Origin of the sequence: Streptomyces sp. NPDC001222 (assembly GCF_042896945.1) — a bacterium.
Taxonomy (GTDB): domain Bacteria; phylum Actinomycetota; class Actinomycetes; order Streptomycetales; family Streptomycetaceae; genus Streptomyces; species Streptomyces gibsoniae.
Genome location: NZ_JBIAXT010000032.1, coordinates 1 through 104587, shown reverse-complemented (window position 1 = coordinate 104587; position 104587 = coordinate 1). Strand labels below are relative to the sequence as shown.

Below are 104587 nucleotides of genomic sequence, written 5' to 3'. Positions count from 1 at the left end.
TCCCCCGCCGCTACCTGCCCGAAGGCAGCATGGACAAGATCTATCCGGCTGAAGATCAACCCGGCACGGTTACACCACTACAGGGGACATGACCGAACTTCACGCTCAGAAAGTCCCGTTGGCCTCGTTGACATGTCGTGAGTACAGGCGTTTCACTCGACACTCGTGCATGGCAACGTTGTCAGGCCGTTGGAGTGACCCGGCACCGTTGCCTGTCGCTGGCGTTCCCCGATCTTCGGGACGTCGGCACCTCAGGTGCGAAGCACGAACCGCTGCGGAGGCAAACCGATGGTCAGACCTCGACGTTCAGCTGCGCCACGTAACCGAAAGAGACTTCGCCAACGTCTGGCCGCGGTCTCTGTCCTGGGCATCGCCGTACTGCCGCTCCCGGCGGTCGGCGGCGCCTATGCCGCGAGCGCCGCGACGCCGACCTTTGTGAAGGACCCCGCGTCCCTCGTCAACCCCCTCATCGGTACCTCCGGTGCGGTGGACACCTTCCCCGGCCCGGACATGCCGGCCGGCATGGTGCAGTGGGGTCCCGACACGACGCCTCACCGCCCCTCGGGCGGCGGCTACGAGTACAACGACAACAAGATCTCCGGCTTCAGCCTCACCCACGTCTCGGGGCCAGGCTGCCCCGTCGCGGGAGACCTGCCCATCCTGCCGGTGACCGGCGCGCTGTCCGGCAACCTGGGTAACACCGCTGTCGGCTTCAGCCACAGTGACGAGCAGGCCGGCATCGGCTCTTACAAGGTCAGCGACGCCAACGGGGTCAAGACCCAGCTGACCGACACCACCCGCGCGGGCCTCGGCACCTTCACCTTCCCCACCGGCAGTCAGGCGAACCTGCTGCTCAAGCTCAGCGGGGGTGCCACGCAGGTGGACGGAACCCGCGTCCAGGTGGTGAGCAAGAAGGAGGTCAGCGGCTCGATCGACAGCGGTCACTTCTGCGGCGCGGGCAACCGCTACACGCTGCACTTCGACATCAGGTTCGACCAGCCGTTCACCGCGAGCGGCACCTGGGTCGGCAGCACCATCAACCCGGGCGCTACGTCGTTGAAGGCGGGCAAGGTCCAGCAGACCCTTCCGACGCACCCGTCCAAGCCGCTCAAGGAGAAGCACTTCACCGTTCCCGCGGCGCCGTCCCCGACCGTGCACGGGAGTGGCGGCAAGAACTCCGGTACGCCGTCCCCGGCGCCGAGCGGTGGCGTCGCGCCCCAGGCCTCCGCCGCGGGCAGGACCGGCAGCACGAGCAAGGCCGTCCAGCCCCCCACGACGGGCGCGAACGGTATGTATCTGACGTTCGACACGTCCGCCAACCCGACGGTGAGCGCGAAGGTCGGTATCTCGTACACGAGTGACGCCAACGCGGCCGACAACCTCACCACCGAGATCAAGAACTGGAACTTCGACGCCGTCAAGCAGGCGAACCACGACGCCTGGAACGCGGTGCTGAACAAGATCCAGGTCGGCGGCGGTTCCGCGGACCAGCGGGTGCAGTTCTACACCGCGCTCTACCACGCGCTGCTGCACCCGAACGTCTTCTCGGACGACAACGGCCAGTACATGGGCATGGACAACCAGATCCACAAACTGGCCAAGGGACAGCAGGCCCAGTACGCCAACTACTCGGGCTGGGACACCTACCGCTCCCAGACCCAGCTGATGGCGATGGTCGAGCCCAAGGTCGCCGGCGACGTCGTCACCTCGATGCTCAACGGCTACGACCAGACGGGCCTGTTGCCCAAGTGGGCCTCCAACAACGGCGAGAGCTACGTGATGGTCGGTGACCCGGCCGCCGGCATCATCGCCGATGCCTACGCCTTCGGCGCCCGGAGCTTCGACACGGACAAGGCGCTCGCCGCGCTGCAGCACGAGGCCACCGTCCCGAACAACGACCGCCCCGGCGAGTCCGTACGGGACGCGAAGGGCTACCTGCCGCTGGACGAGAACGACTACGGCTGCTGCAACTTCTACGGCCCGGTCTCCACACAGCTGGAGTACGACTCCGCCGACTACGCCCTGGCCACCTTCGCGAAGTCGCTGGGCAAGACGGACGTCTACAAGAAGTTCGCCACGCGCGCCCAGGACTGGATGAACGTCTTCAACCCGCAGACCGGCTACATTCAGGGCAAGAACAAGGACGGCCAGTTCGCGGGCGGGTTCACCCCGGGCACCTCCAACGGCTTCGTGGAGGGCACGTCGGCCCAGTACACGCCGATGGTCCCCTTCAACCTCCAGCAGCTCATCCAGGCGCGCGGCGGTGCCAAGGCGTACTCGTCCTTCCTGGACAGTCTGCTCGACAACATCACGAACCCCGGCAACACCAACGCCGACCTGAGCAACGAGCCGAGCGTGGAGATCCCCTGGGAGTACAACTACACGGGCGAACCGTGGAAGACCCAGGCGGCCGTCCGTAAGGCCCAGCAGAACCTGTACTTCAACGCTCCGGTCGGCTCGTTCGGCAACGACGACCTCGGCGCGATGAGCTCCTGGTACGTCTGGTCGACGCTCGGCATGTACCCGGAGACCCCCGGCGCGGACACCCTGGTCCTCGGCAGCCCGGCGTTCCCGGTGGCCAAGGTGACCTTCGGCGACGGCAAGACGGTGCAGATCAACGCGCCGCAGGCCGCGCCCGACGCGCCGTACGTGCAGTCGCTCGACGTCAAGGGCAAGGAGTGGAAGACCTCCTGGCTGACGTACCAGCAGTTCAAGGGCGCGGGCACGGTCGACTTCACACTCGGCACCACTCCCGACAAGTCCTGGGCGTCCGACTCGTCGGCGGTGCCGCCGTCGGACACCATCGGCGGCGACCGGGTGCTGGCCGCGACCGGTCCCACCAGCGACGGCCTGGTGCTCCAGCCGAACGCCTCCGGTGACGGCACGCTCGACCTGACCAACCTCGGCAGCAAGGACGCCACGGTCGACTGGAAGGCGACGGCACCCTCCGGCGTCACCCTGGACACGACGTCCGGCTCGGTGAACGTGCCCGCATCCGGCAGCGCCGAGGCCAAGGTTCATGTGACGGCGGGCGCGAGCGAGGGGACGTTCCCGGTCACCTTCGCGCTGACCGACCACAGCACCGGCGCGGCACTGAGCGGGGCGACCCTCCGGGTGGCCGTGGCCAGGGCCGGTGCGCTGTGGCCCTACGCCACCAACGAGGGCATCTACCCTGACGGTACGAGCTACTCGGGCGGCTTCGACGGCGGCGGTTGGGCGTTCTCGCAGAACGCGCTGTCGGCGGCGGGCGTCACGAGCGGCTCCACCGTCACGGTCGACGGCATCTCCTACACCTGGCCGACGGTGGCCTCCGGCCGGCTGGACAACCTGGAGATGGCCGGTCAGACCATCCCGATGCCGACCGGCACGTCGGGCGCGTCGCTTGGCCTGCTGGGCACGGCGGCCAACGCGCCGACCGACGGCAGCGGGGTCTTGGGCACGATGACCGTCACCTACACCGACGGCACCACCACCAAGGCGACGGTCGGCTTCTCGGACTGGACGCTGAACGCCGGGTCCAGCAAGCCGCTCCCGAGCGAGACGACGGCCATCTCGACGGGCTACCGGAACACCGGCAGCGGAGGCCGGGACAACGTGAAGACCTACGTCTTCGCCACGAAGGTCTCCCTCGATGCGTCCAAGCAGGTGGCGTCGATCACGCTGCCGGTCACGGGCGCGACGGGCACGGACCACCTGTTCGCCTACGGCTTCGGGCACTGAGGCCGGCGGGCACTGACCACGACGGGCCGGTTCCCGGGCGCGAGCCCCGGGGCCGGCCCGCCGGGCGTGCGGGCCCGGCGCCCCGGCGACACCTGCACGTCCCGCCCGCCTGTAGCGTGCTGCGGACTGCCGCTCCTCCACTGCGGCCCGCGCCGGTGGTCGCTGCTCTGGCGTGGCGCGGTCCGTCCGGGCGTCACTTGTGGTCGCGCAGGAAGGCGGGGATCTCTTCGCGGGTGGGGTAGTTCGGCAGGGGCGCCGGCCCGCCTTGAAGGAACGCGGTGATGACGGCGGCGGCTCGGTCGTTGTTGTCGTCCAGGCCGTTCCACATGTGATGCCCGACTCCGGGCATGTACTGCGTGCGCTCGATGGCGGGGTCATCGGTAAGGACGGCGGTCTCCCATTGACGGATCTGGGAGGAACACTCAGCGATCATCAGCATGGCGGGCGTCTTTGACCGCCTCAGTTGCGGGGCGATGGAGGGCGCGTCCTTCACCGTCTGCTCGATGTGGAGGCTGGCGGCGGGGCTGAACGAGAAGTTCCGTTGCGTGTTTTCGGGCGGAATGCGGTGCGCGTCGCGTGCGCAGTAGGCGGAGGCGGTGTCGCTGCCGAGGTCGGCGGCGGTAAATGCGTTGTCTCCTTCGGCCTGTCCGATCAGTCCGGTCTCGGGGGTGAGGAGGCCGAGTCGCATGAGGCCGAATGCCACGGCATATCGGGGGACATGCGTCGATCGCGGTCCCGTCGTGCCCGGCGCGAGGCCGCGCGCGGACGGACGCCCCTGGTGCCCGGAGATTCTCGACGTCGGGCCGTCCATCGGTCCGGGCTCAGCGATGATCGCCCGGTGCAGCTGTCCGGCGACGGAGGGAGCGGCCAGGGCCCGAGTGAGCACAACTGCGCCCGACGAGAAGCCGAGGACGTCGGCCTTGCCCCGGTCCAGATGGCGGATGAAGGCGTCGAGATCACGGACCGATCTGGAGACCGTGTACTGGTCCATGGGGAGCAGGTCGCTGCGTCCGCCGCCTGCTTGTTCGTAGGCGTAGACATCGTAGCCCTGGCGTGCCAGGAGCTTCAGGAACCGATGGTCGAGCAGTGATATGCCGCGTACCGGTCCGCCGTTGAGGTACACGAGCGGGACCGGGTGCCGGGTGCCTTGGGCCGCGGGCGGGTAGTGGTACACCGCGACCCGGCTGCCGGTTGCCAGGTTCCAGTGCTGTGTGGCCACGAAGGGCAGGTCGGGCGGGGTGCGCCGGGTCGTGGGCACGGTCGGAATGCAGACCGACGCTGTCAGCGTCGCCGCGACAACCACCGGCAGAAACGGTACGAGTCGCGCGGCCCAGGTACGTCCCCGGCCCCGCCACAGTGCGGCGCAAGAGGCGACTCCCAGGGTCGTCAACCACGCGGCGAGTCCCGAGCCGGCCCCGTCCGTGAGGACGATCAACAGGAGAAAGACCACAGTCAGCGTCCCGACCGCGGCCAGCGCCGGCAGTAAGTATCTGGCGAAGCGAACAAAGGCCGCGGCGAACGTGGGCATGGTGGACCTCCGAGTTTCATAACGCTGTTCCAAAACGACGTTATCAGAGGAGGTAGGCTGCTCGTCATGGGTAGGCCGAGAACCAACGACGCGGCGGTCGGGGAACGGCTCGTGGTGTGCGCGACCGAGATGCTCGCCAGGGGCCCGCGAGAGTCGGTCACGGTCCGCGCCGTGGCGGCTGCCGCCGACGCGTCGACGACGGCGGTGTACTCCCTGTTCGGCGGCAAGGACGGACTGATCGGAGCGGTACGCGACAGAGCTGTCGACAGCCTGTTCCAGGACCTGTCCGCGGTGCCGACCTCCGAGGATCCCCTCACCGACATCTATGCCCTGGCCATCGCATACCGACGATGGGGATTCGGACACAGCCACCTGTACACAGTGCTGTTCGGAGGGGCGCAGTCCTTCGAGCCGTCAGACGCAGTCGGCACCCATGACCCGATCCGGCCGCTCATCGCGGCGATCGACCGGGCCGTGGCAGACTCCCTCCTCGCGGGCGAAGCGACGGCGATCGCTCTCTCGCTCTGGGTAACCCTGCACGGGCTGGTGACGCTCGAACTGGCTGGAGCCCTCGACGCCCCCACGGCCGAGGCCGCGTTCCGATCGGCGATTCATGCTGCCCTGCGCGGCTGGACCACTCCCGCAGTGTTCAGCAGACTTCGCGACGCCGAACTGGCTCACTGACAGGACCGGGGCCGGTATCCGCCCGAGGCACCGGGGCCAACGCCTGCTCGGCCATGGCCCGGACCGAGTGACGCTTCGACTCCCGGCACCGAGGGCAACACCGTCGCGCAGAGCATCCCCCGGGCCCTGGGCGTGAAGTAAGTACCCATCGGATCAGCCTTGGATGACTTTCCCGGACGGCCGCAACCAGCGGCCCAGCCCTCGAACTTCCGGCAGATGGTTCGGTTCGGCCGGCGGAACGACCACTGGCGAACTTCCAAGCGCTTGGCCGAGGTTGACCCTCCGTCTTCGTCGTCCGGTCAATCTCGGCCGCCAGACCTGCCGCTGACCGGTGTCGCTCGCGGGCCACGTTGTACGGTCGCACCGGGCCGCCCGGCCCGCCCGTGAGGGATTCCCTGCGATCGAGGAATTCTGATGCGAGTCGTCCAACTGATCACCGCGCCGGTCGCCGCCTTCCTGGCCGTGGCGGGCCTGGCCGCATCGGCCACGGCAGACACGCTGCAGAGCAGGAGCTCCCATTCGAGACACTTCCAGGTCCGCCGCGATCACCCGGACGTACGGGTGCCGATCGTCGTGTCGAGGTCGGGCGAGGCCGTCCTCGATCTGAACGCTGCGGCACCGGGAACCGACTGGGCTGTTGCGGGTGCCGAGTCGGCGGTCGTGTCCATCTCGGACGACGGCCACCACGCCGCCGACCTTGTCGCCTCCGGCGGACAGCCCCTTCACCGGCAGCTCGCGCTCGGTCACCTCACCGCGGGTGTGCACAAGCTGCGCCTGCACTTCTCCGACGAGAGCTCCCCGGCGGCCGCCACCTCCGCCCTGTCGGCCCCGACACCGGCGCCACCGCGCACGTCACGGGCATCGGCCGGGGCTTCCTCCTCGGTCAGGACTACCGTCCCCAGCAGTCGTTCCTGATCTGGAGCGGCGATGTGACCCTCGATGCGAACAACACCTCTGCGGTGATCTGGCGCCGCTGACGCCGTTCGTCAGGCGGGTGCCGACCAGGGCGGTCGGCACCCGTCCGGACCGTCACGCCTACGGACAGGCGTGAGGCCACGCCAGGGGGGAGGGGCCGGCCGCTGCGATGCGTCCCTTGGCCGGCCGACCGGCCCCTCTGTCCTGCGTACCTCGGGTCCCCGACGGACCTACGGGTAGCTGACCAGGTAGGCCACATTGCTGCTGGCGGTGACCTGGCTGCCGGTGTTGTCGATGATGTGGTTGATGGTGCCTGCGCCGCCCAGGACCGTGGTGACCATGCTGTGGAACTTCACCGTGGACGTGGTGGGCACCTCGATGGCATGGCCGAGGACCACGGATGGGTTGTCGCGGAGATAGGCGTAGACACCCACACCCCATGCCTCGTGGGAGGTGACCGAGTTGGCGACCTTGTACGAGGCGTAGCCGAGGTCGCCGCCGCTGGTGGTCCAGCTGGACTGGTCGGGCACGTCGTAGGGGGTCTCGCTCTGGTAGAAGTACGTGCGGCCGCCGTTGCCGTTCCAGGTGGTCTGATACTTCTGGTAGTGCTCGACCGCCAGGCCGTACATGGTGACGTTGTTGCCGTTGACGATCAGCCCGTTGACAGCCGGGTTGGTCGTCCAGCCGACGCCGTTGGTGTGATCAGCCCGCCACAGCCACAGGTCGTCTCCGACAACGTCGTTGCTGTTGATCACCAGTGTCTGGGTGGCCTTGCCGGCGACGTCGCCACCGATGCGGAAGAACACGTCGTGCAGCACGATCGGGTCGGCGCTGTGACCGGCGGTCGAGCCGGCCGGGCCAATCTGCATCAGGGTGTTGGAGTTGGTGGTGTTCGCGCTGATCAGCAGTCCGGCGATGTCGATGCCGTCGACGTCGGCGGTGGTGATCGCCGTGACACCGTTGTCCGGTACGAGGGTGGCCAGGCCCAGCCCGAGGACGACCGTGTCGGGACGGGTGATGTTCAGCGGGGCGGACAGGTGGTAGACACCCGGGGTGACGATCAGGTTCTGGCCCGCGGCGAGCGCGTTGTTGATCGTCGTGGCGGTGTCACCGGGCTTGACGATGTAGAACTGGCTGATCGGCAGCGAGGTGCCCGGAGCGGTGCCGTTGACCCAGTCCGGGCCCTGCACATTGGTGCGCACCGACGGGACGAACACCTGCCAGTTGCCCGAGCCGTCGACGTAGATGAACGGCTTCTCGCGCATCACCGGGCTCTGGGCGACGGTGGTGTATTGCGGATTGGGGAAGCTGGTCGCCGGGGCGCCGGTGTCGCCGACGAAGACCATGTTCCAGTTGTGCCCGGTCCAGCCGCCGTTCAGGGCGGTGTTCTGGGTGAGGAACTGCTGCTGGGTCCCGGAGTTGATCTGGCCGGAAATCCGGGAGTTGCCTATGTAGCCGCCGCTGGACCAGTTGGTGGTGGTGCCGTGGGTGTCGTCCCACAGCTTCATGTTGCCGTGCACGTCCATCCGCCGGAACGGGTCGGCCTGCGAGACGGCCCACATGGTGCTGCCGGAGCTGGGGCTCACGGACATGTTCTCGACGTCGCGCCAGAAGTTCTGGGTGGCGTTGCCGTCGCTGGTGTGACCCTCGACGTGCACGCCGCCGCCGGTGATCGACACCTGGTCGGGTGACAGGCCCAGCCCGGAGACCTGGGTGTAGTAGCCGACCGGGATGTCGACGTTGTACGTGCCGGGGGTGAACAGCAGGGCGTTGCGCTGGGTGCCGAACTCGTTGGTCTGCTGGGTGCTGTAGACCGAGTTGATCTTCGACTGGATGGTGGACGTGGGCATCGACGGATCGAAGACCGTCACGTTGGGCCCGAAGTCCGGGGTGTTGGGCGGCGGGGTGATGCCACCGGTGAGCGTGAAGGACTGGGCGCTGGTGCCGTTGCAGGTGTACTGCTGCAGCTGGACGCTGTCGGCGGTGGACGCGGACGGCACATCGAGGCACTTGCCACTGTTGCGGTTGACGAAGTGGTACCCGCCGGAGGCCTCGGCGACCGGCAGCCACTGCTGGTTGGCACCGCCGCCGTAGAGCCACAGCTGGGTCAGTGCGCCGTCGGCGGTGGAGACGTCGGTTTCGTCCCAGACCTGGTTCGGTGCGGAGGCCGCGCCGATCCGGTAGTAGCCGCTGTCGGTCGCGGTGAACTGCCAGGACTGGGCGCCGGTGCCGTTGCAGGTGTACTGCTGCACGGCGGTGCCGTTGCCGGTGGCCGCGGCACGTGCGTCCACGCACTTGCCGCTGCCCGCGTTGACGACGGTGGTGGGAGTGGTGGGGATGGTTGCGGCGCTGGCTGCCGGGGCGGACACCAGCGCGATGCCGGCGGCGGCCGGCAATAGGAGGGCGGTCGTGAGGGCTGCTGTGCGTCTGTGATGACGGCGGGCTCGGACGAGCACGGCGAGAACGTGGGTCACGCGTGTCTCCTCGGTCGCGTTGTGGGGCGCGATGCGGATGGGACGGTAGGCGCCACCTGCCGGATCGTCAATACACATCAAAAGATAAGTCGTGAACTATGCCGTCGGAGAGGGGCGGAGAGGGGCGGTTGGCCCCAACGGGCCAGTGGTGCGGTCGAGTTGCGGGCGGGCTGACTGCTTCGCCTCTCACAGAGGGATTGACCTACTTCGGGTAGGCCTGCTGAGCACTGTCGGGGGGCACGTCCCAACCGGTAGACGGTGCGCTTCTCGGTGGACGGTGCCTCGGGGCCCCCTCGTTCGTCGAGACGGTTGCCTTTCTACGTCTCGTAGTAGTTTGGTGGGCTCGAAGACAGCCCCTGCTGTTGAGGAGAAGAGGAGGCGCCGGGTGGCAGGCGGAAGGGACGGCCGGGGAGAGGCCCGGCGGCGGGCGCGGGGCGAACTGGAAGGGGAAGTTCTGGCTGCCTTGTGGGCGGCCGGCGCGCCGGTGACCGCGGCGGTGGTCCAGGAACAGGTGGCCGGTGCCGCCTACACGACGGTCCTGACGATCCTGACGCGGCTGTGCGACAAGGGGCTGGTGACCCGGCAGCGGTATGGACGCAGCCATGTGTACGCTCCCGTGGACGACCAGGCTGGGCTCGCGGCGGCGGGGATGCACTCGCTGCTGGACGAGGGCGGGGATCGTGCGGCGGTACTGGCCCGGTTCGTTTCGGATCTTTCGGCGGAGGACGAGCAGCTGTTGGAACAGTTGTTGCACGGCAACTCTCCCGACCGGGGGTGACATGTGTTCTGGCCGGGGCCCCGATGTATCTGCCGCTGCCGGTGAGCGCGGTGCCGGCGCTGGTCGCGCCGTGGGTGGGGCGACGGATGCGGCCGCACGTCACCGGCCGACCGCCGACGCTCTTCCGGCCGCCGTACGGAGTGATGACCACCGCCGCCCATCTGGCCTGCCGCCGCCCCGACTTGACCCCTGCGCTGTGGACCTGCTGGGGCGAGGACTGGCGCAAGCGGGCCACGCCCCGATCCGTCGAGGACACCGTCCTGAGGGACCTGCGCGGCGGCGGCACCATCCTGCTGCACGACTCCGACTGCACCTCCGCCACCCGCTTCTGGCGCACCACTCTGCGGGCACTGCCCCGTATCCTCGACACGTGCCAGGCTCGCGGTTGGCAGGTCGGCCCCCTGCCCCAGATGCCGACCTGACGGGACCGGGGGCCATCTGAGCCGACACGGCCCAGAACCAGACTGATCGATTCTTCCGGCCACGCGAAGAACAGGTCCGGGACGTCGAGCTCCAGCGTGTCTCCGTCGTCGCGATCGTGCTCCCCGCTCGCAGCGGGGCGGGCAGGGCGGGAGCACCGCAGGCGCCCGCCAGGACATGCGTGATCCGGTCCCGCGCGAAGGAGTCTTCGGTGTCGACGTGCAAGTCAAGCCGGCGCCCAAGATCCGGCCGTAGGAACGCGGCCGCCGGTGTCCGCAGTCGGTCGACTCGGGGTCGAGTCGCAGGTGCGCTCCGGGCCCGCCGCTCGGTGGTGTCGGCAGGCCGCGCGTCCAACTCGCCCGACGCCCGCCGTAGCGCCGAACGCTCCGCCGCCCCGTCTCTCTCAGCCGCCGCCGTCATGCCGTTCACCCTCCGACCGCGGGGTGTCAGCGGCCCTGGACGAGCGTTCTGGAGAGCGTGAAGTCCCGTTCGGCGAGGAGATGGGGTTTGACGCGGTCGCCACATGTGCCCGCGAGCTCGGCCCCGCGTTGGTAGCCGGAATGCCGCGCGACCTCGCCGATGCCGCGCTCGACGGGCTGGCCGGGTGACGGTCGGCGCCTTGCCGGCCGGGCTGCAGGGAAGCGGACACCCAGGGAGCCGGCGAAGGTGGCGGGCAGGACGGCGCGCATGCCCTTGCGGATAGCCGCGATCAGCGCAGGACGACGTCGAAGACCATGCGGAAGAAGGCGTCGAAGGGTGCGGAGGACTTGTCGGCCCGGGCCGCGATCAGCGTGCCCTCCCAGGCGCTGAGGATGAACAGCGCGGTCGTCTCCACGTCGAGAGCGGCGTCGAGTTCACCTGCATCCTTGGCTTCGGCGAGCACTTCCTGGATGTACGAGGTCCACCGCTGGAAGCCGTCCTGGACGGCGGAGCGGATCTCCTCGGAGTGGTCCGCCACCTCTGCGGCGAGGTTGCCCACCAGGCATCCGCGGGCGAAGCCGTTGTCGACCGTGTCCTCGCTCAGGAATTCGAAGTGCGCCCGGAGCCGGTCCAGCGCAGGGCGGCCGGGGGTGTCGAGCATGTCGAACCGTAGCCCGGCGCCGTAGCGGTTCAGCGCCTCGAGGGCGCTCGCCTCCTTGCTGGCGAAGTGGTTGTAGAACGAGCCCTTGGGAGCCCCGGCCGCTGAGGTGATATCGCTGATGCCTGTGGCGTTGAAGCCCCGCGTGCGGAACTGCTCCAGAGCTGCCTGGGCGATCTCCTCGCGCTTGGATGCGCGTGCCATTTCTCACCACCTCCGGGGTCAATGTGTCCGGTCGTCTCGACTCGTGTCAAACCCCAGGCCGGTGACAGAGGCTGTCCGGTTCGGCTCCTGGGAGCGACGACGCGCTGTAGGCGGTCCGGCCCGCGGACCTGCTTGACTCCATTCAAGACGACTGGTCATATTGAATTAGTCCCGTCCAGCGCCCTGCCTCGTGCGGCAGGGCAGCACCGAGGAGCGTCATGTCCACGTACCGAGCCTTCGAAGCCACCGGCGTCCACAACCTCCGGCTGGTCGAGCGCGACCTGGTCGACCCGGCGCCCGGACACGTCCGGGTCAGGGTGGAGGCCTGTGGCGTCTGCCACTCCGACGTGCTGGCCGTGGAGGGCCTGCGCACCGACCCGTCGTCCCCCGTCGTTCCCGGCCACGAGATCGTCGGCTTGATCGATGCCGTGGGTGCGGGTGTCACCGCCTGGCGGCCCGGCGACCGCGTCGGCATCGGCTTCCTGAACGGGCACTGCGGAGAGTGCGAACGGTGCCGCCGGGGCGACTTCGTCAACTGCCTCCACCAGGAACAGACCGGAACGACCGTCGACGGCGGATACGCTGAGGTGGCGTACGCACGCGCGAGCGGACTGGTACGTGTCCCCGACGACATGCCGGCCGCCGACGCGGCCCCACTGCTGTGCGCCGGGCTGACCACCTTCACCGCGCTCCAGCAGGCCCCCATCCGCGCGGGCGCCCTGGTCGCCGTGCAGGGGATCGGCGGGCTGGGTCACCTGGCCCTGCAGTACGCACGCGGCCTCGGATACCGTGTCGCCGCCATAGCCCGCGGTCGGGAGAAGGAGAAGCTCGCCAGGGAACTGGGCGCCCACGAGTACATCGACAGCGCAGTCACCGACCCCGGGACGGCGCTGGCCGACCTGGGTGGTGCCGCGGCCATCGTCGCCACTGCGTCCAGCGGTACGTCCATGAACCCACTGGTCCGCGGGCTGGCACCGGGCGGCAGCCTGGTCGTGGTCGGCGCCGCCCCCGACCCGTTGACGGTCGCCACGCCCGACCTGATCTTCGGCACCCGCCGTATCGTCGGCAGCCTGACCGGGTCATCGATCGAGAACGAGGACAACCTCGCCTTCAGCCTCGCCCACGGGATCCGTCCCTCGATCGAGACCATGCCCTTCGCCCAGGCCATGGACGGCTACGAGCGGATGCTCTCGGGCAACGCCCGTTTCCGCGTGGTCCTCGACATCGCCGGCTGACCACGCGGCGGTAGGCGGCCCCGGCACACCGCACTGCTTTCCGCGGTACGGCCGCGCCGGGGAGGCGGGGAACATCCGTGGGGTTCGGGTGGTTGAGGAGGGCGTGGCAGTGAAGGGGACAGTGTCCCCGGGCCTCACCTATTGCCCATGGGGACGATCGTTCGGCTGAAGCCTCATGGAGCCCTTCGCCGAGAGGCGACCGCCCTTCACTGCCACAGCTCGCTGATCAGCCCCGGCCGGTGTCACCCTCCGGCCGGGGCTGAGCCCATTGCGGCGAGTAGCCTTCGCTTTTCGTCACGGTCGGCAGGGGCGCGCGGGCGCCGATGCGGGCGCTGGTGCCGATGGCGAGTCGGTGATCTACGCGTGGCGCACCGGGGCGGCGCCGCCCCGGTATGCGACTGCGTCGTAGCGGCGTCGTATCGGCTGTCAGGAGTCGACTCCGGCCGCCGTGGCGATCAGTCGGCGTCGGACAGCCTGTGCCACCAGTGACCACAGCCGTCGGAGCAGAAGAGCTCGCGACGGCGTTCGTCGGCGATCGCAAGGGCCGCAATCAGAAGCCGGAACGCCTTGCGGCGCTCGTCGGGAGGGGTGAGGCCGGCGATCTTGCCCAGTTGCTGGTCGATCCGGCCCCGAGTGATCAGCACTGCGGGGGTGTGTGTCGGGCGCAGACCGGCTCTGCGAACGCTCTCGGGTCCGTCGTCGGCGGTGACGCGAGCCTGGACGCAGTGGTGCGACAGGTGTCGCAGCGTCTCCGACTGTGCCTCCGGGCTGAGTGCGTCGAACCACGCGATGCCCTGCGCCATGGGGCGCAGCCCTTGGGCGAGTTGGTTGAGTATGACATCACGCTCGGTCATGACACTGCTCTCCCGTGGACGGGGCTTTCGCCGTGGTTCATGCAGGGCCGCATGCGGCCCGTCGTCGCGGCAATCATCCGCCGGCCGGAGGCCGACGCGTTCCTCATTCCATGTCCGCCACGACGGAGCCCACCCGGTCCCCGAGTGACGGATCCCGGTGGACGAGCAGCGTCGCGTAGCCGAGGGCGAGGAGCACTGTGGCGGCGGCCGCGTAGGGGAACCAGCTGTAGGGGGCGGGCTGGCCGGGCTTGGACAGGTAGTACAGCGGGACCACGATGGCCACGGCACCGAGGGCGGGCAGTACGAGGTGCCTGACCACGCGGAACTCCTGCGGCCGGTATCGGCGGTAGTACAGCGGCAGCGCGACGTTCGAGGCCAGGTACACGAGGAGGATCAGGATGGCCCCCATCGTCGACGCCTCGGCGAAGAACGCCACCGGGTTCATCGAACCGCTGTGATGGCCGAGGATATGGCCCAGCCCCCAGCCGCCGATGATCAGCAGGGCGGTGGCGGTGAAGGCGAGGATGGCGTTGGTGGGCGTGCGGCGGATCGGGTGGACGTAGCCGAAGAAGGACGGCAGCAGTCCGTCGCGTCCGGCGTTGAACACCAGCCGGGCCTGTGAGTTGGTGCCGGCGATCAGCGCGCCGAGGGTGGAGGTGAGCCCGCCGAGGTAGGCGAGGAAGGCGAGCACGCCGAGGGTGTTCTGGGCCACGCTGATGAAGGGGATCTGGGCGCCGCCGAGTTTGTGCACGTCGTAGCCGAAGCCGGTCACCGTGGCGTAGGAGAAGAGGACATAGCTCACCGACATGATCGCCACGGAGGAGAAGACAGCGCGGCTGACGTTGCGCCGGGGGTTCTCGGTCTCTTCGGCGAGCGCGGCTGAGTTCTCCCAGCCGACGAAGAGGTAGACCGCCAGCGGGAACCCCCCGGCCAGCCCTTTGAGCCCGTTGTTGAGATGGCTGGGGAGGAACGGGGCGGCGGACAGGTGCCCCGCGTGGCTGATGATCGCCGCGATCGAGACCACCACCAGGACCACCATCTCGACCGCGAAGAAGAAGCCTGCCAGCTTGGTGGAGACCACCACGCCTCGCAGCATCAGCACCACCGAGACGGCGGTGAGCAGCAGCGTCCAGATGATCCACGGTACGTTCAGGCCGGTGTACCGGTGCAGGGTGATCTCCAGGAAGCCGCCGGAGATCGCGATGACCGAGGCCATGCCGATGATGTAGCCGACGCCGACGAGCAGTGCCGTGGTCACCGCGCTGACCGGCCCGAAAGTCTTGCCCACGAAGGTGATGAAACCGCCCGCCGAGGGGTGTGCCCGGGAGAACTGGGCGAGCGTGTTTCCCAGCAGGGCCACCGCGACACCGGCGGCGATGACGGTGAGCGGGGAGGCCACGCCCGAGGTGGTGGTGAGGAACGCGAAGCCGAAGTAGAAGCTCATGGCCGGGCCGATGTTGGCCATGGTGGCGGCGGCGATGTCAGCCATCCCCAGGACACCGCCACGCAGCCGCTGGGGCTCACCCGGGGCGGGGTGCGAGGTGACAGGCGGTCCGGCTCCCGGGGTTCCGGGCTCTGGCATGGCTTCTCCTTCTGCGGCCGTGCGGTTCCTTGCGTGACCTGGGTTTCGCTCGGTCACGCCGGCTGGACGCGTTGGTGCGCCTTGACCGCCCGCACGGCCAGGTCCGTGGCGCCACGGGTGAGTTCGTCGAGCAACTCGGCGTGGCAGCGGTTCCGTTCCCGGAGGACGGCGGGTTCGGGTGCGGGCAGCAGCAGGCACAACCGGCCGAGCAGGTCGGCCGCGAGCTCGCGCATCCCCGGACCGCCGAGCACCTCGGCCAGCTCCAGGTGGAACCGGGTCTCCAGCTCAAGCAGTCGAGCCGGATCGTCGACCATGTCGAGTTCGGTGACGAGCGCTCGCAGCCCCGCCAGCCGTCCGGCCTCGACCTCGCCGCAGCCGTGCGCCACCAGGCCGCACTCCACCAGCAGGTGGAACGAGTCCAGCGAGGCTGCCGCCTCCGCGTCCTGCATCACCGCGACGACGGTCTCCCATGCCGAGGCGACGAAGGTCCCGCCGGCCCGCCCGCGGCGCCGGTCGAGCAGGCCGTCCTGGCACATGCCCTCCAGGGCGCGGCGCACCGTGATCTCGCTGATCCCGAGCTCGTCGGCGAGGACCCCGGTGTCCGGCAGCCGGTCGCCGGGGAGCACCGATGCCAGCCGCACCTGGAGCGCGATCCGGGAGCGGACGAGCTCGGCCCCGGTCTGGCCGCCGCCGCCCAGCAGAGCGCGCGCACCCGCCACCCCGGCGGCCGGCGCCGCAGGGAGGCGTCCTCCAGGGCCGAAGGGGACGAACTTGCCTGCCGGGTTCACCACGCAGTCACTCTAACCATCCGTTGCTCGAGGCAGCGGACCGGAGGCGGGACGCGCGGGGCGCCGGGCCGCCTCCGGTCCGTCGGCGGCTCAGGCGACGGCCTCGCTCTGCGGGGCCGGTTGGGCCGATTCGCCCTCGCCGGATTCGCTGAAGGACATCTCGGGCGGGGCGACCCGGAAGCCGCGGGTCAGGTAGGCGAGGTAGATGATGCCCAGGCCGAGCCAGATCAGCCCGAGCGTCAGCGCCGCGCCGTCCAGGTTGGTCAGGAGCCAGGCGTCGATCACCGTGCCGACCGCCGGCACCGCGAGGTAGGAGACCGGGTGCGGGCGCTCCCCGGCGCGCCTCCTGCGCAGGTAGGAGGCGATCACGCTGAGGTTGACGAAGGTGAACGCGGTGAACGCGCCGAAGTTGATGAAGGAGGTCGAGGTCGCCACGTCGAGCTTCAGGGCGATGAGCCCGACCGCGCCGGTGAGCAGGATGTTGCCGGCCGGGGTGCGGAACCGCTCGTTGAGCCGACCGAAGACGCTGCGCGGCAGCACCGAGTCGCGGCCCATGGCGTACAGCAGCCGCGAGGTGCTTGCCTGGGCGGCCAGGCCGGAGGCGAACTGGGCGACCACCAGACCGGCCAGGAAGAAGGAGGAGAACAGGTTGCCGCCGATGGTCTTGGCGATCTCGAAGGCGGCGGAGTTGGGGTCGGCGAAGGAGCTGCCGGGGTGGACCAGTTGGGTGGTGTAGGCGACCAGGACGAAGATGCCGCCGCCGATGAACGCGGTGAGCATGATGGCGCGCGGAATGGTCCGCTGCGGCTCCAGGGTCTCCTCGGTGAGCGTGGTCACCGCGTCGAAGCCGAGGAAGGAGTACGCGGCGATCGCGGCGCCGGCCGAGACGCCGGACCAGGTGGTGGAATGGTTGGCGAAGGGCGCGACACTGAACGCGGCCCCGGCCCCGCCCAGATGCATCACGTGGGCGACGGAGAGCGCCACGAAGAAGCCGATCACCAGAACCTGAAAGGCCATCAGCAGGTCGGTGGCGCGCTCGGCCGCCTTGATGCCGACGACGTTGAGCGCGGTGGTGATCGCGATGAAGCCGACGATCCAGACCCAGAACGGCACGGCCGGGAACTCGGCCTGCAGGTAGGCGCCGCCGATGAGCCAGATGACCATCGGCAGGAAGAAGTAGTCGAGGAGGGTGGCCCAACCGACCAGGAAGCCGACGCGGGAGTCGATCTCACGGCGTACGTAGGTGTACGCGGAGCCGGCGACGGGGTGTGCCTTGGCCATCCGGCCGTAGCTGTGCGCGGTGAACAGCATCGCGGCCAGGGCCAGTAGATAGGCGCTGGGTACGGATCCGTCGGTGGCGCCGGCGATCACGCCGTAGGTGCCGAGCACGATGAGCGGTGCCATGTAGGCCAGGCCGAACAGGACGACCGACCGGAGCTTGAGTGCGCGACTGAGGGTCGCGGGTGAAGCGTTGTTCACGGGGACTCGCTAAGGGGTGCGGGGACGAGGGCGGGTCAGGCGCGGGGAGCGGACGCGGGCCGCCAGCGGCGGGGGTCGATCCGGCCTGCGTACAGCGGTAGTTCGATGGGGGCGTCGGCGTCGGTGAACTGCTCCCACATGCGGTTGAGGCCGGCCGTGCCGAGAGTGCGGGTCCGGGTGACCTGGTCCAGGTCGAGTACCTCGGTGAGGACGACGGGCTCGGCGTCGGGGGCCTCGGCGGTGACCCGGCCCTCGGGGTCCACGATCAGGCTGCGGCCGGTGCCGACGGGTGCGGCGGCGTTCACACTGACCACGTGAAGCTGGTTGACGATGGCGTGCGCCCGGGCGAGGACCAGCTCCTGCTCACGGTCGGCGGTGGTTGTCTCCACCTGATTGACGATCACTTCGGCGCCCAGCCAGGCCAGTTGCCGGGCCACCTCGGGGAACCAGCTGTCGTAACAGATGGCGAAGCCGATCCGGCCGGCCTCGGGGAGGTCGAAGACCACGAAGCGGTCGCCCGGGTCGTACGGCTCGTAGGGCCGCCAAGGAAAGATCTTGCGGTAGGAGGCGACCAGTCGTCCTTCGGGGGAGAACGCCAGTGCCGTGTTGAACAGGGCGCCGTCGGATCCGCGTTCGCAGACGGTGCCGGGGAAGATCCAGACGCCGAGGTCTCCGGCGAGTTCGGCGAGCTGCCGGGTGCGGGGCCCGTCAAGTGGCTCGGCGGCGGCCTGGAGCAGTTCGTGGCGCTCCTCGGTCGTACCGTCGACGCCGCACAGGTGCATCTCGGGGTGGATCACCAGCCGTGTCTCGGGGTGCGCCGCCAGCAGCTCGGTCACCTCGGAGGCGAAGCCGTCGAGCGCGGTGGCGGCTGGTCGGGGGGCGACCTGGGCAGTCGCGATGGGCAGGAGCCGAGGCATGGCGAGACCTCCAAACAATTCGAAGCAGCCAAGATGCGACATGCGCGGCAGGCTGGAACGAGCCGTTCCGGCATGGGTGGAAAATTAGAGCATGGTGAACACTTAAACAAGACCCCGTTGCGCGGACCCCGGGCGCGCCGACGGCGCGGACGCCCTCAGGGGGCCGGGGCGTCCGCGTTCGCTTCGGTGTCGGTGATTGTCTTGGGGCTGGGGTTCAGTGCCCCCGGGTGGAGGGCTGCCCCGGGTTGAGCGGAGGCGACCGCGTCCGTGCGGGTGCGTCGCGTCGGCCGGGCGCCGGCGAAGGCCCGCAGGCTGCGGCCGACCGGGGCGGGGGTCGATCAGCGCCCGGTGGCCACCTGCGGGCATGGCGTCACCAGACCGGCACGGAGGCGTTCGAGAGACCGCCTGGCGGTACTGAACGCCCGGAAGGCGCCGTGCCGCGATCGTGACGGTGATCCCTGGAGGCAGTCACAACCCGATGTCATGACAAATCGCCTGAATTCGAACAATTCGCGTGATGTTGGATGAATCAAACTATGCCGGACGCTTGTGCCCCGGGAGATCCGCGCGGCGGGGGACCGGCCTGCAACGCCGCGGCCTCGTCAACGGCGGTCCGCTCGACCCGTACAAGGCCCGCGTGCGGCTCCGCCTCCTGCTTGCCCTCGGTGCCGACCGGACAGCCGTGGCCGATGCATTTGCCCCGCACGGGTGAGGAGGCGGCCCCGGGGTGATCGAGCTGTGGGCGTCAGCCGGTCGCGGTGGACTTCTGGCCTGACGGGGTGACGGCGTACCACTCCTCGTCCTTTCCCTGGCCGTTCGCCTGCCCGGCCTCTGTGTCGCCCACGTACCGGTACAGCGGCCAGCCGGCGAGGGTGAGTTGTTTCATGCCCCTTCGGTGGACCGTGCCCAGCAGGCTCTTCTCGACCCCCGAGGTCTGTACCGAGTCCTGCACGATGACAGGTATCCACGTCCTTGTGCACGCACCGGCGCACGTCCACTTGGAGGGAGTCGGCTGGTCCTTGTCGTAGCGGTAGAGGGTCATCCCCTTGTCGTCGGTGACCACGCTGCCCACGCCCGTCATCGCCTTGGCCATCACCAGGGTGGTCGTGCCGATGTGCCCGCGGCCGGAGTTGCCGCTGACGGTCGGTGCCGGGGTGGCCGGTGCGGAGGGCGCGGGATTCGACGCGGCCGGGGCGACGGGGGCAGCGCCTCCGGGGCTGGTGCTGTTCGGGGAACCGCACGCCCCCAGCAGGAATACGGAGGCGAGCCCTACGACCAGGCTGGGGACGGTGCGTCGCGGGATCAAGAAGTTGCCCTTCGTCGGGAGTCGGATCCACCTGCTCCCTTAGTACGTCGGGTGACTTCCGCCCTCTCAGCCGCTGATGTCACATGACCGAGTCTTGACCATCGCCGTGCGGGCGCTGATCGCGGCCGGTGTTCGACGGTCGCCGCGAGAAAATAGTAGCCATGTACATAGTAGCCATGTAATGTATGCGAGGTGAGTTCAGCAACTGAGGGCGCCACGGCGGGTTTCCTGGTCTGGCGCTTGTCGATGAAGTGGCGGGTGGCCGTCGACCGGGCGGTCGCGCCGCTGGGTCTGACCCATGCCCAGTACTCGTTGATGGCGTCGTTGTACGGCATGGGGCGCTCCGGGCTGCAGCCCAGCCAGCGGCGGCTCGCCGATCAGACAGGGCTCGAGGCGTTGTACGTTTCCAAGCTCGTCCGTGCCCTGGAGACGGCCGGACTCGTCGACCGCACCCGGGACCCGAGCGACCCGCGCGCCATGCAGTTGTCGCTCACCGAGCAGGGGCGCGACGTCACGGCCCGCGCGATCACGGTGGTCCAGGGGCTGCTGGACCAGTTGCTGAAGCCGCTCGGCGGACAGGACAGCCCGCGGGCAAGGGAGTTCACCCGCGAGCTGGCGACCCTGCTCGACGCACCTCTTGATCCGTACACCGAGAACGAGAAGGAGCAGTCATGACCACCACCGCACCCCCGGTCAACGGCCGGGTCATAGCCTTGGCGCACTATTCCGCGCGTGCCCTCCTGGAGGGCGTGCTGGACCGCCACGGTGCCACGTTCCACCAGAGTGTGACGCTCCGGGCCGTCGTGGTCGCGGGCGGGTCCGTCGGCCGGCACCAACTCGTCAGCGACGTCACCGGCTCGCTGAAGACCGACGAGTCGGTCGTGCGCGGCGTGATCGAGGAGCTGACGGTCGCGAAGCTGCTGGAGGAGGATCCGGCGGAGGCGTCCCGGCTGCGGCTCACGGACGCCGGACGGGAGCTGTACGAGAGCACCACCGCCGAGACCGCCGAGATCTCCTCCCGGTTGTACGCCGGTATTCCGGCCGAGGATCTCGCCGTCGCGGGCCGAGTGCTGGCACTGATCACCGAGCGCGCGAACGCCGAGTTGGCCGACGCCTGAGGGCTCAACGGGGCAGCCGCGAAGGCCGGACTGAATCGCTCGATCGCTGATGCCGGATGGGGGTGTTCCTCGCGATCCTGGCCGCCAAGGCGGAAGGTGCCGGACGGGAGGTGTTGGCGGTGGACCCCGCCAACACCTCCCGGCGGTGCCCCGCATGCGGGCACACAGCCAAGGAGAACCGGCCCACACAGAAGAGGTTCCACTGTCAGGCGTTGCGACCACCAGGCGCACGCGGACACGGTGGGCGCCCTGCAAGTTCTACGGGCCTGGCTGGTCCGTCGCGACGCCGACCCGGTATGGCGAGAAGCCCCCTCGTCTATGAGGGGGAGGAGTCACTTTCTCAGCGTCGAGTCAAGTGAAGTCGACACCGAACCCTTCGGACTCGACGAGACGGCTGGGATCAGATCTGCGACCCGTTCGAGTTGGTCGCGCTGGGAGCGCAGGTCCAGGGCGCCGAGGCGGGCGACGAGGTGCCGCACGCCGGCAGCGGCGTACTGGCGTAGGCGCTCCAGCACCTGGTCGGCTGGGCCGGTGACCACGGCCTGGATTCTCTCCAGCTCCTCCAGCGGCATGCCGTAGGTGGCCCGCGCGTAGGCGTCCATGGTCCGACGGCCGCTGTCGATGCCGTCGTCGATCCGTACCGAGACGAACAGCGCGGGGGTGATGTCCTCGGCCGTGCGTCCGGCGTCGGCCGCCGCTCTGCGGACATCGCGGAGACCGAACGTGTAGTCGGCGGGGTCAGGCGGGTAGGGCAGCCATCCGTCGTACAACTGGCCGGTGCGGACCAGCGCGGCGGGGGTCGCGCCGCCGAGCCAGATCGGCGGGCCGCCGGCTCGGGACGGCCTGGTCGTGGGCGGGATCTCGGCGAACCGGAGGATCTCGCCGTGGAAGGAGGCCGCGCCGTCCCACAGGGCCCGCCACAGCGCGACCGTCTCGTCCAGGCGGGCGAAGCGCCGTTCCCAGGGCACCTCGGACAGCGAGTACAGGGGCCGTCCGAAGCGGCCGGGGAAGCCGGCGCCGACGGCCACGGTGAGCCGGCCGCCGGACAGCAGGTCGACGGACGCGAGTGACTGCGCGGCCTGGATCGGCCGGCGCAGGAACGGCATCAGTGCCGCCGTACCGAGCGTCACGGTCTCGGTCGCCGGGGCGAGCGCGGCCAGCATGGTGAGCGCCTCGATACGCGGGCTGATCAGGGAGTCGTTGACGAAGAGCGAGGAGAGGCCCGCGCGTTCGGCCTGGCGGCCGAAGGCGACCAGTTCGCGGGGGTCGTCGGCCGGGCCCCACTGGGCGGTTCCGGTCGGAAGCAGTGCGCCGATGTCCATGTCGGCGATGTTCACGACCGGCTGGGCTGCCGACAATTCCCTGCGGGGAATGGCCCCGAACCCCCGTCGCCGTTACAACAGGCCTGTGGACTTCCCTGGTGCGCTCCGCGAACGTCGTATCCGCAGTCATCTCAGCCAGCTCGACCTGGCGCTGCGGGCCGGCACCACGCAGCGCCATCTCAGTTTCATCGAATCCGGCAGGTCCGTCCCCGGCCGGAACATGGTCCTGCGGCTGGCCGAGTCACTGGAACTGCCGCTGCGGGAGCGCAACGACCTGCTGCTGGCCGCCGGGTACGCGCCCGCCTACCCCGAGAGCTCACTCGACGACCCGGTGCTGGCCCCTGCTCGCACGGCGATCGACCACATCCTCCGCGGGCATCTGCCGTATCCGGCGCTGGTGGTGGACGGTGGCGGTGACCTGATCGCCGCGAACACCGCATTCGGCCTGATCACCGAGGGTGCGGCCGCCGAGCTGGTGGGACCGGGCAGGAACGTCTACCGCCTTGCGCTGCATCCCGACGGCCTGGCTCCCCGCATCCGCAACCTCGGCGAATGGGCGCGCCACATCCTGGCTCGCCTCGGCCACCTGGAGGAGCTGCACGCGGAGCTCAGCGGGTACCTCCCCGAGCTGGAGCCGTCCGCCGGGCAGCTCGGCTTCGCGGTCCCGCTCCACCTGGAGTCGTCCTACGGCGAGCTGCGCCTGATGACGACCGTGACGACCTTCGCCACCGCCGTCGACGTGACACTCGCCGAGCTGAAGCTGGAGGCGTTCCTGCCGGCCGACCCGGCGACGGCCGCGGCTCTGTCCGCGGCCGCCGGGAGCTCGTAGCGGCGGTGGCGAGTCTTGCACGCGTGACAGCGCGGGCGGCGTCCGTATCGACGGGCCATGGCACAAAAAATGGGGTCGTGATCGCCGTCGTGCGCCCGGAGTCTCGCAAATTCCTTGGGCCCGATGCTGGTTCGCCGGCACCCCGAGAAGGTCGTGGCGGTGGAGAGGAAATGATGTCCGAGCGTGCGCTGATCACCGGAGTGACCGGGCAGGACGGGTCCTACCTGGCAGAACATCTGATCTCCCAGCTGTACGACTACGCCACCACCTGGTGACGAGCGCACAGCGCCTGCGTCCGAGGCAGCGCGGCCACCCGTCTTCCCGAGGGAGGTCTCGCCGCCGGACGCGTCAGACCCGCATCGCCTGCGGCGCCCGGCGTCGGGACCGAATATCAGGTTCCAGGCCCTGTGCGAGATGCCTGGCCCCGGGGATGATCGCCTCAGACCCGGACGACGATCTTGCCCGTGTGCCGGTTGGACTCCATCAGGCGGTGGGCGTCCCGGATGCGGTCCAGGCCGTCGAAGACCTCGCCGACGACCGGGCGGAGGGTGCCGTCGGCGAGCCCGGAGTTGATGTAGTGGGCGGCGCGGCGGCGGCCACCCTCGGTGCCGGTGACGGCGAAGTTGGCGTACCCATGGATCGTGAGCGGCCAGCGCCTGGGCAGCAAGATGGGCTGCTCGTCCAGCCGGCCGTAGCTGACCAGCGTCCCGTCCTGCACCACCGCCTCGCCCAGGGCGGCGAATCCCGAGCCGCCGATCGCGTCAAGAACGATGTCCACGCCGCGCCCAGCGGTCAGCCGCCTCGTCTCCTCGACCACGTCGTCCTCCCCGCTGACGACGACGTGCTCCGCGCCCAGGTCGAGCAGCCGCTGACGCTTGGCGCCGGTGCTGGTGGTGACGATCGGGACGGCGCCGGCCCGGCGGGCGACCTGGATCGCCGCCGTACCGACCCGCTGGCGGCGCCCGTGACGCGCCGGCCTTCGAGGCGGTCATGGCCGGAGTCCGGATCCCGATGTGTCAGAGTCAGACCGCGCCGACGCCGCGCAGGAAGGCGTCTGCGACGAGGTCGGCCGCCTGTGGGGGATCCACCGCGGGGAACCGGTGGGCGATGCTGTCGACGAGTGCGTCGAGGACCGCACGCGCCCAGGCCGGATCGGTGTCGGCGCGCAGGTAGCCCTCGTCGCAGGCGCGCTGGACGAAGGCGCTCAGGCGTGCGCTCTGTGCTTCGCGACGCGCGTTGGCTTCGGGGTCCTTCTGCATCATGCGGCGGGTGTCGAGAGGCCACTCCCGGCTGACGGGGATGATCCCCTCCAGGTATCGGTGGAGGGCGACCGGCACGGGTGCCTCGGTGAGCCGTGCCTCGTCGAGAACGCGCTCGGCCGAGTCCAGCTTGGCCTGGAACACGGCGCGCAGCAGTGTCTCCCGGTTCGCGAAGCGGCGATGGACGGTGGTGCGGTCGACACCCGCTGCCGCGGCGATGGCTGCCATCGATGCGCTCGGGTCCTCCGCCAGGAGGCGGGCCCCGGTCCGGAGGACGGAGGTCAGGTTGCGTGCGGCATCGGCTCTCATGATCCGGCGATCCTAACGCGCAGTGGTGGTTACCGCACCATTGTCCCATGGTGAGATGCACCTCATTCATTTACTGCAACATAGATGTTGCAGTTTCTGCGATAACACTTACATTGGAGTTGCGTCCTGGAGGGCGGCAAGACACGACAAGACGGATGAGGAGTGCGCCATGACGCGGACTTGGCTGATCACCGGTGGTTCCCAGGGGCTGGGCAGGGCCCTGGTTCTCGAGGCTCTGGCGGCCGGTGATCGAGTCGTTGTGACCTCGCGCAGACCGGAGGCCCTGGCCGATCTGCAAGCGGAGTATCCGGAGCGGGTCGAGACCGTGGCGCTGGACGTCACGTCCCCGTCCGAGGCCCGGGGCGTGGTCGCGGCCGCCGTGGAGCGATTCGGCACCATCGACGTCGTCGTGAACAACGCCGGTTATGCCACCAGCGGCTCGATCGAGGACTTCCCGGAGGACGACTTCCGGGCGCAGGTGGAGGCCAACCTGTTCGGTGTGATCAACGTGACCCGGGCTGCCCTGCCCGTGCTGCGCGGCCGGCGGTCCGGACACATCGTCCAGATCTCGTCCATCGGCGGCCGGGTCGGCGGCACGCCCGGGCTCAGCGCCTACCAGACGGCGAAGTTCGGAGTCGAAGGCTTCTCCGAGGTGCTGGCGAACGAGGTGGCCCCGTTCGGTGTCAAGGTGACCATCGTGGAGCCGGGCGGCATCCGCACCGGCTGGGCGGCCGGCGCCGCGGCGGCCTCCGGTCCCGTCACCCCCGACTATGAGCAGACGGTCGGCGCATGGCTGGAGCGGTTCGCGGCGTACAGCGGCAACGAGCCCGGCGACCCCGCTCGAATGGCCCGCGCCGTCATCACCGCCGTGGACGCGCCCGAGCCGCCGCGTCGGCTGCTGCTCGGCAGCGACGCTCTGGGAATCGCGGTCGACGCGGAGCGGTCCCGCCTCGCCGAGGCCGACGCATGGGCCGAGGTCAGCCGCTCCACCGACCACGAGACCGTCTGAGGCATTCCGACCCCGGGGTGGGCATCGGCAGCCGCCGAATCCGTGCCCGCCGTACCGCGCCGTAACCGGGTCTCCTCCGCCACTGCGACATCACCCCGCCCCTGGGGTCCCCGACCACACTTCGCACGAGAGAACCGAGGATCATGACCGTTCGCGACAAGCTCTACATCGGCGGCTCCTGGGTCACCCCCAGCGACCCGGGCCTGCTGCTCGACATCGTCTCCCCGCATGATCAGTCCGTGCTGGGCCGCGTCGCCCAGGCCGCGCCCGCCGACGTCGACGCCGCCGTCGCCGCGGCTCGCGAGGCCTTCGACCACGGCCCCTGGCCGCACACCACCCCCGAGGAGCGGCAGGAGATCATCCGGCGCCACGAGGCACTGCGCGCCGCCCGCGCCGACGAGGTCGCCGCGGCCATCTCCGTCGAGAACGGCTCGGCCGGCTGGTTCACCAAGGCCGGTCAGCCCTTCCTCACCCGCCAGGTCGAGGCCTACCTCAAGGCGGCCGAGGAGTTCGGCTGGGAGGAGGTCATAGAGCCCTCCGACCCGTCGGTGGCGTTCGACACCATCGTGCGGCGTGAGGCGATCGGCGTGGTCGCCGCGGTCATCCCGTGGAACTCGCCGTTCTCCGCCGCCACCGCCAAGCTGATCCCGGCCCTGCTGGCCGGCAACACCGTCGTCCTGAAGGTCTCCCCGGAGAACTCCCTCAGCATGATGCTGCTGGCGGATCTGTGGCACGAGGCCGGACTTCCGGCGGGCGTGCTCAGCATCCTTCCCGCCGACCGCGAAACCAGTGAGTACCTCGTCTCGCACCCGGACATCGACAAGATCGCCTTCACCGGCTCCACCCGCGCCGGCCGCCGCATCGCCGCCATCGCGGGCGAGCACCTGAAGCGGGTCAGCCTGGAACTGGGCGGCAAGTCCGCCGCCCTCATCCTGGAGGACGCGGACCTGGACGCCGCCGTACAGGGCCTGCGCTTCGGCTCCTTCGGGAACAACGGCGAGGCGTGCATCCTGCAGACCCGCATCCTGGCCCCTCGCAGCCGCTACGAGGAGGTCGTGGCCGCACTGAAGGACATGGTCGAACGTCTGAAGGTCGGCGACCCCTCCGCCCCCGACACCTTCATCGGCCCGATGATCCGCCCCGACCAGCAGCTGCGTGTCATCGACTACATCAACATCGGCATCGAGGAGGGCGCCCGCCTGGTCACCGGCGGGCCGCAGATCCCCGAGGGCCTTGAGAAGGGCAACTACGTCACCCCGACCCTCTTCGCCGACGTGGACAACTCCATGCGCATCGCTCAGGAGGAGATCTTCGGCCCGGTGCTGGCCGTCATCGCCTACGACGACGAGGACGACGCCGTCCGTATCGCCAACGACTCGCAGTACGGCCTCTCCGGCGGCATCTGGAGCGCCGACCCCGACCGCGCCCTGGCCGTAGCCCGCAGGCTGCGCACCGGCACCGTCACCCTGAACGGCTCGCCCATGAGCTTCGACGGTCCCTTCGGCGGCTACAAGGCCAGCGGACTCGGCCGCGAGTACGGCAAGGTCGGCCTCACCGGCTACGTCGAGCACAAGACCATCACACGGCTCCGGCAGTCGTAGCCGACCGTGCCGCAGCGCGGGCCGGGGATCACCCCCGGCCCGCTCCGTCGGTCGTCAGCCGTCGGTCGTCAGCCGTCGGTCGTCAGCCGAGGAGCTTGCTCGCCAGCGTCGCGGCGTTGTAGGAGCCCCAGCCGGAGGTGAAGTCCCAGCCGGTGGCCGCGGAGTAGGCGCCGTTGCTGCCGCTGGTGATGTCGTGGAAGCCGGTGCCGCTCGCCGAGTACAGGGCGGGGTTGGCGAAGCCGAGCTTGGCCTTGCCGGCCGCAGCGGCCTGCTGGTTGTACAGCGCGGCGAACGCCGCCCACTCGGGCGCGGCGGCGCTGGTGCCGCCGACCGAGGTCCAGGAGCCCTGCGAGTAGATCGAGACGCCGGGGCTGGGGTTGGCGTGGGCCGACACGTCCGGCACCTGGCGGTAGCCGCCGCCCGCGCTCTTCTGCACCGCGGTCTGCCAGCTGGGGATCTTGAAGACGGAGGACTTGCCGCCACCACCGCCGGACCAGGCCACCTCCTTGCTCCAGGCGCTGGAGGAGGTGACGGTCAGCTTGGTGCCGCCGACGCCGGTGACGTACGGGTCGCTCGCCGGGTAGTCGACTGAGGTGCCGCCGTCGCCCGCGTCGTCGGAGCCGTCGTCGCCGGAGGCCGCGTAGAAGCCGAGGCCCTCGGCGGCGCCGGCCTTGAAGACGGCGTCGACCGCGTTGATGTTGGAGGTGGTGCGGGCGCTCTCGGCCGCACCCCAGCTGATCGAGGTGGTCGGGATGCCGCTGTCGACGATGGCCTGGTAAGTGTCGACCTCGCCCGCGTCGGAGTTGGGTCCCTCGAATACGGTGACGTTCGCCTTGGGAGCGATCGCGTGCAGGACCTCGATGTCCAGCTCGACCTCGACCTGGCCGTCGCCGAGCGCGCCGGAGCCGCCGTCGACCTTCTGCACGGTCGGGGTGGGCGAACCCAGGCTGTAGTGGTTGTCGTACGCGGTGATGTTGGACTGCTGGAAGCCGTCGAACTCGAGCAGCGCGATCTTCTGGCCGCTGCCGGTGTACGTACCGGGGACGTTGTAGCCGCCCTTGAGCTGGGCCGGGGTGTACCCGCCGCCCGGGCCGTCGTGGGGGCTGACGGTGGACGGCGTGGCCTGGTGGTGCAGCTGGACGCGGTTGTTGAGGCCCGCCACGTCGCTGACGAGGGAGGCGATGGCGGCCGGCAGTGTCGGCGCGGTGTCGTTGGCGTAGAAGGAACGCCCCGTCCTGGCGTCCTTCCAGGTCGACAGCTTGGTGCCGAAGGCCTTCTCCAGCTGGGCGGCGGTGCCGCTGGCGTCGACCAGCAGGTTGCCGGAGTGGACGGTCCCGACGGTCAGGCCCTGGGCGTGCAGGTAGTCCTTGAGCTGCTTGATCTCGGCGTCGGTCCGGCCGAAACGGGCCGCGAACTGGCTCTTCGTCAGGTAGTGGCCGTAGGAACTCGACCGCGGGTCACTGACCTCGGCGACGAAGGTGTCAAGCGCCTTGTCACCTCTGGGCGTCAGGCTGATCGCCACCGATATCCGCTTCCCGGCCGCGACGTTTCCGGTGCGGGCCGCGTTCTGCTTCAGGCCTGGCAGGACGTCTCCGGTGAGGGCGGCACGGGTCGCGTGCGGCTGCGGGGCGTTCGCGGCGTACGCGGTGGGGACGACCGCGGTGACCAGGGCCGGCACGGCGACCAGACCGAGCAGTTTCAGACGTGACTTCACTGAAGTCCTCCGGGGAGTGGGGGAGTTGTTCCCGAAGTGGAACGGCTTCACCGTAGAAAGAGCGGCCCCACCCCCATAAGCGGGGGAACCCTTGCTTTACCTGTTAACAACTGATGTCACGTCAACGGCGTGTGTAGTCAGCACGGCGGGTCTGGGTACGGCCGGGCTGACTCGTGATCACGCCCTGCTCCGGAAGCTTCGCTTGACCGCTGTCACCGGAGTCGACGACCGTTGCCCCGGAGGCGATGAGGGCGACCGTCATCGCGTGGGCGAGCGCGGTGCGTGAGCGGACCCCGACCTTCCGGTAGATCCGCGACAGGGTCCCTTCCACCGTCTTGACACTGATGAACAGCTCTGCGGCGACTTCGCGGTTGGTTGCCCCGCCCCCGACCAGCTCCGCGATCCTGGCCTCCGTGGGCGTGAGTTCGGGCCCGCCCGCGCCCGCCTCACCGCTCCGGTCTCCGGCGTCCAGCCGGGACAGCTCGTCCCGGGCCCGCGCCGCCAGGGGAGCGGCGCCGATCCGTGTGGCGGTCTCCAGCGCCTCGCCGAGAACCGCTCGCGCCGCGCTCCTGCGGCGCGAGCGGCGCTCGACCGCGCCGAGCGCGATCAGGGTGCGCACCAGCTCCATGGGCAAAGGGAGTTGACGCAATCGGTCCACGGCGGCACGCAGCCGCGCCGCCCCCTCCTTCGCCCGGCCGATCCCCGCCTCCCGCAGTCCCTCCGCCCGCTCCAGAGCGGCCAGCACGCTGCCGGGCGTATGGCCGGTCACGCGGGCGTAGGCCTCGCGGACGACCGCCCCGGCCTCGTCCGTCTCACCGAGGAGGACCAGGGCCTCGGCCAGATCGCCGTACCAGTGCAGCAAGGGTGGGTCGGCGGCGCACATGACGGCTCCGAGTTCCCTCACGCGCCGTAACGCCTCGACCGCGGCCGCCGCCCCCCGCGGGTCGCCGGGGAGCAGTTCGGCCTGCCCGAGCACGGCCAGTGCGCGGAGCAGGAACAGCCGGTCGCCGTCGGCTTCCGAGGCGCGTACCGCCTGCTCGGCCAGCTGCCGGGCCTCCTCGGCGGTGCCGCCCGCGGTGGCCGCCAGCGCGGCCGCGTACAGCGCGGGAGCCGCCTGGGCCTGGTCAACCGAGCAGCGTGCGGCGGTGTGCAGTGCCTCGCGGCAGTGTCCGGTCCGCACCTGGATCCGGGTCAGAGCCACCAAGGTCGCCATGACCTCCTCGACGCCGGCCAACTCCCCGATGTCGGCCAGGAGTTCGACGACCTGTTCCCGGGCCTCGGTCACTCTGTCGGAGTCCAGGGTGAGGATCGCCCGCATCCGGATCAGCCGCCAGCTCTGCGGGCCGCCGTCGGCGCCCCCGGCCAGGGCGAGCGCCTCCTCCAGCGCGACGCCCGCCGCGATCGGGTCGCCGCCCAGGGATCGCACTCGGGCGAGAGTGGCGAGCGCCCCGATCCGGGTCTCCGTGTCGCCTGCCACGGCCGCTTGCCTCGCAGCGCGCCGGGCATGCCAAGCGGCTTCCGTCAACTCCCCGCACAACAGGCCGCGTACGGCCGCCCAGTGGTGGAGCCACGCCTCGGCCTCCGGATCGCCGTCGGCGTCTCGGAGGCCCTTTTGGATCAGGGCCTGGGTACCCTCCAGCGCCTGTCCGGCGTTGCGCAGCAGGACCAGCCGGGCCCGCACCCGCCGGCGTGCCGAACCCGATTCGGCGAGGACGGTCTCGGCGGCCCGACCCGCCTCCTCCAGTCGTCCGGCGTCGCACGCGTACTCGGCGGCAGTCAGCAGCCGGTCGGCCCGGTCCGCGGACCGGTCGCCGGGGGTGCGGCGGGCGGCGAGCAAGGCCAGTTCGCAAGCGGTGCCGAGCGCGCCGTCGCGGCGCGCGGACTCCGCCGCGGACATCAGTGTGCGGGCGGTGTCCTCGTCCTCGTGCGGGCGGGCGTGGGCGAGATGGCGGGCTCGCTCGACAGGCTCCGTGATCGCGCGGGCCAGCAGCGCGTGTGCCTCCCTGTGGCTGTTCTCCGAGGCGTCGGCGTAGACGGCGGCCCGGATCAGCGGATGCCGGAAACGTATGGTTCCGCAGGCGTCGGTCGTCGCGACGCCGAGCCGTTCGGCCTCCGCCAAGTCCGCGGCAGGGCGGGGGAGCCCGGCGGCACGCAGCAGGGTGAGGTCTGGACGGGTGGCGGCGCTCGTGACGAGCAGAGTGCGCTGCACCGTCTCCGGTAGCGTGCGGGCCTGGTCCAGCACCAGGGTGCGCAGTCTTCGGGGCACGGGCAACATCGGCCCGAGGACCACGGATGCCGGGCCCCGCAGGGCCGCTCGCCCCAACTCCAGTGCGTACAACGGATTGCCGGCGGCAGTGTCCTGGATCGCCCGCACCACCCCCATCGGCAGGTCGGCCGCGATGCCGGCCTGCACGAGATCGGCCACCTCGTCGTCCGTCAGCGGCGGCATCGGAAGTTCGGCGGTGCCCGGCGGGCAGCAGCGCAGCCGCTCGGGCTGTTCACCGTCCGCCACCCGCTCGGCGGCCACCACCCGTATGTCCAGGCCGCCCAGGCGGCGTACGGCGAAGGCGAGTGCCTCGGCGGTGAGCTCATCGAGCCACTGCAGGTCGTCGAGGACCAGCACGACGGGGCCGTTGGCGGCCAGAGCGCGCAGCACGTCGAGGACGGCGACGCGCACCGCGAGACTGCTGCGGCCGTCGGCCGGTTCCGGGCCGTACAGCAGGGCTGCCCTCAGCGCAGCCCGCGGCTCGGGCGCGAGGGCCTCCAGGCAGCTCTCCGGCACACCGGCGAACAGGTCGATGAGGCCGACGAACGGGAGCCGGGCGTCCTCCTCGGCGGGCGCGCAGTGCAGCACGGTGCCGACCGACGGGGCATGCGCCCCCAAGGACGCCAGAAGGGCTGCCACGAGTGTGGACTTGCCGATCCCCGTGGGACCGTGGAAGAGCACTCCGGGACGGGCTGTCAGTTCGGCCCGGGCGGCGTCGAGCAGCGCGCGGCGCCCGGTCAGTGACCGTGCTCCCATTGCAGTGGCCCATCCTTTGCCCTGGGGGTGGCACCCGAGGTCGTCGTGCCTGATGCGTCCGGTGACGGGCTGCACCCGGCACCGAGGGCGGAACCATCGGTACGACGAGTGCGGCAGGTCCCGGCACGGTGGATCATGTGTTCATGACAACCCGCGTGGAATCGGATGTCAATGGCGGCCGCCACGCGGTCTGTTCGCCATCTCCCCCGAGGGGATCGAGGTGGTCCTCGTGCTGCGGGCCGTACGCTCATCGGTCGGCCCCGTGCAACTGCGCGGTGTCAGGTCGCCGGCCCAGCTCCGGTGCGACCAGGTGCCGGACATCGTGCAGGATCTGCTCGTATTCCTCCCGCCGGAACTCGTACGGCAGCTCCAGGCGAAGCTCCGACACGGCCGACAGCACGGGATCCGTGGCCAGTCGCTCCAGGATCCGCTCCACGGTGGTGGGCGCCCTCGCCGTCGATCTCGACGGCGAGGTGCGGAGCGGGGCCGGACATGGGCGTTCCTTCCGAGAACACGAGGCTTGGCGGCCACAAGACCGCGACACGGCGGCCGACGGGACGGGCCGGCAGGGATCAGACGTGTTCGGAAGGACAGACCGCGGACGAGGTGCGGCAGTAGTCGACATGCCGCCGGGTGATCAGCCGGGCACCGGTGCACGCACCGTGCCGCGCCGCGCCACGTACGTGCATCGAGGGCCTCCACCCGTCCGGGACTTGCGAGTTCAACGTACGTCGTCCGCCCCTGCGAGTGTCAAGGGCCTTAGATGCAGCCCACACCTGCCGAGAAACGGCTGGGCGGTGGCTGCGACCGGCCGCACCGGAACGACGGCGGCTGTGGAGTCGCGCGCCCGGCGGGAAATGTCAGACACCCCCTCGCAGTCCCCACCGCCGGTAGCCGACCGGGTCGGAAAAAGGGGTTGTGTGGGATGAAGATCGGGCTGGTAGCTTTCAGTCAACCGTGACCCGCCCGAGGAGGTGAGACCCATGCACGTTGTGTCCCTATGGGTGCTCCCCCTCGTCGTCACGGTCGGGCGACTGACATAGGTGTCGCCGGGAGCGCCCCCACAGCAAGGCACTCCCGAAAGGCAACACCCCATGCATTCCGTACAGTTCGTCGCGGAGACGTCGGCAAACGGCGTCGTCGAACGCGACTTCACCGTGGGCGACGTCCCCGGCGTGCTCTGGTCGCCCGCCTCCGGCCCCGACCGCGCCCCCCTGGTGTTGATGGGCCACGGTGGCGGCACGCACAAGAGGTGGCCGGCGATGACGGGCCGTGCACACCGGCTCGTGACCGGCTGCGGATTCCACGTCGCCGTTGTCGATGCGCCCGGCCACGGCGACCGGCCGCGCACCGCGCACGACGAGCAGGAGATCGCCGCACTGTTCAAGGCGAGGGAGGCGGGCGAGCCGGAAGGCCCGATCGTCGTCCGCTACAACGCCCACCTGGCGAAACGCGCCGTGCCCGAGTTGCGGGCGACCCTGGATGCCCTCCAGGAACTTGCGGAGATCGGCGCCGACGGGCCGGTCGGCTACTTCGGCCTGAACATGGGCACCGCGATAGGCGTGCCGTTCGTGGCGGCCGATTCAAGGATCACCGCCGCGGTCTTCGGTCTCCACTGGCCCGATGCTTTGGCCGAACCGGCGAAGCAGATCACCATCCCCATCGAGTTCGACATGCAGTGGGATGACGAACACATCCCGCGCGAGGCCGGTCTCGCGCTGTTCGACGCCTTCGCCTCGCAGGAGAAGACGTTGCACGCCAACGCGGGCAGGCACAAGGAACTGCCGAGGTTCGAGGCCGACAGCGCGGTCCGGTTCTTCGCCCGGCACCTCGGCCGGGCGGTCACCGCATCGGCCTGACCTGAGCGGTTGCGGCGCCCCGCATGCCGACGGGGCGCCGCTACCGCGGCCCCGGGTGGGGGCGGTGCCGGCGTCGCGAACCCGGGTGGCGACTTGAGCGAGGGGGGAGAAGATCGCGCGCTGGTCGAGCCGCGCGAGGCTGGTGGGCGGGCGCAATGCCGGCTCGACCCGCGGCCGGGTACGGCCGAGGAACGGTGTTGCCCCCGTCTGTGATCGTCACTAAGGTCGATCGGGTGACTGCCGGGTCGGCCATGGGCCACACACGAGTGAGGTTCCCGGCCTCGGCGTGAGCACGAGGCGGGCAAGAGGCCCGCCCCCTTCTCCGCGTCTCAGCTCCCGGCGCCCGCGTCCGGCGCCCCGTTTCAGCGGATCCCAAGACCGGAGACACACACCACTCATGCCCTATGACCAGCAGTACCCGTACGAATCCGAGCTGCCGTCGGCCGGCGTCCAGTTGAACCACACCGCCGTCTACGCGAGCGACCGGCAGCTGTCCGCCGAGTTCCTCGCCGTCGTCCTGGGCTTGAAGGGCGGCGCCCCGTTTGGGCCGTTCCTGCCCGTCGACCTCGGCAACGGCGTGACGCTCGACTACTACGAGAAGAGGGACGAGGCGATCCAGTCACAGCACTACGCCTTCCTCGTCCCTGACGAGCAGTTCGACGCCGTCATCACCCGTCTGGAGGCGGTAGAGGTCACCTACTACGCCGACCCCAGCCACACCGAACCCGGCCGGATCAACCGGCTCTTCGGTGGTCGCGGCGCCTACTTCGACGACCCGGACGGTCACAACATGGAGGTCATGACTCGGCCTTACGTCCGCCCTTAGGCCGTCACAGGGCTGTGATCAAGGGACGTCGCGGGTGAGATCTTTGATCCAGATCATGGACAACGCCGCTGCGTTTTGCGTCGTGGGCTGGGTGCAAGCCGCTGGAGCTTGATCGAGCCGCGCCTGCCAGGTCATGGGAGGGCACCGTGTTGCCCGACAGGAGGTCTCGGTTCGTAGCGTCTGTGCAGTCACCGGCATCAAGCCGGCCACGAGCCGAGTCCACCACGGTGTGAGGTGTGCCCCATGCCGTCGGCTGCCGGCCCGTGCATGCCGCCGCGGCAAGGGGCAGGGCGGTCCCGGCACGGCCCGTGAGAGTCAGAAGGCCCATGGTGTGTCACAGATGCGGGGCATGCCCTGTCTTCCCTGTGAAGCAGGTTCTGTGCGTCCGGACATGATCGTGTGCCCGGGCCCGGTTACGGAGGTGTGCCACGGTGTTGGAGATGGATTCAGTGGACGGAGCCCACGACCACGGGGGCCAGGACGGGGTCGGGCCCAGGATGCTGGCGGATGTGACGCCGCCGTTCATTCCGGAGGGTGCCTCGGGGATGACCGTTGTTGTCGAGTGGCCTCCCGGCCATCCCGGGACCCCTCCGCATCGGCACTCGGGGCCGTGTTTCGGCTATGTGATCGAGGGTGCGGTGCGGTTCGAACTCGAGGGGGAGCCGGAACGTGTGATCAAGGCGGGTGAGCCGCTGTTCGAGCCGGGCGGTGACATGATCCACTATCAGAACGGCAATGCTCTGTCGGATGCGCCGACCAGGTTCGTGGTGACGATGCTGTGTGCGCCGGGTCAGCCGATGCTGACGCTGGTAGATGACGAGGAGCTGGAGCAGCGGGCGCACCTGCGTGCCCCGCGGCCGTCCGCCGACTGAGTCGCGGGCAGGAGAGGGGGAGGCGGAGCCGGGATCCCGGTCCGGTGCGGGCGTTGCGCGCGTGGCCGGAGAGTCGGAGGCCGGCTCCGCCTTCGGCGCGGCTGGACCGCTCCGCGCGGGATCGACCTGCCCGAGGTGACGGCCGGCTCGATCGAGGCACGTCACGTTGTCGTGTCGCTGCGGCGGCACCTGCGCCGCACCCGGTTGATCGCGGGCACCGTGACCGAGGTCCGGAACGCGGAGCGCACGGTGACCGTCCGCCCGGCGAACGGAGCGGAGTACGAGCTCCACTACGACATCCTCGTGGTCACCGCCGGAGCCGTGACCCGCACCTTCCCGACCCCCGGCCTCGCGCAGCAGGCGATCGGCCTCAAGCACGTGGAGGAGGCGGTGGCAATCCGTGACCGGCTGATGACCGCGTTCGACCAGGCGGCGTCACTGCCGCCCGGTGACGAGCGGCGAAAGCTGCTCACGGTCACCGTCGTGGGCGATGCCCTCTCCGGCGTATGCGCCTCGCCAGGAACCTCGTGGCGGACCTGCGCGGGAGGCGGGTCGGAGACTACCGCCACAGCAGTCTGGGAGTGGTGGCGACGCTGGGGCTGGGACGGGGGATCTTCCAGTACAAGAAGATCGTCATCAAGCGACTGCCCGCCTGGCTGATGCACCGGGGCCATCACGTACTGGCCGTGCCCACCTGGGAGCGCAAGATCCGCGTTCTGGTCGCCTGGCTCACTGCCGCCCTGTTCGGCCGGGATCTGGTCTCCCTCGCCTCTGTGCAGCACCCGCGGGACGCCTTCGTGACGGGCGGCGAGGCACAGGGCCTCGGCGTCCGCCGGGCGGGTGAGGAAACGGCCGCATGAGCATCGTCGGTCCAGAACGCAGCAGGTCATCTACGAATGCAGGGCGCGGCACAGACCTCGGCCGGTTCGCTGGGGAAGGATGCATGAGCGTGTGTCGATCTCCGGGCTTCCAGGCTTCGGCGACGCTGTTCTCCCCGTTCTGTCACGGGTGGGAGGCGGCCTCGGTCAATGAAGTAGATGCAGCGAAGCAACGGAGGCCAAAAGATCATGCATCTTGAACCATCCCCCACGCCCCGCGACGACCTTGACGAGGCCGTTTCCGTTTTTGTGCAGCACCGCAGGCGTCTTTTCGGGATCGCCTACCGCATCCTCGGCAGCGTGGTCGAAGCCGAGGACGTGGTCCAGGAGGTGTGGCTGCGCTGGCAGAAGACCGACCGCTCGGTGGTGGCCAACCCGGCGGCCTTCCTGTCGAGCACCACGACCCGCTTGGCGATCAACGTGGCACAGTCGGCGCGCGTGCGTCGGGAGACCTACGTCGGACCGTGGCTGCCGGAGCCCATCGACACGAGCTCCGACCCGGAGGTGGGCGCGCAGCGTGCGGAGGCACTGGAACTGGCTCTGTTGCTGGTGCTGGAGAAGCTGACCCCCACCGAGCGCGCCGCATACGTCCTGCGCGAGGCGTTCGACTATTCCTACGCCGAGATCGCCGGAATCCTCGAACTCAGCCCCGTCAATGTACGGAAGATCGTGAGCCGTGCTCGTCGGCATCTGCTGGACGAGCAGCGGGAGAGTGTGGACGCAGCCGAGCACCGACGTCTCCTCAATGTCTTCGTCGCAGCAGCACAAACTGGGGATGTGGCGGCGCTGGAGGCCCTTCTCGCCCCTGATTGCGTGAGTCTGGCCGATGGCAACGGCGTGCGGGGCTGTGCTCGTGTACCTGTGCTGGGCCGTGCCCGTGTGGCCAGGCTCTCGGCCTTCGGACTGTTCTGGCGTGGAGCGGAGGGCAGGCTGGTCGCCGCCAACGGCGGCACGGGCGCGGTGATCAGCCAGGATGGCCGCCCCATCGCTTTCATGACCCTTGCCGCCTCGAAGGATGGCATCTACAAGCTGATGTGGGTGATGAGCCCCGGCAAGATCGCCGCGTTCCTCGACTCACGTTCCCGCTTCGCGACCGCCTCCGGCTCTGCTCCGGACGCAGTATGACTGCGGCGGCGTGACGACTCCCGCTGCTGTCACAGGCTCCGGCTCCGGTTCGAGCCCGGGCCGCCGTGTGTGTGGGGGTGGGGATGGTTCCAGGACCGCAGCTTGTCGGGATTGAGGGTGACCCATACCTGGGCGACGTGCTCGTCGGCGACGTCGAGGCTGATGACGGCGGCGACCTGGTGGCCGTAGCGAGCGACCAGGCCGGTACGGCCGTTGACGGAGCGGGTGGTCAGGCCGGTGCGTGGGAGGCGGGCCAGGAGGGTCAGCAGGCTGTCGGCGACCGGCCGACTGCCGCGCACCGGCCGGGTCAGCGCTCGCACCTTGCCGCCACCGTCGAAGAACGCCGCGACCTCCGACCACAACAGCGACGCCAGCAGTTCCCCGTCCTGGGTGACGCATGCCCGGAAGACCGCGCTGGCAACGGCATCGTGCTGTTGCGGCGTGGTGGACTGCGAACGCTGAACTCGCAGCCACCGCCTGGCCCGGTCGGTGAGCTCGGCGACTTCGGGCTCCGTGCGGCCCACGATGTCGGTGACCGTGCCGGGGGCCGTTCCGAAGCCGCCGAGCACGAACGCCGTCCGCTCAGCCGGCGACAGCGACTCCAGCGCATTGAGTACGACCCTGACGGCCTCCTCCTCCACGTCCGTCGGCCGCGTCCGGTACTCCTCCTCGTGCCAGGCCGCCCCCCGTCCGGGCAGCGCGAGCCGGCCCAGACAGATCCCGCCCGCGGTCCTCGCCAGCCATGACCGGGGAACGGCGATCTGCCGACGTGCCGCATCGGACAGTCCGTACCACCGGCGGTATGCCTCATCGACAGCGCTCTCAGCCGCGACCAGGCTGCCCAGCATCCAGCAGGCGACATCCAGCAGAAACCGACGCTCCTCGCACAACTCCGCGATCGGCACCGCATCGTTCTGGTCCATACGGCATCCTCCCTCTCGCACGGTCCTGCACGCACCAACGCCGTCGATGTCGGCTCAACCCGTTAGACCGGGAACTCGCGGACGTTGTGACATTCCCCGGCGGGCCGGCCCGTGCCGCCGTACAGCGGCGTGTCATCAACGTGCTCGACGCGGAATCCGGCTGCATGTCACAGATGCGGTGGTTGCCCCGTCTTATATGCAGACCCACTTCTTTCCAGTGACTGCCGAACGAGGTGACCATGCCATGCATTGGCGCGAGCGCGCGGAATGCCTGCGCGTAGACCCCGATCTGTTCTTCCCCATATCAAACAGTGGACTGACGCTTCTGCAGATCGACGAGGCCAAGGCCGTGTGCGGCCGTTGTCCTGTCGTGGAGCAGTGCCTCGACTGGGCCGTGGAGACGGGACAGGCGGACGGGATCTGGGGCGGACTGACGGAAGGCGAACGCCGTGCGCTACGACGCGGGACGACCTCCTCTCGGGGACCGACCTGAGGTCGCGGGCGATGGCGCCGAGGCTGGTCGGAGTGGTGCCCTCATGTTCGCGGCGACTGGCATCGCGGCGGACGACTTCGTGGCCTCCCTCGTCGAGCACGGCTACCGAGGCGGTCTCACGGCGAGCCCGGCGTCGAGCGGCTTGAGAGCGGGCTCGGGTCATCGCGTCTCCCCGTGCCGTACGGCGCAGACGCCGAGGACGAGCCTCACCTGGGTGCCGACGGCCGTTCCCGCGCAGCGGACATGGTGCTGTCCGTAGGCGTCCAGGCTCGTTCCGCCGAACTCGAGGTCGAGGTGAACATGCACTTCGACGTCCTTGATCCGCAGGTGGCCTGCCATGCGGAGCCGGCCATCCGCGATGAGGACCTCGGTCGAGCGGAAGCTGATGAGGGGAAACGTCGCCGAATCGAGGAAATCCGGGCGTGACCTGCGCGTCCCGCTCCGGGACTCCTGTCCCCAGACTGCCGGTCTGGACACTGAAGTAGGCCTGCGACCGGGTGGGGCGGGATCCGTCGAGTTTCAGGAGCCCCTCGAAGACGGTGAATGCGCCGTACCTCGGCCGCCATGGTGTGCCGGACGGACAAGCCGATCGTGCTGTGGGCCGGGTCAACGAGGTAGATACCCGTCGGCCCTCTGGAGGAGGGCGGACGGAAACTCGTGGCTGCCCTGCGATTGAACACGGCGAGCGGTACCTCGTGCGTGGATCCCGGACAGAGGCGAACCCCGGCCTGTGACGGTCACGCAGGGGAGACAGCGCTGAATCAACTGAAGCCACTCGTCGGCCAGAAAAGGGGCACGGGGTGGTCCTCTCCAGTCGGCGAGGACCACCCGAAGGTCTTACTTCTGCTGCGCGAGCCAGTCGGCGAACCTGGTGTCGGCGATGTGCGCGCCCGGACCCGGCAGGAGTGTGCTCTCCTGCAACTCGGCACCCCAGTACCGAGCCTGTGGGTCCGTGACGACCGTGCGGGGGTCGTTCCTGGCGGCGAGTCCCTCGCGGATGAGCTCATCGAGCGGGAACGCCTCGGGACCCGCGACCTCCACCACGCCGTTCACCGGGCTGCCGACCGTGGCGCGCCGGACGGCCGCGGCCACATCGTCGGAGTCGATGGGCTGGATCTTCACGGGAGCCAGCCGCACGGTGTCGCCTTCGGTGGCCGCGTCGGCGATCCCCTTCATGAACTCGAAGAACTGGGTGGCGTGGACGATGGAGTAGGGGATGCCGGACGCCTTGATCAGGTCCTCCTGCACCTGCTTGGCGCGGAAGTAGCCACTCTCCTGGAGGCGCCCGGTGCCGACCACCGACAGCGCCACGTGGTGTGCCACCCCGGCCTCGGCCTCCGCCTTCAGGAGGTTGGTGGTGGAGGTGCGGAAGAAGTCCATGACGGCCTGGTCCTCGAACGAGGGGGAGTTGGACACGTCAACTACGACCGACGCGTCCTTAAGGACCTCGGCCAGACCCTTGCCCGTCAACGTGTTCACGCCGGTGCTGGGCGCTGCCGCGACCGCCTCGTGCCCGTTCGCGCCGAGCCCGCCGACGACCTTCGAGCCGATGAGTCCGGTCCCACCGATCACTACGACCTTCATTACGGAATTCCTCTCGGGATGTTCCTGGTGCCTGTGCCAGGAAAGACCGGACAGCGGCTCTGCTTGTGACACGCGATTTGTGACATCGAGGTGGTTTTCCGATGCGGCCCCTGTGGGACCATTCGGCCCGTTTCCCGTCGTCGAGACGTCTTCCATCAAGGAGTCCGCGCCGGGGTGTCACAGGTCTGCACCCTGCAACGACTGGCCCGGGCCCCCAAAGACGCGGCGTCGGCCTGAGCCTCTACCAGGTCCTCAGCGAGCTACAGACACTACTCGCGGCCTGGACCGGCGCCTGCCCGACCTGCCACCGCGACATACCAGCACCAATACGCACCTGACCAAGCCCTACTGGTACTCCAGCCCGTAGTTAGCGATCTTGTTCCGCCGCTACTCAAGGTCCGTGGACGAGATCCGTGCCGCCACTGGCTTCAATGAGCCAGGACAGTGAACCGCTTCCGAACGGCCAGCCGGTGGTGGCCACCTGTATCCAGCCGCCCGAGTCATCGGTGTCGGCGTGCCACCACCACCAGCTGCGATCGTCGCCCATCCCTTCCTCGGTCGGGTCGAAGTAGTACAGCCAGCCCGAGAGCGTCCACGGCTCCCGCCGACAGGGTCCAGGCGCACCTGTTCGCCGCCTCCGACCTGGACAAGGACAAGCTCTACGGGCACATCAAGCCGAAGAGGAACCGCCGCCGGAGATCAGGATCGCGATCGTGCCCGGCAGGTTCTTCCCGCACCTGGCCCCGAAGAAGCGCTCCCGCCTCGGCGCCCGGGCCGCAGCCGACAACAGCGAGCTCACCTGCACGCGTACCGATGCCGCGCCTGATGTCACAGAAGCGCCGCGCACTCGGTCATCACTGACAAGGAGCCTGACTCATGGAGGTGTAACGCGATGCCGAACAGGGACTCAGTTCACGGTGCCGTCGAGCAGCCGAGGTCGGAGGGGTGGAGGACGGCGGCGAAGATGCTGCAGGACGCCGCACCGATCTCTGTTCCCGAGGGTGCCTCGGCGATGACCATTGAGGTCGAGTGGGAGCCCGGAGACCCCGGGACTCCGCCTCACCGCCACTCGGGCCCTGCGTTCGGGTACGTCGTCGAGGGCGCGGTCCGCTTCGAGCTGGAGGGCGAGCCCGAGCGCGTGATCGAGGCCGGCGGGACCTTCTGGGAGCCGGGTGGCGATGCGATCCATTACCAGGACGGCAACGCGCTGGCTGACGCGCGCACCCGGTTCGTCGTGACCATGATGTGCGCGCCGGGTCAGCCGATGCTCACGCTGGTCGACGAGGAGGAACTGAAGAAGCGGGCTCACCTGCGTGCCCCGCGGCCCACCGATTGACCCGCCCCCGGCGCGCACGAGCTGGACGGCGACGGGCCTCGTCACGCTCCGGGGGAGGGGGCGAAGAGGCATGAGTGCCGCTGACGTCGTGCACTGGATGTTGACGGCGCTGTTCGCGGCCGGGGCTGTGCGCGCGCTGCGCCATGGCGTCCTGGCGCGAAGTTCCGGGTGGCGCAGCCGAGTGGACCATGTCCTGGACACCGCCATGGCCCTGGGCATGGCGGTGATGCCGTGGACCTCGGGGCACATGCTGCCGGAGCTGCCGCCTACGGTCTTCTTCGCCGCCGCCGCGCTGTGGTTCCTGCTGACCCCGGTCAGGCGGGCTCAGGAGGCCACGCTTGTCGCCATCACACGGAGGTTGCCACATGCGGCCGGTATGGCCGCGATGGCCTGGATGACGTATCTGACGGCGGGCCCGTCGCACGAGACCTTGGCGGAGGGCCTTTCGCCTGCGCACCACGTCGCGCATGTCGGTCACTCCACGGGGGCGAAGGGCGGTGACCTGATCACCGGAGTGCTGGCGCTGTACCTCCTCGCGTGCGCTCTTCGTTCGCTGACCCGCGACATGCCCACGCTGCGCGGAGCTTCGGGCACCGTGGACGTCGCCACCAGTATGTGCGGGCCCTACAACCACTTCTGGCACGGATCGATGGCCCTGGGCACAGCCATCATGCTGCTCATGCACTGCTGACTGCCGTCCGCGGACCTCGATATGGGGGTTCATCAGGTCGCGGATCGCGATGCGCGCGATGGCATGGCCACGGTAACCCAGATCACACAGCTCTCGGTGTCACACGTTGCCGGGCTGCCCGGTCAATGGTGTGTCACTGCAACCCCCGGTTAGGAGATCCCATGGATTCGCGTCTCAACTACTACGGCAACCCCCTCGGCGCCAAGGTGGTGAAGCACCTCTACTCGGCCAGCAAGGCATTGGTGGACTCGACGTTGCCGGCCACCGTTCAGCATCTGGTGGAGATCCGTGCCAGCCAGATCAACGGCTGCGGCTTCTGTACTGATATGCACACCAAGGAGGCGGCCCACGTCGGGGAGACCTCGCTGCGGCTCAACCTGATCGCAGCCTGGCGGGAGGCGACGGTCTTCACCGAGGCCGAGCGCGCCGCGCTGGAGCTGGCCGAGCAGGGTACCCGGGTCGCTGACGCCGCCGAGGGGGTCACCGACGAGGCCTGGGCCAACGCCACCAAGTACTTCGACGAGGATCAGCTCGTTGCGCTGGCCTCCCTCATCGCGATCATCAACAGCTACAACCGCATCAACATCATCATCAAGCAGCCGGCCGGTAGCTACCAGGTGGGCCAGTTCAGCTGAGCAAGGATTGGCCGGCCGCGGTTGGCTCGACTGATCCGTGGGGCGGCTGTGCCGGTCTCTGTACGGCGCGGTACATGTCATCCAGCGGGTTCGCCGACATCGGCGGACCCGCTGGATGCGCTCGCGCGACATCGAACTGGCAGCCGTCGCAGCGCCGGGCCAAGTGAGCCTTCCGGAGTGCGGCCCGCGGCGGCACACCGGGCTCAGGGGAGATGCCGCAGTGTTGCGTGCCCTGCCATCGGCGTACGGGAACACCGAGCCCCGGTTCTCGGTAGTCCAACTTTCACCATGGAGTGTCGTTGTCGTACCTCGCTCTGTGCGTTCTTGCGTGTGACTGTTGAAGCACGTCAGCTGGCCCGGAGCCAGCGACGTGAGGACGTGCCGCGAGACGGCGCCGCTTTCAGCAGCAGAGGAGAATGACCATGCCGCACGTGACGACGGTGAACGGTGCGCGCTTGTATTTCGAGGACAGTGGTGGTGAGGGCCCGGTCGTGGTGTTCAGCCACGGCAACCTCATGGATCACGACATGTGGGCGCCGCAGGTCGAGGCGCTGTCGGGTGAGTTCCGCTGTGTGACGTGGGACGAGCGTCTGCACGGGGCGACTGAGGATGACGGCCGGATCTACAGCTACTGGGACTCGGCTGACGACCTGATCGGTCTGCTGGACGCACTCGGTGTTCAGCGGGCGACGCTGGTGGGCCACTCCCAGGGCGGATTCCTCTCGATGCGTGCCGCGCTGCGTGCTCCGGAGCGGGTGAACGCCCTGGTGCTGGTGGACACCGCATCCGTCGCCTGGCCGCCGGAGGCGCTGGAGCAGATGCGGGGCATGTCCGAGGGGTTCCGGGGCGCGGGGCCGGAGTCGGTCGCACCGGTGCTGCTGGGCATGCTGCTGGGCAAGCCTGAGATTCATGAAGAGTGGCTGGCGAGATGGAAGGCGCAGCCTCGTGAGCGGCTGGCCGAGGCCGTCACCGTGCTGACGGGGGTGGATGACATCACCGACCGGCTGGGTGAGATCACCGTGCCCGCGTTCGTGGTGCACGGCGAGGCCGACCAGCCCATTCCGCATGCACTGGGCGCGATGCTGCAGAGCGGGATTCCCGGCGCCGAAGAGCTTCTGACGGTGCCTGGCGCGGGTCACACCCCGAACCTCACCCACCCCGGCCAGGTGAACCCGCAGCTCGTGCAGTTCCTGCGCCGGCATGCCTGATGCCATCGGCTGACCGACGTCCCGGCGGCCCCCAGCCACCTGCGAAGTCGTCAGCGACAGTCGGCGCTCCTCGACCCCGCCCGCATGACCAGCGCGGATTTCGGCGTGCTGGTCCTCTCCCAGAGGAACCCGGAACGACCACCGCCGTCACCGACCCTGCTGCGCTCTCTGCGGCCTTCGAGGCCGCCCTCAACCCGGGCGGCCTCGAACGCGCGCCCTCGCTGTTCGCCGAGGAGGCGACGATGCGCACACCCGCGAAGGGCGACATCGTCGGAACGCGGGGGTTCGCCGGAGCACCACCGGTCGCGACGATCACGACGTCCCAGGACTGCCGGCCGACCGCGTCTTCAGATGGCCTCGCGAATGGCCCGTTCGAAGCCCTCGACGTGGCTACGGGCGAGCCGTGCCGCCTTCTCGGGGTGACCGGCGACGATTGCGTCGATCAGCGGTCCGTGCTCCCCGACATGACCGGCCATGTCGGAAAGACGGTCGACGAACAGGCACCAGATGCGGGTGGCCAGGTTGTCGTGGCGGATGAGGGTGTCTTCCAGATACGGGTTGTGGGTGGCGGCGTAGATGGCGCGGTGGACCTGAAGGTCGAGGTGCATGAGGTCGACGGCGTGCTGTCGGCGGGGATCCGCGGCCGCCAGCTGCCGCCGTAGCGCCCTCAGGGCCGTCCGGTCGCTGGCCGTGGCGCGCCGGGCGGCCTGGGCGGCGGCGAGGGGCTCCAACTCCTGGCGCACTTCGGAGATATGGGCCAGGTCGGTGATGTTGACGTCGGTGGCGAAGGTTCCGCGCCGGGGGTAGGTCGTGATCAGGCGTTCGTACTGGAGCCGCTTGAGGGCCTCGCGCACCGGCGTGCGTCCGACGCCGAGGGCCTGCGCCAGCTGTTCCTCGTTGATCGGCGCGCCGGGGCGGATCTCGAGCATGACGAGCCGGTCGCGAATGGCGCGGTAGGCGCGCTCCGCGAGGGACAGCTCCTCACCCGTGAGGTCTGCCGCCGCCTGCTCCATGAAAGCCCCCTTGACCTGTCCAGCGAGCTCCCATACCGTACCGCAGAGTCTGATATATCAGTTGCGCATTAGCTGGCTCCCAGGATGGTGCACAGATGGCAACGAACCAGCCGCTGATCACGCTCGCCTCCGCCCTCTCCCTCCCGCTCGCCGAACTCGACCCGGACGTCGCCGCCGCCGTGGACGCCGAGCTGCACCGCCAGCAGGCCACGCTCGAGATGATCGCCTCGGAGAACTTCGCTCCCGCCGCAGTGATGGAGGCGCAGGGCTCGGTACTGACCAACAAGTACGCCGAGGGCTACCCGGGCCGCCGCTACTACGGCGGCTGCGAACACGTCGATGTCATCGAGCAGCTGGCCATCACCCGGGTTAAGGAACTGTTCGGCGCCGAGGCCGCGAACGTGCAGCCGCACTCGGGCGCCCAGGCCAACGCGGCCGCGATGTTCGCGCTGCTGAATCCCGGCGACACGATCCTCGGCCTCGACCTGGCGCACGGCGGTCACCTCACCCACGGCATGCGCATCAACTACTCCGGCAAGCTCTACAACGTCGTGCCCTACCACGTGCGTGAGTCCGACATGCGCATCGACATGGACGAGGTCGAACAGCTCGCTCTCGCCCACCGCCCCAAGATGATCGTCGCGGGCTGGTCGGCGTACCCCCGCCGACTGGACTTCGCCGCGTTCCGGCGGATCGCCGACGAGGTGGGCGCCTACCTGATGGTGGACATGGCCCACTTCGCCGGGCTGGTGGCCGCGGGCCTGCACCCCAGCCCGGTGCCGTACGCCGACGTCGTCACGACCACCACGCACAAGACCCTCGGCGGCCCGCGCGGCGGGGTGATCCTCAGCCGTGCCGACCTGGCCAAGAAGATCAACTCCGCGGTGTTCCCGGGCCAGCAGGGCGGCCCGCTGGAGCATGTCATCGCGGCGAAGGCGGTGGCCTTCAAGGTGGCGGCGAGCGCGGAGTTCAAGGAGCGCCAGCAGCGCACCCTGGACGGCGCCCGCATCCTCGCCGGCCGGCTGCTGGCCGACGACGTGGCCGAGGCCGGGATCACGGTGTTGACCGGCGGCACCGAGGTCCATCTGGTCCTCGTCGACCTGCGCAACTCCGCGCTCGACGGGAAGCAGGCCGAGGACCGGCTGCACCGCATCGGCATCACCGTCAACCGCAACGCGGTGCCGTTCGACCCCCGCCCGCCCATGGTCTCCTCAGGGCTGCGGATCGGAACACCGGCCCTGGCCACCAGAGGCTTCGGCGAGACGGAGTTCCGGGAGGTCGCCGACATCCTCGCCCAGGCCCTGCACGACGAACAGTTCGGCGACGAGCATGCCGACCTGCTGCGCGGCCGGGTCGAGAAGCTCGCCGCCGCGTTCCCCCTCTATCCCCACCTGAACGGAGACGCGGCATGACGACCGAGCCGCTGCCGGAGCACCCGGACTTCCTCTGGCGCAACCCCGAGCCGCGCTCGTCGTACGACGTCGTCATCGTCGGCGCGGGAGGCCACGGCCTCGCCACCGCCTACTACCTCGCCAGGAACCACGGCATCACCAACGTCGCCGTGCTGGAAAAGGGCTGGCTGGCCGGCGGCAACATGGCACGCAACACCACGATCATCCGCTCCAACTATCTCTGGGACGAGAGCGCGGCGATCTACGAGCACGCGCTCAAGCTGTGGGAAGGGCTCCCGGAAGAGCTGGACTACGACTTCCTGTTCAGTCAGCGCGGCGTCCTCAACCTCGCGCACACCCTCCAGGACGTCCGTGAGGGAGTGCGCCGCGTCAACGCCAACCGCCTCAACGGAGTCGACGCCCAGTGGCTGGAGCCGGACGAGGTCGCCAAGGTATGCCCGATCCTCAACGTCTCACCCCGCACCCGCTACCCGGTCCTCGGCGGCACCTTCCAGCCGCGGGCCGGCATCGCCAAGCACGACCACGTCGCCTGGGCGCTCGCTCGCCGGGCCGACGAGCTGGGCGTGGACCTGATCCAGGGCTGCGAGGTCACCGGCTTCCTCAAGGACGGCGACCGGGTCGTGGGCGTGGAGACCAACCGGGGCCGCATCCTCGCCGGCCGGGTCGGCCTCGCGGCCGCCGGTCACAGCAGCGTGCTGGCACACCTTGCCGGTTTCCGGCTCCCGGTGCAGTCCCATCCGCTCCAGGCGCTGGTCTCCGAGCTGCACGAGCCGGTGCATCCCACCGTGGTGATGTCGAACCACGTACACGTATACGTCTCCCAGGCGCACAAGGGCGAGCTGGTGATGGGCGCGGGCATCGACGCCTACAACGGCTACGGGCAGCGGGGTTCCTTCCATGTGATCGAGCAGCAGATGGCCGCCGCCGTCGAGCTGTTCCCCGTCTTCGCCCGGGCGCATGTGCTGCGGACCTGGGGCGGCATCGTCGACGTCACCCCGGACGCGTCCCCGATCATCGGCGTCACTCCGGTCGAGAACCTCTACGTCAACTGCGGCTGGGGCACCGGCGGGTTCAAGGCCACGCCGGCCGCCGGCTGGACCTTCGCGCACACCATCGCCACGGGCGAGCCGCATCCGCTCAACGCCCCCTTCGCCCTCGACCGCTTCGCGACGGGCGCACTGATCGACGAACACGGCGCAGCAGCCGTGGCCCACTGAAAGCCTCTGGAGAGAAGGACACCGTGCTGCTGATCACCTGCCCCTGGTGCGGTCCACGGGACGAGACCGAGTACCACTACGGCGGCCAGGCCCACGTGCCCTACCCCGAGAACCCGGGGGACCTCACCGACGAGCAGTGGGCCGAGTACGTCTTCTACCGCGACAACCCCAAGGGCCCCTTCGCCGAGCGATGGGCGCACAGCACCGGTTGCCGCCGCTGGTTCAACGTCCTGCGCGACACCGTCACCAACGAGGTGCTCGCCGCCTACCGGCTCGACGAACCCCGCCCCGAACTGCCCCAGGCCGGAGGGAACCGATGACCGACCAGCACTTCCGGCTCCGCCAAGGGGGCCGCATCGACCGCGGCACCGTGCTGCGGTTCACCGTCGACGGACGGGAACTGACCGGCCACCCCGGAGACACCGTCGCCTCTGCGATGCTGGCGAACGGGCTCGTCGAGGTGGCCCCCTCGCTCTACCGCGGCCGCCCGCGCGGCATCGTCGCCGCGGGTGTCGAGGAACCCAACGCGTTGTTGCAGCTCGACGGCCCGTGCTCGGAGGGCATGGTGCCGGCCACGACCGTGGAGCTGTACGACGGCCTGACCGCGACGACCCTGTCCGGCATGGGACGGCTCGACCCGGCCCCCGATCCTGCCGTCTACGACAAGAAGTACGTGCACACAGACGTACTGATCGTCGGCGCCGGACCGGCCGGGCTCGCGGCCGCCGCCGCAGCCGCCGGCTCCGGCGCCCGTGTGACCCTCGTCGACGACCAGCCCGAGCCCGGCGGCTCGCTGCTCTCCGGGCGGACCGAGACGGTCGGCTCGGGGACCGCCCTGGAGTGGGTCGCCGAGGTGCGCGCGGCACTCGAGGCCGCCCCCGAGGTCGTCGTCCTGCAACGCACCACGGTGTTCGGGTCGTACGACGACAACTACGTGCTCGCCTTGCAACGGCGTACCGACCATCTCGGAGCCGACGCCCCCGACCCGTCCGAAGGCGTCTCGCGCCAGCGGCTGTGGCACATACGGGCCCGCCAGGTGGTCCTGGCGACCGGCGCGCACGAGCGTCCGCTGGTCTTCGCCGGCAACGACCGTCCCGGGGTGATGCTGGCGGCGGCCGTGCGCTCGTACCTCAACCGGTACGCCGTGGCTCCGGGCTCGCGGGCCGTGGTGAGCACGACCAACGACAGCGCCTATGACACGGTCGCCGACCTGCACGCCGCCGGGATCGACGTCGTCGCCGTCGTGGACGCGCGCCCCGAACTGTCCCACCGCGCCGCCGAGGTCGCCGCGGCAACCGGGCTGCAGGTGCTGACAGGCAGCACGGTGGTCGACACCGCGGGCGGGGGGCACCTCCCACGTAGTGGGGGAGGCCGACTCACCGGCGTCACGGTCCAAGCCCTCGACGAGGACGGTCAGCTCGCCGGTGAACCGAAGTCGTTCGACTGTGACCTGCTCGCCGTGTCGGGCGGATGGAGCCCGGTGGTGCACCTGCACAGCCAGCGCCAGGGCCGGCTGCGCTGGGACGAGGACCTGGTCGCCTTCGTGCCCGACCGCGCCGTTCGGGACCAGCAGATCGTGGGTGCGGCGGGCGGGACGTACGACCTCGACGGCTGTCTGGCCGAGGGGGCGCGGGCCGGTGCGCGAGCGGCGACGGACGCCGGGTTCCCGGTTCCCGTGTCGTCGTCCGCTGCCGTACGGCCGGGGGCAGGCCCGATGCGTGCCCTGTGGCTGGTACCCGCCCCTGCCGGCGAACCCGGTGGCTGGGACACCCACTTCGTCGATCTGCAGCGCGACGTCACCGTCGCCGACGTCTGGCGCTCCACCGGAGCCGGCCTGCGCGGGGTCGAACACGTCAAGCGCTACACCTCGCTCGGCACGGCGAACGACCAGGGCAAGACGTCCGGCGTCAACGCGATCGGTGTGATCGCCCAGGCCCTCGGTGGGGGAGCGTCCCCCGGGGAGATCGGCACCACGGCCTACCGGGCGCCGTACACACCGGTCGCCTTCGCCGCTCTGGCCGGGCGCGAGCGCGGCGCACTGTTCGACCCGGAGCGCACGACCTCCATCCACAGCCGGCATGTCGCTCAAGGGGCGGTGTTCGAGGACGTCGGGCAGTGGAAGCGCCCCTGGTACTACCCCCGGCCCGGTGAGGACATGGACACGGCCGTGGCCCGCGAGTGCCGAGCTGCCCGTGAGGGGGTGGCGTTCATGGACGCCTCCACCCTGGGCAAGATCGAGATCTGGGGCTCGGACGCGGGGGAGTTCCTCAACCGCATCTACACGAACGGCTTCAAGAAGCTCAAGCCCGGTCTCGCCCGCTACGGCGTGATGTGCAAGCCCGACGGTATGATCTTCGACGACGGTGTGACGTTGCGCCTCGACGACAACCGCTACTTCATGACCACGACGACCGGTGGCGCCGCCGCGGTCCTGGAGTGGCTGGAGGAGTGGCTGCAGACCGAGTGGCCCGAGCTCGACGTCCACTGCACCTCGGTGACCGAACAGTGGGCGACGATCGCCGTCGTCGGCCCCCGGTCGCGCCAGGTCGTCGCCCGACTCGCGCCCGAACTCGACCTGTCCGCCGAGGCGTTCCCCTTCATGGCCTTCCGCGAGACCACTCTGGCCTCCGGTGTCCCCGCCCGCATCTGCCGGATCTCCTTCTCCGGCGAACTCGCCTACGAGATCAACGTCTCCGCGTGGTACGGCTCGGCCGTCTGGCAGCAGGTCCACGAGGCCGGAGAGCCGTACGACATCACCCCGTACGGCACCGAGACCATGCACGTCCTGCGGGCCGAGAAGGGCTACATCATCGTCGGCCAGGACACCGACGGCACCGTCACCCCCCAGGACGCGGGTATGTCCTGGGTGGTCTCGAAACAGAAGGACTTCATCGGCAAACGGTCCTACTCCCGCGCCGACACCGCCCGCACCGACCGCAAGCAGCTGGTCGGCCTGCTCCCGACCGATCGCAGGACCCGACTGCGCGAGGGCACCCAGCTCGTCGCGCCGGACGTGCCACTCACCCCCGAAGCCGGGCCGGTGCCGATGCTCGGCCACATCACCTCCAGCTACCACAGCCCGGCCCTCGGCCGCCCCTTCGCCCTCGCCCTCGTCGCCGACGGACGGACAAGGATCGGCGAGACCCTGCTCGCCCCGGTGGGCGAGGACCTCGTACCCGTCGAGGTGACCGACTTCGTCCTCTACGACCCGGAAGGGACCAAGCGTGATGGCTGAGCCGACGATCGATGCAGGCGCCGGCCCCGTGGCCCTGCGCACCAGCCCCCTGGCACATCTGGAGGAGCGCATGCGCGCCGCCGCGGTCACCGGCGTTCGAGGCGTCACGCTGACCGAGCGGCCGTTCGTCACCATGGTGAACCTGCGCGTCGACCCCGCCTCCGACGGGGCCGGCCGCATCGAGAAGACCTTGGGGGCACCGCTCCCTCGCCAGTGCGGCCGGACCACCGCATCGGCATCCCACACGCTGTTCTGGCTCGGCCCGGACGAGTGGCTCGTGCTGTCCCAGGCCGACGGGGCCACTGTGGCCGCCGAGTTGCGGGAGGCACTGGGAGCAGCACCGGGCTCGGTCGTGGACGTCTCGGCCCATCGCACCACACTCGAACTGAGCGGCCCGGCCGCCCGGCAGGTGCTGGAGAAGGGCTGCCCGCTGGACCTGCACCCCCGTGCCTTCGGTCCCGGCCGGGAAGTGTCGACCACGGTGGGACCCGTCGCGGTGCTGCTCTGGCAGACCGACGACGCGCCGACATACCGGCTGTTCCCACGCTCCTCGTTCGCCGACCACCTGGCGCGCTGGCTCATCGACGCGATGAGCGAGTTCCGGGGCCCGGAGGTGCCCTGACGCGGCTCAGCGCGTCCGATCACCGACCACGCCCGCGAGCGGGTCACTCGGGTGGGTCCGCTCGTGTCTGAAGCTGCTGCCAGCAGCGCTGGACGTGCTGTTCAGCCTCGCGCACGGCGGCGGAGGAGGCGTCCGGGAGTACGGCCTTGTCGGCGCTGGATGTGATGCGACGGCGTGGAGAGTGGGCAGCACGGGCGACGTGTCCTCGGCAGCCCTGGTGGAGGACCGCTGCGCGGGCGATCAGGATCGTGGCGATGACTGCTGCGGCTGTCAGTGCGGCAGCCGCATGCTGATCAGACATGGCGGTGAGGGTCCTTCGTGCGGGACGGGTTCACTGGCCTCACTCCTTCCGGCGTCGCCGGGCCAGCCACACCAGGACGGTCGCCCCCGCTGCCGCCAGCAACAGTTCGCGGTGGGCACGGGCCAGTTGGGCCCCCTGGGTTGCTTTCCGCCGCACCGGCTCCGGCGCCTTCTCCTGCCATACCTGACCGGCCCGGGCCGCCTTGGCCCGGGCCAGCCCGGCGGCCTGGGCCGCTTTGTCCTTGACCGGGTCGGGCAGCCTGTCCTGTGCCTGGTGTGCCAGATCGGTGGTCTTCGCCCTCAGTTCCCCGGCCTTGAGGGCGGCTTGCTCCTTCAGCTCATCGGCCTTCGCCACAGTCTGTTCCCTGACCTCGGCGGCCTTCTGCTGGGCGCGCGCCTTGACGTCGGTCTTGGCCGCCGGCGCCTCGACTGTCTGCCCCAGCTCGGTCCGGGTGTGTTCGATCTGCTTGCGCAGTTCCTCGGGGCTGGAGGCGGTGGGCTCGTCGTGGGGCGGCTGGGTCATCGGTGCGCACTCTCCTTGATCTCGGCCACGTCGGCCTTCATGTTCTCGAACGTATGCTCGGGTGCGAGTGGCGCGGCTTGGTCGACCTGCTGCTTCCCACCCATGACCAGCACCGCGGCTGGCACACCCAGCACTGCCGTGACGATCAGCGCCGCGGCCCGCACCGGCAACGGGACCGCCGACGCGGCGATCGGGGTGGCGACCAGCGCCTGCAGCATCAGTAAGCCGACGACGCCGGCGCCGCCGAACAGGCCACCGCCCATGCCGTAGCGCTTGCCCTTCTGCGCCATCTCCGCCTGCGCCGGCTTCAGCTCACCTCGTACCAGCTCCGTCAGCTGCTGCGAGGCCCGCTGCATCAACTCGCTCACCGGCTTCTGACCGGAGCGGTCCGCGCTGTGATCGGATCCGGCAGAGTGCTGCTGCCTGCCCGACACGGCGGTCACCTCCCGTTCGTCCGAGTTTCTGCAAGCCGGGCTGCGTCCTGTGCCCGACCGTCCGACGGGCGCCCGAGTACCCCGAACGGGCGCGTTCACGGCAGGCGCTGCGGCCCGCTTTCAGCACGGAGGGTTCCGAGCGGGACGGCTGCCGCATACGCCCACGGTCAGGCCCCCGCGCCGGGGTGGCAGACGCCCGCACTTCCCTCGACGGGCGGTGCGGTCCATAGTGAAAGCAGTACTACTCCAGCAGGAGGCGATCATGTTCCTCCTCGGCATCATCCTGCTTGTCGTCGGATTCGTCTTCGGGATATCGATCCTGTGGACGATCGGGATCGTTCTCGCGGCCATCGGCGCGGTTCTGTGGATCATGGGCTCTCTGGGGCACGCAGTCGCCGGCCACCGACACTACTGGTGATCTGCCACCGCGGCCCTGCGCTGTCCTGCGTGCGCAGCCGCACCCAGCCATGCGCTGCGTCCGGCCGCCTACGAGATCGAGCACGCCACTGATACCTCAAGACATCGGGCGGCGGGTCACACCTCGCCCAGGCGCAGACCCCTCCCGCAGGGCACCCGTCAACACGGCACCCCAGCCCGCTTGGGCAACTTCGTCGGCACGTCCGTTGCCCGACGCTCCACGTCGGGCCCGGGCCCGACCTCCTCGGGCGGCGGCACCTCGGGTGCCAGGGCCTCGTCGCCGCCGGGGTACCTATTCCGCCCTGGAAGACGCGGCCTCGCCATGTCCGGCGGGTAACCTTCAAGTTCCCGCCTACGCCACCGAGGTCGCGCAGTGTGTGCGGGCGCCTCTCGGGGCGGACAGCTTGGTGGTCAGCCGTCCTGCCGACGTCATCAGGCCGCGTCGAGGTGCCGCGAGGAGCGATCAGCCGGACCATGCGGCCGGCTCGTGCTGTGGACCAGACGCAGATGACGGCGCCGGGCGTGGCGCGCCCCCCGCGGGCTGCCCCGCAGTCGGTCCTCGATGCGGTCCATTCCGTAGAGCAGCAGGCCCAGCAAAGGCAGCAGCAACACAGCGACGGCGATCATAGTGCAGATCCCTCCGGCCGGCAACACCTGGCCGGGTTCCCCCGGTCCTGGCCGGCAGTCGTGTCGTGTGAAGGTCTCGTGACCACCGGGCGCGGGCAGCGCACGTGGGCGGGCCTTTGCACTCCAGGAAGCATGGAATGCGGTGCCTGAAGCATCCGGAAAAGCATGGAGTGTGTGATCTACCAGGAGCAGACGGGTGAGTGCGAGCACATCGACTGTGGGCAGACGGACGGGGGATGCCAGGTCACCCTGGACCGTCTGGCTGTCCTGAAACCGCATGAGTTCGCCTGGATCCGTGTGGCCGAACCCCACCAGGAGGAGTTGCAGCGGCTGGGGGAGTATCTCGAGCTGCATCCTCTGGCCATCGAGGACGCGGTCCAGGCCCACCAGCGACCGAAGCAGGAGCGCTACGGCGACGTGCTCGCACTCGCGGTGAGGACACTGTGGTTCGTCGAGCAGACCGCGGATGTGGAAACCGGCGAAGTGATGATCTTCCTCGGCCCGTCCTTCGCGCTGACCGTACGGCACGGGGTGAACGATCCCACCAAGGAAGCTGCGCGCCGACTCGCGGAGCAGCCGCACATGGCACAGCTGGGGCCGGTCAGCGTCCTGCACGCGGTGACCGATGTGATCGTCGACGCCTACGCCCGGGCCGCCGCCCAAGTACGGACGGACCTGACCGAGCTGGAACAGTGCGTCTTCTCACCAGCCCGCGACGACCTGACCGAGCAGATCTACTCGCTCAAACGTGAGGTGGTGGAGTTCCGCGACGCCATCCAGCCTCTGGTCCCGGTCATGCAGCCTCTCACCACCGCGCGGGATGGCTGGCCGCGGCAGGTCGCTCCGTACTTCCGTGACGTCGCCGACCACCTCGCCCGCACCGACACCGAAGTTCGCGCTCTGGACGATCTGCTCGGTTCCGTTCTCGACGCCCATCTCGCGAAGGTGGGTACCTGGCAGAACGACGACATGCGCCGCATCAGCGCGTGGGCGGCCATCTTCGCCATCCCCACCATGGTCGCCGGGATCTACGGCATGAACTTCTCCCACATGCCCGAACTGAGCTGGCGCTACGGCTACCCGGGCGCGCTCGCCGTGATGGCCCTGGGGGCGGGACTGCTGTACCGGGCCTTCCGCCGCAATGGCTGGCTGTGAATGCGAACGGTCTCCTATGCCCCCGAGCTGACCGGCTGGGCGGTAGGAAGCGGTGGCACCCGCACTGCCATGCAGGGATTACGAGCGGCGGTGCAAAGGGTGCGGCGCCAGGTGCAAGCTGCCTGGCAGACTGTGCAGCGGGCGTGTGCGGGGCCGGGCCGGGAGCGGGACCTGGCCGTGCAGGCAGGCAGGGCGGCGCCGGCAGCCTGGATCGCCTGGGCGTTGGCCGGCTGGTGCTGGTGCTGGTGCTGGTGCACGACAGCAGACGCCAGGCGTCGAAGGGCCATGCGAAAACCGCGTCCTGGCGGAAGTGCCGACCCAGTTCACGAGCCGCAGCGTCACTCATGCCGACGACGGCGGCGCTCCGGCAGCGGACACGTGACGAGCCAACTCGGTGGCCAGTCGTCGCATGACGGCGCGGTTGGCGCGCTGCATCGTGGCCCGGACGACGGGTGCCAGCAGGCGGTCGGCGAGAGGGGCCCGCACCCACGCGTACGTGAACGAGACCTGGCTCCCGCCGCTTGGCAGCGGCTCGATGGTGTACGTGCCGTTGGCCTGACGCCGGCCCGCCGCGCTGACGTTGCGTTCGACGATGCGCCGCGGGGCGTCGGCCTCGACGACCTCGATGGCGACGTCGGTCTTCACGCCACCCAGCGTGGCGGTGACCGTGGCGCGCGATCCTATGCCGTGGCTGGGGCCGCTGTAGCGCCAGTCGGTCAGGTAGTGGTTGGTGAACCCCTCGTGGTGAGCCATGACATCGAGGAACTCGTAGACCTGCTCGGGCGTGTACGGAACATCGATCGACACGGTGACAGAGCGCATGTACCACACGGTACATGGGGCGTGTACCAATTGGTACACTCGCGACGTGACGCATAGGGACGACTCGCATCTCGAGGGCGAGGCCGGGCACGTCACGGACGGGGACCGGCGCGCACAACTGGTCGACGCGGCCGTCGATCACGTCGCGGCACACGGCATCGTGGACCTGAGCCTGCGTCGCCTGGGCTCCGCGATCGGCGTCAGCCACCGCATGCTGCTCCACTACTTCGGTTCCAAGGAGCAGTTGCTCGTCGAGATCGTCCGGACATCGGAGCGACGTCAGCGCGGCCTGCTGTCCCGGCTCCGCACGGAGCCCGGTCTCTCACCCGCCGACGTCGCGCGGCGGCTGTGGCAGCAGCTGGCGGACCCTCGACTGGCCGGTCAGGAACGGCTCTTCTTCGAGATCTGCGGGCATGCGCTGCGGGGCCGCGCCGAGGCCGTCCCGATTCTCGAAGGGCTCGTGGCGGACTGGCTGGAACCGCTCGCGGCCGCTGAGGTCGCTGCGGGGGCGGACCCTGCCACGGCCCACAACCGCGCCAGGCTGGGACTCGCCACCGTCCGCGGTCTGCTGCTGGACCTGCTCGCCACCGGTGACCGCGCCGGCGTCGACGCGGCGATGGAGGAGTTCCTCCGGCTGTACTACGGCTCGGCGTGACGGAGTCGCTGATCAGGCCAAGTGGCCAGGCCCGACGACGCACGCTGGAACCTAGCCGTGGTCGGATCCGATCCCGCGCAGCAGGAAGCAAGTGCGTAGGCAATTGTGCTGAACGCCTACCGCTGCCCTTGACGCAACTGTGCCGCTCGCTCGATTTGGGCCGTCGCGCGCCACTGCGAGACGCCTCCCAGGAGCGTTCCGGCCACAGCCACCCGGCTGGTCACCACAGCGGTTGCGCTGGTCCACACGGGGGCCCTTCCTTCGTCGGCGCCCTGTCCCTGCCCACGGGGCCACCGTACGAAGCGATGGCGGCCGTCGGGACCCTGCTTGGGACATGCGATATGCCGTCCCCCGGTGTCACGTACGGAGCGGCCTCGCCGTCCTGTCAGGCGAGGTCCGTCAGGTCCTCCGCGAATACCTGTGACAGAGGTTGCGGTCCCACGTACTGCTGGCAGTTGCACTGGCCGGCCTCGTAGCGCAGGGGCTTCTTGTTCTCGTCCCAGGCCGTTGGCACCTCGACGCGTTCGTGGCACCGGCCCTGCTTGTCGTGCTTGGCGAGATGGTGCGTGCATCCGCACACGGGCTCCGGAGGCTTGTGCGCTGCCGCGACGGCCAGACGTTCCTGTTTCGCCGCCTCCAGCAACTGCAACTTGCGCTCATGCCGATTGCGCAGTGCGGTGCGGACGTTGTCGGCTGCCCACGCGAAGCCACCCGTCCAGAAGACGATGAGGACCCACCAGATCCAGTTCACCAGTTTTCCCTCCCCCCTGTGCTGCCGCGGATCAGCATAAGGGCCCATCCGAGGCACCTTCATCTTGTCATGGAGGCCTCATACACGCCTTCCGGCGTGCCGCAGATCGAGTCCCGTTCCAGTGAACAAGTGACGATCCGCGGTCGGCGGCTTCGACCGTGTGGTCCGTGGCCGCCAGGCCCGGGACGCCGCGGTCTCGCATGAACCCTCGCCGTCCCGTGTCGCCACCAGCACGGCTGCCTGCTGTGGAGTGCACACTTCAACCCCGCGTTGCTCACCCGGCCATGACCTTTACAGAACTGGAATGGCAGCATGTACAACCATTCGGAAGGCACGCACGTGATACTCCTGTGAAGTCGCAGACGCTTCGTCGCGGCGCCGTACCAGTGACCCTGCTCAGCCTGTTCGTGCTGGCCGGATGCTCAGAAGGCGAAGTGAGCACGAGGAACGAGCCGATCACAGGGCCAGTCACCGTGAGCGTCGACGATCGCACCCTCACAGTGATGGCGGGATCAGGCGGGTGCGACGAAGCTCCTCAACTCCGGGCCTTCGAGACGTTGACGACGGTCTCCCTGGCTGTGCATGTCACCACTCGCATCCGCCCCGGCGAGGCATGCCCGGCGGACGCCCGATTCGGACCGGCCCGCGTGACCCTCCAGGCCGTACTCCTGCGCGATCTCACGAATCGCCATGACGGCAGCCTCGGTGCAAGGTCTGGTATTTCGTCGTGATCGGCTCTCTCTCGACAGATCTAACGGCTGTGCGCTGACGGTCAGTTCCCGAAAGAAGTGTGACGTTTCGTCCAGCCCGTAGACCTGTCGCAGCACGCGATGACGGGCCCATACTCCAGAACCTGACGAGTCGACGGGCGAAGGAGCACGGTGAGCGCAGCGGCGGCGGCAGGGACCTGGAAGCTCGGAGACCTGGAGGTGAATCGCATCGGCTACGGCGCCATGCGGCTGACGGGCAACGGCATGATGGGCAACTCCGACGGCACACCGATCGACCGCGATGCCGCCGTCGGCCTGCTGCACAGCGCTTTCGAGCAGGGTGTCAACCACGTCGACACAGCCGCCTTCTACTTCTCGCCACTGCGGTCCGCGAACGAGCTCATCCACCGCGCCCTCTCATCCTGGTACGGCGACGTGGTCGTTGTGACCAAGGTCGGCCCGGCGCGCGGTCCCTCCGGCGATTGGCTCACCATGGCTCGCCCCGACCAGCTGCGCGGCCAGGTCGAGGAGAACCTGCGCCAGCTCGGTCGGGACCACCTGGACGTGGTGAATCTGCGCCGCGATCCCGGTACGGCCTCGATCACCGAGCACTTCGGCGCCCTTGTCGAGTTGCGCCAGGCGGGCCTGATCCGCCACCTCGGGCTCTCCAACGTCCGCCCAGAGCACGTGACCGAGGCCCTGACGATCGCGCCCGTGGTCTGCGTGCAGAACTCCTACGGCCTGGACTGGCGCCGCGCCGATGAGAGCGGGCTGGTGGATCTGTGCCGTGAACAGGGCATCGCCTTCGTCCCGTACTTCGCCGTCTCCGGCCTGCGGCGCGAGGCGGCAGCAAGCGATGAGGGCGACGCGCGCGTCCACGCTGTCGCTCGTGCCCACAATGCGACGCCGGCCCAGATTCGGCTCGCCTGGACTCTCCACCGTGGACCGCACGTGCTGGCCATCCCCGGCACCACGAACCCGGCACACCTCACAGAGAACGTCGCCGCGGGAGCCCTGCGCCTGACCGAGGGGGAGCTGGCAAGTCTCGACCAGCCGGGTGAGGGCTCCGCCGAGGCCCCTGCCACCGATGCTCGATGAGGTTCCCAACTGTCTTGAACGCGAGACCAAGTAGGCAGGAAACGAGCCGGCTCTGAGAGTCGTCGCGTGATGGGGACGCAGACGCGGTGCAGGGTCAGAGGGACTTCCAGAGGCGGAAGCGGGACTTCTTTGCGACCGGAGTCATTCTGCTGTGAACCCGCACTCGACTCTCGCCCCGCAGTTCCTGCTCTCCGGTCAGACGGACGCTCCCGGAGGAGTTGATCGTGACAGAAGAGTGGGGGACGGCCCGCAGAGCCGACACATCTGCTTCCAGCGTCATGGAAGAGCGGTGCTCCAGCTGGGCACTCAGCGTCGTGAGGTTGGGAAGGACATCCCGCAGTTCGCCGAAATCGATGCGGTTCTGCACTTCCGCCGTCAGGCGCAGAGACCGGATCTGCGGAAGCCGTGGCAGGTGAAGTTCCACGAGACCGGACAGTTGGGTGAGAACTATATCAAGGTCGACGAGTTCGGGCAGCGCCACCAGTTTTCTCAGCTCGGCTGTGGCAAAGGGGGTACGGACATCAGCGGCCAGATGAAGTCTCGCGAGCCGTGGCCAGCGTTCAATGCCGTCCAGGACCGGTGCGCTCAGAGTTGACGGCCCCAAGGTGAGGGTCCGCAGATGTGACGGCAGGGGCAGGTTCGTCAGCCTCCCCCAGGGTTGGCGGCTGTTGATGGCGATCGACGTCAGTCCCCGCAGTTGGGCGAGGGGACTCATGTCCGGCCCCACCGGCATCTTCTCCAGTTGCAGATGCTCAATGTCGGCGTCGGGGATGTGTGAGTAGTCCTTCAGGCTGCCGCAGTCCTGGAGTCTCAGCGAGCGCAGGCGTGGCGCGCAACCGGCGAGAAAGCGGAGATCGCGGAAGGAGTCATTGCTCACCAGTCGCAGCTCGGTGGGCTCGGTGGCGAGCAGCCCGGGCATCATGAGGTCCTCCGGGAAGGAGCCGTTGATCTCCAGTGCCATTACTCGACCGATCCGGTCGAGGGCGGACAGCTGGGAATCCGTGCTCACGGTGAGGTGCACACCGGTCAGTTCCATCTCGGACAGGATCTCGTCGACGAACCGCTGGTCGTCGAATGAACTCCAGGCGTCAACCACCTTTTTCCGCACAAGGGCATCGGGGTGGTCTCGGAACTGCCGCAGGATCTGGAAGGCATGCTCGCCGCCGATTCGGGCGGCCGTCTCCACCGTGGCCGCCGCCTCCCTGTCGTCCAGGTGGTCCGGCCCCGGCAGGAGATCGAGCACGACCGGCCCCGCGCCGGCCAGCTTCTCCGCCGCCTCGGAGTCCCGGGGCGGGAGCAGCAGGGCCGCTCGTTCCTCCGCCTCGCGTCGCACCGCCGGCGCCAGCATGGTGGCGTGTTCCAGGCTGGCGGCGGCAAGCAGGTGCAGTCGGGTACGGATCTCGTCGTCCGGCGCGGCGTCTCCCCGCTCCAGCAGGCTGCCGATCAGCGTGGCGCGTTCCTCGGGGCGGCCGTGCCCCACGGCCATCCGGACCACGTCCTCCCACTGCGGGTCGGCGGCATGCTCCGCGATCTGCGGGAGGTCCTGGGCCTCGACCGCCGCCTTCGCTCCGAGATAGTCCTGGAACGTGCGGTGGACGAAATCGACGGTCTGCGGGGTGGGTTCACGCAGCAGACCGCTGCGGCGCAGGAGGTGACGTAGGACATCCCGTGCCCGGTCCGGCGGGGCCACACCGGGCATTGCGGGCAGCAGCCGCTCGATCAGCCTGACCACCTTGTCCTGTTCCGCCTCGGTCTGGCCGTTGCGGATCAGCCACCAGGCGAGCTCCTGGAGGAGCTGCCGCTGAGCGTCCTCCGGAATGTCGAAGCCCTCGGGTGCGCCCACGTCGCGTTCCTTGTCGCGGCGGACAAGCAGCATGGTGAGCGCCGCGCCGTACAACTCCATCCGGCTCTCAGGTAGATAGGTACGGCGATCGCGGTGCAGCGCGCAGATCATCGCGCACATCAGCGGATTGGTGGCGAGACGTGCCAGGTCTCTCTTACGTCGCAGGGTGTCCAGCAGGCGCTCTCTGTACAGGTCACGCTCCGGCGCGGCCTCGGCGCTCTCTCCGAAGGCGGCCTGGTGCCAGCGCCCTACGAATGCCTCGACGTCCTGCTGGTTCATGGGCAGCAGATTCAGCTCGGTGAAGTCCCGGCGCGTCAGCCAGCCCTCGCTCACGGCGGTGGGGCGGGTGGTGATGACGCAGTTGCAGTCGGGATAAGCGGCAAACAGCCCGGTGAGCCATTCCTGGGTTCGTTCCCGGTCACGTTCGGGGATCTCATCCACACCGTCGATGAGAAGCAGCGCACGGCCCGAGCGCATCACCTCCTCCGCCCAGTCGGGCGGCGGGCTGAGCGGAGTACCGGTGGCGGCCAGGAAATTGCTGGGACTGGGCAGAGCCCCTTGCCTGATCAGTGTGCGCAGCGGCAGCACAAAGGGCACGCAGTCATCGAGATGACCGAGCCGATAGCTGAAGTCGTCCCGGGCCGCGGTGATGGCCAGCCACTGGATGAGGGTGGTCTTCCCGGAGCCGGCCAGACCACGCAGCAGCACCCGGCGCTTTCCGGACAGGGCGGACTCGACGCGCTGACGGCCGCTGGGCACGTCAAGCCTGGGGACGGTTTCCAGGAGGTCTGCGCGGTCCTGGCTGCTCTGGTGGGACAGCTCCAGGCTCAGGTAGGCGGTGTCGAGCGGCCATTGCGCATGGTCACTCCTGCTGAAGTCGAGCCCGAAGATGCGGAGTTCGCCGTAGTTCCGCTCCACGTACGAACGGTAGTCGGATTCGAAGCCGGCGCGTGGTGCGCGGCTCCGGCCCGCGTCTTCCAAGGTGGGAAGCTCTCCGAGGTGTTCGAGGTACGCGTCGTAGAAGCCCGCGACGATGTGGATCGCGGTTGCCGGGACGGCCGTGAGGCGACCGTGCTGCCAGCCGTCGGGGTCGGTGGTCACCACACCCACCAGCAGCTCTCCGTCGAAGAGAGCTGCCCCGGACATCCCCGCCCATGGGGAGCCGCCGTCCCGCCGGGGTGCCGGCGGCGTATGGACGAGGTCGACCACGTACCCTCCACGCACCATGCTCGACCCCGGCTTGAGCGTCCCGACCAGCTGCTCGCTGTCGAGCTGCCCTGTCCCACTGCGTTGAACAGCGGGGAAACCGATCGCCTGGCAGTTGGGGCGCGGTTTCAGATCACTGGTCTGTCCCCAGCGGACCGGCCCCCAGTCAGCGGCGGTCTCGGGCGCGACCAGGTCCTCGGCGGCCAGCAGTAGTGCCACATCGCAGTTCTCGTGGGTTCCGTCCCAAACCGGTCGGCACGGGATCCGTCCGCGGCCCTCGGGAACGATGGCCTGAACGCTGTCGCCGCCCACGACGACATGGGCTGCGGTGAGGACCAGCCGTGGGCCGAGAAGATATCCGCTGCCCTGGCGAGAGGCGCCGAGAACGGCGGCGATGCGCTCCTTGCGCGGACCGGACACGGCGCGTCACCCGCCTACTCGGTGCGGCCGAAGGCCGAGGTGTCCGCCGGGGCGTCGTTGCCGACCTCCCAGCCACCCCCCGTACGCGCGTTCTTGGGCCGGAGCGTGAAGTCGACCCTGTGGGTGTGCGCCTCGGACCGGCCGGCATCGGCGTCGGCAGAGATCACCCACGCGCGCACACCGGACTTCACACGCACGTCACGGCGCAGTTCGACCGTGAACTCCAGATGGATGTCCCCCACCTCAAAGGAGAGTTCAGCGCCGGTTCCGCGCGCTGCGGCGGTGAGCAGCTCATCGCGTACGGCCTGGACGGCGTCCGCCAGCTCGATCCCGTCGATCCCAGTGATGTCGTCACTCACCTGGTCAACGCTATGCCAACGGACCTGCCCGCGCCATGAGTTCGGGCGCTGGCGTCAAGGGGCTGTCTCCTGCGCCAGGCGTTTCATCGGCATCCGGTGCCGGGATGCAGCGAGTAAGCGCAACACCACATCGGCGAGGTCTCGGCCGAGGTCGAAGGTTCCCGATCAGTCAGTGGTGAAGGCCCGGTCGTCCCAGCAGGGCGCGGGTCAGCAGTCCGCTGGAGATGCCGAGGCCGGTGGCGGCGGCTGCCCACCACGGTGCCCAGGGCAGGAGTCCGAGGGCCTGGTCGGCCGACCAGCGGCCCGGGCCGGTGAGCGTCAGCGCGGCGGGCACGAGCAGCAGGACGAGCGGGTACTCGTAGCCGTCGTGCTGCACCCACAGTCCGTTGCGCCACTTCACCGTGGCCGCGACCGTCATGACTCCGGCTGCGATGGTGGCCGCCAAGGGGGTGAGCGCTCCCGCGCACAGCAGCAGGCCCGCGGCGATCTGCCCGAGGCCCGCGGCGGCCGCGGTGAGCCGACCGCCGCGGAACCCGTCCGCTCGGAACTCCGCCGCTCCGCCCTCTATCCCGTGGCCGCCGAGGCGGTGGCTGACCTTCTGGATCCCATGCCCGGCGAACAGCAGGCCCACGGCCAGCCTCAGGATGAGCAATCCGGTGTTCATCACACTTCCTCATGCGGGGGTAGGTGGTTAAGGAGTGGTGAGTCTCCGTGCGTCACAGCACGAAGCAGGCGTCGAAGATCTCGGGAGCGGTTTCGGGGGCGAAGCCGCGGGCGGCGCGCCACTGCCGGTGCTGCTCGGACTCGGCGACCGCCTGGCCGAGCAGTTCCGCCTGTCGTGCGCCCGAGATGCTGGGTTTGACGGTGGCCTGATAGCCGCCGAAGTGCGCCACCGGGCTCCAGGCGGGACTGACCGTCGGGATCGGCTCGTCCAGGCCCTCGTACTCGCCGACGGCGTACACGATCCGGCCGCCGACGACGGTGAGCAGCGATTCGATGTGCGGGATGTCCTGTTCCGGGACCGTGAAGAAGTCGTCGGAGAGGATGGCCAGGTCGCCGTAGTAGCCGGGGGCGAGGATGCCCTTGACGTCCTGTTCGCCGGTGAGCTTGGCGCCGGCCTGCGTGTACATCTCCAGGGCGGTTTGGCGGCTGACGCGGTTCTCGGGCGGGTAGATCGTCAGGTCGCCGACGGTGCGGCCGGCGACCAGCCAGTGCAGTGCTACCCAGGGGTTGTAGGAGGAGACCCGGGTGGCGTCGGTGCCGGCGCCGACGGTCAGACCGCGGTCCAGCATGGCGCGGATCGGCGGTGCCTCGGCGGCGGCTCCGGGGCCGTAGCGGCGTACGAATGCCTCGCCCTGGAAGGACATGCGGTTCTGTACCGACAGGGCGCCGCCGAGTGCGGCGATGCGGTCGAGGCTGTCGCGGGAGACGGTCTCGGCGTGGTCGAACAGCCAGCGGTTGCCGGCGGGGAAGAGGCCTTCGGCGGCGAGTTTCTCGAACACGGCGAGGTCGCGGCGGATGGTCTCGTCGTAGGTGGCGTGCAGGCGGAAGCCCCAGCCGTTCTCCATCAGCAGCCGTACGGCCTGCTCGAACTCGTCTTCGTACGCGCCGAGTTCGGGCCGTGGCTGGGCGAAGTTCTCGAAGTCGGCGGCGGCCCAGGTCAGGTTCTCGCCCGCGCCGTTGAGGCGCAGCCATTCGTCGCCGTCGCCGGGGCGGACCATCTCGATCCAGCGCTTGAGGTCGTCGATCTCCTGCCCGCCGGTCTGCGGGAAGAGGTGGTAGGCGATGCGCAGCGACAGCCGGCCTTCCTGGGCCAGGTCGATGACGGTGCCGTAGTTGTCGGGGAAGTTCTGGAAGCCGCCGGCCGCGTCGATGGCGGAGGTCAGGCCGAAGCGGTTGAGCTCGCGCAGGTAGTGGCGGGTGGAGAGCTTGAGGTCGTTGCCCTGCAGGGTGGGGGCCTTGGCCAGCGTCGAGTAGAGGATCAGGGCGCCGGGGGCGGCCAGCAGCATGCCGGTGGGTTCACCGCCGTGGCCGCGGACGATCTGCCCGCCGCGAGGGTCGGGGGTGTCCTTGGTGAAGCCGGCCGCCTGGACCGCGGCCCGGTTCATGATGGCCGACTGGTAGAGGTTCAGTACGAACACGGGAGTGTCGGGGGCTGCGGCGTTGAGTTCGGAGACGGTCGGCAGGCGTTTCTCGGCGAACTGGTCGGCGGAGAAGCCGCCGACGACGCGGACCCACTGGCCCTTGGGGGTGCGGGCGGCCTGCTCGCGGAGCATGGCCAGGCCCTGCCGCAAGGTCGGGACGCCGTCCCAGCGCAGTTCCAGGACGTAGTTCAGGCCGCCGCGGATCACGTGCAGGTGGGAGTCGTTCAGACCGGGGATGACCCGGCGGCCCAGTGCGTCGACGACCCGGGTCTTCGTGCCGATCAGGTGCAGGATGTCGGCGTCGTCGCCGACCACCGTGACCTTGCCGTCCTTGATCGCGACCGCGCTCGCCTGCGGACGACGCGGGTCACCGGTGTGGATCTTGGCATTGCGCACCACGACGTCCGCGATGTGGGCCGCGGGGTACTCGATGCCCAGGTGCACATTGCGCACCGTGGCCTCGGGGGCGTTCTCGGCGGTGACCGGAAGGCCAGCCACAGGCATTGTGGCCATGGAAATCATCTCCAGAAGGTGGGGGGTCTCAGATGCTGTGCGAGGGGAGAGGAGGGTGTCGCCGGTCCGCGGTGACGCCGGGCAGTTGCCGGGGCTTTGAGTCAGCTGGAGGACGAGCGGCGCGGCACCGTGAGGACGGCGGCAGCGGTACCGATCGTGCCGACCAGCAGCGGCCAGCCGAGCCCCGTGTGCCGCACGAGCAGCGCACCTCCGAAGGCGCCCGCCAGCATCCCCAGCACCGAGGCCAGGCGACGGCCGGCACGTGGATTGGTGCCGCCGGCCGGCCTCGAGTCGGATGCCAGTCCGGTCAGCGTGAGTGTCAGCACCGTCGTGGTCACATCGGGCACGGCGAGCTTGCGTACCGTCCCGTTGCGCAGGCCCATGGCCAGGGCGATCAGGGCGATGAGCACATCGACCGTGTGGCTCGGGGTGAAGGCGACGGCGGTGGCCGTGGCGAGCAGGACCGTTTCAAGGACCAGGGTCAGGCGCAGCCAACGCGGCGCGGGGCGACGGCGCATCACGGTCTCCAGACGTCCGGCCACCAGCGCGCCGAGGAGGAAGGCAGCCAGCGACACCAGCGAACCGACCACCGAGAAGCCGGGGACGCCGGCGGCGGCGAAGCCGATGATGACCACGTTGCCGGTCATGTTCGCGGTGAAGACATGCCCCAGCCCCAGATAGCTGATGGCGTCGATGAGGCCGCTCACTGCCGTCACCGTCATGAGGGCCGGCAGCAGCGGCTCACGGCCGCCCGGTGCTCGCTGAGCCGACGGATGATGGGTAGTCACTGTCGTTTCCTTGGGTTACGGTCCGTGCTCGGTCCCACTGCCCGACGGGAGACCTCGGCCGCCGCGGTCGGTCTTGAACGCGGCAGTGTCTCCTGGACCGGGCGTCCAAAGGATCGTCGTTCAGGCGTAGTTCCGCGCCCACCCGCGGTGGTTGGCGTCCTTGCCGCTGAATCCGTCGAACGCTGTGCATGTCGAGGTCCAAGGCGGCGGGCCGGCGCCGGCCCGGGGCGGGGCGCCCTCGGGCCAGCGGGCCGAAGGGCGGTCAGCCTGCGGCGTGGGCGCCGATGACGGACTGGGCGTAGACGACGCCGAGGCCGTAGGCGCCGCCGTGTTCCTTGACGATGTCCATGACGGGCAGGTAGGTCTCGGTGCGGGCCCAGTCGCGCTGGAGTTCGAGCAGGACCTGGATCCAGGTCACCGGGACGGCGCCGGCGTTGACCATGCGCTGGAGGGCGTGCTCGTGGGCCTGGGGGGTGACGCCGCCGGAGGCGTCGGCGACGACGTAGACCTCGTAGCCCTGGCCGAGGGCGGACAGGACGGGGAGCACGATGCAGACCTCGGTCCACAGGCCCGAGATGATGATCTTCCTACGGCCGGTGGCCTTGATGGCCTCGACGACCGCGTCGTCCTCCCAAGCGTTCATCGTTGTGCGGTCGATGATCTCCTGGCCGGGGAAGACCTCGGCGAGCTGGGGCAGGATCGGGCCGGAGAAGGACTCGGCGGCCACGGTGGTCAGGACGACGGGGACGTTGAACGCCTTGGCGGCCTTGGCCAGGCCCACGGTGGCGTTGATGATCGCGGTGCGGTCGCCGCTGCCGGTGCCGAAGAACATCTGCGGCTGGTGGTCGACGAACAGCATCACCGAGTTGTCGGGCGTGAGCAGGTCCGGGCTGGGGGCGGCGTGGACATTGGCAGCGCTGAACATGATGGGTTCCTCTTCTTCTGGTCCAGACAGGGATGCGCGCCTGGCGTGCTTGGCCGCGGGCCGGCTGAAACGTGCCAGCAGGCGCTGCAGTCGGTTCTTGGATGCCGGCATCGCGGTCTCCTTCGGGTTTTCACGCCGGGGCTGTGGTCCGTCCCCCGAGGGGGGCTCTCACGAAGATGAATCTCCCAGGGAAATCACTTCCAGACAAGAGGTTGAATGATGAACTACATGGGATCTGTGTCACTCTGCCCGGAGGGAGGGAGGGAGGGCGGGCGGGTGGTCGATCCGCACCAGAGGGGGCATTCAGGAGCCGGACACCTTCGTCGACGGCTGGACGTACGGGTCGTCGCTCTCTTCCGCCTGTACGCCTACGGGACGGGCAGTTCGGCCGCCGGCTCTGCCTGCTGGGCAGGGAACTGCGCCACGCGCTGATCAGTCTCACCGAACGCCTATGCCGTCCCCCACGTGCGGGGACGCCTTCCGTCGGGTGACTGAAGCCGGCCCCCAGCAATGATCACGGAGATCGGTCGGCGCCCCACCGACTCGTGCGCCGCGGCGATGACACGGATGCGGATCAGCGTGTGACGGATGTCGTCGACGGCAGGTCCTGAGTGGGCCCGGCTCCTGCATGGGGGATGTCACGACAGGGGGCGCCGTCTCGTCCTAGGGACGAATGCAAACCTCGATCAAGGAGCGACCCCCGATGAGCCTGCGTTCCGGAACCGCACTCGCGGGTGCGGCGATCGCCCTGGCCGTACTGCTGTACCGCAGCGGCGGCGAGACGATCCCCATGGCCGGTCCTCGTCCCGCTTCTGCCGTATGCCGTGCTCGGTTGGCTGTTCGGCCCCGCCGACGGTCAGGTCGAGGCCAGGGGCGGTGACGATCCGGTGATGCCGGGATGGACCGCGCCAACTGAACGCGCCCTGCGTCAGGTAGGGCAGTGATCGTAAGGCAGCAAGGCAATTCCGGAGGCAAGGCAACAGGCAATTACATGAGCTATGAACAGCAAAGTGTCGTCATAACCGGTGCTTCCCGCGACTTCGGCCGGACTCTCGCCATTCGTTTCGCCCAGCGCGGTGCCGACGTCTTCATGTCCGCCCGAAGTCTGAAGGCGGCGCGACGTGTGGCAGGCGAGATTCGTGACCACGGTCACGAACACGTGCATGCCTTCGCGTGCGACCTGACGGACGCCGCCTCGATCCGGCAGTTCGCCGGCGAAGTGGCAGAGCGCACCGATCGGGTGGATGTGCTCGTCAACAACGGCGCACGCTGGCTGGAGGGGCCGGATCTGCTCTCCGCCAGTGACGATGACGTGATCGACACCATCGCCGCCGGAGCCACCGGCACGGTCCTCATGGTGAAGCGCTTCTTGCCGCCGCTGCTCGCATCCGAAAGGCCGGACGTGGTGAACATGATCTCCGCCGCCGGGCTACCGGGCCATCAGCGCTCCGACGCGCATGCCGCCTTCTACGCCGCGAAGAGCGCGCAGGCCGGTTTCGCCGAAATCCTCTCCAAGCGGCTGCGACCCCAAGGAGTGCGGGTCATCGCGCTGTACCCGCCGGACCTCTGCAACCCGGATCCGCTGTCCTCGCAGTGGGAGAACACTCCGCGCGGCTCCGGTCACATGCTGACGGCCCACTCCGTGGCGGAGTGCGTGTTCTTCGCCCTCGGTCAGCCGCGGGACTCTTTCATCAAGTCGTTCTACTTCGAGCAGGCCCCTGACAGGCCACGCGAGATCGCGCTCGGCGGCGCCAATGAGGTGTCTCCAACCTCAGCTTGAGGACAGGGCGGAGTGAGAGGTGAGGACCGCGCCGACTGCCAGGTCCAGCCGTGCCGCGAACTTTCCACGTCCCGTGGAGTCACCTGGATTCCTTGCGCCGGTGATCGAGTATGAGGAAGGTCAGGAAGCCGCCGACGAACAGGAGGGCGCCGGCGATCAGAAACGGCACCGGCGCGTACTCTTCGGTGCACGTGCTTCCGCTTGCCGTGGCGTGACACACGTCGCCAGGGCCACCCCGGTTGGTATAGGCGAGGTAGAAAAGGGGCAGCGCAACGCCCGCGATGCTTCCGACGAGGGCGTTCGTGTGTCCCTTCCGGAGCAGGTACGCCGCCGCCACGGCGCCCGGGGCGATCAGGAGCACGCCCACCGAGAGCAGCGCGGCCAGTCCGAGGGCCAGACACGCCCCCACCGCGAGCCAGGCCAGGAACCAGCCCCATTCCGAGGTGTCATCATTCCGGACCGCTTCAACCTTGCGTTGCACGGTGCCTCCTGCCGAGGGAGAGAGTGCGCCGATCGGACCGCTGGTTCTGAAAACGTGTCATGATATCGCGCGTCCTTTTCCGGGCTGCTCCCGGGACGGTCCCTGGCCGGCGCCGTCATTGATCTTCATGAGGACTGTGGTCGCATTGCATCGGTGTCCGGGCTGTCGGGAGACCGGACCCACGCCGTCCTCGACGACGCCACCCTTGCTGCGGGGGATCCCGAACTGAACGCTCACCTCTCCAAGTTGCTGGGCCGCTCGGCAAGCTCTCGGCCGACGCACCGCTCGAGCGCGCCGTGCCGGAGCGGAGTACGAGGGCGGTGTTCCAGACGCCGTGCGGGATCGGTGAGGTGGGCATCGCGCACCGGGATGCGGGGCAGGCTGGAGCCGCTGCGCGGGAAGCTGACGAAGCCGGCCGACCGCGGCTGTCCGCACAAACTGCCCGACGGGAAGTTCACCGTCCGCCCCGTGACGGGGCCGCACAGCGGGCGGAAGCGCAACCATGGTGCTCCTGGCGGCTGTCGGAATTGTGTGACGAAAACCGAAGAGCGCGCCGGGGCCAGCCGCCAGGGAAGATCGCGGTGATCCCGTGAGGCTGTCCATTCATGGAGAGCCTCACGGGTTGGCGGGTGCACTTCACTCGCCGGGAGCAGGCGTGGCACCGCGAGGCGACGGCGCTCACGCGGGCGATCAGCGTCCTGTTCGCCGACCTCGACCAGCGGTCGGACGAGTGGGGCGTGACGGAGGGCCGGCCAGTGGGGCGTGTCGGAGGGCCGGCCGTTTCAGATCAGCCCGTAGGGCGAGAGCGACGGTGGCCTCGTCGTCGACATCGTCGAGCGCTGACTGGCGTCCGCACCGCGGCGCGTCACAGCGTCGCGGTCGTCCCCTCCCCGGACGCGCTGCCCGCGAGCCACTGGTCCCATCCCAGGTTGAAGTCGGCGTAGCCGTTGTCGGCCGGGGCCTTGGCACGGGGCGAGCCGGTGATGGTGACGGGGTCGCCCTGCTTGACCTGGCCGTAGAACCACTTGGCGTCCGACATGGACAGGTGGACACAGCCGTGCGAGCCGCGGGCGCTACCGCTGCCCGGATTGGGGTCGCCGGTCGAGTAGTGCACGTAGGTGCCGGACTGGGTCAGGTGGATGTCCCAGGGCAGCGTCAGGTCATAGAAGTTGGGGCTGCCCTTGTCGCAGCTGATGCCAACGCTGCAGGAGGTCATGTGGACCTTCTCCTGCTTGTCGATGACGGCCATCGTGCCGTTCCACGTCGGATACTGGGCGCTGCCCGCATTGATCGACAGGGTGCGCACCACCGTGCCGTTCCGGGTCACCTTCATGGTGTGGCCGGTCACCGAGACGTCCGCGCGCACGTCGTCGCCGATCGTGAAGGTGTGCGTGTAGCTGCGCACGCCGTAGCGTCCGTTGCCGTTGCTGACACCGTTCATGTCGGCGTCGATCTTCACCTTCGTGCCGGAGGGCCAGTACGACTTCGGGCGCCAGTCGGCGCGCTGGTCACCGAACCAGTGCCAGGCGCCGGCCACCGGCTGCGAGGCGCTCACCTTCATGTGCTTCTCCACCGTGGCCCGTGCCTTTGCCGCCACAGGGTTCGTGAAGATCACCGAGATCGGCATGGCCACGCCGACCGTGGTGCCCGTCTGCGGGGTGATCGTGTCCAGAAGCATCGGCGGGCCCGCGGGCTTCGTCGGTGAGGGAGAGGCGCTCGCACTCGGCTTGCCCGACGCCTTTGCGTCGTTCCCGCTCGCCTTGTCACTGCCGCCCCCGCCGCAGGCACTAGCGCCCACCAGCATCGCAGCCGTGACGAGTGCGATCCCTATGCCGCCCTGGCGCCGTCCCACGACCTACCCCGCTCTCTCGCTGTTCGGCCCTGGCGGGCCCGACTTTCTGTCAGACAGAGAGAACGGGTCAGCAGTTGCGTGCGCCGCGTAAAGCATGTCTCAAAACTTTGTGCGCATCCTGGGTCGGGGAACCATGAGGGGCGCGACATCGCCGCCTCCCACCTTCAGGGCGCGTCAGGGGGCAAGGGACTGAGCCGCACCGCAGTGGGCCGGCGGTCGGTGGTATCGGCCGGTGTGCAGAGCGACGCCTTGAACACAGGTCTTGTGCCTGCCGACTTCGCTTGATCACGGCCGTGGTGTCCGTGCAGGAACCCGTACGTGCTCCAGTTGTCACGTGGATGACGAAGGCGGCACCGCGCCGCGGGCCGCGGCGACCGGCCCGGCTCCCAGCGGTCGAAGGCCACGCCGGAGCCGTCGTCGAGCTCACCGCCGAGGACGGCGTCCGGCACGCCGGCGACAGCCGCCGCGACGCGGCCCGGCATTCGCGGCTCGGAGGTCCGGGTGGTCGAGGAGGCGGTGACCCGCGACGACCGCGTCCCCGCGGAGGTGATCACCGGCCTGGTGCGACGCCCCGACGTTGCCCCCGGGCGATGCCGGACGACATCGCCCGCCGCCAGGTCAGGAGGAGCCAGGTCAGGAGGAGACAGAACAGGCTCAGGCCGTGGAGGACGGTGGCTCACCGGGCGCTCGTGCGCTCGTGGGCAGCGTTGAACCGCGGCCCGGTCGAACAGCAGCACATCACGACGTCACCACGGCACGACTCCATGTGTTGGTGGCTGGGCGAAGCGCAGCCATGCTCGCTCCGCCTGTGACAACCGTGATCGCTTGGCCGTCGCAGAGTCGACTTCGCGCAGTCGCCGACCCGATCCGCGTAGCAACACGTCTTTGACCGGCGGTTCTGCATCCGCTTGCACGAAATGGGCTGACTGTTGGACAGCCGCCCGGTAAACGGTCGATCGACCCGACATGCTCGTGGGGCTATCCCTGCGGTCGGGGCCGTCATTGTGTTTGCCGTTGTCAGACGGTTACGTGCTTCGGCCGTATTCGCGTACGTGGATTCGGTGAGGGAACATGATCCAACGCTCACCTTCCTTGTGAGTGAGGCGTCAGCCGTTCCCGTACTCATGGGCGCGACACAAGGCGAAGTCAGCGGCGGCCAGCGACGCAGGATCGCCCTCGCGAGAGCCATGCTCCGCACCGCGCCCGTGCTGATCCTCGAACGAGCCCACCGCCGGACTCGACGACGACTCCACGGCCCGCATCATGGCGCCGCCTCACCGCCCAGCGCACGACCTTCCTCATCACCCACGACCTCCGCCTGACGGCCCAGGCCGACCTGGTCCTCCACCTAACCCACGGCAGGGCCGACATCGCCGCCCCGGGCCAGTCATCGACGACGGGCATGGAGCGGGAGCACGACGCGGCCTGAGGCCGAGCGCGACCGAGTACGACAGGCCCTGGCGGCGGATGATGCGCCCTGCCGGGGCCACCGGGATTTCGGCGGTTTCCCGCAGGGATCGTGGGGCGGTGCCTCACGCCGAGGCGCTGCTGCGCCGGGCGTAGGCGCGAGCGGCGCGGGCTCGGTCGCCGCACCGGGTGGAGCACAGCTGCCGCCCCGACGGCGGCACGATCACCGTGGCCGGCGTACCCGCCGTCCACGGCCCCGGCACGCGCGAGGAGATCGAGCCGATCACCGGCCAGGTCGTCGGCTTCATCCTGACGGGAGAAGACCTGCCCACCGTCTACGTCAGCGGCGACGACGCCTCACTCGACGCCGTCAAGGAGATCGCCGAGCGCTTCGCCCCGGTGGAGACCGCCATCCTCTTCGCCGGAGCCCCCCGCTTCCCGGTCTTCTTCGACGGCGCGCTGATTGTCCTCGACAGTGCCCAGGCCGCCGAGGCCACCCGGATCCTCGGCGCCCGTCGCGTCGTCCCCGCCCACTACGACAGCTGGGCCCACTTCACGGGGGCCGCGACGAACTGGAGGCCGCCTTCACCGCCACCGGTCCGGCCGACCGCCCGGACTGGGGCCGACAGGCCTGACCTGACCGACCGAAAGAGCCCCCAGGGCATTTCACCGTCTTGATCACCGTCAAGGCATATGAGGCACACGGCGGAGAGAGTCGGACTGTGCCGATGCCCACGCCTGTCCCAGAGCCGCGTCCGTCGATGCGACCGCGACGATCGACGACGCGGGCGCGTTCAGCGCGACATCACCCAGCCCGGCGTCCAGGTCCCGGCGGCGGCGTGGCCGGGCGCTGTCGCGGCGAGGTGGGCGCGGAGGGCGGCCAGCGCTGGGTGGGGGTTGTCGCGGTGCCAGAGGAGCGAGTGCGGGTAGACGGGCGTCGGGTCGGTCACCGGGATCCGACGCAGGCCGTGGTCGGCGGGCCAGACAAGGCGGGTGTGCTCGCCCATGAAGGTGGCCAGGGCCGGGGTGTCGGCCACGGTGTCGAGGAGCGCGTCGGAGCCGAAGTTGGGCCCGGTCGCCTCGATGGTGAGGCCGAACTCGGCGACGAGGTCGTCGTAGTACGCGGCCCACTCGGTACCGGGGACGATGCCGGGCATCCAGATCCGGTGCCCCGCCAGCTGAGCGACGGTCACCGACCGGGCGCCCGCCAGTGTGTGGGCAGGGCCGGTGAGGAGCTGAAGCGGCTCGTCGAGGACCCGGACGGACTCGATGTCGTCAGGAAGGGGCCGGCCGGGCATGGCGACGGCGCGGAAGGACGCGTCGATCGCGCCGGACCTGATGGCGGCGACGGCCGTCTCGATGTCGAACAGCATCACCACGTCGAGGTCGATCTCCGGGTGCGCGCGGTGGAAGCCGCGCATCAGGCCGGACGCCGCCCCGCGGGAGGCGATGATGTCGACGCGCAGCGGTCGGCGGCCGGTGTGCACGGACGCGACAGCGCGCTCGGCAACGCGCAGCAGCTCCCGCGCGTGGGGCAGGAACGCCTGCCCGTCGATGGTGAGCTCGGCGCCGCGCGCGGTGCGGGTGAACAGTCGCACGCCGAGGTTGCGTTCCAGCGCGGCGATACGCTTGGAGACGGCCTGCTGGGTGACCGCCAGCTCAGCGGCTGCCTCCTGGAACTGCCCCGTGTCGGCGGCGGCGACGAAGGTCCGGACGGCGTTGAGGTCCATGTCGACACCATATAGACACAACCATTGGTTGTGGCCTGCGCCCCTGCGGGTGGTCTGACCCCCGGGTATTGCGCATACCTTGACGCTTCCGATCGCGGATCGGTTGTACAGGTGAGTGGCGAGAGGCGTCGGGCATGAGGAGCGGACACCGGCTGGGACATCCGCTGATCGCCGTCCACTGATCGCCGTCCACCAACGTGCGGCGTGCGGCGGATGTCCCAGCCGCCCGTCTCTCGGAGGGCGAGAGGGGGCCCGACCGCCTTGAACGATCGCCTACTTCCTCCGCGTCCGAGGGGCCGGCGGAGAACGCGACAGGCGGCCGTCCACCGGGTGCGGTGAGCTCACCGAGCCGAAAGCCTGGACGACGTCACCGAGTTCGTGAGCGCCGGCGAGCGCGAGCAGATACCTCGGCTGATCGAGGTGCTTCAGCGCCGAGGGGGCTGCTGAGCCATGAGGTGCCCCCCGTCGCCTCGCCCCTTGCCTTGCCTCCACGGCCGCAGCGACGCCGAGGCAAGGGCAGGGAGATCATCGGCGAGGAAGCCTCGCCCGAGGCCCACCAACGTCATTCGACCCGCCGTGCCGTGCCGATGCACAAGCCTCCCAGGAGCGCGGTCAGATAGCGGCGGGCGGTCTCGGCACGGGCGGCAGGCGCGCTGTGCACCTGCGCGGCGTAGGCGATTCCGCACATGAGCGGGACCAGGTCGTCGGAGGTCAGGTCGGCGCGGACCACCCCGGCTTCGCGGGCGCGCTCGAGCAACTGCGCGCCGACCGACTTCAGGGTCCGCTTCAGTTCGGTGGTGCGCGGCAGGGCGTCCGTGGACGCGGCGGTGACCGGGGAGAGGGAGGCGTCGGTGACCTGCGCTTCGACGGTGCGGGTCAGGAAGCCGGTGAGGGCGCGCCCGGGGTCGGCGTCGGCCAGCGCCTGCTCGCCGTGGGCGGCGAGTTCCTCAAGGCAGGGGGCGGCGACGGTCTCAAGGAGCGCCTCGGCGGTGGGGAAGTGGCGGTAGACGGTGCCGACACCCACTCCGGCCCGGCGGGCGATGTCGTTGAGCTGCAGCGGTGTGCCTTCGTCTACGAGATCGCGAGCCACGGCGACGATCCGTCCCCAGTTGCGGGCGGCATCCTTGCGCAGGGGGGCGGTCGTCATGGGAGAAGACTATCTGGATGGCCCATCCGGATTGCTTCGGCGTGCGCATCGGACGAATCACCCGGCCCCTCGCGCATCCTTGTGTCGAGCCTGAGCGAGGGACCAGGGCACGGAGTGAGCGTCGTCGCCGGCCTGCCGGCGCTCTTCGTCGGACACCCACCCCGCTGCCTTGAGGAACCGCGTCGCCCTGCGGTCGTGGCTCAGCGACCTTGCCTTCTGTCACCCCGTGGGTGCGAGGCGCTCACTGATGTGGCGGACGGCTTCGGCGATGCGAGGGTCTGTTGCCGGACGGAAGGGGGCGACCGGATGTGCCTGGGGTCCGATGACGACGCCGGTCCGGCCGGTCAGTGAGCCGTCGGTCGCGGCGAAGATCGATGGCTTGGCCGCCACGGACGCCGGGCCTGAGGTGGAGCGTTCGAACTTGCGCCGGACCAGTGGCCAGAGCAGCCGCAGCCCCGGCGAGACGATCTTCGGATCGCTCATGGTGCCGTTGGTCATGTCGGTGGCGGCGCCGCCCGGGTCTGCCGCGAAGACCGAGACGCCCGTGCCCTCGAGCCGGCCGGCCAACTCGAGTGTGTAGGCGAGATTGGCGAGCTTGGCCCGGCCGTACCAGTGGAAGCCGTAGTAGCCACCCGGTGGCTCGACGGCATCGAAGACGCGCTTGGCGACGCCGATCGCGCCCGAGGTGACGTTCACGATCCGGCTCGGCGCAGCGGCCCGCAGTTCGGAGAGCAGCAGTTCGGTCAGCAGATACGGCGAGAGATGGTTGACGGCGAACGTCGCCTCGATCCCGTCGACCGAGTCTCGCCGGTCGGGGAACATCGCTCCGACGTTGTTGACCAACACGGTCAGCGGACCGTCGGCGGCGATCCGGCCGGCGAGAGCGCGGACCGCGTCGAGCGAGGCGAGGTCGGCGGCCAGGAACCGGGCGGAATGCAGCGGTGCCGTCGCGTTGATCCGTTCGACCGCGCGGGCGCCGCGCTCGGTGTCGCGCCCGACCACCGTGACCTCTAGGCCCGCCTCGGCCAGCCCCAAGGCCGTCTCCAGCCCGATTCCCGCTGTCCCCGCAGTGACCACCGCTGTCTGCTTCATCGCACGACCGTTCTGCCTAAGTGGATGGATTATCCGGTGGCGTCACCATAACAGATACGGATGACCTATCCGGTTTGTGTCCGGCTGGGATCTGCATTGCCGCACCCTGTCCTGTGGTGCGCCGACTCCACCCGGGTTGCGTCGTGTTGAGCATCCGGACAGGCGCTTCTGAGTACGCGTACTCACAGCTCGGCGTCCAGCGGCGGCGAGAGTTGGGGGGCAGACCGGACGACTGGAGGCGACCGTGACCGCGTACCGCAGCAGTGCCCGCCCAGCCATCGCCGTCGAGGCCCGGCGGCTTCGAAGGCTGAGAGCGGCCGCTGCCGCTCTCGCCGGCTCGGCCGCCCTCGTGGCACTCACCGGATGTTCCTCCTTCGAGTTCCAGGAGGACGTCTGCAGCAGCGGTGAGTACCCCGTCCTGACGGTGAACGGCACCGGTTCGGCATGCGTCTCGGACGGAGAGCAGCCACCCGCGGGGTTTGTGCGATACCCGGAGGGCAAGGTGCCGCGGCAAGTCGATGACAAGTGGGACGTGTACTGGCGCACCCACACGCTCGACGAGGACGGCAAGGTCAACGCCGCACCGGACGCGGGCTGACGGGACGGCCCGCGCTCCGTCCCGTCCGCCGTGGCGTGGCGCACGAGTGCCGTTCCGCTCGTGGAACCTCCTCGGCCGGACCTGCATCTCTCTGTCCGGGAAGGCAGAAGCGGCGGCGCCCGGCCGTCGCGGAGGTGTCCTCGCCCAGAGGGGAATTCATGGCACGGCGGACAGCAGCTGTCTCCGTGGTCGGCCTGACGGTGCTTCTGGCCGCAACCGCTTGTGGGCGGGGCGAGACCGTTTCCACCCGGCCGACCGCGGGACCGCGGGAGACCACAGCTCCCTCCACCGGGCCAAAGGCGTCACCCCCGGCCTCGTCGCACGTGAATGGGGCCGCCGCCTGCGGGACGCCGCACCTGCGGTGGAAACTGACCCGGCGCGACAGCAAGCCGCACAACGCGCCGACGGCCCTGCTCAGCGCCACGAACACCGGCCCCCGGCCGTGCGCCTTCGACGGCTACCCCGATATCGACGTCTACGTGGGCAAGGGGCCGAGCGTCTCCTCGAAACCGAAGAAAAGCACATCCGTCCGGCTGGCGCTGAACGCGGGCCACACCGTCGTGTTCCCGCTCTTCTACGCGGCGACCCCCGCCCCGCACGGGAGCTGCTTCATTCCGGGCGACAACGACCCGCGTGTCTCCGTGCGCCCACCGCACGCCGCCGCTCACGACTACGGCGCCTTCGCGCAGCTGACCGACGTGAACGGCCGCCGCCTGCCGGCGCAGGTATGCGGGACCACCATCCAGCTGGGTTCGCCTCAACTGCGTTAGGCATGTGGCTATTTATCGTGCGTATGTCCATTCATCCGTGCGATCATGGTGACCACGACCGCTGACCACGGTCGACTGGAAAGCGCCTTTCGGCGGCACGGGGGCATGCAACGGGGTGCACTGCCTTGTGCGGTGAGCCCTGTGCAGTGAGCCGTGCGGGACGTCCACGCCTGCCCGCAGTACGCATGGGCCGTGACGTTTCTCGCGGTGTGTGAGCCTGTGGTGCACCGCGTTGCAGGCGGCCGGTGGAACAGCCGCGTCGCGCTGCGCAGCAGTGGATCGCTGTGGGGATCAGGGCCGGCCTGGCCCATGACTTCGCCGTGCCTGCCGTCGACACGCACAGCCGGCGACCTACCGTGCCGGCCTCACCTGGAGAAGACCACGTTGTACAAGAGACGAATATTCGGGGCTGTGGGTGTGCTGTGCACCCCGGTGCTGCTGGGGAGCGCAGCGTCGGCGCAGGCCGCCACGCCGGCCCCGGCCACCACCAGTCCGGCGTCCGCCACGTCGGCGGATTCACCCGATGCCACATCCGTGCCGAGCGCCTCGGAGTCGGTCACCGCCTCGCCGTCCACCGGCGGAAGCTGGACGGTCCAGGACGCCATCCGGTTCTGGACACCTCAGCGGATGGCGTCGGCCACCGACCCCTCGGGCCGCGCACCCCGGCCGAGCGGCTGGACGGCTCCGCGGAGGAACGGGCTGACCAGGGCCGGGCTCACCGGTCAGCACTTCGACGGCATCACATCCGTCGGCATGCTCTTCCACACGGACAGCAACATGCGGGCCCACTACTGTTCGGCCAGCGTGGTGCGCAGTGCGGGACACGACCTCATCCTCACCGCCGGACACTGTCTCGGCAAGAACGCCGTGTTCGTTCCGAAGTACGACCACACCAAGTCGGCGGCCCAGCAGCCGTACGGGATCTGGCCGGTCAAGGAATGGTTCCGCGACAAGCAGTACGCCTCCGACAAGAGTGCCAACTCCGACCTGGACTTCGCCTTCGCCGGCCTGGAGTCCAACGGTGGCAGGGAGGTCGAGGACGTCGTGGGTGGCAACACCCTGGCCCCTACACCCGGCTTCGCCAACAAGGTGACGGTCATCGGCTACCCGTCGATCGGGCACAACCCGCAGGACCAGGCGTTCCGTTGCTCCGACGTCCGCACGACCGTGCTGACGTCCTACTACCAGATGCAGATCGACTGCGGCGGAATGTGGGGCGGTGTCTCCGGCGGCCCGTGGTTCTCCAAGTTCGACGCTTCGGGCAACACCGGCCAGATCATCGGCAACGTCGGCGGCTTCAACGGGGGCGGCCCCGATGTGAAGCCCAGCGACCCGCTGTACAACGAGATCACCTACAGCCCGTTGCACGGGGACCGCTTCTTCCAGCTCTACGCCGACGCTCAGAAGGGTCTCCACGCCGACTACGGGCCTTACCAGCAGCCGCCTCTGCCTTACACGTTGGGCAACGGCACGACCTGGAAGCACGCGAAGCTGATGGCCTCCGGCGACTTCAACGGCGTCGGCCACAGCGACCTGGTCGTCGTCTGGGACGACGGCGAGGTGACCCTCTACACCAGCGACGGCAACGGAAACTTCATCGCCGAACGACAGCTGCTGACCCCCAACCCGATCTGGAAGGGCGCGGCGACCATCACCGCGGGCGACTTCACGGGATCCAACAGCTTCGACCTGATGGTCCGCTGGCCCGACGGTAAAGTCACGCTCTACGGCGACGTCGGCAGCAACGGCCTCAAGGTGCCCGGCACCCAGATGGTCGGCCCGAACGCCACCTGGAAGAAGGCCGCCCAGATCGTCGCGGGCCGCTTCGGCGCCTCGCAGTATGTCACCGACCTGGCAGTGCGCTGGTCGGACGGCAGTCTGAGCCTCTACACCAACGTCAGCGCGGGACGTTTCGGGCAGGAGCACAAGCTCAAGGCCCCGAGCGGTACCTGGAAGGACTCCACGCTGCTCACCAACGGTGAGTTCTCCGGCAACCAGAAGTGGGACCTGATGCTCCAGCGGCCGGACGGCGAGCTGGACAACTACGTGGGCACCACCGCCTCCGGCCTCGGCACCAAGGTACGCATCAAGAATCCCCACGGCCTCTGGACGCACGGCACGGTGATGACCGCCGGCAACTACACCGGCAACCACCGCACCGACGACCTCGTCGTCCGCTCGTCCGACGGCGGTACCACCATGTACACCGACACCGCCAAGGACCACCTGGGCACCGCGCAACCCCTGGTCCCGCACGCCTGACCCGAAGGCCCCCACGGCGATGCCGCCCAGTGCTCGACGGCGCTGGGCGGCAGAGCCGTTGGCCACAGCGACGGACAACTGTCCCCGAGAGTCCGGCGGGTCGGGCTGCCATCGGCCGGAAATTTTTCAGGCACTCCCTTCCCCGAATTCCGATGGGACGACGTTCGTTCAGCGTTTCTCGTCGAGATGATCCGTGCCGTCGGCGATATTCGCGCGTCATCATGGCTCGGCTGACGAATGGCTCGACGAAAAACATCGAGTCCGTCAAGGTCGGCGATTCAGCCATCGCCACCGACTGCTTGGCCAGGGGCACCGGGCCGCGCACGTAGTAACTCCGCGAGAGGTTGAACAGCACAACTCCTGCTCGATGGCAGGAGGCGAACCCGTCGACCACCACGATGGCTGAAACGGCGGGGGCGAGATGAGAATCCGGCACATTCCGTTGTGCCTGAACCGTGTTGTCGGTAGCTTGCGGGCCCACTGATTCCTGAAAGGCGGTCACGTGATGCGTGGAAGACGTATTTTTCTGGTATTCGTGGCGGCCGCAGTGTGGCTTGCTGCTCTGCCGGCCACCGCGTCGGCAGGGCATGTCCGCTTACCCGTCGTACCCATACCCGGCGATCCTCGTGCGGCACACCTCGAGCCGTTCACCGGTCACGCGGTTGCGCCTCACCCGGTCGACGCCCCGGCCGTCCCGAGGCATCCCTTCATGGCTCCCAACGGCACGAGCAATCTGCACGACGACGCCTATCAGACCGACACCTACACCGAAGCGGGCCCCGCAGGACACGACCTGAGCGTCCGGACCCGGCTGCAGGGCGGACTGTGCGGCTCTGTCACGTTCGACTCCAGGGGCCGGCTGGTCACCGTCTGCATGGCCCCGGGGCGCGCGCCACGGCTGATGCTGCTGAACCCGGACAACCTCAGCACGATCGCCGGCCTGGAACTCCCGGGAACCGCCGGCACAAGTCCCACGGACGTGACGGGCGGCGGATACTTCTACCTGGACAACGACGACCGCGTGGTCGTGCCGACCAAGGCCGGTGGCATCCAGGTCGTGGCGATCCAGGGCAACACCTTCGTGACCCGGCGCAGCTATGACCTGAGGCCGGTCATCGGCACCGCTGGGATCGTCTCCGCCCTCCCCGACTGGTCGGGGCTGCTGTGGTTCGTCACCAGGAGCGGTGTCGTCGGCACCGTCGACCTGACCACCGGCGCCGTGCGGTCCCGGGCGCTGCGTGGTGAGCAGATCGCCAACAGCATCGCGGTCGACGAGTCGGGCGGAGTGTTCGTCGTGAGTGACCACGCGCTCTACCGGTTCGACGAGGGGCCCGGGGGAGCGCCCCAAGCCACCTGGCGTGCGGTGTACGACCGGGGAACCCGGCTAAAGCCCGGCCAGCTCAGCCAGGGCAGCGGCACCACTCCGACTCTCGTCGGTCCGGCATCCGGCCCGGGTGGCGGCTATGTGGCGATCACGGACAACGCCGACCCGAAGATGCACGTGCTGGTGATGGCCCGCGGAAAGGCGGGACCCACCAGAGTGTGTGCCGAGCCGGTCTTCCCGGCGTGGAAAGGAGCTGACGAGAACAGCCTGATAGCCGTGGACGGCGACCTGATAGCCGAGAACAACTACGGGTATGTGGTCGACAGCAACGCGCTCCTCAAAGGCTTCCTCGGGCACCGGCTGCCCGACACGGTCCCCGGCCTGGTCCGGGTCCATGTCGACTACGCACACAAGAGCTGCACCACCGCCTGGTCCGACACCTCGGAGCGCATACCCAGCGTGGTCAGCAAGGCGGCACTGGGCAACGGGCTGCTGTACACCTACACCCATCCGTCCGCCGCGGAACTGGCCTTCAAGCCCAAGGAGCGCTCCTTCAGGGCTCCAGACGCGTGGTACCTGACGGCATTGGACGTGCGGACAGGCAAGCGGGCATGGAGCCGACTGGCAGGCGCCGGACCACTGTTCAACAACCACTACGCCCCGGTGTCGATCGGCGCCGACGGTGCGGCGTATGTGGGCTGCATAGGCGGACTGGTCCGCATCGCCGACTCCTGAACCGCACCGGTCATACGCCGTTGGGTTCAGCCGACGGCGGGCGGTCCACCGACAGCCTCGGCCGCGGCCCGAGCGCCCGCCGCAGCGGCCCTGGGTGCCTGAGCTGCGTACAGGCTCCTGGCAGCGGTCGAGGCCTGCCGGCGGTCGTAGTCGTAGCCCTCGTCGGCGGTGTCTCAGCAGTCGCGCGGCCAGAGGGCGAATACATCGGGCGTGTTCATCCAGTCGAACGTGGTGACGCTGGAGTGCCCCTGCTGGGCGAGGTATTGCACGCGTTGGGCGGCGGCCACGGGATCCGGGTTGGTGTCATCGAGCGCCGGGGAGACGCTCTCGGCTGAGCCTTCGACAGTGAGGTAGTGGTTTCCGCAGTACCAGGACAGACTGTATCCGTCACTGAGCCAACGGGTGGCCTGGGTGTCGAAGATGACGAACCACGGGCGCAGGGCGGGACTGTAGATGAGGCGGGGGTCGCCCCGGGGGGACGGTTTTGTCATGGCGGGCCACATGGATGCGTGGGCGAGTCGGCCGCCTGCCGCCAGGTCGGCCACGTACTGGGCATACTCCTGTTCGGTGGAGAGGTTGTCCAGGTCGTAGCCGGCGAGTCTGTTTTCTATCGTGCCGGTGATGGGGAAGACGATGAACTTGCCCCGGAGCTCCTTCCAAGTGGGCCAGGCTCCCGCCTTGGCAGCGTCATCGAGGGTGGAGTGGGCGGTGCCGAGCATGTCGGCGGGGGTGAAGAGGTGGTCGGCGCCCAGGTGTTTGGCCACGAGCTGATCGAGTTGGGCGGGGCCCATGTCCGCGCCCGAGCGGAAGCCCCATTTCAGTTCGAGTTTGAGGTAGACGGGGTCGTGATCGGGGTGCGCGTCGCTCCAGGTTCTGAGGTCGTCCAGGCAGGTTCTCAGACTGCCGTTCTCCCAAGTTCTCTTGAACACGCCTGAACCGGTGGTGTAGGTGCAGTTGTTGTCGTTGGCCAGGGGGTCGGAGTGGCTGACCACCCATCCGCCGGGGTTGCCGTAGGTGCTGTAGGTGTCGAGCTCCAACAGATGCGCACCGAGGTCGAGGCCCTTGGTCAGGGACTTGGACTTGGCTTGCTCGTATGCGTTGTGCAGTCCGGACACCGAGAGCTGATCGAGCGGGACGTCGTCGAAAGCCGATGTGTCCGTAGCGGACTTCGCTGTGGCGGCATGGCCGGATGTCGCCGAGGCCCACGGCAGGGCCAGGCTGAGCAGTAAGGCGGTGCCCAGGATGCAGGCTTTGCGTTGCCACGGAGAGGTTCGCGCCATCACGAAGGGCATCGGAGCTCCTTGCGTTCGGGAGTGACGGAAGCGGGGTGCTGTGTCAAGGGAGGCCCGGCACCGCGGCGTTGCAGGAGCGCGCGCCGGGCTGATCTGCGCCGAGGCAGAGACCATCGCCGCGAGTGCTTGTGACGCTCTCACGGACCTCCCTGAGGTGAGAAGCCAGACCTTGGGTTGATAGCAAGCGGCCGCTTAGTATGGAAGTGGGCATGCCAAGAAATTTTGGACGCGGAGGGAGCCGGAACGTGCTGCAGTCGTCGTCTTCACAGCTGAGGACGATGCTGTCGGGTGCTGTGCCGCTGTGGCTGAGCCCGTACGGACCCAGGGCCTGGCGGGCGGACTGCAGGATCAGCGCGAGCGACGCACCTGGAGCAGGGTGTCGGTACGGGCGGGCTTGGCCGGTGCGGGCAGGCCGAGGCAGCCGGCGGCGGCCCTGTATGCGCGCACGGCCTCGCCGAGGTGCGGGGGAGACGCGGGCCTGCCCCTTCAGTCGGGTGAGGCCGTCGAAGCTGCTTGACGGCCTACGGGAACTTCGTCAACGAGAGCGGTCGCCGACGGCCGCGCGCCTCCCTGGCGCTCGGTCCATGTGACTGACTCAGGACTTCGCGGGCTCGGTGTCCTGCACGACGTATGCCAGGTCGGGATCCACGATCACCGCCACCTTGCCGACGACGCCGTGGCCCTCTTTCAACGACTGCAGTCCCTCATTGATTGCCTCGACGGTGCTGTCGATGGTGTGGCCGATGTGGGGGACCACGAGTCCCTGCGCCGCCCACTCCATCGCCAGAGCCATCCCGCGCTGGAGAAAGGCGCGCGCCTCACCGTCGAGCGTGGCGGGCTCGGAGAAGTAGCGCAGCAGATTGACGTTTACGTTCCTGGCGCCGCGTTGGGCCAGGATCGCATCTACCGGGCTGTGCGTTTCGGTCAGGCGCGTCGTCTTCCCCGGGCCGACGCCGAGCACGATCCAGTTGCCGCCACGTCGGACGGTCTTCGCGGTCTCGACGAAGCTGTGCTCGTTGTAGGTGGCGTCGAAGACGAGGTCAACGCCCCGGCCATCGGTCAGCTTGGCGATTTCGGCGGCGATGTCGTCGCGCTTGTAGTCGAAAACATGGTGGGCGCCGGACTGCCGGGCCACCGCGATCGATTGCGGCGTGCTGCCACTGCTGATGACCAGTCCGGCCCCCAGGGCACGCGCAGCCATCTGCACGGCGAGATGCCCGACGCCGCCCCCACCGCCCGGGACATAGACCATGTCACCGGCCTGGACCGCCCCGTAGAGACCTGCGAAAGCGGACAGGAAGCACATCGGAAGCGCCGCCGCATCGCGGAAACTCAGGGACGGTGGCTTGCGAACGGTGAGGAATCGGTGGGCGAGGGCATAGCCGCCTTCGTCTCCGTTCCCGCCGGTTGCGACCCAGCCTCCGTCACCGTTCAAATCGGCCATGGCGGCCACCGCGTCGCCGACGGCGACGTCACTCACACCAGGGCCCACGCCGACCACCACGCCGGCGAGATCAAGACCGAGCGCGACGGGTGGCGTCCGGCCCATGAAGTTGAGGTCGGCCAGCTTGTACTCCAGTGGGTTGAGCGAGGAGGCGGCGACGCGGATCAGAACCTGGCCGGCCGCCGGCTGCGGGACGGGAACGCGCACCGCCTCGAGCGGCAATCCAGCTCGGTCCTTTGTGTAACCGACACCGAGAAACGTCTCCGGAACCTTCTGAGTCTGCTCCATGATCTTCCCTCTCCCGGCCACTTGAGGAGGGATGCGCTCGCTGCCAGACGGTCTCCCGGCTGCCCCCGCCCGCACGTCGAGCAGTCGCGCCGAACCCCCACTCACTACTGCGGAAAATCCAGCAGCCGGCGTGTGGTTTCCTCCGGCGCCTCTTCTGGAATGAAGTGACCGACCGGCACCGGGACGCCGCGAACGTCATCGGCCCACTCCTGCCAGATCGCGAGCGGTCACCATAGAGTTTGCCGACCGCGCCGCGCTGACTCCAGAGAAAGAGCACAGGGCAGGAGATCCACCGCTTCCCGCGATCCGCCTCGTCCTGCTGGTAGTCCCAGGTTGCGGATGCGCGGAACTCCTCGCAGATGGCGTGCACCGTATCGGGATGGCTGAATTTATCGATGTATTCCCGCGCACCTCGGCTGGGAAAGCGCTCGTCACCTCGGACCATGTGTCGAGCATGAAGTCGACCAGGTTGGCCGGTGCCGCGTTGATGAACTGTTCCGGAGCCGGTTCCGGCGCGGCGAGGAAGGACCATTGCCGGTAGAGGAGGCTGAAGTCCTTGTCGGCACGGTTGTACGCGTCGCCGACAGGAACGACGTCCATGACGGCGAGCCGGAGAACAGCATTCGGGTGATCCAGTGCGAGGCGGTAGGCGCAGCAGGCCCCGCGATCGTGTCCCACGACACCGAACCTGCCGTAGCCCAGATGCTGCATGACCTTGAGCTGGTCACGGCCGATCGCGCGCATGCTGTAGGGCTCGTGATCGGCCGTACCGGGCGGCTTGCCGCTGTCGCCGTACCCACGCAAGTCGGTGGCGACGACGGTGTAGCGCTCTGCGAGGCGGAGTGCTACCCGGTGCCACATCAGATGCGTTTCCGGAATACCGTGCAGGAGCAGCAGAGGCGGTCCGTCGCCGCCACGGCATCCGTGGATCGACGTATCCGTGGTAGCGATGTCGAACTCTTCGAAACGGTCGAACATGTCCACGAACCCTCTCGCGACTCAAGGACCGTTCTGTGCCGTCGTACCAGTGCAGTTGGAGCCGACGACGAATCTCTCTTGCCGTTGACCGGCGAAATAGCCGGTGGCGTCGGCCCGTCGGCGGCGGGGTATGTCACCACGGTGGTGCGGGCGACGCAGTGATAGCGCCTATGGGACGCAGTGACAGCGCCTATGGGCAGACCGGTTCGCTCGCCACCGTGTGAACTCGTGGCACGCGCGAAATGAGCCCGCGCGTACGCGGGCGTCACAGGCCCTACGGCCATCCGGCTTCAGTTTATCTCCGGCGGCGCGGTGGCGCGACGCCGTGCGATCCCGAGCTCCTCGTCCAACGATCAGCGACCGTTCGCGTCGGTGGCCGGCTGTAGTCATCCGCCGACAACAGAAACGGTTGCCGGCATCGACCCACAAGGCTCCACGAGGGCACTGTGGTGGATCGGCGCCCTGCACGGTAATGCCGAGTCCATGCGGCAGCTTTGCAGACATCCACCCACCTTGCTCTTCAAGTGTCGGACCTCGACGCCCCGTTCGTGCGGGGTTGGAAGCGGCCGTCGAACGCACCGGTGCGGGAAATGCCGCACATGCTCGCTCCGTAGTCAAGAGGGAGGCGAGAAGGGAGCGGGTGTGTCGGCGTCGAGGGCCGCCGTGCGGAGGGCGGCTGCCACGCGGGTGACCGGCTCCGCAGGCGGGTGGGGAAGGCGGGCCAGGAGTAGGCGCCGTTGCTCCTGGGGGCCGCCGCGGACGGGCAGGACGCGGACGCCCTGTGGCGCGGCGGAAGCGAGGACGGCGGGCACGGTCGTCAGTCCGCAGCCTGCGGCGACCAACTGGAGCTTGGCGAGCCAGTCGCGCACGGTGTGGGCGATCTCGGGCCGCTCGTCCAGGCCCGGCCAGACGCCCATCAGCCGGTCCTCTCCCGAGGAGGAGCCCGCGATCCACCGCTGCCCGCGCAGGTCGGCCACGTCGACGAAGTCGCCGCGGGCCAGCGGGTGGGTCGCGGGCACCGCCAGGCAGAGTGCGCGTTCGGTGAGCGTCTGCAGCGCGAGTGGGGGCGACTCGGCGTCCGGTGGCCGGAACGGCGGCGCCGACGCGAGCAGGGCCAGATCGAGACTGCCGGCCCGTAGGGCGCGCACCAACGCCGGGGTGCTGCCTTCCCGGCCGACAACCTGCAGGCCGGGGTCCGTCCGGCGCAGGGAGGCGAGGGCTCGGGGCAACAGGACGGCGCCGGCGCTGGGGAACCAGCCCAAGCGGACCGTGCCGGCCTGCCCGGGCAGGCCGGACAGTTCGCGCGCGGTCGCGTCGATCTCGTCGAGCACGACCGTCGCGCGGCGCATGACGACGCGGCCGGCCGCGGTGAGCCGAGCGCCGTCGCGCCGCCGCTCCAGCAGCGCCGCCCCCGCAGCCCGCTCGATCGCCGCGATCTGTCGGGACACCGCCGACTGGGTGTAGCCCAGCGAGGCCGCGGCCGCGGTGAAGGTTCCCTGTTCGGCGACGGCCCGGAAGACGCGCAGCGCGGTCAGTGACACATCCGTGAAGTCCATGACGTTTGCGCATACTACCCGTGCCGAACTTTCGTTGGACTCATGGCGGCGCGCGTTTCTAGCGTGGTGGGCATGAACGCATCCCGTATCGCGCTCGTCACCGGCGCCAACCAAGGACTCGGCCGCGCTCTAGTCGAAGGGCTGGCGGCCCGCATGAACCCGGACGACCTGGTCCTGCTCACCGGCCGCAGCCGGCAGCGAGTGACGGACGCCGCGCGCGAGGTCGGCCGGCTGCCCGGTACCCGCGCCCGTGTCGAGGGCCGGGTCCTGGACGTCACCGACACCGAGGCGATCGCCCGTCTTGCCGAGGACCTTCGCACTCGGCGCGGAGGGGTCGACGTCGTCATCTCCAACGCGGTCGCCCGGGTGCTGCCCGAGGAGTCACAGGCCGAGCGGGCCGACGAGTTCATCGACGTCTCCAACACCGCCACGCACGCGATCCTGCGCTCCTTCGGCCCTGCCCTGCGTCCGGGTGGCCGGCTGCTCGTCGTGGCCAGCAGCCTGGGTACCCTCGGCCATCTCGACCCGCGGCTGCACCACTGGTTCGACGGCGCGAGCCTGGAGCAGGTCGAGTACGCCGTGGAGTCGTGGCGCAGCGCCATCCACAGCGGGAGCGCGCAGGAGGCGGGCTGGCCGGTCTGGTTGAACGTGCCCTCGAAGGTGGCTCAGGTCGCCGCCGTCCGCGCGCTCTCCGCGGAACGCCGTGCTCACGACCTCGCCACCGGCACTCTGATCGCCTCCGTGTGTCCCGGCATGGTCGACACCGCCACCTCGCGCCCCTGGTTCAGCGACTACAGCCAGGCGCAGTCGCCGGCCCAGGCCGCCGCGGCCGTGCTCGACCTGGTCTTCGCCGAACACGTCGATCCCGCCCTCTACGGCGAGTTGGTCCGCTTCGGCAAGGCCCTGCACTGGCATGACGGCACACCTCCGGTGGAGCAGGACCGGATGCTCACGCCCTGAACGGCCAGGGCGCTCACACGCACCTCGGTACTCGGCAAGGGATTGGAGCGCAAGCGGGTGCTGACCGGGCAGTCGTCGTCCCGGTGGGCGGGGTCGATCACGAAGGCCACCCACGACCAGTGGGCACTGGCCCGGCGCGCCCAGCTCGCGCACGTGCAGGCCCCGGAGGCGGGGGTGCGCACGGTCGCACACCGTCTGTCCCTCCCGTTGGGGGAGAAGGGCAGCAAAAAGTCGCCGGGCGGCTACCGCTCGCGGCGGGAGTGACATGCCAAGTCCCGCCGCCTGCACATCCTCCAGGACCAGCTTGAGGCGGTGCGGGCGATTGGCAGGCCGGCATCGTGCACGTGGTGCGCGGCAGCAAGCGCCTGCTGACCAGCCGCCACCACCTTCAGGCGGCCCAGCTCACCGAGGCCGAGTGGCGGGCCCGCCGGCAGGCCGGGCGCCGGTTCCTCCAGGCCGACGGCGAGTCGGGCAAGCGGTACGGCAACGAGACCATCCGCATCACCCCCGACGGTGAGGTCAGCATCGAACTCCCCGCCCCGCTGGCGCATCAGGCGAACGCCCCGCGCGGACGGTACGTCCTCGCCGCGCGAGTGGTGTTCGCGCACCGGGGCGAGCAGTGGCGCGACCGCGCCGCAGCGAATCGGGCCGTCGCCTACCGCATCCACGAGGACGTGCAGCGCGGCCGCTGGTATGTCACCGCTTCCTGGACGATCCCCCCGGCCGCCGTCGTGCCCCCTGCGGCGGCCCGCGTGAACGGGATGGTCGGTGTCGACACCAACGCCGACCACCTCGCCGCCTGGCGCCTCGACCAGCACGGCAACCCGGTCGGCCAACCGCTCCGCTTCGGCTACGACCTCACCGGCAGCAGCGGCCACCGCGACGCCCAGGTCCGGCACGCCCTCATCCGCCTGCTGCGCTTCGCCCAACGCCACGCCTTGTCGCCCCATGCGATGAACGTGGCGAGGTTCGCGACGGTGCGCTGGAGCTTCTCTTCCAGGGGCAGCGACTCGGGGAGCCGCCCGCGTCCTGCTTGCCTCGCACGTACAGCGGGCAGGCGAGGGCGCTGCCCATATTGGCGCCCACGGAGTTGCCTGCTGCCCGGCCTTGGCGGCAACCATGAGCGAGACGCCTCCGGTGTGGCTGGTCATGCACATCGAGCACATGCTGCGCCGCGTCTGCCAGGAGGTGGCGCTGGGGCCGCGCAGGGGAGTGCCGTCGGGCGGCCGTCCAGCCCGGTGGCGAGGTAGGCCGGTTGGGGGGCGTGGGGTCTCTCCAGCCGAGGAAGTCCAGGTCGTCCCAGGGCCGCTCGGCCAGGTCGCGGGGGATCGACAGGCGTCTGGCCTCGCCCTTGGTGCAGTTCACGAAGGCGGTGCGGATCGACCGCTCGGTCAGTGGGCGCATGAGCGGCAGGCCATTGCCTAAAGGCTTTAGGTAAATGCATAATGTATGTCGTTGGAGGAGGGGAAGGTTATGGTCAGAGTGGGGCTGACACCGGAGCGGCCGTCCCTGGCGGGGGCGGTCCTGGCCGACGAGGTGGGTTCCGACCAGGTGACCGTCTCGGCGCTCGCCCAGCGGTTCGACGTCAAGGTCACGAGTCCGTACTGCACGTGAAGAACTCCCAGGACCTCAAGACCAGGATTGCCCTGCTCGCCCTGGAGGAACTCGTCGACCGGGTCGCCGATGCCCTGGCCGGGCGGGCCGACGAGGACGCCCTGACGGACTTCGCGGATGCCTACCGCGATTACGCCCGGGAGCACCCTGGTCGCGACGCCGCCGCGCGTCTCCGGCTCGATTCCGAGACGGCGGCCGCCTGCGTCGGGGTGCGGCACGCACAGATGACGCGGGCGATCCCGCGCGGCTGCGACCTGACGGAGGCAGACCAGACACGCCCCGTCCGGATGCTGGGCAGCGTCTTCCACGGCTACGTCAGGCTGGAGCTGGCCGGAGGCCCTCGAGCACAGCGCCCCCGACACGCAGGAGTCCTGGGCCTGGATCGTGGACTCCCTCGACGCTCTACTGCGAAACCGGGCCACACCCTGACCAGCCGTCCGCACCGCTGGAGCGGACCGCCGCGCCCGGCACCAGCGCATCCGAACATTCCGGAAATCTTGATCAACAGGTTGAGGCAATGAACACTGAGCACGGCATGATCACCACACCTGTCACGGCGGACATTCTGCGGGGCCACCTCGACGTGGAAGCGACCGCGCACGGGCTGCTGCCGCATCGACTGCCCGCCCGAGCGCGCCGCCAGATCCCCGACAGCCAACTGGCCATGGCCGAGGCCCAGCCCTCCGGCGTGCGGTTGGTCTTCCGTACCCAGGCCACCTCGATCGAACTGGACACGCTGCCCACCAAGCGGGTCTACCGAGGTTTTCCGGCCCCGGCGGACGGTGTGTACGACCTGCTGATCGATGGCCGTCTCGCGGCCCAGGCCACGGTTGTCGGCGGTAACGTATGCACGATCACCGACATGGTCACCCAGTCCTCCGCACTGTCGGAGGGGCCTGCCGGTACCGCCCGGTTCACCGATCTGCCGACGGGTGACAAGGACATCGAGATCTGGCTCCCGCACACGGAGATCACCGAGCTGATCGCCCTGCGCACCAACGCCCCCGTGGCGCCCAGGCCGGACAGCGGACGCAGGGTGTGGCTGCACCACGGCAGTTCCATCAGCCACGGCTCGAACGCCACGCATCCGACCGCCATCTGGCCGGCCCTGGCAGCCGCCCAGGGCGGAGTGGAACTGGTCAACATGGGGTTCGGCGGCAGCGCGCTGCTGGACCCCTTCACCGCGCGCGCGATGCGGGACGCACCCGCGGACCTGATCAGCGTCAAGGTCGGCATCAACGTCGTCAACACGGACGTGATGCGTCTGCGCGCCTTCACCCCCGCGGTCCACGGCTTCCTCGACACCATCCGCGAGGGACACCCGGCCACACCCCTGCTGGTCGTGTCTCCCATCCTGTGCCCGGTCCAGGAGGACACCCCCGGCCCTCTCGCACCCGACTTCGACGGCGGCACCTTGCGGTTCAAGGCCACGGGCGATCCGGCCGAACGCGCCGCCGGGCGCCTGACGCTCAATGTCATCCGCGACGAACTCGCCCGGATCGTCGAACAGCGGGCGGCTGACGACCCGCACCTGCACTACCTCGACGGCCGTGAGCTCTACGGCGAGAGGGACTATGCCGAATTCCCGCTGCCCGACGAGGTCCACCCTGATCCGGCGGGGCACCGCCGCATCGGCGAGAACTTCGGGCGGCTCGCGTTCGGTGACGGCGGCCCTTTCGCGACCAGGACCGGCTGACCAGTAGCACGCTCACGCAGACCGCGATGGTCGCGCTGCCCAGGGAGTTCACGCCCGCGATGCGCCCGCAGCCGGCTCGCGCGTATCAGCCGTGGCCCCTGTCCGCAGCCGGGTCATGCGGCCTGGCCGAAGCCGGCGTCGGCCAGGTCGTGTGCGCGCAGCGGGGCCCGGCTGCATGGCAGGTTGCTCTGGAAGACCACCTCTACGGGCGGGAGGATATAGCTGGGCTTCGCGTCGCCATCGAATACCGCTGAGGACCCGCTATGTTCGATTCACCTGATTTCGATGTGGCGCCGTACGGCGATATCGACATGACGATATACATACGGCGCAGTTTTTGCAGTTGGACCGACGCCAACTGGCGATCGCTGCTCGTGCAGCGTTTCGTGCACGCCCGCCAGGTCGAGCACCTGCTGCTGCCCGGGACCTCCGACCTGCACCTCGTGCTGTGCACCGCCGGACAAGCCGTCATGCAGGTCAGCTCCGGAGGGCCATCGGCCAAGCGCCGCTGGACGGCCGGGCGGCTGGAACTCATGGTGCCGGGCCGGTCGACGGTGCGCAGCTACGCGGCGACATAGTCTGGTCGGCACGGTTTGCGCCCAAGTTGCCCCTGTCCGGGCCCTTTTGGCGTTGGTATCTGACCCGCTTCATGCAGCGCATGGTGGAAGGGCTCGCCAGGCATGCGGAGCACAACAGACCCTGACCGAGGTCGACCGGCGTCGCCGGCTGCATCCCACCGACGACGTCGACCCTGCCTCACGGAATCGCGGCCGGGCCTACGCCGGCCCGCCCGGACGCCCCATCTGTCTGCGGGTGGTCTGAGCTCCATTGCCCGGCTGCGCCTGCTGCTCGCTGCTTCTTGCTCGTGCCAGGGCGGCAGCAGAGGGCGGCAGCGTTCGGCGCCCGGCAGAGTTCTCGTTACGGATCCTCACGCCGGCCAGGCGATTGGCGGCTCCATGTGTGTGGCGACGCCGCCTGGTGCAACGTGATCAACGACCCGGCGGCCGGGCGGGGGCGGGAAGTCCCTGGCCGGTACCGCGCGACTTGGACGCGGCGCATCGACCGCACGGCCGGGGGCGACAACAGCTTCCGAGGGCGTGTGCCAGCGCGTTGTATGCCCGGGGTGCTGCCCCTTCACAACCACACACTGCGATCGCTGTGCGTAATCGGAGGGTAACTCTAGGTTGTAAGCGTGATCGTGCGACCGCCACCAGAGGGGCACATGAACGACCAAGAAGTCACCTTCTACACCCGACCCGACTACATGGGCGACGCCCACACCTATGCACTCGGAACCGACGAGAACCTGCACCCGGGTGAGCTCAACGACAAGTTCAAATCTGTCAAGGTCGGCCGAAAGGTCAAGATCTTGGCCTGGCAGCACAGCAACCAGACCGGCAAGTACCGGGAATGGGACCTCGACCAGCCGGACATCTCCGACATCGGTGGGCTGACCCGGTTCAAGGTCGTCGAGAGCACCACCCTGCCCGTCGTGGTCCGGCTCCAGGACCTCACCGGCGCCCCGGCCGGGAAGTACAGTCTGAAGGTCAGCTCCTACGACGTCGGGGACACCATCGTCTACTCCGGCGACCCGGAGTACGGGCTCGTCGGCGTCATGCCTGAGGACGGCCCGCCGGTCACCACAGCCATCTACGTCCGCGACGAGCACACCGGTGCCTACGTCGCCGTGGGCGCCATCTACTTCACCTGGAACCCCGACACCAAGTCGATCGACGTCGCCGACGCCTCGAACCTTCCCGAGAACCTTGCGTACTCGCGGGAAGGCCGCAACCAGTTCACCTTCAAACTCACCGAGGCCTAGCCACCGCCGGCAACAGGGCCGGAGCATCCCGTGCTCCGGCCTTGGCCTGTTCAGGCCCACAGCAAATCCGGCTACAGCGTCTTCGCCTCGATGAAGGGCGGGCCAACGACCGGCGCAGTCCGCGCGAGCGGGTGCGCCGGGAGTGATCGCCCGAAGCCCTTCAAACGCCACCGAGTGCCGCCCTGCGCCGTCGCTGAGGCGACTGCGCTCATCCCGCGAGCCGCCTTCCGATCACGGTGGACCATCCCGGTCACACCACTAGGTCGTGTACGACGGGACCGGGCGCCGCCTCCGACCTGGGTTTGCGTGGGGCGGCTGCGGTGGTGGGAGTTGGCCAGGGTGAACTGCCGCAGCGCGCCGAAGTGGGCCTCGATCGGGTTGGCCCAGGATGCGTAGGTCGGGTTAAGCACAGCTCGACCTTGTTCTTTATTCCTTCCATGTCTTGGTGCGCTGGAAGGTGATGCCGCGTCGCCGGAGCAGCCACCGTAAGGCTTCACGGCCGACGCGGATGACACGTCCGTGCACTTCCCGCAGGGAGGCGGCGAGTTTGCGGATCGACCAGCGGGTGAAGGGCTGGTCGAGCCTGGTGGGGCGGGTGGTGGCCGTCCGGATGACGAAGTCCTCGTCGTCAGGGGGGAGTAGGCGGGGACGGCTTCCCGCCCACTGAGACATCTCACGATGCCAAGTTGTCAAGCTGCTGCGGCCAGTTGGGAAGGGAAGGCGATGTGCTCGTCGAACAGTTCGCCGGTCTGGAGGCAGTGGTAGAGCTGCCCGATCATGCGGTTGAACAGGTGCCGCTGGGCAGCTGCATGCCAGTCTCCTCGCTCGCGTCGGCGACGGTAGTGGGCGTCTGCTCCGGGTGAGGACCGCAGGGCGGAGAAGGCCCACAGATAGCCGGCGTGGTTGAGCCGGTCATTCTTGACCATGCGACGTCCGACATGGTGTTTCTTCCCGGATGCGCGGGTGACGGGGGCGGATCCCGCGTAAGCCTTCATGCCGCGGGAGTCGGCGAACCGCTGACGGTCGTCTCCGATCTCGGCGAGTACCCGGGCACCGAGCTGAACGCCGAGGCCGGGGAAGCTCAAGATCACCTCCGCGTCCCTGTGTTGGAGAAAAGACGCCTCGACCGCCTCGGTGAGTTCGTCGGCCGCGAGGCAGGCGGCTTCCAACTGACGTAGGAGGGCGAGGGCCTGCTTGCCCAGCGCTTCCTCGACGAGCCGTGGCTGGCTTGCGTAGTCGCCCCGGAAGATGTCGCGGAGCCGCTCGGCCTCTGCTTCGATGCCGCGGCTGCGACCGGCACGCTTGAGGGCGGAGCGGAGCTGTGCGCGGGTGAGCCGCGCGGCCTGGGCCGGCGTCGGCGCCACTTTGAGTAGTTCGCGGGCTTCGGGGCGGCACAGGCCGTTCTGCCATCCAGCGAAGGCATCCAGGGCAGCGGGGTAGTACTCGCGCAGCAGAGAGCGGAGCTGGTTGGCGATCTGCTGCCGGTTCCAGGTGGCGTCCTGCTGAGCACGCGCCAGGACAGCGATGGCCCGGGCCAGATCGGTGTCATCCGGCAGCGGGCGGTGCACGGGCATGTCGGTCCGCAGGATGTTCGCCAGGACAAGGGCGTCGCCGGGATCTGACTTCTTGCGCGAGACGCCGTGCCGGTCACGGTATCGGGCAGCGGCCATCGGGTTGACCGCGAAGACCTTCCGTTTGCCCTGCCTCAAGGCGGCAACCAGCAGTCCGCGGCTGGTCTCGATCGCGATCGGGATGGGAGCTTCTTCGGTGTCGCCGTACTCGGCAAGCAGGTCCAGCAGCAGCTGGTAACCGACCGCATCGTCGCTGATGCGGCGCTTGGCCAGCAGCTGCCCGGTGTCGTCGACGAGAGCGACATCGTGATGCTTTTCGGCCCAGTCGATACCGCAGTAGATCAAGTTGTTCCTCCCCTTGGCGCTGGTATCTGCGCTGGTCACGAGCGCATGCGGGCCACGCGGCTCCCTAATTCCAGGACTCTTCGGTCCGACATCTCACAAGCCGTTCGTGACACCAGCGCGCGCCACGGGCCTCGGTCTTGCCCGGAGCTCAACGGCTCGGGACTGTCAAGAGGTCACCGTGAAGCGGGCTCGTACCACCAACATCAACGAGTGATCCCGCATGGGTGGTGGCGGCCGTGAAGACGCCGAACGTCACCGCTCTACCTAGAGGCCTAGCAGGCCAAGGCTTGTATAGGTTGTCCGCCCGGCGTCCACGCGACCGCCACCACCACGAGCACGGGGACCTGGGCCGCTCTCCCGGGAGGGCTCGAAGCCAGGAAGACGTAAGGCGCCATGTCCCAATGCTCACAAGTACGGGGTCATGCGCCGCTCTCAATGAAGGCTTCGTCAGCCGGGGTCCAGGAAGGCGTCACAGTCCCGCACTCGAACAGTCCGGCAGTGCTCCGAGAAGCCGCGCCGGTGCCGCTACCAACGAATTAGGGTCCAGGCAGGCCAGGCCGATCTCGTTGAAGCGGTGGATCACGTCGCGCACGGTGCCCTCATCGGCCTGGACCAGCCGGGCGATCACCGGCACCCGGTTTCCGACCGCCGAAGCGAGCAGCATCATCGCCCGCCGGTAAGGCACCGAACTCGTGCTGCCCCGGCGCACGATCTGCTTCAGCTTCTGCCCCTCCTTGTCGGTCAATCTGCGTACACGGACAGGCTCAGCCACCGCGCCTCCAGCGGCCGAATGAACGTCACCGCACATCCAACCGTCACGACCACCAACCCGGCGAACCTACGCGGTCACAGCACCAGTCAATCCCAACGGTCCGTTCCACACGAGCGGCCCGCGTGCCGCGCACCCCGGCCGCGCGTGCGGACCTACAAGCCCAAGCTTGTGGCGAAAGCCGAGAATGTGGGCGCCGTAATCCGCCACCGGCACAGACGGGGGTTCTACTTCGGTGTCTGGAAGCCGCCGATCCTCTGCTCGAGCAGTTCGGCCAGCCGCAGTGGGGTGCGGTCCTCGAACATCGGGCCGATGAGCTGCGCCCCCACCGGCAGGCCATCGGAGGCCCGGCCCGCTGGTACGGCGGTGGCGGGCAGGCCGGGCATGGTGGCCAGGCCGGCCCAGACGAGCTGGTCGAAGTACGGGTACTCGACGCCGTCGATGTCGATCCGGCGTTCCAGCGGATTGGGGTTGTGGTCGTGCGGGAACGCGGGAGTGGGCGTGATCGGGCACACCACGGCATCGAACTCGGCGAACAGTTGCCGCCAGCCGTGGCGGTGCAGTTCGCGGCGGTTGTTCGCCTGGAGCCAGTCGCGGTGGCTGAACACCATGGCGCGCAGCCGTGCCGCGTCGAGACTCTGGTCGTCCGCGCTCAGTCCGGCGGCGCGGGTCCGCAGCCGATCGTACGGTTCGACGGGAAAACGTGCGACGGAGCCCGAAACCAGCAACTGGCTGTAGAGCGTCCCGGCCTCGGTCAGATCGGGTAGCAGCGGACTGTACCGTTCGACGTGGGCGCCGCCGTCGACAAGCGCGTCGGCGACTCGGTTGACGCCCGCCCGCACCGCCGACCCGGTTGCAATGAGTGGATGTTCGTCGAGGACCAAGACCCGGAAGTCGCGGAGCCGTTCGTGGCGCGCGGGCGGCAGCCTCAAGTGGTGCGCCACGCCGAGCGTCAACGGATCCGGTCCGGCCATGACGTCGAGCAGGAGCGTGAGGTCGCGGGCGGTGCGCGCCATCGGACCGACGACGGCGAGGTCGAGGTCGACCGGCAGGGCCGGTGCGGACGGCGGGACCATACCGCGGTTGGCCGCCAGCCCGAGTGTCGGCTTGTGTGCGTAGACACCGCAGAAATGCGCGGGGGTGCGCAACGAACCGGCGATGTCGGAGCCGATGGACAGCGCGCCGAATCCGCACGCCAGGGCCGCCGCTGATCCGCCGGAGGATCCGCCCGGCGTGCGGCCGTGGTCCCACGGGTTGTTGGTGGTGCCGTAGATCTCGTTGAAGCTCTGGATATCTTGCAGCCCCAAGGGCACATTGGTCTTGCCGAGCACCACCGCGCCGGCGGCCTTGAGCCGCGACACCTGTACCGCGTCCTCGGTCGGCACATAGTCCCGGTGTTGCGGCATGCCCCAGGTCGTGGGCAGCCCGCCGATGTTGTAGGACTCTTTGACCGTCACCGGAATGCCGAGCAGCGGCCGGTCCTCGCCGCGGGCACGCGCCTGGTCGGCATCGCGCGCGGCGGCCCGTGCACGGTCGAAGTCCGGCACACAGATCGCGTTGATCACCTTGTCGTCCCGCTCGATACGGGCGATCGCCTCGTCGGTCAGTTCCGCCGAGGTCACTTCACCGGCACGCAAGGCAGCCGCGAGTTCTTCGGCCGTCTGAAAATTCCACCCCATGAATCAGACCGTACGGGCCTCTGGAACAGGTCACGAAACGCTGCTTCGCGCAACGGGGTTGGATGTCTCAATACTCATCATGTTCCTTTCCGGCCACAGACAATTCGCCCGACCGCTTGCCGCAGTCGTCGAACAGACCCCGGACAAAGGGGTGGGTGATACATACGCCCGCCCGCCTGCGGTGCGCACATGGCGCGGTGCTCGATGCGGTGGTGCGCACCGGATGCACGCGGGGGGACGCACGGTGCTCGCGGCACGCTGCATCGGCAGGCGGCGGCGCGCACCACCGCCATCCCGGTGCGCGCTACACCTCCGGGCAGTGCAGGCGGGCGGCATGTGTGACGGCCAGAAGTGGTGCCCAGCGAGCACCCGGTGGGCTCGACACAGGCAGAGGCACAGGCACCGGGTCGCCCACTGCGACCGGGTTCTGCTGCCCGACCGTGCTCTCGGGCTGCTGGACCGGATGCCCACGCTCGGCTTCACCGCCGACGATGTGACGACAGCACGAGAGGCCCTGATCCTGGTGAGGGCCCTGATGCCGGAGGGCTTCGACGGCTGCCTCTCCCAGATCGAGCACGGCCTCGATGATCCTCGGCACGTCGCCCTGATCAAGCTCACCCGGAGCGCCGGAAACTGGGACCCTGACGACCCTCGGATCGAGGAACTCGCCGAGGAAGTGGCGGCCCACTTCCTCCCCGACCCCCCACTGCTGCCCACGCTGAGCGGCCTCCAGAACCGCGACGACGGCGCGCCCCGCTACGAACTGCTCACCCACCACGGAGAAGACGAGCGGCCTGGCTGGACCCGACTGACCACGTTGATCCAGGCGAAAATGCGCAACGCGCGGGTTCGCGGACTCACGGATGTCTAAAGGCGAGAACCCGCTCGCCAGACGGTCGTTGGACTTGGCACGCAAGCGGGTCAACGTGATGGTGTGCTGCGTCCCCTGCGCGACGCCGATGGGCCGGAGGTGGATGAGGACGGCGGTGGGCAGGACCGGCCGTCGGGGGCCGACCGAGGCGCCGAGCCGCTTGGCGGCGGTCGTGCGCTTCCGGGAGCGCACGGCTCGTTGCGGGTGCCTTTGACCGCCTTGGCGAACCGGCGTCGAACCGTTCTTTGCCGAGCGTGAGGCCGAGTCCGTCGGTCCGCGCGCGACGGTTTCAGCTACGGGCCCGAGGACGGTGTTCCGCCTCGGTATCGCTGCTCCCTGCGCTCGTCAGAATCGCGCTCGTGACAACATCGAAGAGGTGATCGGCGCGCGGCGCGAGTGAGGGTTGATCGCCGAGCCACGCGAGCGACCCGGCCAGCGCAAACAGGTCGGTGCCGTCGATGTCGGTTCGGGCCGTGCCCTCAGCCTGAGCGCGGGCCAGGAGTCGCATGCCGGCCGCGCGCATCGTGACGCATGAAGCGTGAAGTGCGGACTGTGTGTCCTCGAGGGCCGTCATCATCGACGTGATGACGCCGCGATAGTCCCGGGCGCAGGCGACGAAGTCGCGCAGCCACGCCACCAGCGCCTCTTCGGGCGAGCTGGACGTTTCGAGCGCGGCTGCCCTTGTCGTCAGCTCATCGAAGCTCGTACGGAGCAGGGCGTCGAGCAGTGCCTCGCGTGTCGGGAAGTGACGGAGCAGGGTGGCGAGCCCCACGTCGGCCCTGCGTGCGATGTCGCGCAGTGATGCGTCGACGCCTTGCTCGGTGATGACGGCGCCCGCGACTGCGAGTAGGTGGTCGTGGTTCTTCCTGGCGTCGGCCCGCATCTGTCCTTCTTGACTATTCGGATCAGTGGTCCATATATTCGGATCAGTGGTCCGGATTATCGGATCACTGATCCGGTAAGTCTATCCGTGGCGCGGGCAGGAGAAAATGATGTCGACACACACGATGAGGGCGATCCGGGTCCATGAGCACGGCGGCCCTGAGGTGCTGCGCTGTGACGAGGTGCCGATTCCCGAGCCGGGGCCGGGTGAGGTGCTCGTTCGCGTTCACGCGGTCGGCGTCAATCCTCCGGACTGGTACCTGCGCGACGGGCTGGGCAACATACCTCCGGAGACGAGGCCGAAGTTCGACTTGCCCGTGATTCCGGGGACGGACGTGTCGGGCGTCGTCGAGGCCGTCGCCGCGGACGTGGACGGCCTCTCCGTCGGTGATGAAGTCTTCGGTCTCCTTCGCTTCCCCAGCTTCGACGGCAGCGCATACGCCGAGTACGTGACCGCGCCTGCGTCGGACCTCGCACGCAAGCCGACCGGCATCGATCACGTGCACGCCGCCGGGGCGCCTATGGCCGGGCTTACGGCATGGCAGTTCCTGATCGAGCTCGGACACGAACACCCCTCGCCCTTCCAGGCGGCACAGCATCACCCGATGGCACTCGACGCCGGCACGACGGTGCTCATCAACGGTGCCGCGGGCGGCGTGGGGCACCTCGCGCTACAGCTGGCGAAATGGAAGGGTGCACATGTCATCGCGGTGGCATCCAGCGCGCATGAATCGCTCCTGCGTGATCTCGGCGCCGACCAGTTCATCGACTACACCAAGAGCCGTCCTGAGGCGCTCGTGCACGACGTCGACCTTGTTCTCGACACTGTCGGTGGCCGCGACAGCGGTCGCTTCCTGCGCACGCTCAAGCGCGGCGGCGCCCTGTTCCCCGTGTTCTTCGGCGAATACGACGACGAGGAGACCGCGAAGTTGGGCGTCACGGTCTCGGGCACCCAGGTCCGCTCGAACGGCGCGCAGCTCGCTGGACTGGGACGCCTACTTGACGCGGGCACGGTTCGTGTCGTGATCGACAGCACGTTTCCGCTCGCGGATGCCCGAGCGGCGCACGAACGCGCCGCCCGAGGGCATATCCAGGGCAAGATCGTGCTCACGGTCGCTTAGGAACGAGCCGCTTCACAGGCGCGTCCGGCGCTCCTCCTCGGGACACCCGTGACCGCTGAGACGCCGACGCCGAGACCCCGAGGGTACGTCTCCCAGCCAGGTGGCCGCGATGCTCGTAGCGCCGAACCGGGAGGGCCCGTTCAGTCGGTGCGTACCGACCATGCGGCGCACGGGGGACGGCACTGGCGCGCACACTGACGATGTCGCGCACCCTCCGTCGTCCTCCTCATGGCCCCTGGCAGGGCAGTGGCTGCTGTGCTGTCGGTCCCCTTCACCAGTGGCGGCCCGTGAATCCCGAGTCGCCACTGAAGGCATTCCGCAACTTCTGATAGCCCGGCCTACCAGCACGCCCGACCACGACCCTGACCACGGCTGGGCCCGAGCACCCCGGGAGGCGGCGATGGGCCGGGGGATTGAGAGTTCGGGGCCTCTCAGATACGCCGACGAGGTCAACACCGATCTGCTCAGGTTCTTCGCCGAGTAGCCGGTGCCTGTGAGAGAAGGCATGCTCACATAGACGGAAAGCGTGCCGGGATGCCTCAGTCCGCCACACGTGGAGCGCATTCGGCGGCCAGGGCGGCGATGACCGCCGGGCCAGCACGAAAGGACGCACATCAACATGGCGAGTGCAGCACTCAGGAAGGTCCTCATCACCGGAGCGGGCACCGGATTCGGGCATGAAACCGCCATGCGCTTGGCGGAAAAGGGCTTCGACGTGATCGCCGCGGTGGAGATCTACGCTCAGGTCCAGACTCTGAAGTGGCAGGCGGCCGAGCGAGGGGTGAGCCTGCAGGTCGAGAAGCTCGATGTCACCAACGACGGTGATCGTCGCAAGGCTCTCAACTGGGGTGTGGAAATCCTCGTGAACAACGCAGGGGTCGGCGAAGGAGGCGCAACAGTCGACATTCCCGCATCGAATGTCCGGCACCAGTTCGAGGTCAACGTCACTGGACCGCTGCTCCTGACGCAGGGGATCGCCAAGCAGATGGCAAAACGCGGCGCCGGCAGAATTGTATGGGTCTCGTCCCGGGAGGGCCTGAACGTCAATCCCTTCACCGGCATCTACTCCGCTTCCAAGCATGCGGTCGAGGCGATCGCCGAAACCATGGCCTACGAGCTGCAGGAGTACAACGTCGAGGTCGCCACGGTCAACCCGGGGCCATTCCTGACCGGCTTCAACGACCGCATGTTCCAGACCTGGGAGAGCTGGGAGGACGACCCGTCCCAGCGGCTCTTCGACTACTCAAAGCTCGCCTTCCCCCGAGCGCAGTTCGATCCTGAAGCGGTCTATGCGACGTTGACATCCGTCGCTGCGGGAGAGGTCGACCGTTTTCGTAATCTTGAGCCCGTATCGATGGTCGAAGAGACCAAGAAACTCCAGCAGGTTCCCTGGGAGCGCAAGGTCACGGATGGCCTCGGGACCCGGCATCAGGCCATTCAGCACTCCTACGAGATGCAACCTGAAACTCCCGTCGCCGACTGACGGCCTCCCAACCCACCGCAGTCCCGCCCGAGATGCGCTGGAGCCGCTCACAGCCGAGTTGACGACATATACGCCGAGGAAGTGGACACACATGACCGTCTCTGGGATCTCGAAATCTGGCAAGGGCGGACTGGCCCTCGGAGTGGCGGTGCTCTCCGCCCTGACCTTGGTGCCGGCTCATGCCGCGGACGATCTCGACAGGGCTTCGGGGAGCCAGAAACCGACCGTGGTGCTCGTGCACGGAGCATTCGCCGACGGCTCCAGCTGGAACGCAGTGGCGCAGCGCCTGCAGCGGGACGGCTACCGGGTCATCGCCCCACCCAACACGCTGCGCGGCATACCCCAGGACTCGACGTACCTGAACAGCCTCCTGAAGACCATCAAGGGGCCGATCGTTCTCGTCGGACACTCCTACGGCGGTGAGGTGATCTCGCAGGCCGCCGCCGGTGTCGACAACGTCACCGCACTGGTGTACGTCAACGCGATCATGCCGGACAAGGGGGAGTCGTTCGCCAGCCTCTCGGGCAAGTTCCCGGCAGCTCCGCTCACCCAGGCGTTCAAGCAGGTGCCGTTCCGCAACGGCGACGGCACGACGGGCACCGACGTGTACATCGAGCCCGCCAAGCTCCACGCGACCTTTGCCCAGGACCTCTCACAGCAACAGGCGTCCGTCATGGCATCGACGCAGCGCCCGATCGCGCAGTCGGCGTTCGCCGACAAGCTCACCGAAGCGGCCTGGCGGGACAAGCCGGTCTATGTGCTCGTCGGCAAGCAGGACCGGGCCATAGACCCGAGCCTCGAGCGGTACGAGGCCAAGCGCGCGCACGCGCGCAAGACGGTGGAGATCGACTCCTCGCACGTGTCCCTGGTCTCCCACCCCCAGGCGGTCGCGGATCTCATCGTGAGCGCGGCCCGCGACTCCGGCCACCGGTAGGCGGACGCGCAGGACCCGAGCGCACGGCTTCTCGCCTAGGTACTGCAAAAGAGGCAAGGCCAGGGGTACTTGAGTCCGGAGAGTCTTGGGCTGACGACTCATCAGGAAACAGTCAGCCGCTATCTACTCCTCCCACACCGACCCCGACACGCAGGCGGACGAGCCCCGGAACCCGCTTCTCTCCGCGCGAGCGGAGGTGAGCCGTGCACGGGCGGGAACCAGCCCAGCGAGTTGATGGCCCGCCCCGGGTCTGACACGAAAATGAAGTGCGCTGCCCAGGTCAGGCGGCTTGGATCGGTTCGAAGCGGAGCGTCAGGCCGAGGCTATTGGCCTCCTTGAT

The 104587-nt window shown here is 69.1% G+C and carries 87 protein-coding genes and 10 pseudogenes; 48 read left to right on the top strand and 49 right to left on the bottom strand.

Translation table 11 applies throughout. The features are described 5' to 3' along the window. The first annotated feature begins 435 nt into the window (after window positions 1-435). Window positions 436-3720 carry a lectin gene (locus ACFY2Z_RS32740; protein ID WP_390747685.1) on the top strand — a complete coding sequence of 1095 codons (3285 nt, stop codon included), beginning with the start codon at window positions 436-438 and terminating at the stop codon, window positions 3718-3720. Between the two features lie 193 nt (window positions 3721-3913). On the opposite strand, the gene ACFY2Z_RS32735 is transcribed toward ACFY2Z_RS32740, so the two are convergent. Further along, complete coding sequence (locus ACFY2Z_RS32735; protein ID WP_390747684.1) at window positions 3914-5248, bottom strand: alpha/beta hydrolase family protein; 1335 nt, start codon at window positions 5246-5248, stop codon at window positions 3914-3916. Window positions 5249-5314: 66 nt separating this feature from the next. Between ACFY2Z_RS32735 and ACFY2Z_RS32730 the strand changes: the two genes are divergently transcribed. Together ACFY2Z_RS32730 and ACFY2Z_RS32725 are read left to right on the top strand one after the other, a co-directional pair. After that, window positions 5315-5932: a TetR-like C-terminal domain-containing protein gene (locus tag ACFY2Z_RS32730; protein WP_390747683.1), complete on the top strand. Its 618-nt coding sequence runs from the start codon at window positions 5315-5317 to the stop codon at window positions 5930-5932. 414 nt (window positions 5933-6346) lie between these two features. Continuing rightward, on the top strand, window positions 6347-6847 hold the full coding sequence (locus ACFY2Z_RS32725) for a hypothetical protein (protein ID WP_390747682.1): 501 nt from the start codon (window positions 6347-6349) through the stop codon (window positions 6845-6847). Between the two features lie 230 nt (window positions 6848-7077). Here the strand turns inward: ACFY2Z_RS32725 and ACFY2Z_RS32720 are convergent, their stop codons facing one another. Next, the gene (locus ACFY2Z_RS32720) at window positions 7078-9321 is read right to left on the bottom strand and encodes an RICIN domain-containing protein (RefSeq protein ID WP_390747681.1); all 2244 of its coding nucleotides are present in this window, start codon (window positions 9319-9321) and stop codon (window positions 7078-7080) included. 385 nt (window positions 9322-9706) lie between these two features. Here ACFY2Z_RS32720 and ACFY2Z_RS32715 point away from each other — a divergent pair, with 385 nt between their 5' ends. Together ACFY2Z_RS32715 and ACFY2Z_RS32710 are read left to right on the top strand one after the other, a co-directional pair. Further along, window positions 9707-10099, top strand: coding sequence for a BlaI/MecI/CopY family transcriptional regulator (locus tag ACFY2Z_RS32715; RefSeq protein WP_390747680.1), 393 nt, complete (start codon window positions 9707-9709; stop codon window positions 10097-10099). Beyond that, on the top strand, window positions 10096-10521 hold the full coding sequence (locus tag ACFY2Z_RS32710) for a hypothetical protein (RefSeq protein ID WP_390747679.1): 426 nt from the start codon (window positions 10096-10098) through the stop codon (window positions 10519-10521). Before ACFY2Z_RS32715 ends, ACFY2Z_RS32710 begins: the two co-directional genes overlap by 4 nt. 444 nt (window positions 10522-10965) lie before the next feature. On the opposite strand, the gene ACFY2Z_RS32705 is transcribed toward ACFY2Z_RS32710, so the two are convergent. Both ACFY2Z_RS32705 and ACFY2Z_RS32700 read right to left on the bottom strand, forming a co-directional pair. After that, complete coding sequence (locus ACFY2Z_RS32705; protein WP_390747678.1) at window positions 10966-11208, bottom strand: hypothetical protein; 243 nt, start codon at window positions 11206-11208, stop codon at window positions 10966-10968. Between the two features lie 20 nt (window positions 11209-11228). Continuing rightward, on the bottom strand, window positions 11229-11801 hold the full coding sequence (locus ACFY2Z_RS32700; protein WP_390747677.1) for a TetR family transcriptional regulator C-terminal domain-containing protein: 573 nt from the start codon (window positions 11799-11801) through the stop codon (window positions 11229-11231). A 218-nt stretch (window positions 11802-12019) separates the two neighbouring features. Here ACFY2Z_RS32700 and ACFY2Z_RS32695 point away from each other — a divergent pair, with 218 nt between their 5' ends. Further along, window positions 12020-13036, top strand: a complete 1017-nt coding sequence (locus ACFY2Z_RS32695) for an alcohol dehydrogenase catalytic domain-containing protein (RefSeq protein ID WP_390747676.1) — start codon at window positions 12020-12022, stop codon at window positions 13034-13036. Between the two features lie 455 nt (window positions 13037-13491). Here ACFY2Z_RS32695 and ACFY2Z_RS32690 read toward each other — a convergent pair whose 3' ends face one another. The 6 genes from ACFY2Z_RS32690 to ACFY2Z_RS32665 all read right to left on the bottom strand — a co-directional run bounded on the left by ACFY2Z_RS32690 (window position 13492) and on the right by ACFY2Z_RS32665 (window position 19962). Beyond that, a complete protein-coding gene (locus ACFY2Z_RS32690) occupies window positions 13492-13890 on the bottom strand; it encodes a DUF5958 family protein (RefSeq protein ID WP_390747675.1) in 399 nt (132 codons plus the stop codon). A 103-nt stretch (window positions 13891-13993) separates the two neighbouring features. Further along, window positions 13994-15472, bottom strand: a complete 1479-nt coding sequence (locus ACFY2Z_RS32685) for an APC family permease (RefSeq protein ID WP_390747674.1) — start codon at window positions 15470-15472, stop codon at window positions 13994-13996. Window positions 15473-15525: 53 nt separating this feature from the next. Beyond that, window positions 15526-16263 (bottom strand): FadR/GntR family transcriptional regulator, encoded by a 738-nt coding sequence (locus ACFY2Z_RS32680; protein WP_390747673.1) that lies wholly within the window; start codon window positions 16261-16263, stop codon window positions 15526-15528. An 87-nt stretch (window positions 16264-16350) separates the two neighbouring features. Further along, a complete protein-coding gene (locus ACFY2Z_RS32675; protein WP_390747672.1) occupies window positions 16351-17739 on the bottom strand; it encodes an APC family permease in 1389 nt (462 codons plus the stop codon). A gap of 35 nt (window positions 17740-17774) precedes the next feature. After that, window positions 17775-18656 (bottom strand): carbon-nitrogen hydrolase family protein, encoded by an 882-nt coding sequence (locus ACFY2Z_RS32670; RefSeq protein ID WP_390747671.1) that lies wholly within the window; start codon window positions 18654-18656, stop codon window positions 17775-17777. 745 nt (window positions 18657-19401) lie between these two features. Then, window positions 19402-19962 (bottom strand): hypothetical protein, encoded by a 561-nt coding sequence (locus ACFY2Z_RS32665; protein WP_390747670.1) that lies wholly within the window; start codon window positions 19960-19962, stop codon window positions 19402-19404. Window positions 19963-20154: 192 nt separating this feature from the next. On the opposite strand from ACFY2Z_RS32665, the gene ACFY2Z_RS32660 reads away from it, so the two are divergent. The 3 genes and pseudogenes from ACFY2Z_RS32660 to ACFY2Z_RS32650 all read left to right on the top strand — a co-directional run. Continuing rightward, window positions 20155-20637 carry a MarR family winged helix-turn-helix transcriptional regulator gene (locus ACFY2Z_RS32660; protein WP_390747669.1) on the top strand — a complete coding sequence of 161 codons (483 nt, stop codon included), beginning with the start codon at window positions 20155-20157 and terminating at the stop codon, window positions 20635-20637. Then, a complete protein-coding gene (locus tag ACFY2Z_RS32655) occupies window positions 20634-21080 on the top strand; it encodes a MarR family transcriptional regulator (protein WP_390747668.1) in 447 nt (148 codons plus the stop codon). The genes ACFY2Z_RS32660 and ACFY2Z_RS32655 overlap by 4 nt, the downstream gene beginning before the upstream one ends. Window positions 21081-21086: 6 nt before the next feature. Then, window positions 21087-21365 (top strand): annotated as a pseudogene (locus tag ACFY2Z_RS32650) (zinc ribbon domain-containing protein); the annotation flags it as partial. A gap of 47 nt (window positions 21366-21412) precedes the next feature. Here ACFY2Z_RS32650 and ACFY2Z_RS32645 read toward each other — a convergent pair. Beyond that, a complete protein-coding gene (locus tag ACFY2Z_RS32645; protein ID WP_390747667.1) occupies window positions 21413-22402 on the bottom strand; it encodes an LLM class flavin-dependent oxidoreductase in 990 nt (329 codons plus the stop codon). 85 nt (window positions 22403-22487) lie between these two features. On the opposite strand from ACFY2Z_RS32645, the gene ACFY2Z_RS32640 reads away from it, so the two are divergent. Together ACFY2Z_RS32640 and ACFY2Z_RS32635 are read left to right on the top strand one after the other, a co-directional pair. After that, complete coding sequence (locus ACFY2Z_RS32640) at window positions 22488-23231, top strand: helix-turn-helix domain-containing protein (RefSeq protein WP_390747666.1); 744 nt, start codon at window positions 22488-22490, stop codon at window positions 23229-23231. 173 nt (window positions 23232-23404) lie between these two features. Next, window positions 23405-23485 (top strand): annotated as a pseudogene (locus tag ACFY2Z_RS32635) (GDP-mannose 4,6-dehydratase); the annotation flags it as partial. 185 nt (window positions 23486-23670) lie between these two features. Here the strand turns inward: ACFY2Z_RS32635 and ACFY2Z_RS32630 are convergent. Both ACFY2Z_RS32630 and ACFY2Z_RS32625 read right to left on the bottom strand, forming a co-directional pair. Further along, window positions 23671-24168: pseudogene (locus tag ACFY2Z_RS32630) on the bottom strand (zinc-binding dehydrogenase); the annotation flags it as partial. 85 nt (window positions 24169-24253) lie between these two features. After that, on the bottom strand, window positions 24254-24799 hold the full coding sequence (locus tag ACFY2Z_RS32625) for a TetR/AcrR family transcriptional regulator (RefSeq protein ID WP_390747665.1): 546 nt from the start codon (window positions 24797-24799) through the stop codon (window positions 24254-24256). 169 nt (window positions 24800-24968) lie between these two features. Between ACFY2Z_RS32625 and ACFY2Z_RS32620 the strand changes: the two genes are divergently transcribed. Both ACFY2Z_RS32620 and ACFY2Z_RS32615 read left to right on the top strand, forming a co-directional pair. Continuing rightward, window positions 24969-25808: an oxidoreductase gene (locus ACFY2Z_RS32620; RefSeq protein ID WP_390747664.1), complete on the top strand. Its 840-nt coding sequence runs from the start codon at window positions 24969-24971 to the stop codon at window positions 25806-25808. 143 nt (window positions 25809-25951) lie between these two features. After that, complete coding sequence (locus ACFY2Z_RS32615) at window positions 25952-27409, top strand: aldehyde dehydrogenase (protein WP_390747663.1); 1458 nt, start codon at window positions 25952-25954, stop codon at window positions 27407-27409. 82 nt (window positions 27410-27491) lie between these two features. Here the strand turns inward: ACFY2Z_RS32615 and ACFY2Z_RS32610 are convergent, their stop codons facing one another. The 3 genes from ACFY2Z_RS32610 to ACFY2Z_RS32600 form a co-directional block, all read right to left on the bottom strand. Continuing rightward, window positions 27492-29123 carry a protease pro-enzyme activation domain-containing protein gene (locus ACFY2Z_RS32610; protein ID WP_390747662.1) on the bottom strand — a complete coding sequence of 544 codons (1632 nt, stop codon included), beginning with the start codon at window positions 29121-29123 and terminating at the stop codon, window positions 27492-27494. Between the two features lie 121 nt (window positions 29124-29244). After that, a complete protein-coding gene (locus tag ACFY2Z_RS32605) occupies window positions 29245-32145 on the bottom strand; it encodes an AAA family ATPase (protein ID WP_390747661.1) in 2901 nt (966 codons plus the stop codon). Between the two features lie 247 nt (window positions 32146-32392). Next, window positions 32393-32581: a hypothetical protein gene (locus ACFY2Z_RS32600; protein WP_390747660.1), complete on the bottom strand. Its 189-nt coding sequence runs from the start codon at window positions 32579-32581 to the stop codon at window positions 32393-32395. Between the two features lie 658 nt (window positions 32582-33239). Here ACFY2Z_RS32600 and ACFY2Z_RS32595 point away from each other — a divergent pair. The 5 genes and pseudogenes from ACFY2Z_RS32595 (at window position 33240) to ACFY2Z_RS32575 (ending at window position 37705) form a co-directional block, all read left to right on the top strand. Then, on the top strand, window positions 33240-34004 hold the full coding sequence (locus ACFY2Z_RS32595) for an alpha/beta hydrolase (protein ID WP_390747659.1): 765 nt from the start codon (window positions 33240-33242) through the stop codon (window positions 34002-34004). A 397-nt stretch (window positions 34005-34401) separates the two neighbouring features. Further along, on the top strand, window positions 34402-34830 hold the full coding sequence (locus ACFY2Z_RS32590; RefSeq protein WP_390747658.1) for a VOC family protein: 429 nt from the start codon (window positions 34402-34404) through the stop codon (window positions 34828-34830). A gap of 440 nt (window positions 34831-35270) precedes the next feature. Then, window positions 35271-35702 (top strand): cupin domain-containing protein, encoded by a 432-nt coding sequence (locus ACFY2Z_RS32585; RefSeq protein ID WP_390747657.1) that lies wholly within the window; start codon window positions 35271-35273, stop codon window positions 35700-35702. Window positions 35703-35735: 33 nt separating this feature from the next. After that, window positions 35736-36562 (top strand): annotated as a pseudogene (locus tag ACFY2Z_RS32580) (FAD-dependent oxidoreductase). Between the two features lie 207 nt (window positions 36563-36769). Continuing rightward, window positions 36770-37705, top strand: coding sequence for a sigma-70 family RNA polymerase sigma factor (locus ACFY2Z_RS32575; RefSeq protein ID WP_390747656.1), 936 nt, complete (start codon window positions 36770-36772; stop codon window positions 37703-37705). A gap of 29 nt (window positions 37706-37734) precedes the next feature. Here ACFY2Z_RS32575 and ACFY2Z_RS32570 read toward each other — a convergent pair whose 3' ends face one another. Continuing rightward, on the bottom strand, window positions 37735-38628 hold the full coding sequence (locus ACFY2Z_RS32570) for an RNA polymerase subunit sigma (protein WP_390747655.1): 894 nt from the start codon (window positions 38626-38628) through the stop codon (window positions 37735-37737). A 244-nt stretch (window positions 38629-38872) separates the two neighbouring features. On the opposite strand from ACFY2Z_RS32570, the gene ACFY2Z_RS32565 reads away from it, so the two are divergent. Then, window positions 38873-39121 carry a WhiB family transcriptional regulator gene (locus ACFY2Z_RS32565; RefSeq protein WP_390747654.1) on the top strand — a complete coding sequence of 83 codons (249 nt, stop codon included), beginning with the start codon at window positions 38873-38875 and terminating at the stop codon, window positions 39119-39121. A gap of 159 nt (window positions 39122-39280) precedes the next feature. On the opposite strand, the gene ACFY2Z_RS32560 is transcribed toward ACFY2Z_RS32565, so the two are convergent. From ACFY2Z_RS32560 to ACFY2Z_RS32550, 3 genes are all read right to left on the bottom strand, one after another. Continuing rightward, entirely contained in the window at window positions 39281-39598 is a 318-nt protein-coding gene (locus tag ACFY2Z_RS32560; protein WP_390747653.1) for a YceI family protein, read from the bottom strand. Window positions 39599-39958: 360 nt separating this feature from the next. Further along, window positions 39959-40705, bottom strand: a complete 747-nt coding sequence (locus ACFY2Z_RS32555) for an SDR family oxidoreductase (protein WP_390747652.1) — start codon at window positions 40703-40705, stop codon at window positions 39959-39961. Window positions 40706-41096: 391 nt separating this feature from the next. After that, a complete protein-coding gene (locus tag ACFY2Z_RS32550) occupies window positions 41097-41252 on the bottom strand; it encodes a hypothetical protein (RefSeq protein WP_390747651.1) in 156 nt (51 codons plus the stop codon). 345 nt (window positions 41253-41597) lie between these two features. Here ACFY2Z_RS32550 and ACFY2Z_RS32545 point away from each other — a divergent pair, with 345 nt between their 5' ends. From ACFY2Z_RS32545 to ACFY2Z_RS32530, 4 genes are all read left to right on the top strand, one after another. Beyond that, window positions 41598-42041 (top strand): cupin domain-containing protein, encoded by a 444-nt coding sequence (locus tag ACFY2Z_RS32545; protein WP_390747650.1) that lies wholly within the window; start codon window positions 41598-41600, stop codon window positions 42039-42041. A 70-nt stretch (window positions 42042-42111) separates the two neighbouring features. After that, window positions 42112-42732: a DUF5134 domain-containing protein gene (locus tag ACFY2Z_RS32540; RefSeq protein WP_390747649.1), complete on the top strand. Its 621-nt coding sequence runs from the start codon at window positions 42112-42114 to the stop codon at window positions 42730-42732. Window positions 42733-42893: 161 nt separating this feature from the next. Further along, the gene (locus ACFY2Z_RS32535) at window positions 42894-43367 is read left to right on the top strand and encodes a carboxymuconolactone decarboxylase family protein (RefSeq protein ID WP_390747648.1); all 474 of its coding nucleotides are present in this window, start codon (window positions 42894-42896) and stop codon (window positions 43365-43367) included. 422 nt (window positions 43368-43789) lie between these two features. Further along, a complete protein-coding gene (locus ACFY2Z_RS32530) occupies window positions 43790-44575 on the top strand; it encodes an alpha/beta fold hydrolase (RefSeq protein WP_390747647.1) in 786 nt (261 codons plus the stop codon). Window positions 44576-44922: 347 nt separating this feature from the next. On the opposite strand, the gene ACFY2Z_RS32525 is transcribed toward ACFY2Z_RS32530, so the two are convergent. Then, window positions 44923-45588 (bottom strand): GntR family transcriptional regulator, encoded by a 666-nt coding sequence (locus ACFY2Z_RS32525; protein ID WP_390747646.1) that lies wholly within the window; start codon window positions 45586-45588, stop codon window positions 44923-44925. Between the two features lie 95 nt (window positions 45589-45683). On the opposite strand from ACFY2Z_RS32525, the gene glyA reads away from it, so the two are divergent. From glyA to ACFY2Z_RS32500, 5 genes are read left to right on the top strand one after another with little or no spacing between them, the layout of a single operon-like run. Next, window positions 45684-47000, top strand: coding sequence for a serine hydroxymethyltransferase (gene glyA, locus ACFY2Z_RS32520; RefSeq protein ID WP_390747645.1), 1317 nt, complete (start codon window positions 45684-45686; stop codon window positions 46998-47000). Next, window positions 46997-48217 (top strand): sarcosine oxidase subunit beta family protein, encoded by a 1221-nt coding sequence (locus tag ACFY2Z_RS32515; protein ID WP_390747644.1) that lies wholly within the window; start codon window positions 46997-46999, stop codon window positions 48215-48217. Before glyA ends, ACFY2Z_RS32515 begins: the two co-directional genes overlap by 4 nt. A gap of 23 nt (window positions 48218-48240) precedes the next feature. Then, window positions 48241-48537 carry a sarcosine oxidase subunit delta gene (locus ACFY2Z_RS32510; RefSeq protein WP_390747643.1) on the top strand — a complete coding sequence of 99 codons (297 nt, stop codon included), beginning with the start codon at window positions 48241-48243 and terminating at the stop codon, window positions 48535-48537. Then, entirely contained in the window at window positions 48534-51452 is a 2919-nt protein-coding gene (locus tag ACFY2Z_RS32505) for a sarcosine oxidase subunit alpha family protein (protein ID WP_390747642.1), read from the top strand. Before ACFY2Z_RS32510 ends, ACFY2Z_RS32505 begins: the two co-directional genes overlap by 4 nt. Further along, the gene (locus ACFY2Z_RS32500; RefSeq protein ID WP_390747641.1) at window positions 51445-52074 is read left to right on the top strand and encodes a sarcosine oxidase subunit gamma; all 630 of its coding nucleotides are present in this window, start codon (window positions 51445-51447) and stop codon (window positions 52072-52074) included. The genes ACFY2Z_RS32505 and ACFY2Z_RS32500 overlap by 8 nt, the downstream gene beginning before the upstream one ends. 43 nt (window positions 52075-52117) lie before the next feature. On the opposite strand, the gene ACFY2Z_RS32495 is transcribed toward ACFY2Z_RS32500, so the two are convergent. The 3 genes from ACFY2Z_RS32495 to ACFY2Z_RS32485 are packed head-to-tail and all read right to left on the bottom strand — an operon-like array spanning window position 52118 to window position 53340. Beyond that, complete coding sequence (locus tag ACFY2Z_RS32495) at window positions 52118-52375, bottom strand: hypothetical protein (RefSeq protein WP_390747640.1); 258 nt, start codon at window positions 52373-52375, stop codon at window positions 52118-52120. Between the two features lie 39 nt (window positions 52376-52414). Beyond that, window positions 52415-52897 (bottom strand): DUF3618 domain-containing protein, encoded by a 483-nt coding sequence (locus ACFY2Z_RS32490; RefSeq protein ID WP_390747639.1) that lies wholly within the window; start codon window positions 52895-52897, stop codon window positions 52415-52417. Beyond that, window positions 52894-53340: a phage holin family protein gene (locus tag ACFY2Z_RS32485; protein WP_390747638.1), complete on the bottom strand. Its 447-nt coding sequence runs from the start codon at window positions 53338-53340 to the stop codon at window positions 52894-52896. Before ACFY2Z_RS32485 ends, ACFY2Z_RS32490 begins: the two co-directional genes overlap by 4 nt. Window positions 53341-53593: 253 nt before the next feature. Here ACFY2Z_RS32485 and ACFY2Z_RS32480 point away from each other — a divergent pair, with 253 nt between their 5' ends. After that, window positions 53594-53749, top strand: coding sequence for a DUF6131 family protein (locus tag ACFY2Z_RS32480; protein WP_390747689.1), 156 nt, complete (start codon window positions 53594-53596; stop codon window positions 53747-53749). Between the two features lie 431 nt (window positions 53750-54180). Here the strand turns inward: ACFY2Z_RS32480 and ACFY2Z_RS32475 are convergent, their stop codons facing one another. Beyond that, on the bottom strand, window positions 54181-54375 hold the full coding sequence (locus tag ACFY2Z_RS32475) for a hypothetical protein (protein ID WP_390747637.1): 195 nt from the start codon (window positions 54373-54375) through the stop codon (window positions 54181-54183). 165 nt (window positions 54376-54540) lie between these two features. Between ACFY2Z_RS32475 and ACFY2Z_RS32470 the strand changes: the two genes are divergently transcribed. Then, entirely contained in the window at window positions 54541-55530 is a 990-nt protein-coding gene (locus ACFY2Z_RS32470; RefSeq protein ID WP_390747636.1) for a magnesium and cobalt transport protein CorA, read from the top strand. A 342-nt stretch (window positions 55531-55872) separates the two neighbouring features. Here ACFY2Z_RS32470 and ACFY2Z_RS32465 read toward each other — a convergent pair whose 3' ends face one another. Beyond that, entirely contained in the window at window positions 55873-56352 is a 480-nt protein-coding gene (locus ACFY2Z_RS32465) for an SRPBCC family protein (protein ID WP_390747635.1), read from the bottom strand. Between the two features lie 46 nt (window positions 56353-56398). Here ACFY2Z_RS32465 and ACFY2Z_RS32460 point away from each other — a divergent pair, with 46 nt between their 5' ends. Then, window positions 56399-57007, top strand: coding sequence for a TetR/AcrR family transcriptional regulator (locus ACFY2Z_RS32460; protein WP_390747634.1), 609 nt, complete (start codon window positions 56399-56401; stop codon window positions 57005-57007). Between the two features lie 385 nt (window positions 57008-57392). Here the strand turns inward: ACFY2Z_RS32460 and ACFY2Z_RS32455 are convergent, their stop codons facing one another. Further along, entirely contained in the window at window positions 57393-57758 is a 366-nt protein-coding gene (locus ACFY2Z_RS32455) for a hypothetical protein (protein ID WP_390747633.1), read from the bottom strand. A gap of 881 nt (window positions 57759-58639) precedes the next feature. Here ACFY2Z_RS32455 and ACFY2Z_RS32450 point away from each other — a divergent pair. Continuing rightward, on the top strand, window positions 58640-59566 hold the full coding sequence (locus tag ACFY2Z_RS32450; protein WP_390747632.1) for an aldo/keto reductase: 927 nt from the start codon (window positions 58640-58642) through the stop codon (window positions 59564-59566). Window positions 59567-59660: 94 nt separating this feature from the next. On the opposite strand, the gene ACFY2Z_RS32445 is transcribed toward ACFY2Z_RS32450, so the two are convergent. The 6 genes from ACFY2Z_RS32445 to ACFY2Z_RS32420 all read right to left on the bottom strand — a co-directional run bounded on the left by ACFY2Z_RS32445 (window position 59661) and on the right by ACFY2Z_RS32420 (window position 67764). Then, on the bottom strand, window positions 59661-63035 hold the full coding sequence (locus tag ACFY2Z_RS32445; protein WP_390747631.1) for an NACHT domain-containing protein: 3375 nt from the start codon (window positions 63033-63035) through the stop codon (window positions 59661-59663). A 14-nt stretch (window positions 63036-63049) separates the two neighbouring features. After that, window positions 63050-63394 carry a trypco2 family protein gene (locus ACFY2Z_RS32440; protein ID WP_390747630.1) on the bottom strand — a complete coding sequence of 115 codons (345 nt, stop codon included), beginning with the start codon at window positions 63392-63394 and terminating at the stop codon, window positions 63050-63052. Between the two features lie 169 nt (window positions 63395-63563). Beyond that, window positions 63564-64058: a DoxX family protein gene (locus ACFY2Z_RS32435; RefSeq protein WP_390747629.1), complete on the bottom strand. Its 495-nt coding sequence runs from the start codon at window positions 64056-64058 to the stop codon at window positions 63564-63566. A 52-nt stretch (window positions 64059-64110) separates the two neighbouring features. Then, window positions 64111-66051 carry an amidohydrolase gene (locus tag ACFY2Z_RS32430; protein ID WP_390747628.1) on the bottom strand — a complete coding sequence of 647 codons (1941 nt, stop codon included), beginning with the start codon at window positions 66049-66051 and terminating at the stop codon, window positions 64111-64113. A gap of 101 nt (window positions 66052-66152) precedes the next feature. Next, window positions 66153-66839 carry a YoaK family protein gene (locus tag ACFY2Z_RS32425; protein WP_390747627.1) on the bottom strand — a complete coding sequence of 229 codons (687 nt, stop codon included), beginning with the start codon at window positions 66837-66839 and terminating at the stop codon, window positions 66153-66155. A 262-nt stretch (window positions 66840-67101) separates the two neighbouring features. Next, the gene (locus ACFY2Z_RS32420; protein ID WP_390747626.1) at window positions 67102-67764 is read right to left on the bottom strand and encodes a hydrolase; all 663 of its coding nucleotides are present in this window, start codon (window positions 67762-67764) and stop codon (window positions 67102-67104) included. A 991-nt stretch (window positions 67765-68755) separates the two neighbouring features. Between ACFY2Z_RS32420 and ACFY2Z_RS32415 the strand changes: the two genes are divergently transcribed. Next, entirely contained in the window at window positions 68756-69544 is a 789-nt protein-coding gene (locus tag ACFY2Z_RS32415) for an SDR family oxidoreductase (protein WP_390747625.1), read from the top strand. Between the two features lie 79 nt (window positions 69545-69623). On the opposite strand, the gene ACFY2Z_RS32410 is transcribed toward ACFY2Z_RS32415, so the two are convergent. Together ACFY2Z_RS32410 and ACFY2Z_RS32405 are read right to left on the bottom strand one after the other, a co-directional pair. Continuing rightward, entirely contained in the window at window positions 69624-70025 is a 402-nt protein-coding gene (locus ACFY2Z_RS32410) for a hypothetical protein (protein WP_390747624.1), read from the bottom strand. Window positions 70026-70890: 865 nt separating this feature from the next. Beyond that, on the bottom strand, window positions 70891-71829 hold the full coding sequence (locus tag ACFY2Z_RS32405) for an Ig-like domain-containing protein (RefSeq protein WP_390747688.1): 939 nt from the start codon (window positions 71827-71829) through the stop codon (window positions 70891-70893). Window positions 71830-73488: 1659 nt separating this feature from the next. Here ACFY2Z_RS32405 and ACFY2Z_RS32400 point away from each other — a divergent pair. Then, window positions 73489-73919, top strand: a pseudogene (locus ACFY2Z_RS32400) (MBL fold metallo-hydrolase); the annotation flags it as partial. Between the two features lie 159 nt (window positions 73920-74078). Here the strand turns inward: ACFY2Z_RS32400 and ACFY2Z_RS32395 are convergent. The 3 genes from ACFY2Z_RS32395 to ACFY2Z_RS32385 all read right to left on the bottom strand — a co-directional run bounded on the left by ACFY2Z_RS32395 (window position 74079) and on the right by ACFY2Z_RS32385 (window position 77253). After that, window positions 74079-75014, bottom strand: coding sequence for a LysR family transcriptional regulator (locus tag ACFY2Z_RS32395; RefSeq protein ID WP_390747623.1), 936 nt, complete (start codon window positions 75012-75014; stop codon window positions 74079-74081). A 562-nt stretch (window positions 75015-75576) separates the two neighbouring features. Continuing rightward, window positions 75577-76161 carry a TetR/AcrR family transcriptional regulator gene (locus ACFY2Z_RS32390; protein ID WP_390747622.1) on the bottom strand — a complete coding sequence of 195 codons (585 nt, stop codon included), beginning with the start codon at window positions 76159-76161 and terminating at the stop codon, window positions 75577-75579. 219 nt (window positions 76162-76380) lie between these two features. Beyond that, window positions 76381-77253, bottom strand: a complete 873-nt coding sequence (locus ACFY2Z_RS32385) for an SDR family NAD(P)-dependent oxidoreductase (RefSeq protein ID WP_390747621.1) — start codon at window positions 77251-77253, stop codon at window positions 76381-76383. 277 nt (window positions 77254-77530) lie between these two features. Between ACFY2Z_RS32385 and ACFY2Z_RS32380 the strand changes: the two genes are divergently transcribed. Both ACFY2Z_RS32380 and ACFY2Z_RS32375 read left to right on the top strand, forming a co-directional pair. Further along, window positions 77531-77851: an SCO0607 family lipoprotein gene (locus ACFY2Z_RS32380; protein WP_390747687.1), complete on the top strand. Its 321-nt coding sequence runs from the start codon at window positions 77531-77533 to the stop codon at window positions 77849-77851. 323 nt (window positions 77852-78174) lie between these two features. Continuing rightward, window positions 78175-78621 (top strand): DUF4232 domain-containing protein, encoded by a 447-nt coding sequence (locus ACFY2Z_RS32375; protein WP_390747620.1) that lies wholly within the window; start codon window positions 78175-78177, stop codon window positions 78619-78621. 365 nt (window positions 78622-78986) lie between these two features. Here the strand turns inward: ACFY2Z_RS32375 and ACFY2Z_RS32370 are convergent, their stop codons facing one another. Beyond that, window positions 78987-79226, bottom strand: coding sequence for a hypothetical protein (locus tag ACFY2Z_RS32370; protein WP_390747619.1), 240 nt, complete (start codon window positions 79224-79226; stop codon window positions 78987-78989). A gap of 22 nt (window positions 79227-79248) precedes the next feature. Between ACFY2Z_RS32370 and ACFY2Z_RS32365 the strand changes: the two genes are divergently transcribed. Continuing rightward, on the top strand, window positions 79249-80883 hold the full coding sequence (locus ACFY2Z_RS32365) for an FG-GAP-like repeat-containing protein (RefSeq protein WP_390747618.1): 1635 nt from the start codon (window positions 79249-79251) through the stop codon (window positions 80881-80883). Between the two features lie 709 nt (window positions 80884-81592). After that, window positions 81593-82942, top strand: coding sequence for a hypothetical protein (locus ACFY2Z_RS32360; protein WP_390747617.1), 1350 nt, complete (start codon window positions 81593-81595; stop codon window positions 82940-82942). A 173-nt stretch (window positions 82943-83115) separates the two neighbouring features. Here ACFY2Z_RS32360 and ACFY2Z_RS32355 read toward each other — a convergent pair whose 3' ends face one another. The 4 genes from ACFY2Z_RS32355 to ACFY2Z_RS32340 form a co-directional block, all read right to left on the bottom strand. Continuing rightward, the gene (locus ACFY2Z_RS32355; RefSeq protein WP_390747616.1) at window positions 83116-84234 is read right to left on the bottom strand and encodes a Ca2+-dependent phosphoinositide-specific phospholipase C; all 1119 of its coding nucleotides are present in this window, start codon (window positions 84232-84234) and stop codon (window positions 83116-83118) included. 595 nt (window positions 84235-84829) lie between these two features. Next, complete coding sequence (locus ACFY2Z_RS32350; protein ID WP_390747615.1) at window positions 84830-85966, bottom strand: zinc-binding alcohol dehydrogenase family protein; 1137 nt, start codon at window positions 85964-85966, stop codon at window positions 84830-84832. Between the two features lie 195 nt (window positions 85967-86161). After that, on the bottom strand, window positions 86162-86944 hold the full coding sequence (locus ACFY2Z_RS32345; RefSeq protein WP_390747614.1) for an alpha/beta fold hydrolase: 783 nt from the start codon (window positions 86942-86944) through the stop codon (window positions 86162-86164). A 614-nt stretch (window positions 86945-87558) separates the two neighbouring features. Continuing rightward, window positions 87559-88500: a LysR family transcriptional regulator gene (locus ACFY2Z_RS32340; protein WP_390747613.1), complete on the bottom strand. Its 942-nt coding sequence runs from the start codon at window positions 88498-88500 to the stop codon at window positions 87559-87561. Window positions 88501-88572: 72 nt separating this feature from the next. On the opposite strand from ACFY2Z_RS32340, the gene ACFY2Z_RS32335 reads away from it, so the two are divergent. Further along, window positions 88573-89460, top strand: coding sequence for an SDR family NAD(P)-dependent oxidoreductase (locus ACFY2Z_RS32335; protein ID WP_390747612.1), 888 nt, complete (start codon window positions 88573-88575; stop codon window positions 89458-89460). Window positions 89461-89502: 42 nt separating this feature from the next. Further along, window positions 89503-90404 (top strand): annotated as a pseudogene (locus tag ACFY2Z_RS32330) (IS200/IS605 family accessory protein TnpB-related protein); the annotation flags it as partial. A gap of 5 nt (window positions 90405-90409) precedes the next feature. Here the strand turns inward: ACFY2Z_RS32330 and ACFY2Z_RS32325 are convergent. Beyond that, window positions 90410-90864, bottom strand: a pseudogene (locus tag ACFY2Z_RS32325) (FBP domain-containing protein); the annotation flags it as partial. A 69-nt stretch (window positions 90865-90933) separates the two neighbouring features. Here ACFY2Z_RS32325 and ACFY2Z_RS32320 point away from each other — a divergent pair. The 4 genes and pseudogenes from ACFY2Z_RS32320 (at window position 90934) to ACFY2Z_RS32305 (ending at window position 94592) form a co-directional block, all read left to right on the top strand. Then, window positions 90934-91503 (top strand): annotated as a pseudogene (locus ACFY2Z_RS32320) (TetR/AcrR family transcriptional regulator). A gap of 88 nt (window positions 91504-91591) precedes the next feature. After that, the gene (locus ACFY2Z_RS32315; RefSeq protein WP_390747611.1) at window positions 91592-92770 is read left to right on the top strand and encodes a GDSL-type esterase/lipase family protein; all 1179 of its coding nucleotides are present in this window, start codon (window positions 91592-91594) and stop codon (window positions 92768-92770) included. Window positions 92771-93033: 263 nt separating this feature from the next. Further along, window positions 93034-93348 (top strand): hypothetical protein, encoded by a 315-nt coding sequence (locus tag ACFY2Z_RS32310; RefSeq protein ID WP_390747610.1) that lies wholly within the window; start codon window positions 93034-93036, stop codon window positions 93346-93348. 644 nt (window positions 93349-93992) lie between these two features. Beyond that, a complete protein-coding gene (locus tag ACFY2Z_RS32305; RefSeq protein ID WP_390747609.1) occupies window positions 93993-94592 on the top strand; it encodes a beta/gamma crystallin domain-containing protein in 600 nt (199 codons plus the stop codon). A gap of 429 nt (window positions 94593-95021) precedes the next feature. Here ACFY2Z_RS32305 and ACFY2Z_RS32300 read toward each other — a convergent pair. The 4 genes and pseudogenes from ACFY2Z_RS32300 to ACFY2Z_RS32285 form a co-directional block, all read right to left on the bottom strand. Continuing rightward, window positions 95022-95258, bottom strand: a pseudogene (locus ACFY2Z_RS32300) (IS630 family transposase); the annotation flags it as partial. Between the two features lie 23 nt (window positions 95259-95281). Next, window positions 95282-96508 (bottom strand): IS110 family transposase, encoded by a 1227-nt coding sequence (locus ACFY2Z_RS32295; protein WP_390747686.1) that lies wholly within the window; start codon window positions 96506-96508, stop codon window positions 95282-95284. Between the two features lie 538 nt (window positions 96509-97046). Beyond that, window positions 97047-97280, bottom strand: a pseudogene (locus ACFY2Z_RS32290) (helix-turn-helix domain-containing protein); the annotation flags it as partial. 224 nt (window positions 97281-97504) lie between these two features. Next, the gene (locus tag ACFY2Z_RS32285) at window positions 97505-98956 is read right to left on the bottom strand and encodes an amidase (RefSeq protein WP_390747608.1); all 1452 of its coding nucleotides are present in this window, start codon (window positions 98954-98956) and stop codon (window positions 97505-97507) included. A 463-nt stretch (window positions 98957-99419) separates the two neighbouring features. Here ACFY2Z_RS32285 and ACFY2Z_RS32280 point away from each other — a divergent pair, with 463 nt between their 5' ends. Continuing rightward, complete coding sequence (locus ACFY2Z_RS32280; RefSeq protein ID WP_390747607.1) at window positions 99420-99827, top strand: hypothetical protein; 408 nt, start codon at window positions 99420-99422, stop codon at window positions 99825-99827. A 289-nt stretch (window positions 99828-100116) separates the two neighbouring features. Here ACFY2Z_RS32280 and ACFY2Z_RS32275 read toward each other — a convergent pair whose 3' ends face one another. Beyond that, window positions 100117-100710 carry a TetR/AcrR family transcriptional regulator gene (locus ACFY2Z_RS32275; RefSeq protein WP_390747606.1) on the bottom strand — a complete coding sequence of 198 codons (594 nt, stop codon included), beginning with the start codon at window positions 100708-100710 and terminating at the stop codon, window positions 100117-100119. 109 nt (window positions 100711-100819) lie between these two features. On the opposite strand from ACFY2Z_RS32275, the gene ACFY2Z_RS32270 reads away from it, so the two are divergent. The 3 genes from ACFY2Z_RS32270 to ACFY2Z_RS32260 all read left to right on the top strand — a co-directional run bounded on the left by ACFY2Z_RS32270 (window position 100820) and on the right by ACFY2Z_RS32260 (window position 104247). Continuing rightward, window positions 100820-101830: an NADP-dependent oxidoreductase gene (locus tag ACFY2Z_RS32270; RefSeq protein WP_390747605.1), complete on the top strand. Its 1011-nt coding sequence runs from the start codon at window positions 100820-100822 to the stop codon at window positions 101828-101830. Between the two features lie 619 nt (window positions 101831-102449). Continuing rightward, complete coding sequence (locus tag ACFY2Z_RS32265) at window positions 102450-103313, top strand: SDR family oxidoreductase (RefSeq protein ID WP_390747604.1); 864 nt, start codon at window positions 102450-102452, stop codon at window positions 103311-103313. Between the two features lie 91 nt (window positions 103314-103404). Then, window positions 103405-104247, top strand: a complete 843-nt coding sequence (locus ACFY2Z_RS32260; RefSeq protein ID WP_390747603.1) for an alpha/beta fold hydrolase — start codon at window positions 103405-103407, stop codon at window positions 104245-104247. Window positions 104248-104587 lie beyond the last annotated feature (340 nt).

Bases quoted from the DNA above. Each gene is read 5' to 3' on its own strand.
- ACFY2Z_RS32405 (WP_390747688.1), bottom strand. From the start codon at position 71,829: ATGCTGGTGGGCGCTAGTGCCTGCGGCGGGGGCGGCAGTGACAAGGCG.
- ACFY2Z_RS32285 (WP_390747608.1), bottom strand. From the start codon at position 98,956: ATGGGGTGGAATTTTCAGACGGCCGAAGAACTCGCGGCTGCCTTGCGT.
- ACFY2Z_RS32535 (WP_390747648.1), top strand. From the start codon at position 42,894: ATGGATTCGCGTCTCAACTACTACGGCAACCCCCTCGGCGCCAAGGTG.
- ACFY2Z_RS32490 (WP_390747639.1), bottom strand. From the start codon at position 52,897: ATGACCCAGCCGCCCCACGACGAGCCCACCGCCTCCAGCCCCGAGGAA.
- ACFY2Z_RS32305 (WP_390747609.1), top strand. From the start codon at position 93,993: ATGAACGACCAAGAAGTCACCTTCTACACCCGACCCGACTACATGGGC.
- ACFY2Z_RS32595 (WP_390747659.1), top strand. From the start codon at position 33,240: ATGCATTCCGTACAGTTCGTCGCGGAGACGTCGGCAAACGGCGTCGTC.
- ACFY2Z_RS32465 (WP_390747635.1), bottom strand. From the start codon at position 56,352: ATGCGCTCTGTCACCGTGTCGATCGATGTTCCGTACACGCCCGAGCAG.
- ACFY2Z_RS32340 (WP_390747613.1), bottom strand. From the start codon at position 88,500: ATGGACTTCACGGATGTGTCACTGACCGCGCTGCGCGTCTTCCGGGCC.
- ACFY2Z_RS32435 (WP_390747629.1), bottom strand. From the start codon at position 64,058: ATGAACACCGGATTGCTCATCCTGAGGCTGGCCGTGGGCCTGCTGTTC.
- ACFY2Z_RS32420 (WP_390747626.1), bottom strand. From the start codon at position 67,764: ATGTTCAGCGCTGCCAATGTCCACGCCGCCCCCAGCCCGGACCTGCTC.
- ACFY2Z_RS32275 (WP_390747606.1), bottom strand. From the start codon at position 100,710: ATGCGGGCCGACGCCAGGAAGAACCACGACCACCTACTCGCAGTCGCG.
- ACFY2Z_RS32470 (WP_390747636.1), top strand. From the start codon at position 54,541: ATGGAGTGTGTGATCTACCAGGAGCAGACGGGTGAGTGCGAGCACATC.
- ACFY2Z_RS32655 (WP_390747668.1), top strand. From the start codon at position 20,634: ATGACCACCACCGCACCCCCGGTCAACGGCCGGGTCATAGCCTTGGCG.
- ACFY2Z_RS32475 (WP_390747637.1), bottom strand. From the start codon at position 54,375: ATGATCGCCGTCGCTGTGTTGCTGCTGCCTTTGCTGGGCCTGCTGCTC.
- ACFY2Z_RS32730 (WP_390747683.1), top strand. From the start codon at position 5,315: ATGGGTAGGCCGAGAACCAACGACGCGGCGGTCGGGGAACGGCTCGTG.
- ACFY2Z_RS32385 (WP_390747621.1), bottom strand. From the start codon at position 77,253: ATGAAGCAGACAGCGGTGGTCACTGCGGGGACAGCGGGAATCGGGCTG.
- ACFY2Z_RS32495 (WP_390747640.1), bottom strand. From the start codon at position 52,375: ATGTCTGATCAGCATGCGGCTGCCGCACTGACAGCCGCAGCAGTCATC.
- ACFY2Z_RS32505 (WP_390747642.1), top strand. From the start codon at position 48,534: ATGACCGACCAGCACTTCCGGCTCCGCCAAGGGGGCCGCATCGACCGC.
- ACFY2Z_RS32355 (WP_390747616.1), bottom strand. From the start codon at position 84,234: ATGCCCTTCGTGATGGCGCGAACCTCTCCGTGGCAACGCAAAGCCTGC.
- ACFY2Z_RS32335 (WP_390747612.1), top strand. From the start codon at position 88,573: ATGAACGCATCCCGTATCGCGCTCGTCACCGGCGCCAACCAAGGACTC.
- ACFY2Z_RS32690 (WP_390747675.1), bottom strand. From the start codon at position 13,890: ATGACCGAGCGTGATGTCATACTCAACCAACTCGCCCAAGGGCTGCGC.
- ACFY2Z_RS32700 (WP_390747677.1), bottom strand. From the start codon at position 11,801: ATGGCACGCGCATCCAAGCGCGAGGAGATCGCCCAGGCAGCTCTGGAG.
- ACFY2Z_RS32540 (WP_390747649.1), top strand. From the start codon at position 42,112: ATGAGTGCCGCTGACGTCGTGCACTGGATGTTGACGGCGCTGTTCGCG.
- ACFY2Z_RS32735 (WP_390747684.1), bottom strand. From the start codon at position 5,248: ATGCCCACGTTCGCCGCGGCCTTTGTTCGCTTCGCCAGATACTTACTG.
- ACFY2Z_RS32370 (WP_390747619.1), bottom strand. From the start codon at position 79,226: ATGGCGTCCTGGACCGTCCAGCTTCCGCCGGTGGACGGCGAGGCGGTG.
- ACFY2Z_RS32565 (WP_390747654.1), top strand. From the start codon at position 38,873: ATGCATTGGCGCGAGCGCGCGGAATGCCTGCGCGTAGACCCCGATCTG.
- ACFY2Z_RS32365 (WP_390747618.1), top strand. From the start codon at position 79,249: ATGGCGTCGGCCACCGACCCCTCGGGCCGCGCACCCCGGCCGAGCGGC.
- ACFY2Z_RS32585 (WP_390747657.1), top strand. From the start codon at position 35,271: ATGGATTCAGTGGACGGAGCCCACGACCACGGGGGCCAGGACGGGGTC.
- ACFY2Z_RS32725 (WP_390747682.1), top strand. From the start codon at position 6,347: ATGCGAGTCGTCCAACTGATCACCGCGCCGGTCGCCGCCTTCCTGGCC.
- ACFY2Z_RS32270 (WP_390747605.1), top strand. From the start codon at position 100,820: ATGTCGACACACACGATGAGGGCGATCCGGGTCCATGAGCACGGCGGC.
- ACFY2Z_RS32265 (WP_390747604.1), top strand. From the start codon at position 102,450: ATGGCGAGTGCAGCACTCAGGAAGGTCCTCATCACCGGAGCGGGCACC.
- ACFY2Z_RS32430 (WP_390747628.1), bottom strand. From the start codon at position 66,051: ATGGCCACAATGCCTGTGGCTGGCCTTCCGGTCACCGCCGAGAACGCC.
- ACFY2Z_RS32525 (WP_390747646.1), bottom strand. From the start codon at position 45,588: ATGGAGCAGGCGGCGGCAGACCTCACGGGTGAGGAGCTGTCCCTCGCG.
- ACFY2Z_RS32545 (WP_390747650.1), top strand. From the start codon at position 41,598: ATGCCGAACAGGGACTCAGTTCACGGTGCCGTCGAGCAGCCGAGGTCG.
- ACFY2Z_RS32360 (WP_390747617.1), top strand. From the start codon at position 81,593: ATGGCTCCCAACGGCACGAGCAATCTGCACGACGACGCCTATCAGACC.
- ACFY2Z_RS32280 (WP_390747607.1), top strand. From the start codon at position 99,420: ATGCCCACGCTCGGCTTCACCGCCGACGATGTGACGACAGCACGAGAG.
- ACFY2Z_RS32625 (WP_390747665.1), bottom strand. From the start codon at position 24,799: ATGAGAGCCGATGCCGCACGCAACCTGACCTCCGTCCTCCGGACCGGG.
- ACFY2Z_RS32310 (WP_390747610.1), top strand. From the start codon at position 93,034: ATGTTCGATTCACCTGATTTCGATGTGGCGCCGTACGGCGATATCGAC.
- ACFY2Z_RS32550 (WP_390747651.1), bottom strand. From the start codon at position 41,252: ATGGGCGACGATCGCAGCTGGTGGTGGTGGCACGCCGACACCGATGAC.
- ACFY2Z_RS32645 (WP_390747667.1), bottom strand. From the start codon at position 22,402: ATGGACATCGGCGCACTGCTTCCGACCGGAACCGCCCAGTGGGGCCCG.
- ACFY2Z_RS32620 (WP_390747664.1), top strand. From the start codon at position 24,969: ATGACGCGGACTTGGCTGATCACCGGTGGTTCCCAGGGGCTGGGCAGG.
- ACFY2Z_RS32350 (WP_390747615.1), bottom strand. From the start codon at position 85,966: ATGGAGCAGACTCAGAAGGTTCCGGAGACGTTTCTCGGTGTCGGTTAC.
- ACFY2Z_RS32395 (WP_390747623.1), bottom strand. From the start codon at position 75,014: ATGGACCTCAACGCCGTCCGGACCTTCGTCGCCGCCGCCGACACGGGG.
- ACFY2Z_RS32480 (WP_390747689.1), top strand. From the start codon at position 53,594: ATGTTCCTCCTCGGCATCATCCTGCTTGTCGTCGGATTCGTCTTCGGG.
- ACFY2Z_RS32390 (WP_390747622.1), bottom strand. From the start codon at position 76,161: ATGACGACCGCCCCCCTGCGCAAGGATGCCGCCCGCAACTGGGGACGG.
- glyA (WP_390747645.1), top strand. From the start codon at position 45,684: ATGGCAACGAACCAGCCGCTGATCACGCTCGCCTCCGCCCTCTCCCTC.
- ACFY2Z_RS32530 (WP_390747647.1), top strand. From the start codon at position 43,790: ATGCCGCACGTGACGACGGTGAACGGTGCGCGCTTGTATTTCGAGGAC.
- ACFY2Z_RS32695 (WP_390747676.1), top strand. From the start codon at position 12,020: ATGTCCACGTACCGAGCCTTCGAAGCCACCGGCGTCCACAACCTCCGG.
- ACFY2Z_RS32670 (WP_390747671.1), bottom strand. From the start codon at position 18,656: ATGCCTCGGCTCCTGCCCATCGCGACTGCCCAGGTCGCCCCCCGACCA.
- ACFY2Z_RS32345 (WP_390747614.1), bottom strand. From the start codon at position 86,944: ATGTTCGACCGTTTCGAAGAGTTCGACATCGCTACCACGGATACGTCG.
- ACFY2Z_RS32260 (WP_390747603.1), top strand. From the start codon at position 103,405: ATGACCGTCTCTGGGATCTCGAAATCTGGCAAGGGCGGACTGGCCCTC.
- ACFY2Z_RS32555 (WP_390747652.1), bottom strand. From the start codon at position 40,705: ATGAAGGTCGTAGTGATCGGTGGGACCGGACTCATCGGCTCGAAGGTC.
- ACFY2Z_RS32590 (WP_390747658.1), top strand. From the start codon at position 34,402: ATGCCCTATGACCAGCAGTACCCGTACGAATCCGAGCTGCCGTCGGCC.
- ACFY2Z_RS32685 (WP_390747674.1), bottom strand. From the start codon at position 15,472: ATGCCAGAGCCCGGAACCCCGGGAGCCGGACCGCCTGTCACCTCGCAC.
- ACFY2Z_RS32515 (WP_390747644.1), top strand. From the start codon at position 46,997: ATGACGACCGAGCCGCTGCCGGAGCACCCGGACTTCCTCTGGCGCAAC.
- ACFY2Z_RS32315 (WP_390747611.1), top strand. From the start codon at position 91,592: ATGAACACTGAGCACGGCATGATCACCACACCTGTCACGGCGGACATT.
- ACFY2Z_RS32615 (WP_390747663.1), top strand. From the start codon at position 25,952: ATGACCGTTCGCGACAAGCTCTACATCGGCGGCTCCTGGGTCACCCCC.
- ACFY2Z_RS32570 (WP_390747655.1), bottom strand. From the start codon at position 38,628: ATGGACCAGAACGATGCGGTGCCGATCGCGGAGTTGTGCGAGGAGCGT.
- ACFY2Z_RS32605 (WP_390747661.1), bottom strand. From the start codon at position 32,145: ATGGGAGCACGGTCACTGACCGGGCGCCGCGCGCTGCTCGACGCCGCC.
- ACFY2Z_RS32575 (WP_390747656.1), top strand. From the start codon at position 36,770: ATGCATCTTGAACCATCCCCCACGCCCCGCGACGACCTTGACGAGGCC.
- ACFY2Z_RS32415 (WP_390747625.1), top strand. From the start codon at position 68,756: ATGAGCTATGAACAGCAAAGTGTCGTCATAACCGGTGCTTCCCGCGAC.
- ACFY2Z_RS32705 (WP_390747678.1), bottom strand. From the start codon at position 11,208: ATGCGCGCCGTCCTGCCCGCCACCTTCGCCGGCTCCCTGGGTGTCCGC.
- ACFY2Z_RS32500 (WP_390747641.1), top strand. From the start codon at position 51,445: ATGGCTGAGCCGACGATCGATGCAGGCGCCGGCCCCGTGGCCCTGCGC.